Below are 115343 nucleotides of genomic sequence, written 5' to 3'. Positions count from 1 at the left end.
ATAACACTTGACCACTAATCAGATAGGGTTGCGTGGCGGCCCACGGATTATCTACGATCAAAGTATCCGCCGATAGTTTAAAAGCCGAGGCGACCCGGTGCAATGTATCTCCTTTTTGAACGATATATTCCCTCATCTTACTACGCCCCTTCCATCTGCCTTACTGCATGTTATGCAGACGCGGCGTGTCTTGATGTAGCGAAAAGCAAAACAACCGACTTCATTTGTCCAATGACAAAAAAGTCGGTTGTCTCGTTAATCCAAATTGGTGACTTGCCAGACGACAGGCGTTTGGCGAATTTGCTCCCCGAGCCACTGTGCGGCAATGCGCTGGAACAATTCAGGATCGCCGGAACAAAAAAGCTGGTGTACCGGCGTTTCGTCCCCAGCTTCCAACTTGCCTTTGTTATACAAAATGGTGCTCGTCTCACGCGCCGTTTCATCTGCCGAGCTAATGAGCTTTACTGCAGGTCCCATGACTTCTTGAATCGTTTCCTTCAAAAAAGGATAATGCGTACAACCAAGAATCAGACAATCAATCGGATACGTTTGAATAGGTCTCAATGTCTCCTCCACAACCTGCGATGTCGTCTTGGAGCGGAATAACCCTTGTTCCACTAATGGAACAAGCGCAGGACAAGCATGGCTTACCACGTCTACATAAGGAGACAATTGCTTGAGCGCAGCTGTATACGCTCCGCTTCGAATCGTACCGACAGTCCCAATCACCCCGACATGCCCGGTAGCAGTCGCGCTGATCGCAGCACGAGCCCCGGGGTGAATGACTCCGATCACCGGAATGGATACCTTTTGGCTTATATAGTCCAATGCCGCGGCAGTAGCCGTGTTACAAGCAATAATAATGACTTTCGGATCAAATTGAATCAGAAAATCAACCATTTGCTCTGTAAATTTTTTAACCTCTTCCGATGGTCGGGGGCCATACGGAGTGCGCGCAGTGTCTCCAAAATAAATGATTTTTTCCCGCGGAAGCTGACGCATGACTTCTTTTACAACCGTCAAACCTCCTACACCGGAATCCAATATTGCAATCGCTTGCTGCACGTACACACCGCTTCCTTTTTTGTTCAAATATGAGTTGTTTCATCTCGGAAAGCTATCCGTTGCTACATACCTTATGTCGTATTCGTGTAAAAGGTACCCCAAAAGATTACCCTAAAACGAGGAAGTGATCAATAAAAAGGCTCCACCCCAACGGGAGAAGCCACGAATTCAAACTGTATTCAGTGTTTCACCTACGTTTTACAAACCGTTACAGAGCATCTTTTTCCGTATCTTCTTGAACAGTCGCTGATGAAATACTAACTTCAGGAACAATTTCACCCTTTTTACGCCATTGCCCGATTTCATGAATGACGGCTGAGGCTGTCTCCTTAATTTTGTCAGTATACTCAATTGAGGTGTCCGAAATTTTCCCCGCTAGCTCCTGTCCCTTATCACTTACGTTGCGCGCCTGATCTGTAATATTCTGACGCAGCTCACGACCTGACTTAGGGGCAAATAACAAAGCAGCAACCGAACCAACAATGCTGCCTGCCAACGCGCCTCGGATAAAACTTTTGCAGTTCTCCTTCATCATCATCTCTCCCTTGTGCCCGGGCGAATGCCCATCTGTTAGTGCATTATAAGCATGGAGAGCTTGTCATGATACAGAAAACAAGCCTGAAAAGTTTTACTTTTTTTTAGAGCGGATACGATACAGGCAACAGCGGCCCCCATCCGCTAAACAATCCTCACGAACAACCTCGGCATCAAGCAGCTCCTCAAACATTTGCTGCTCGCATTCACAAGCCTTGCGGTAACGGCCTGCAATTTGAGAGATAGGACAATTGTATTCCACAATTGAGTAGCTACCATCCTCTTCCTCGCGCCACTCTGCCATATATCCGGAAGCATTTTGGATGCCCGAAAGCTTTTCCACACGTGAAGCCAGTGTAGTCTCCCCCTCCATGTGAGGGGCGTAGCGCTTCATCATTTTACGTTTTCTACCATCAAACAGCGAGTAAACAGCTTCCATTCCCTGTTCTTCATCCAGCTCCTCTAACAGTTCCAGTAACAGATGATCATAATTACGAGGAAACTGCTCGCTTCCCTGCTCGCTCAGACTGTATAAAAACGTCGGGCGTCCCATCGCCTGTCTCACGATCGTAGCCACGATCAGACCATCCTGCTCCATCAATTTGAGATGCCTGCGCACTCCCATTTCGGTAATGCCCAATTGAGCTGCCAAGCTTCCGACGCCCACAGGTCCCTGGGTTTTCAATAATGTCATAATCATGCGCCTAGTGGGCATTTCGGGTACGATATACTTATCCGTCACTTTTGCCTTTACACTCCCTCGGGCTGGGGACCCAATTCCTTATTTAAATAATCATGCACGTTAGATGCAAAAAGCTCCAGCAACCCAGGCAGCTTAGGTGTAAGCGGGTGAAGGCTTGTCCGGTCCCAATGAAAGTACTCCTGTACTAGGGGTTTACGTAAGCCTACCAGCTCTACTAACGAATGAAATACGGTATCATCCAGTACACCTTCCTCATGAATGATACCGATAATATCCTCATAGCTACTAGCGTCACGCATAATAAATCCGTCGATGATATAGCTTCCTACGTCCGTTACCGTCTCAATCGCCAGATGAAGGCAGCGCTCCTGCACTAGTCCCTGCAACAGATCGCCGTTCCAGGCAGCAGAAGTCTGGCGAAGTCCGGCGACAATGTCGGGAACAGCCCCTAGTCGAAGCTCAATTTGTTCCCGGTTGACATAATACAAGGTCCTGCACCTCCAGTAATCGCTTTAGATTTCATAATCAACTGCGATAGATACATCCTTCACCTCATTCATGTGTACAATAATTTCCTGATGCACAGGGTGTACCTGATACGTTTGCAAATCCTCCAGTGTTTCGACAACAGCGGTAAGGGAAATATCATAAGAACGTTCCGAACGAATCACATCCGTACCTATTTCGAGTGACAGCAGCTCTTTGATTTTGCCGTTCATACTGCGCAAAATGGATGCTGTGTGCTCAATGCTTTCAGGGGAGCGGTCTTTCAATTTGAACAAAACAATATGTTTAATCATGCGTATAGGCTCCTTATCTTAAAAATGTTCTCTTGAAAATTTTATCATAACGCCCCACATACGGAAAGAAACTTTGTAATTCTAGCAATCTTTTCCGCCATTTTTACCATCAGACTCCTTGTCCTTTAATAGGGCAAAAAAATTCTTGAGTTTTGGTGGGAGCGGCAGACCCATTCGTGAACAGTTTTCCGTAATAGAGATTAATTCATTGGATAAATAAAAATACGTCGTCGCCCCTTTCATGATTTCGGTACCCATCAGGAGATCCACGTGATGAGCCAAAGAAATCACCATTAGCATTAAAGCCTTTCTCGCCAGCCCCCAAAAGCCGGCTTTACTGCTCAAACCTTGCCCAGTCTTAATTGCTGCGGCGACTCCAGTCACATAATCAACAGCCATTGCAACCGTGAATAGCACCATTAGCTGATTCCAGCCGCCAAAGGCAAACGTAATAAGGGCTCCTGCGGTAGCGCAAATCATACTAAACATATTCGGATTAATATTCATACCTCTCCTCCTCTCGGGGCGGTTACTGTAATATATGCAGCGACATGGTAACCCGTAAAGTCATATGACCTGTGCATAGACATGAATTCATAGATTCATATAAAGCGTGCTGCAAACTTCACAACTCCGAGCAAATACAACAAAAAGACACCTTCAAAACCACTATATAAATGGTTGAAAAGGTGTCTTTTCTTTCATGCTATTCAATTAACGATGATCATTCCAAAAATTAAGCGGAGTCATGTTATCATTTAACGGCTCGAACGAATAGCCTTCTTTCTGCAAAGCAGCCATGATTTGTGGAAGCACCTTGATCGTAGATGGCTTATCATGCATAAGAACGACTGGTGTTCTGCCTTGCTTTTTCAATCTCTTAATATCACTTAGGACAGTCTGTACAAAATGCTCTGGATTTTTAGTATAACGCCAATCATTGGAATCAATGTTCCAGTCCCAAATATGATAGCCTGCGCCCGTCAGTTGATCGCGGTATGCTTTCTTCAAATATGGTTTGCTGCCATAAGGTGTACGAATCAAAGAAGTGCGTTTTCCTGTAGCCTTAGATAAAATTTCGTTATCCTGATTCATCTCTGCCAATGCTGCTGCAGGAGATGCATAGATTTTCTTCACCTGATGCGTCATCCCATGCAAGCCCAAACCGTGACCCGCCTCTACCATTCTTTTCATCACTGCGCTATGTTGACGAATTTCAGGTCCCAGCATGAAGAACGTAGCCTTCGCATTGTATTTGTCCAAGATATCCAGCAACTGCGACGTATGCGCCGTAGGACCATCATCGAAGCTCAAATAAATCGTACGGCTGGATGATGAGGCAGTTCCCTTGTTGCCAGTATTGCTGGCTTTGTCCGGTTTGACAGCTGCATACTGTTTAATTTCTGTTGCGAATGTATTCAAAAACTGAGCATCAGACAAACTAGCGTTTGCATTCTGAATTCGATACAGATTACTTGTAGGAACCGTAATAGTGAAGCCAAACGCATCGGTCAAAGTGCGAATGGGCACCATCGTGCGTCCTCCACGCTCGAACACATCCCCCTTGTTCAAATCCAGCGTAAAGCTGCGATTATGTCCAGTCAGCAACAATGTATTTCCGTTGGCCGAAGTAGAAATACCCATCTTTTGCCCTAATGTAACGATAGGTACATACAACTTATCATTTTCCATTACGGGCTGAATGGTATTCGAATCTAGCAACACATCATTGACCCCCAGCAAAGGAGCCTTCGCTTGTGCACTCGCCGTATTCGTATGTATACCTAGCAAACCCAAACAACAGATTGCCATCAAGCATACAGCCATCCATTTTGCATTTAAAAGCTTCATTCATTACACCATCCTGTGCTGTATTTTATAATGTGCGGGAGCTATCTCTAGCTTGTCTATGAAGTTATACAGACATGACGATATAGACATGGCAATATAGACATTCACTCAACATATAGAACATAAACGCATATGAACCGACTGAACCTGACGTCTTTTCGTTCCCCCTATATATATTAATAGATTACCAGACTATAGTAGGTAAATATAGTAAAACAATTTGAAAACAATCTCGCAATCCATCTTACCAAATAAGTTACAAAGTTGTGAATAAATCGACTGTGTTTAGAAGGATAAAAATGAAATGGATTGTATGCCTTCTCCTGTAAAGAAGCTATATCCCCCAAATGCCATAGTTATGTTACTAGATTTATAGAATTATACGGGGACGCAAAAAAAGCACCTGAAATCACCATAAGGAATTTCAAGTGCTTTATAATTTTGTTTTAAGTTACTCATGTAGTCGTCCTTTGCAGCTTTGATAATGACATAATATACACGCGTTGAAAACTGATTATTGCTAAACAAGCGAGAATTAGTCTCGTTTGTGATCTAATAAAGCCCCTTTCGAAAAAAGAAATTTTTCATCTTCCTTATTATTTGGCTTCAGGAAAATTATCCTTGATTGGTGGGGTAGAGTCCCAGCTTATCAGTTTAATATGGTACTTATCAAGTAATTCATTTGAATTGGAAAATTGAGTGTTAATAGTCCTTCCATCATTTTCAAAAACCCTTCCATCTTTTTTAATGATAATGCCTTCTTGTTCAATAAATATAGAGTCAGCAACGGTTTGCTGATACTCGTCGGTGCTATCCAAATCACCCATATAGTACTCTGCAATCCCTGGATAATAGGATATTTCTATTCTGCTATTGACTTCTAGCACCGGTAGTAATCTATCTCCACCGGCTAATCTTTCCTTCCACTTACGATATTTGCCGCGAGCTTCATTTGAACCAATGCCATCATATTCGCATATTAAAGTATCTTGAATAACCTCTCGTTGCCCGTTAATTTCATATTCCAAACGAAATGGAAATTTCCCATATGTGATTTCAGGGTGTGAAGGATTAGGTTCTAATTGATTCCCTATGAATATTAGAAGCCAAGGTAAAGCAATGAACAATATGATTGCAAATATCAACAACAACGGAATGCTTAGATATAACAATGTTTTTTTCACTTTCATTTATACATCTTCTCCTTCAAAGCATTTATTACGGAGTCCATTTTATGGTTTCTGACCATTTGCCAAGCCTTATATGCTTTAGAGTGCCACCACTTAATTTTATACTGCGTAGGTAAGTAAACCGTTTTTCCAGTGCCTACTTCACCCAAAGTCTTGTTTCAAAATTTCGTCCGTAACTACATAATTCGTTGCACTTGCAGTATAGTTCCTATCACTTAAACCATATTTACCTAGTGAAGGTACTGCAGGATTAATTGTAATGACATTTTTATTAGTCACTATAATCCTTACAATCATAAGAGAAGAACATATTACCTCCATTTCCATAAAAAATGTCACAATTTAATATATCGGCGCCTTAAACTTCCATTTTTATAGGCCAAATGGACCTTATTTTCCATAAACCGGTTAAGCCCATGGGATTAAAAGAAAATCAGGAGAGGAGTCACTTGCAAAGCCCCCTTCGGGTATAGTAGTATGTGGTTAAAAAAAATCGGAGGGTATATGCCTAAACAACAAGATAAACATTCCATTCAGGCGTGGTCTCTGATCAATCGCAAATATTTGGGAAAAGGCGTGCGTGTCAAACGTTTTCGTAAACCAACACGCTGTCAAGTGCGCAATCGCGTTTTGCTTGCCGTTTTGATGGCTAATGACATTAAACTGTCCCAACTTGCCGAGGAGCTTTCCATTTCCTCCCGTAGTGTCAGTGCGTGGGTATATGAAGGTCGCATTCCCGGCAACACTAATCTGGAAAAGACGTGTAATACACTTGGTTATCCGCACCATATTCTATTTAATGAAGAGGTTGTCCGGCGTTCACCACTCATCTGTCAACCATCGCCGTCCCGTTTTATGAAACGGACTGTGACTCGTTCTCCGGTTAAAAATCGGATCTTGGCGGGTCTGTGCATGGTACATGATATTTCGGTGACCGATGTGAGTCATTGGATTGGCGTTCACCCCGGTACATTTCGGAAATGGTTGCATCAGGGTACCGTTCCTTCGCAAACCTTCCAGGATCAGGCGGAACAGTTTTTCCGTATTCCAAAATCCATTTTGTTTGCTGATGCCATGCTGAAAAAGTAAAAATGTCCGTAAACCGAAACGATTGTAATTTTCATGAAAGTCTTTGAAAGGAACGCATTACCATCTTTCATCCACTGAGACTTTCACATCATGTAATTCACAGAATATAAAATGCAAAAAAAGCACAGTCTGCCGATTCCTCGGTGTACTGTGCTTTTTAGATAACAGAGTTTTAAATACTGCTTGCTTATATTTTGTCAGTTTCTTAAAAATGAATGCTTGCCGTTTCAGTTGAACGTCTGGCTTCTTCCTTGATGGTCTTTAGCTTTTTCATCACCGGGTTGCCTCCACGTCCAAAGTAGTCGTGAAGACGGCTGTATTCCTCGTACAGCTTATCATACACAGCCGCGTTCTCAGGGATCGGCTTGAAGCTCTCGTCCCGTACACGAGCCATATGAAGCGCTGCTTCGACGATATCGTCGTACCCTCCAGCTTCAGCTCCCGCAGCCACTGCTGCGAACATGGCCGCACCCAATGCAGGAGTTTGGGTGGAAGCTGCCACCTTAATCTCACGTCCGGTTACATCTGCATAAATTTGCATCAAAAGACGATTTTTCTGCGGCAATCCACCGCACGCATACAATACGTCTACTGGCACGCCGTTATGATGGAACGCATCGACAATTTTACGTGTTCCGAACGCAGTTGCTTCCAGCAATGTACGATACATTTCCTCTGGCTTCGTCAGCAACGTATACCCGACAATCAGCCCCGTCAGGTTGGTGTCAACCAACACAGAACGGTTACCGTTCCACCAGTCCAGCGCCAGCAACCCGGTTTCACCCGGTTTATATTCAGCCGCTTTACGCTCCAGCCATACATGGACGTTCACACCTTCCGCAGCTGCCTGCTCCTTCACTTCGCCAGGAACAGCATGATCCACAAACCATGCGAAAATGTCTCCTACCGCCGATTGTCCAGCCTCATACCCGTAATAGCCCGGAATAATTCCGTTCTCTACAACGCCACACATCCCCTCTACTTCTCTTTCTTCCTCACCGAGGAGCATATGGCAAATGGAAGTTCCCATCGCCATCACCAGCTTGCCTGGTGTGACGACGCCTACTGCCGGAACAGCCGCATGTGCATCCACATTGCCTACCGCTACTGCCGTTCCCGGATTCAGTCCGAGTTTTGCAGCCATATCCTCTGTTAATCCACCCGCACGGGCACCCAAATCATAAATCTCACCGCGCAGCTTTGTATCCGTCAAATTTTCTAAACGCGGATCGAGCGCTTTGAAAAATTCACGATCCGGATAACCCTCGCGATGATGGTAAATAGACTTGTAGCCAGCTGTACACTGATTCCGTTTCAGTTCCCCACTGAGCTGGGAAATTACCCAGTCGGTCGCTTCTACAAAGAGGTCTGTTTGATTATAAATGTCCGGTGCCTCGTTCAGAATTTGCCAAATTTTTGCGATCATCCATTCGGAAGAAATTTTCCCTCCATAGCGGGTCTGAAACGTCTCTCCGCGCTGCGAGGCAATGGCATTTAAACGGTCCGCTTCATCCTGTGCTGCATGATGCTTCCACAGTTTCACCCAACTATGCGGGTTAGCTTTCAGGTTCTCGTCAAAGCACAACGGTTGTCCTTGCGCGTCGATCGGCAGCATCGTGCATGCTGTAAAATCAATTCCGATCCCGATGATATCGTCTGGAGAAATCCCTGTCTCCTTCATAACAGCAGGTACGGAGGTAGTCAGCACTTCAATATAATCAGCCGGATGTTCCAGCGCCCAATCTATATCCAATCTGCATCCACTACCAGGCAATACTTCATCCATAACTCCATGACGGTAAGGTGTTACATGTGTAGCAATTTCAGCTCCGTCAGACAGGTCAACAATAACCGCACGGCCGGACTCCGTTCCATAATCGATACCAATAGTATACTTGCTCATTTGTGTGCCTCCTCCTTTATCGTTGACCATCATAAGCGTTCGCCCCATGCTTGCGCAGAAAATGCTTATCCAGCAGCGCCTGATCCACTAAGGTGAATTCTGGATTCCGAACGAAAGAACGGTACAGTGCCAGATGATGTGTAGGCGTATCTGACGAAGGCCGTGGATTATCCTCGACAATATTGCCTTGTAGATTCAGCACAACCAGTTGCTCCCCTTTCACTCTTCATAGGCCACGCCTTGGAAGAGCCAAATTGGCCTCCCATACTTCCTTTTTCAATTGTTCTAATATGTATAAGACACACCTTTTACTATCATTTCTGAAATCTGCAATGGAGGAGGTGACTGAAACTAACTTCAAATGGAAAATTACAGGAAGGTCTTAACGACCCTTTATCCTTGGTTCCGCTTTCATTATATGATTGTACGTACAACTTAGCTAGTCTTTTTTTATGTATTTTCTCGATAGATTTATGTACTCATTTTCAGAAAAAATATAACAAAAACAGCCTATTTCTGCAATCCAGAAAACAGACTGTTCGGTATGACGAGAAACATGCCATCAAATATTAAGCGTTAAAGCTGTATACTTACTAACTTATCCTTACATGTTAAGAAATAAAACCGACTGATCTTCCAGCCTAATGTTCTCCAGGCATGACCTGGACAGGCCCAGTAGATTCACGAACGATGAGCTCAGGAGGTAGAATTAACTGGCGATCTTCTTCATGGTACCCCTTCTCTTCAATCATCGACAGCATGGTATCGGCAGCACGTAACCCCAACTCTTCCTTTGGATGCCGAATTGTCGTTAGCTTGATTTCCGTTGCTGTCGCCAAAAATGAATCATCAAACCCAACCAACGATAGATCATTGGGAATGTTCAGGCCCACTGAACGTACAATATCCAGGAGTCGAACAGCCAGCTCATCATTGTAGGTCACCCATCCAGTAGGACGCTCTCCCGCCTCCATCGCCAATAGCCTCGACGCACGTTGTAGCGGAATCTCATTTTTTTCTTCTGTCCGGTAAGTCGTTACTGCGTTCGGGTGTAGTGTCACACCATATTTACGGTGAGCGGCCACAAATCCCTTCATACGAAGAATCCCTTGCATATCATCGGTTTTGAAAAATCCGGCCAAGCGTCGGTGTCCCAGCTTAATCAGATGCTCGGCCGCCAAAAAACCACCCTTTTCATCATCTACTCGCAGACATGGCGCATCCATTTCCTCATAACGCGCATTGATCATCAAATAAGGGATTTGGCGATTTTCCACGGTTAAATAATAGTTCAGATTGGGGTTACGCTCTCCACTTTTGGTCGGTTCGATAATAATTCCGCTCAGCGGTTGACTCAACAGCATCTCCAGGCACTGACTCTCTTGCTCAGGGTCATTACCTGTGCTTGACAGCAGCATCTTATAGCCCTGACGACTCAATTTGGATTCGATTCCCTGTACAATGGATGGGAAAATATAATCCGATATATAGGTTGTAATGACTCCAATCGTCTTTGGATCTTCGGGCTGCTTGCTGTCCCGTGTCGCGACAAAGGTCCCCTTGCCTTGCATCCGCAACAGCCAACCTTCTTGCACCAGCTCACCCAGCGCCTGACGCACCGTTTGCCGACTAACGGCAAATTGTTCAGACATTTCATGCTCAGATGGGAGTTGGCTTTGTGGTTCCAGTTTGGATGAATGAATCCAGGACAAAATTTCCTGTTTAACTTGTATATATTTGGGCGCCATAATTTCCTCCGTATTTGCAATATCGTGTACCTGTTCATATTCCACGATTATAGCATACCGTTCATTTGTACATACAAATGTTACAGGAACAGGATATCGGCGTATTGCTGCTGGAGGTGTAAACCCATTCACTTATCCCTTCCTTGCCACACATAACTGGCCGAATATCTAAGGACAATTTGTGTAGAGGTTGCACATTACGAACGAAGCAATTGATGTTCATTCATATACTTAAGTCCTGTATAGCGATCACGCAAGGTATGAGCCGTGCGCAATGCACGAGCAAGCTGTTCCTCCGTAACCCCGAGCTCGGCAATGGTAGATGGGCCTCCGACCTGAGCCAGCCATGCACGCATCTGCTCCGACGTAGGCAATTCCCGATACACCTTAAATGCCTCTACATCCTGACTGGCTGCTAAATCCCTGTACAGGTCAGACAGCAATGCGGATGCTACGCCTACTTTGGCACCATGCAAAACTTGCTTGCGTCCCTCTGCGATAAAATCCATTTCAATTCGGTGGGAAATATGGTGCTCTCCCCCTGACGCTGGACGAGAATGATCTATCATCAGCATCGAAATACCGGATGCAATCAGCGCATTCATCAATACCTCGACCCCAGCCTTGCTACCTGCCGCAATCTCATTGACATGTTCTATACAGGCACGCAAAGCCTCCTCGGTAATGCGATTAGCCACAGGTGAATATGGCTCGTTTCCCAAATCTCTGGAAACATGCCAGTCCGCTAGTGAGGTGAACTTACCGAGCATATCGCCAAAACCGGCCGCAGTCATCGTCTGTGGCGCATTTGCCAGCACGGACAAATCAGCAAAGATCGCCTCTGGCGGAACTGCTTGGAATGTCTGCTTGCTGCCATCCACAATTAGTGGTGCGCCTGCGGAGGTAAAACCATCCACCGAAGCAGCCGTCGGTACTGACAAGAACGGACGATTCATTTTATAACATACGAAGCGAACCAGATCATGAATCGTGCCAGAGCCTACAGCAAGTACAGCCTGACTCTTATCCGCCACACCCAGCAGCACTTTCATAATGTAGGTTTCATCAGCAATCACATCCCCTACAGCATTCGGAGGTAAGAGAACTACATCAACTGTCAAACCTGCCTCACGAATCAGCTCAGCCACTTTTGTTCCAGCCGCCACCGAAGTATACTCATCTTCTACCAGAGTTACATGACGATAAACCTGTTGATTCAGATAAGGGGCAACAGAGTCCAGTGCTCCATCCCGTACCTCAATAAACAATTCAACCTTTCGGTGAGGATGATCAGCGTTACTAGCCTGCGCCTCTTCGTTCCACAGCTTGATCTGTTCATTCATATTCATTTCATCAGCCTCCTGAAAAAGGAATAATTTGCACAAGAATGCTCCATAATGATTAATAGATTCCGTTTGAAAACGATTACTATTTAATTGTACGCACAAGTATGTGTCCAAGTCCAGCGAAAAAGTACAAGTTGCTTTTTAATTTACACATTCGAAAGGAACATGTTTATGAAATTTGGAACGGATATTGCCTGCGCACTTGGGTTATTGGCAGGTACAACGTTTGGCAGTGGTATTGCTTTTTTGTTCGGCTGGCAAGCTTATCGGGCCCTGACTTCTGTTGCAGTCTTTGGCGTTGTGGGAATTGTCATTACCATTGCCGTTTTTCGCTTGCTGCACCGTAAGTCACTTTCCACATCTAATTCTCGATAAATCCCGTTAGTGAAACGAGTGCAACTTGTTTTTTTGCCAATACACATAAAAAACGGGTCTCTTAAGCAATTGTATCGCTTGAGAGTACCCGTTTTTGTTTTACAAATATCACTTATGAAAGTGTATCAACCTATGGAGTAACGTCTAATTCATAATCAATTTCATCAAACCCGAATCCAAATAATTGGAGGAAATCCAGACGATATTGTTCGAGATCACCCAATTCAGATACATTTTCTGTAGTGATTTCGGACCAAGCTGCTTTGACAGCCTGCTGCACATCGTCTCTCATTTCCCAGTTATCCAGACGGATGCGTCCTTCTTCATCCGTTTCCACAGTGGACCCACTGTATAGCGTCTCGAACAGACGTTGTGCCTGCTCAATACATCCCTCGTGCAGTCCCTTTTCCTTCATGACCTTAAACAGCAAAGAAATATACAAAGGTACGACTGGAATAGCCGAACTGGATTGTGTAACCAAAGCTTTATTCACAGAAACGTAAGCTTTTCCATGATAACGCTCCAGTTGCTTTGTTAAAGTATGTGCTGTAGCTTCCAAATCATTTTTAGCTTGGCCAATGGTTCCTTTACGATAGATAGCCTCCGTAATTTCGGGACCAATATACGAGTAAGCCAGTGTGGTTACCCCTTCAGCCAGCAGATCAGCTTCTTCCAACGCTTTCAGCCACAAGGACCAATCTTCGCCACCCATTACCGTGATGGTATTCTCAATTTCCTCCTGCGTAGCCGGTTCCAGCGTAATTTCTGATACAACACCTGTATTCGTATTCACTGTTTTATTAGAAAAAGACTGTCCGATAGGCTTGAGAACGGAATTAAAGGTTTCACCCGTATCGGGATGTGTCCGTCGCGGTGAAGCGACACTATATACAATCAGGTCTACCTTGCCCAGCTTTTCCTTTACCAGCTTCAACGTCTCCTGCTTAATTTCATGAGAAAAAGCATCTCCATTAATGCTTTCCGCTATGTAGCCAGCTGCTCTGGCCGCTCTTTCAAAGGCTACCGTATTATACCAGCCTGCTGAAGCCGTGCGCCCCTCTGATGCAGGACGTTCATAGGATACCCCTATGGTGTCCGCTCCCAGACCGAAGCTCGCAGCAATACGAGAAGCCAGCCCGTATCCAGTAGATGCTCCGATCACAAGCACCTTTTTAGCTCCTTGTATTGATGTGCTTTCTTTGATGTAGTTGATCTGACGGTTAACATGAGCCGCGCATCCTGCAGGATGTGCAGTCGTACATATAAAACCACGGATTTTCGGTTTAATAATCATTGCAAGGGTCCCCCTACTTTAGCATTCATTTAATATGGATGTAATGGTTGTCCAGTCATAACTATATAGCAAATCAGCTTGCGGCTCAACACATAACATAACACTTGAAGACAGCCGAAGAAAACTACCGTAAACATCATAGTCCTGCAACGCTTTTTTACTCCACTATTCATTTTGAATCATTTTCTAACAACATCACATCTTCTCCTTGCTGTTGTCTTATTATGATATTAGCTCTCCCCCAAGAACACATTAAGTCAATAATTTCATTTGCTGTAATTCCATATTCCGTTATATAATACTCTACTTTTGGAGGCATTTGATTATACACATGTCTACCTATGATACCATCCTTTTCAAGTTCGCGAAGTTGCTGTATAAGAACCTTTTGAGAAATGCCTGAAATACTACGCTGTAATTCACTTGTCCTTTTTCTACCAGACATTAATAAACATATGATTAATGATTTCCATTTACCTCCGATGATCTCAAGTGTTGCTTCTATGCCTAAATTATATTGTTTCATAATACCACCTCTTCAACGCTAAAAATAACAAAGTTTATCTAATTAATTCTATAATCGCATATCTTCACTTTAAGTCCAATGCATACTTTCAAGTAACTATCTTACTTTATTGTGTGTATTTACTTTTTTTGAAGCATACAGAATAATAATAGAGCATCTACAAAGGCAATTATGTTACGTAAGAAAGGTGATTTATGATGAAAACTCTTGTGATTTTAGCTCATCCCAATATCGAAGATTCTAGAGTAAATAACAGATGGAAACGAGAATTACTTCAATATACCAATGAAATTACAATTCATGAGATTTATAAAGAGTATCCAAACTGGAGCATTGATGTTTTGAAAGAACAACAGCTACTTGAAGCATACGATAATGTCATATTTCAATTCCCTTTGTATTGGTATAGTTACCCTCCTTTATTAAAAAAGTGGTTCGATGATGTTTTTACCCATGGATGGGCTTATGGTTCAAAGGGTGATAAGTTAAAAGGAAAGAAGCTAGGGATAGCCATGTCCATTGGCGATAAAAAAGAAAATTACTTACCTACTGGTTCCGTTTCTTTTACTGTAGATGAAGTTATAGCACCTTTTAAGGCAAGCGCAGTGCATGTTGGCGCCATAACATTACCCTATTTCGCTGTCTTCGGAGCCTCGTTTCAAGCAAGCGACGAAGACATTGATCAGAGTGCAAAAGACTATATTAAATATATATTTCAGTATAAATAAAAAAGTTATAATGGTAGGCGCATCTTAACCATATAAAAACAGGCTCTTGGTGGCATCCAGCCAATCCAAGAACCTGTAAATGTTAGGCTATGATGCGGTCGAGAGGACTCGAACCTCCACGGGGGGTTAGCCCACACGGACCTGAACCGTGCGCGTCTGCCAATTCCGCCACGACCGCATATTATGTATTCACACCGATGTTTTTCAATCACGGTAATTTAGATTATATCTTCCATAGAACATAAAATCAAGCTATTTTTATATTATATTTTCTATGAATCATTTCCGTAAATATAAGAAAATCACTGGATATCACAAACCAGATATGGTAAAATGGGTCCATCAGGAAAGGAGGTGCGTCAACATCAATAATCACATGTTGAGCGTATCCCTTACCCGGTCCGTTATTCTCTAATTTACAGAGTTGACGGAGGCGCGGGATACGGATCAAAGCTTTAAATAAGCGCCACGGGTAGAAAGACCGTCCTCGGACGGTCTTTTTTATTTCAGCATCATCTATAAGATTACATACTGCACTGTGAAAGAGGAGATACGATGTCGATTAGACCCGCAAATGTGGAAGAGCTCAACGAGTTGGCAGCCATCTGGCTAGATGCTTCCATAGAAGCCCATCATTTTATTGCTCCACAGTATTGGGCATCACAAGTTACCGAGATGGAAAACAGGTACCTTCCTCTCGCTCAAAACTACGTTATCCTACAAGATGATCATAGCATTGGCGGCTTCGTCTCCATGTTGGATGGATACTTAGCAGCTCTGTTTATACGTGTTGATTCTCAAAGAAAAGGCTATGGCAAGTTACTACTAGATTGGGTGAAGAAGCAACATAATGAGATTCAATTAAAGGTATACCAGTCGAACACGAAAGCATTTAACTTCTATACTAAAAATGGATTTACCATTCAAGCGGAATCTGTTGATACCGAAACTGACGAGAAAGAATTTGTAATGGTATGGACAAAACATGAACGGTATTGAAGCACCATTAGCTATACAATCTTCTTATTTAATCCATAGACCTCGGTGTATAAGATCTCTTTAAACGGAGCAAAATCCTGTTCAGCCAGCGCACCTGGATAGCTCATTATTTGAAGCCGCAGATCAGCCTGTCCTTCTCTTAAAGGAGGCTGTACATAGTCAAAATGGTTCAGATGAAATCCCAAACGTTCATAAAAACCAATTCTTCTCCGGGTCCACTCATCCACTGGTGGCTCAACCTCCAGTACTACCGGTTTATCGGACTGTGAAATAAACTTGCTCATAAGCTCTTTACCTAACCCACCACCTCGTATAGCCGAATCTACGGCAATATGCTCTACAAACCGAAAATCTGTAAACTCCCATCCTGCCAGAAAAGCAATTGTTTGCCCTTGTTCGTCCTTTTGGGTAAGTAAACGATAACATGGATGATGAAGCAGAGCCCTCTGTGACTCAAATGTCCTGCATTCCGTTTCAGGAAAAGAAGCCTCCATAATCGCATATACTTGAGAGAATTCAAGTTCATTCATTTATACTTTCAACTCCTCTAACGTTAACTTGTTGGTCCACTAATGTCATTTACATTAGGGACTCTAACCCTTTAGACCTTGTTTAATTCCATAAGCGTCAGCAATATGTGTTCCAACAGCTCTGGAATGTCTTCCATCTGATCTTCGTTAATTTGTCTGGAAAATCGGAGTTCAATCCTGTTTTGGTATGTAGACGTCTTCTCTCCGTAAATCTGACTAAGCGTTTGTACCGGTCGAAGATCGGGCTTCCAAATTTCGGTCAGTATTTTTTCAATCTGGCTGCATTGTGACTCAATTTCACGAATTTCCATGTAAAAACTCAGCAACAAGACACATCCCGGAATTTGATCTTTGATTTCCAAAATTTCCGCAGCCAAGTTGTTTAAATCTGCCTTCAGTTGAATCTCTGCTGTCACACTCGGGTGTTCTCTCAGTCTGAATTGGACAGCAAATTCACGTGACATCACAGACATTTCCAATCTGTCGATTCGCTGCGTAATGTCAATACGTGAATCTAGATTATCCAGATCGTATACTGTATTTTCCATGGCCACTTTTAAATTATCAAAAACCGTCGGATCGAACATATATTTTTCACCTCCAATTATGGAGTATAACATAGCTTGTGTTACTCCTAAAATAGGATGCCCCTTTTCACGACAGCATATTAAGACGGGATTTTATAGTATACAGTAAGTTGGCTAACTCTTAATTGAAGTTTAGTGAATAAATTTGTAAAAAAGTATAATTGTGACAAAAAAATATATATTTTTGTTTATAGTTCCATTTTTATTCCATTTTATTGGGATTTAATATATAATAATGGATGGGATTGGTTATATATATTCGTTTAAATCCCAAAATATAAGAAGGGAAGAGATTATTAAATGAAAAAGGCAGTTTTTTCTACACTAGGTCTTGCACTTCTATTAAGCACATCCACCGCCGTTGCATCTGCTCAAGAAGCAGCACCCGCATTACAAAAGGAATCTATTCAGCCTTCTAATTCATGGTACGCCGACACAGAGCCTAATAACTGGTTTGATGAAATTACCAGTGAAATAACAGTAGGGGATGGAATCGATATCTATGGGAGCTTAGGAAGAAAAATTCCTGGAGGATATGCAGGCTATTATGACTTTGTCGATTATTATAAGTTTACAGCTTCTCAGTCTGGATTCTACGAATTTAATATTCAAGGAGAAATATATCCCAAAGCATGGATGAGGCTTAGTGTGGCTGACAGTAAAGGAAGCGTCAAAAGAAGTGCAGAAGAACGTCAATACCGTTTAGGTTTAAATCTTAAAGCTGGAGAGACTTACTACTTGTTAGTAGAAGCAACTGATGCCGATGTTGGTCAATTGTTCGACTATAGAGTTTCTTCCACGATTAAACAAATCAATTAGTAAAGTTGAAGCATAACAAAAAACGTGATCCTCTTTACAAGGACCACGTTTTTATATCTTTGAACACCTATTGCCTTATGACAAATGTAGCTATATCGTCGTAGAAGAACTGACGGTTTACGTTCATATCTTCTTCTTATGGCTCGTTTGTACACCTATGATGGAAACAATCACCATCTTATAACAATTGTACTCACATATTATTATTTCTTTTGTGTATATGATTATCTAGTGAATGATATAGAATAATAGCCCCAAAATTAAATCACCAATATATTCATGTAAATGAATGTAAATCCAAAAAAAGTGAGGACTCTTATTTATGAAAAAAACGTTATTAGCTTCATTAGGTCTTACACTAATGCTGAGTACTACTGCCAGTGTCGCTTTAGCCGCAGAAGCAGATTCTGTACCAGTTGCAAAGGTATCCAATCAACTCTTCGGTAATGGAACTGACAGGGAGCCTAACAATTGGTATGATAAGGCCAGCGAAGTTTGGCTAGGTAGTGATATATACGGAACCATAGGGGAACTCATTGAAGGAAGAGACTACGATACTTACGATATTTATAAATTTAAGGCTTTTCAGACAAAGTGGGTTGATTTTAAAATTGAAGGGGATAAATATCCTAATGCATGGTTAAAATTGACTCTAACAGATAGCGATGGTCATATGATTAAAACAACAGAAGAAGGACAGAATACTTTAGGTAAAAAACTTGAGGCTGGCAAAGAGTACTACTTAGAAGTGGGAGTGCCAGGCTACGAAATCGGTCAATTGTTCTGGTACAAGATTTCCGCTAAAATTGAGGAATAAAGATACTAATTCAGTTTCCTATACAATAAAGCCTCACTCCTAATTTTAGGGGCGAGGCTTTTTGGATTGCAGTATATTAGTAACCTATTCTTACGACAAACGAGAGCTAAAGTCCTCGTAGGAGAACTGACGGATTACCTTAATGCCTTCTTCGTCGTTGTAGCTGGCGATGGCTGGCAGGTTGACTCCGTTGAACATATGGTTTTTGACCATCGTGTAATGGGCCATGTCGCAGAATACAAGCTTGTCTCCCGGCTTCAATGGCTCTTTAAAGGAATAGTCACCAATCACATCTCCAGCCAAGCACGTAAGTCCACCAAGTCTGTAGGTGTAAGCATACTCGCCAGGCTGGCCTGCATCAATGATGTTCGGGCGATATGGCATAGCCAGCACGTCAGGCATATGACATTCAGCCGAAGTATCCAGAATGGCAATATCCATTCCGTTTTTCATCGTATCTAGGACTGTAGCAACCAGATATCCAGTATTCAAAGCAATAGCTTCGCCTGGCTCCAGATAAACCTGCACACCATATTTATCCTGAAAATATTGAATACAGCGTACCAGCGTGTCCAGATCATAGTCTTCTCTGGTAATATGGTGACCGCCGCCGAAATTGAGCCATTTCATGTTCTTAATGTATGGCCCGAATTTCTCATCCACGACTTTAATGGTGCGCTCTAGCGTATCTGAATTCTGTTCACACATCGTATGAAAATGAATACCGTCCACGCCATCCAGATCCTCAGGTCTAAAGTTAGCCAGGGTCACACCCATTCTGGAGTTGTTGTAGCAAGGATCATACAGCGGCGTTTCGATTTCCGAATATTCCGGATTAACCCGAATGCCAATGTCAATTTTTTTGGAAGTTACGCCTTGCACTCTGCTTTTGTAGCGTTTCAGTTGATCAAAGGAGTTGAAAACAATATGGTCAACATACTCCAATAGCTCATCAAATTCACTGTCAACATAAGCAGGTGCGTATACATGAACCTCTTTGTCCATTTTTTCGCGACCAAGTCGTGCTTCGAACAACGAACTGGAGGTTACGCCTTTTAAGTATTTGCCAACCAGAGGAAAGGTCGAAAACATCGAAAATCCCTTAAGAGCGAGCAAAATACTGCAGCCTGTCCGCTCTTGAACGGAATTTAAAACCTCAAGGTTTTTGACAAGAAGTCTTTCGTCAACAAGATAACAAGGTGATGGAAGTCCTGTAATATCAATATTCATCGCAGACCTCAATCAAGCAACGTTGGCGTAAAGTTCTCTTGCCATGGCAATCCGTGTTTATTTAGTGCTTCCATAAATGGATCTGGATCAAATTCCTCAACGTTGTAAACGCCTGGTTTTTTCCAGATACCTTTGATGATAAGCATTGCGCCGATCATGGCAGGAACACCAGTTGTGTAAGAAATGGCTTGGGAGCCAACCTCTGCATAACATTCCTCATGATCACAAACATTGTAAACATAATATGTTTTTGGTTTTCCATCTTTCACACCTTGGATGATGCAACCAATGTTTGTTTTGCCTTTTGTTCTTGGTCCCAGAGAAGCTGGGTCTGGCAAAATAGCTTTTAGGAATTGCAGTGGAATGATTTGTTGTCCTTCGTAATCAATAGGCTCGATCGAAGTCATGCCTACGTTTTGAAGTACATTCAAATGATTCAGATAATTGTCCGAGAACGTCATCCAGAAGCGGATTTTTTTCACGCCTTTAATATTCACTGCAAGAGATTCCAGTTCTTCATGGTACAAAAGATATATATTTTTCGGTCCAATTTCAGGAAGGTCGTATACCTTTTTCTCAGAAAGTGGCTCAGTTTCAATCCATTCTCCGTTTTCAAAGTAACGGCCCTTCGCCGTAATTTCACGAATATTGATTTCCGGATTAAAGTTAGTTGCAAAAGGATATCCGTGGTCCCCTGCATTCGCATCCACAATATCAATCGTATGAATTTCATCAAAGTAGTGCTTTTGAGCATAAGCCGTAAATACTCCAGTTACGCCTGGATCAAAACCGCTGCCCAGCAGAGCTGTAATTCCTGCTTTTTCGAATCTTTCTTTGTAGGCCCATTGCCAGCTGTATTCAAACTTCGGCGTATCCGGCGGTTCATAGTTCGCCGTATCAACGTAATGAACACCTGTCTCAAGGCAAGCATCCATTATCGTCAAATCCTGATAAGGGAGAGCCACATTGATAACTACATCCGGTTGAAAGCTTCGAATCAAGTCAATGACCATGTCGGTGTTGTCAGCATCAAGCTGAGCCGTTTGGATCTTCGTACGACCTCCACCCAGCTTCTCTTTAAGCGCATCGCATTTCTCAACAGTTCTGCTTGCGATACAAATTTCTTCAAATACATCTGGGTTTTGGCAACATTTATGCACCACAACGCTGGCCACGCCACCGGCGCCAATAATCAATGCTTTTCCCAAAATAAATAACCTCCTTATTCCATACGCTAATCGCTAATCATTCTTGCAAACAAAATGATTATAAAGACATCCCACCAAATAATCAAGAAAAACGACAATTTGCTGTATCAAAATTCACAGGAACATGTCACAAAAACTTTACAAATCCCAAAATTAGGCATAAAAACTCCGTAAAGTGTGCAGAAAACAAACATTACCTCATACACTCCAGAGAAGTCAGCACGTATTTAACGGAAGTTTTTTTGAATCTAATGCTCATAGTCCTAAAGAGTTAATACTATCTTATTTCTAAACAAAAGACCACCCCTCCGCATCCTATGAAGAAGATTCATGGGGTGGTAAAATAATGGGCTGATAGCGTAATGCCTCATCTACGATCTCAGCTGCACTCAAGTCACGGTCATCCCAGTAGATCAAATTACTGATCCCCGGATGGGGCGTATTTTGCATCACTATGGTCAGCATGCTGTCGATTTCCTCTTCTGTTCCCTCACCTCTGATGATTTTTTCCACTAACTCTATAAGCTCACTTCGATCCAAATTTTGGAGTTCCTTTCTATCTCTATCCAGACTCATATAATTGCCCTCCTTTGTATTGAGTATGATCGGCATTGTGTGGGCCCATCCCTTCTTCTGTAAGCGCTATATGACCTATTATGGAGATTTAAGAAGTGTTTATGATAAATAAAGCCGCCCCCAGTATGGGAACGGCTCTATACAGTAATAAAGCTTGTTAAACCATGATTTTGCAAATATCGTTCGTGAATTCAACCGGATCTTGCAGTGGCAAGCCTTCGATCAGCAAAGCCTGATTATACAGTAATGCCGTATAGAGGTTTACCTTCTCCTTATCCTTGTCAAAAGCTTCTTTCAAAGAGTTGAACACCGCATGGTTTACGTTGATTTCCAGCACTTTATTCGCTTTGACATCGGCGTTATTAGGCATGGCGTTCAAGATTTTCTCCATCTCAATCGTCACTTCGCCGTCTGCGGACAGACATACCGGATGTGTCTTCAAGCGCTTGGAGGCTTTAACACTGGATACCTTGCCTTCCAGCAAGCCCTTCATGTACTCGAACAGCTCTTTGTTGTCGTTTTGTTCTGCTTCTGTTTCTTTCTCGTTTTCGTCAGGCTCAATGCCCAGATCGCCGCTCGATACAGATTTGAATTCTTTCTCTTTGTAGCTTAAGAGCATTTTAATAGCGAACTCATCAATATCATCGGTGAAATACAGAATTTCGTAGCCTTTGTCAGCCACCATTTCGGTTTGCGGCAGTTTTTCAATACGCTCATTGGACTCCCCGGAAGCATAATAAATATACTTCTGATCCTCTGGCATACGCGATACGTATTCGTCCAAAGTAACCTGCTTTTTCTCTGTAGAAGAGTAGAACATGAGCAGATCCTGGAGAGTTTCTTTATGTCTGCCGTAATCGTTGTAGACACCAAATTTCAATTGTCTGCCAAATGATTTGTAGAATTGATCATATTTCTCCCGGTCATTTTTGAGCAAGGTCAGCAATTGACCTTTGATTTTGCTTTCGATATTTTTGGCAATCAGCTTCAGCTGACGGTCATGCTGCAGCATTTCTCTGGAAATGTTGAGCGACAGGCTTTCGGAGTCGACCATCCCTTTGACAAAGCTAAAATAATCCGGCAGCAGGTCAGGAGATTTTTCCATAATCAGCACACCGTTGGCATACAACTCCAGCCCTTTTTCATATTCCTTGGAGTAGAAATCAAACGGAATATTTTCAGGAATAAACAGAATAGCTTGGTACACTACCGCGCCATCCGCACTGACGTGGATATGCTGGAGCGGCTTGTCGTAGCCATAGCGTTTTTCCGCGTAGAAATTTTGATAATCCTCGTCGGTCAGCTCGCTTTTGTTTTTTCTCCAAATAGGAACCATGCTGTTAATACGCTGTTCTTCTTCGTAATCCTCGAACTCGTTGTCGCTTCCCTCTTTCAGACGCTTGCCTGTAATATCCATTTTAATCGGATAGCGGATAAAGTCGGAGTATTTTTTAATCAGTGCTTTTAAACGGTACTCGTCCAAATATTCATCGTAGGACTCATCTTCGGTGTTTGCCTTGATTTTCAGAACTATCTTGGTTCCGACCTCGTCCTTCTCAGCTGCCTCAATGGTATACCCGTCTGCACCTGTGGATTCCCATTTATATGCAGTATCGCTTCCCAAAGCCTTGGTAGTCACTGTAACCACATCTGCTACCATGAAAGCTGAATAGAAGCCAACGCCGAATTGACCGATGATGTCATGACCATCCTTGGATTCATTTTCATTTTTGAATGCCAATGAACCGCTTTTAGCAATAACACCCAGGTTATTTTCTAGTTCTTCCTTGGTCATACCAATCCCGGTATCACGCAGGGTTAGCGTTCTATTATCCTTATCGGCAGTTACTTTGATATAATAATTTTCTTTGTCAAAGACCAGTTGATCATCCGTCAATGCTTTGTAATAAATTTTGTCAATCGCATCACTTGCATTGGAGATCAGCTCTCTTAGGAAAATTTCCTTTTGCGTGTAAATCGAGTTAATCATCATTTCGAGCAGACGCTTGGACTCAGCCTGAAACTGTTTTTTCTCCATTCGGATATCTCCTTTCAAATATGAACCTATGTAAGGCCAGCGGATATGAGCTATGCAAACGATTCAACTTTGTTAGCACTCCCATCATTCGAGTGCTAGCCTACCTTTTTTATATCATTCCTCATTTTTTATGTCAATATCTCGGTCGGCTAAACATTAAAATTACATTTCAGGAAATCGCTAGTGTCTAATGTGCTTAAACATCACGTTAAACATTTCGACAGAAGATGGAAACAGCCCCTGTACATGGGGAAGCAGATTACTCCTGATCCGCAGCTCATCCTCATTCAAATGCTGTAGGTCCTCATGAAAGAACCAAACAATAGGATAATCGCCGTCCTTATGTCTGCTGCCTGCATTTAAACAAACGGGACCCTGGTCGTCCTCTGCTACTGCAAAAGGAATGTAGCCTGCTGACAACAAGGGTGACCACTGATCGATTAAATCATAAAATGCTTTTAAGCCCTGACCTACAGGCAGACGTGGGAACTCAACAAACGTACAATCGCTCCAGTATACTCCCGGAATGGATTCATTATCGAATTGTAAAGATACATAATGGTAGGACATGATAAAACTCCTTAGCAGGGGCGGCAGCTCAAAATGGTATTTTTCCTCCATCTCCCGAACTTCCTGTTCAGTAATCTGTGAAGGGAGAGGCTTCCACTTGATCCATCCCTCCTCATCGACATTCCCATCACGCATTTCAATCGGTACATTTTCTTCCACATCCATAAAAAAGGCTTCATCCATCTGTGCAAATAGTTCCTTCATGGATGTACGAATATCCGCTTTCTTGTCCATGCCTCACACCTCTTTCCCTCTCTATTCGCATTTTGCATCATGGGTTAATGCCAGATGCCCTCTATGAAAATAGCATTGTATTTATGTGCTACTGCACTTTTTAAGTTCAGCTTATCAGAACTTGCTTTTATCACCATTTGCGGAATATTAGTATTACCAGCGCAACGGCTCATAGTTACGCCAGATCACCCAACGCGCTGTCTCGTGAATTGGAGCGGTGCCAATACTATATTCGTCCTTCGTGCTGCTCTGCAAATCAATCAAATGAAGCATACCGCCATACGTTCCAACCGCCAACATACTTTCATCAGGTGTAACTGCCAGCCCGGATATCGTACTGCCGACAAAATAGCGCCAAAGTTCACGGCCCTCCCTGTCAATCAGACGGAGATAACCGTAGGCATCACCCAAAATAGATCCTTGTGTCAGCGCTGTTGCAGCGTATACTCGCATTTCTTCATTCATCATCGGCCATTCTTCCTTATTCTGAGCAAGACCCTGCTCCACCTCAGCAATCGACACTTGAATGGTGGCACCGTTGTAGAAATGACAGGCATTGTACCAGACGTCCAGATCATCTTTGGCAAATAGAGCATAATGCGGATAACTAGAACTTGGCTCCAATGTATGCACTGTCTTATCAGACAGATCCATAAGCATATGCTCACTCATCTGGCTACCGTAAGCAATCCAACGTCCATCCTTCGACACAGCTCCATGCGCCATATCCACAATCGTGTCTTCCAACTCTAGTTTTCTTCGTTCAGACGCCTTGGGATGGATCAAATCCACCAGATCACCAGCCAGCAAATAAACGCCGTAACCGCAAACCAGCAGAAGTCGCTGTCCATCGCCAAACGGAATCACTTCATCTAATATATCTTCAGGATGCTCCTCATCTCCCAAGCACTCCAGATCAGGAATGGATGCTTTTAAGCGGCCTTGTATATCCTTCCACTGAAAATGTGCTGTCTCTTCTCCTTGCAGATTTAAGTCCGGTTGACGAACAATCCGAATCCCCTGTCCATCCACCAACGCAAAATAAGTCCCGTCCGGCGAACAGCCTACTCGATGCAGTCCGGGGATTTGCAAGATTCTATCTTTTCCCGTCACATAGATCGTCCCACGTTCCCGAGGATTGCCCGCATGTAGAATGACTTCATTGCCTCCATTCACAAAAGCTATCGGCCTAACGGCTTGCAAAGCCTCCTCGAACGCTGGTGTAAGCGGCCAAGACGCGGCTGGAATCTCTCGACGTAACTGCTCCATTTCACCAGCCTGATTCGCCTCCCGAATCATACGAAAAATATCTTTGGCCATCTTGGGGCGTTCGTCCTGGTTTGGCTCTGATTGCTCCTGCTGCCATTCACTTTCCATGCCGACTCTGACAAATTCATTCACATCTGCGGCATACCTTTTTCCTTCCTGTCGCCACTTTGCTGCCATTTCATGATTCAACCAACTCATTTGCTTCCCCCATCCAGTGTATGTATGCCCTGTTTATTCTACAGGCTTTGTTCATTCTGTTAGGTGGTTTCTCACCTTTGTCAACACAGACCACAGGTCTGTCACTGCCTTCACCTCTTCATAGTCCAGAAAGGCATCTCGTTTGTCATAGTATTTTACCGCTATAATCACCATCTGAAGCGTCACTGGCTGTCCAGCAGCCTTAAGGACTTCCACAATACTTTCGAAGGTCGCCAACTCAAACCAGGTTTGAACCTGACGATCCGGCACCCACTTGGGAATATACTCGTCCTGTTCGTTGGTTACGACTGTACCCTCCTCTGCACATTCCTCTAGCCAATGCTCATCCCAATAATAAATCGGTGTGTGAACAGGATCTTGATCCCATTGATCCACATTCACATATAACCAGTTATTATGCAGTTGCCCCACGCTACGCACCAATTCCTGCAATCCTTCAAATACACGATAAGACGGGCGCTCTCTGCGACGGTAATCCTCAAGTCTTGTCTCATACCTGCTCATCTCCAACCTCCCGCTTCCTATATCAGCTAAACACTCAAAATTCGCATAACATACATTTACAACTTATAAAACCCGATATAATTACAAGCACCTCGTAAAGTGTCAAGACTACATAAGGAGATTGATCTATTCATGAAAAGAACCACCGCACTTGTTATCCTGTCCTTGCTATTACTGGTATCCCCGATCTACGCTGCTGCCCCAGCACCTATGCTGGTCTATGTGGACCAGAGTAACCACTCCTTCATCCCGCTTCGTCTTCTGAACAGCTATGAAGGGATCACATTCAATTTAACGGCAGCGGACAAAAAAATAGAAATTGCGCAAGGCAATACTCGGATCACCCTATTTGCCGGGAAATCTACTGCCAAAGTGAATGATCAAACGGTCCATTTGCAAAATGCTCCTTTTACCGATAACGGTTCGACCTATGTCCCCTTGCAGTTCATCAGTCAATATCTAAACCTGCAAGTCTCATGGCAAAAGGAAACCTCAGCTGTACGCATTAAGCAAGGTGCAACGTCCGTCACGCTTCCGGTACATACTGGCAAGTTACCCGGAAACACTACACCCATTACGACAGCTCATAAAAGCTTCAAGGTCGGGTCTCGTACATTTTCCGCTAAGGTGGTCACCATCTCTATGCTCCATCCCAAGGTAAGCCTGGACGTGGCACTGGCAGACGATTCCATTGGTAAAGTGGAAGACTTAAGTAGTCTCGCCAAACGTAACCAAGCGGTTGTAGCCATCAATGGTACATTCTTTGATGCCTATACCAAAAGCTCTTACAAAACGCCTTACGGCTACCTGGTCAGTCACGGAAAGATGTTGAAAAAAAGCTCTGGCGACCAACGGACGGTCTTCACCTACGATGCCAACCATTTATCTGAGTTAATGTCGGGTTCTGCCTTTGAACAACGCTTAAGCCAAGGTAGCGTCGAAGGTGCCCTTCAAGCCGGGCCTCGTCTGGTCACGAACGGTCAGGTTTCCCTAAATGTCAAAGCCGAAGGCTTCAAGGACTCTAAAATATTAACAGGCGGCGGCGCCCGTAGCGCACTCGGAATGAGTCGGGATCATAAGCTAATCCTCCTAACCACAAGTGGAGCGACTATACCGCAGCTCGCCCAAATGATGAAGCAGGCTGGCGCTTATCAGGCCATGAATCTGGATGGCGGTGCTTCCAGCGGGCTGTATTACAACGGCTCCTACCTCACCACACCCGGCCGCCAAATCAGCAATGCCATTATTGTAAAGTATCGATAGACAGATAAAGGGCTGTCTTCACGGATGTGTAAGCCGTGGGGATAGCCTTTTATCCATTTTCCTGGTTTCGGTTGTTCCTGCTTCCACCTGTTCAGGCGGCTTGTATGGGCCGTTACGGGTTGCCTGCAACCTACAATCGAATCAGACCTGTAAAGCTATTGCTGCCTTCGCTTCCTTTTTTTAAAGAAAGATAAATACGATTGTCTTCTCTGCTCGCCAAGCATTCATAAAATCCCGGTTGTACAGAAAGGAACGTCCCTCCCCATACGCATTCAGGCTCCAGTCCACCACTTGTGGCTTCCTCCCCTGCTCCAATAAATAGGTTGCCTGAGGGAACCTTCAAAAACAGCCGCACAGTAGGCTTGTCGATATGATCTGTCATCACAACCTCATAGGTCCCGTCGGCTCCCAGATTCAAAAAAGCTACATTTCCTTTGTTCAACTCGCCCAGCTCGTCCTCTTCGATGGACCACCAATCCGGATCATCGTCCAAACGATGTTTAAGTGCTTGCGTATCAAATAAGCAAAGAGTCGCCGTGTCTGTCGTAAATTGAAATGGACTGCTTGCCGTATTCATCATGCGATCCTCCTGATTTTGGTCAGCGAATTTCTGTTTTTCCACGTCTTACGCTATCCGTATTGTCATATATTTGAGGGAAAATCTCCCTGTATGTAAAGTATAACAATGCTTGCAGGGCCAGACAACATGTTAGGCTAACACCCATTCTGCATAAAAAGCCCTCCCTCACGATGTCGTGAAAGAAGGCCGATTTGTGGATTTAAGCGATGCTAACCTGCTGTTAGATCAAAAAAGACTTAGTAATAATTACCAACAAAATGAACAATACCAAAATCGCTCCTGTGGATGTCCATGCTCCACCGTAACCTACTTCACCCATGTCTGAATCCCTCCTTGCGTTAAAGCTTACTCTTATCGTATGAAGAAAAGCGGATAACGACAGGGCGAATCGGCAAGTTTATTTGCCATGGAGGGGCTTCTCAGAAAATGGACTGATACGTCTCGGATGGATCGCTAATGACTCTGGATGACAACTGGCAGAGAATGTCGTCCGTTCTTCGCAGTAGCCTGCTCACATCCTTGTGCTTCATCTTTTGAAGGAGCGGGGTTTCTAACTGGGATGAAAGAAATTGAGTGGTGCCTATAAATACAACAACATCCAATCCCGGGTTGGTTTCGGTATGTAATAAGTGCAGCAGATCAGTCATAGACAGGAATCCGGGAGGGAAAAGGCTGTCGTTTTCTTTCATATATAGTGCTTTTAACATGGAGGTCAAAGCCCAGTCACATAGGATAATGCAGCATTGGACTTGATTGTGCTTGTACAGGATTTGGGCTAGTTTCATGTGGTATTGGGATAGAGTGTGGAAATCAGTTATTGAATTATGTAGGTGTTGTGAGGGTCGGGACGGTTGAGTGGGACTTGGAATAAAGGTAGAAGGAGCTTCTTTCATATCTATTCCTCCAGAGAATTTAAAGATTAGTCTTATTATACTCTAAAATAATACTTATAGATATAATACTTGCTAAATATACGATTCTTAATCTCATGTTTACCCAATAAAATCTTGTCTACACTTTTTAGTAGAAGGGGTGTAGATAAATGCAGGACAAAGAAGTACTAAAGCTAGTTGGGGCTAGAATAAGAGTGTTACGCAAAGAAAAAGGCCTCTCACAAGAAGCTCTTGGGGAAAAAGGTGGATTTCATTTTACATACATTGGACAGATCGAACGTGGAGAAAAGAATGTTTCTTTGATAAATGTAGCTAAAATTGCAAAAGCACTAGACGTAAACTTAGTTCAGTTGTTTTCATATGTAAGCGAGGACCCCAAAATTGTGGAGTCTGATGAAGATATTATAGAAATTATTACGATGCTCAAAAAGTCGAGTCCAGAGAAAGTACGTTTGGCGAGGAATGTAATAAGGGAGATTATCAACTAAAGAAGAATGAAATGTTTCAATTAAGAAAACCAAGCTAGCCCACCTGTGGCTTATAAAGTGTCCTCTATAATGAACATTGGAAAATCCCCGGGTTCAACCGAGAGAAATTCTAGGGTTGCATTTTTTATGCCCGCAAAAAAAGGAGAAAATTATAGACTTATGCTGACACTGTAAAATAAGGGCCATTTAGCCTACATCTCGAAGAAAAGTGGACCTATCCACAGATTACCAAGCATTTGGAGATTCAGAATCAGGTCAAGCGATAGATAAGAAGTATCGTGAGCAAGGCGAATTCGGCTTGTTAGTCCAACAGGGGGAACATGAAGAATACAAGAATCAAGATCAGTATGTGCAACAGTTGAAACGGGAGAATGAAATGCTAAAAAGTGTTTGGAAAACTGGAAGCAGGAGGAGAGCAACAAAAATATGCTATGATCGCAAAGTTAGCAACCGAATACCTGGTGATCCAACTCTGTCTGTTGTTCGGGGTGTCTAGAGGTGAATATTACGCCTATTTGAAGCGCAAGGATACCGACCGGGATGGCAAGCAAAGGCACTGATTCAAGCGGTATATCGACGCTACGAAAGAATTTATGAATACCGCCAGTTCCAATTGTTACTGCTTCACGATCACTGAGTTTGGATGAACCACAAGAAGGCACTGTGGCTCTTGCAGACGCTGGGTATCCGCTCGCAGATTCACCGCAAACAGCATATGAATTATAAGGTTTTGCTTCAAGAACGAGTGATCGAAAATCTCTTAAAGCGAGCATTTCAGGCGGAGCAACCGAACCAAAAATGGGTAATGGATGTGACACAATATCATGTACAGGATACGTGGCTTTATCTCTGGGTGATTAAAGACTTGTTAAACAATGAGATTGTAGTCTATCACATCAGCCTTCTTAATGATAGCGAATTGGTTCTGCGAACCTTTGCGAAGTCCTTTGAAAAGCTTAAGGACGTGACCAGACCGGTCATTCACAGCAACCAGGATTCCAGTGCACGCCTCATGCTTACCATGATATGCTGCATCAGGTTAGCGCCCAAATCAGCATGTTTCGCCAGAAGGTTAGAACAAATAATAAAAGTTCATTAATTCACTAAACTTCATTTATCTCGTATCATAGCTGATTCCTCAGCCATCCCATACATGTGATAAAAATACCCCTGAAGCTCAATTAATTCACAAAATGTTCCCCGCTCCACAATTGTTCCATCAGCGAATACAAAGATCATATCATATCGTTCTAGCACTGATTTTGACAGCCGATGAGTAACCATTACACAAGTAGTGTTCTCCAAATCCAGTACAGTTTCTTCAATAGCATTTGCCGTTTCATAATCTAGTGACGAAGTCGGTTCATCCATTAGCAATAAGGGAGTATGACGTATCAAGGTTCTTGCAATCGCTATCCTTTGCTTCTCCCCCCCAGACAGTATACTTCCTTTCTCTCCAACCTGGGTATCTATACCTTCTGGCAACTTATTTATTAATGTAATCAAACCGGATTTTAAGATTACGTCAGCGATCTCATCATTTGAATACGTTTGGTATAGTAAAATATTATCCCTAATGTTGCTATCGAATAAAAAAACATCCTGATGTAGTACAGACTCCAATCGGCACCACTCCTCAACATCAATCTCCTTTAAATTCACATCGTCCACACTAATCGTACCTTCATAGTTCTCATACTGTTTCATAAGGAGCCGTAACACAGTTGATTTTCCTGATCCGCTCGGCCCTACCAAGGCGTATTTTTTTCCCTGTTGCAATTCCATATTCAACCTGTGAACATTAAAACTGTTTTCTTTATAACCAAAAGATACTTCTTTTAGTGAAATCTTATTCTTAATCGTCGGTTTGTGAATGTACGCTACATCCTGATGCTCTGTATGTAAAAAGTCTGTAATCTTTGCCGATATATCACGTAATGATTTAATCTGAGTTATATATTGAATGCTCATTTGTATTGGATTGACGATACTATTGGTCAATTGTACACAAGCAATCATGGTCCCTAAGGTAATAAGCTGCCGTAATGTGAGAAAACTACCGATGATAAACACTGAAATAAACATAAAGCCGCCGAAAACTTCACTTATAGAGGTAACCCATGCACTCAATCTCAAAAATGCATATTTATTTTTTTCTACTTCCCTATTAAGATGATCATATTGCCCCTTGACATACTTCTCAATGCCAAAACTCTTAATTACTGCGAATCCTGAATACATATCGTTCGTATTAATTATGAATTTCTCTACAGCATCGGCTACTTTTCTCTTTCGATTTACCAGTTTTTTCTCAAACATACGAGGGATAAACATGGATAAGAGCGTTAACAAAAGAAGACAAATTACAATAGTAGGACTGAGCAGAAACATGCCAACTAAGGATGCTGAAAACGAGATACACATTCCAATTAACGAGAATATGTTTTTAAAATAGTCATCTTCAATCATCTTGATATCATTACTAAAAATAGATATATATTTAGCACTGTTATAAGCAGAAAACTGAGTCAGGCTTTTATTCATAATATGTCCGAAAACAACTTCTTTCAAATATAACATCGTCTTCTGAATATAAGAAGCATGGAACAAATTAGTTAATAGCCTAAGAATTGCACCTATCACAATAAAAGATAAGGCCAAAATAGCTGTCCCGACAAACTCTTGCTCGCTCCCTACGGTAACAACGTCTACCAGGTCTTTGAAGATAAAGGCCATATACATATTCATTAGACTCGACAGAATAATAAATGTGATGAGCAACATTAACTTGTATCTATACTTTAGTAAAAATACAATCATCACTTAGCCCCCGTCATAATAAACATAGTATTCATTTATTTCACTAGTCGCCACGCTATGATATATTTATATTACTATTTTGCTGAAGAATTGTAGTCTTACACATTAATAATCCCTCTACGTTTTGCGGCAATTACAGCCTCTAATCTGGAACTAACTTTAAATTTATTAAAAATATTAGTTAAATAATATTCAATTGTCCGTTGGCTGACACAGAAAATAGTAGCGAGTTCCTTGTTACTTTTTCCCTCAGCAATCCACTCTAAAATAGAACGCTCCTTGTTGTTAAGCGGTACATAATCCATCATTCCTTCATGGTGATGCAGCTGTTGTAACAGAGATACGGGTAAAACGGCGATTCCATCCAATGCACTTCGAACAGCTCGAATCAATTGTTCTGAGGAAAATTCTTTATCAATAAATGCTATAACTCCCATGTGTAATAACTTATCTATCATTGTATACGTATGAACCTGACCGACAAATAGTATAGGTGTAGCCTGAATCCCACGTATATGCTCTAATTCTTCCAAGATAATCTTATTCAGATAATAAATACAGAGATTAAAACTATATTTCACCATTTCCTCTGCAGCTTCGATTGTAGAGGCGACACGTGTGACACAAAAATATCCTTCTTGTCCAATAAATGACTTAGTAACCTCACCTGATTCAAGATGATCATCCATAAGTAATATGCTATACATTCATCTAACCCCCTATGCATTGTATACATACTTATTCGATTTTTCGAGTAGAGAAATAACCGCCTGTTAACATAAGACAGGCGGCCATAGATGTTTAAGGTTAAGATTTATACATAATACAGCCATGTTTATTATCTACCCAGCAAAAACCAGCTGGTACAACTGAGCTTTGAAGTGCTTTAGGCTCAATAATCCAACGCATTTTCCTCACCTCCTTTCAAGTCACAACAGATTAGATACGGACAAAGGTGAGGCTTACAATTCAAGTCGATAATAATTAAATCTTAACATTTCGTTTAAATTATATTTGTATTCACAGCAAACAGGCTGCTTGTCATTACTTTCAAATGCTTGTTGCGCACATCCTCCACCACACAAAGGTAGAACAGAACAACTTCGACATTTTTCAACTTTATAGGGTGAATAATCAAGCCACTTCTCTGCACGTTGATCTGAATTTATTAAATTACTAATATGACCTATGGTATACTTGGGGTTTCCTACGGTATTCCAACATTTTTGAATCCATCCATCTGGCTGCACAACGATTGAATTGGCTGCAATAGCAGCACAGATAACAGGAGCATACTGAGGGTAATAGGAAATGTTTAGCCCTTTTCTTAACGCTTTCTCGTACAAGCTCAGGATGATTCCCGAAAACTCCTGATTCGCAAAGCAGCTACCGCTACTTGAACAGCCTCCCGCAACGTAGTCGGTGGTAGCAGAGAAATAGATGCTAACCTTTTCCTGGAAGTCTTGTTGCATTATATAATCCATATATTCCTCTAATGAATCTACATTATGGAGATCCACATTTGAACGTATACTTATGTGAATTAGATCACATGTTTCTCTAATATTTTCTATAATTTGATCAAATGTCCCCTGTCGGTTCTCCAGAACTCTTCTTTTATCATGATTTGATTTGTTACCATCTATTGTAATCTGAATATTTTTCAAGCCCAAATCCCTCAAAACAGCAGCACGCCTCCTAGTAAGTAAATATCCATTACTTACCATATCGTGTGACACTTCGATGTGTTTTTCCGCAGCCATTGCATTCATTTTCTCCATAAGAAGGGTGACCTTCTTAAACTCAAGAAGCGGCTCTCCCCCCGTCCAATTTACAACTACATGCTTCAAATCTGAAGCCTCCATGGAGGTTTGTACATAATTCAAAATATCTTGCTGTACTTGAGTTGTAAATGAACGATTACCCGATTTTTCCGTTAGGTTCTCGAAACAATAAGAGCATCTAAAGTTACAATTAAAGGTAGGCAAAATAGTGAGGTGTAATGTGTGTTTCTGATACCTTGTTGCAGTAAACAGTTTCTCCATTGTCTCCAACTCATCAATGGGATGCATGTATATAAATTGTCCCTGAATTAAATGTTCCAACTCTTCACAATGTATAAGGTGAGAAAAATCCTTATTAACAAGAGCATCATACAAATCCTTTTTTATTTCTCCCAAACCGTTAGTTAAACTGTTATATATTAAATACTTTCCATCATCTACCCCATCCAGTTTCAAGTACTCGTTGTAAGATGAGATTTCCATATTCATTCCTCCCAATCTTAGTATTAGGTACTAGATTGACTTCATTTTCAGCGCATAAAAAGTTTCCATTAAGCGGATAATAATCATTCATATATTAATATATTTATATTTTACCATTAATTTTCGGGAAAATCACCGTAAATTAACCGCAAACCACAAAAAATAGTTTTTCCCGATTAGTCTCCCGTTTATTAGTTAATAAATAATTTAAAAGTAAAGTCCTCACACTATCAATTATAATTGTTGAACATTATGCGAATTTTTAGTAACGGTGCCAAGGACTACATTGTCTATACCAATCACGAAAGGGCCCCTCGAATGTTCTCGCGTAGACCACGTCTCATTTCTCCAAGCCACTTATGGCTTACCTTGGCAAAAAACCGGGCGAATCCAGGAGATGAACTGAATGTCCTCGGTAGGATCTATATCTAGTAGCCTCCTAGGTATTCTCTAATTCTTCAATTCTTACTGTTTTCCTCTATGCTAGAGACAAAATATCCAACAAAGACGATCGCAATGAATGATGCCCCGATAATCAATAACATGCGCGTGTCTGGATTGAACTACATTCCAACCATCACTTGCGACAAGAAGAGAATTGTGATGTAGTTGCTGATTGGGAAAAAAAGTGACCTAAAGGGAGGATCACCTATTTCGTTCTTCCACTGAATTTAAATTAAATGATTGCCAATGTAACCCCAGGTAAAAGGGCTTGTCAATAATTTTATGTAAAAATTTGTTATATATTACTACATAGAGAAGGATACTCTTTTTTCGAAGATGTTGACCGGCACGGTATGAAAGAAAACAGACAATTGACTAGTGAGAGAGGGGGAAAACTTTGCTATTGCTGATGAGTTATTAGCAAAGAAATAGTTGACTCTAGATATTTTATAACACGAAAATAGTGTGCCAAAGGACAAAAATCTAGCCTTCAAAATCACGCAGTTCAAAATATCCATCATTATTTTGGTTTTTACGATTGATGAGGCAGAGTCTTTCAAAATTTTTATGTAAACTCTTATTGATTGAATCCCCCGGGAGGGGATTTCGCATTTCTAATGTAGGTGGTCGCCAACTCGTTTCCAGGAAGAAAATGGAAATTTGTAGCAACATCTGGCCCCAATTCTGAATGCGCCCCGTCCATTTGCGGGTGACATCCATCGTCGCCAGGCAGAGCATTTTAAGCAGAGCTTTATCGGTGGGAAAGATACTCTTGCCTCTCGTCACTTTACGCAACTGCCAGGGTAGCTTTCGATCATGTTTGTAGTGTAAATCAGTTTACGGATCTCCGGTGGATAACTAAAAAAGGGCGAAAGTTCTTCCCCGTCGTTCTGCCAGGAACGTACAATGATCGGGTATTTTACACTCTAGATTTCCTCGAAACATTCCAGCTCCAACTGTGCGCCTTCCTCGGTAGTTGCCTTGTAAATCGGCTTCAGATCGGCGGTGACTTTCTTGAGATCTTTGTAAGTCACGTACCGGGTGGAATTGCGAATTTAGTTAATGATGCACTTTTCAATTTCAGTCTCGGAATAGCAGGCGGCAGTGGCCCTAGAGAACTCACTCAGATTATCCACACAGATGAAGAGAATGTCCTGAACCCGGCAATTTCTCAAGTCATTCAGCACGCTGATTCAGAACTTGGAGGATTCGTTTTCGTCCATCCACATGCCCAATATATCCTTATTACCATCCAAATCCATGCCGATGACCATGTAGGCCGCTTTGTCCGCAATGGCCCCATCTTGCTTCACCTTGAAGTCGGTAGGTCCATGTAGACGATGGCGTACACGCCTTGAAGTGGCCGCTTCTGCCTTTCCTTGATGAGCGGAATGATCTTGTTCGTGACACTGGAAATGGGCGTCGGGGACACCTCGACGCCGTACAGATGCTGAAAGTGATCCTGAATTCACGGATGCTGACTACTTTGACGTACAGGGCCATGATTTGGTCTTCAATGCCCGTTACGTTGGGCTGATGCTTCTGAACAACGACAGTCTCAAATCCATCCAATTGATCCCGAGGAACAGCAATCTCTTGTTCGCCGTACTCACTCCCCACCGTAACCATTCGATTACTTCCATTTACTAGGTTTAGGAGTTTGCACAATCTATTTTACAGACTCATGAGACTCTCTTTTTCAATAATGTCCAAGGCTAATGATGAATGACACCTTCACCTAGTCTTTTATATAGCAGAAACCTTTAAGTTAATAAAACCTATTTATCCCCTAAACTAAACCCTTACTTCCAAATCTCGTCTGCAATCTCTTTAATGAAGGCAAGCTTTTTCCACTGCTGCTCTTCCGTCAGAATATTGCCTTCTTCTGTTGAAGCGAAGCCGCACTGTGGGCTGAGGCAGATATGGTTGATGTCCACGAATTGAGTCGCTTCCTTAATGCGGTTAATGACCGTCTGCTTGTCTTCCAGTTCACCCGTTTTGGAGGAAACGAGGCCCAGTACGACCTGCTTTTGATCTTTCAGATGCTTAAGCGGTGTGAAATCACCTGCACGGTCGGTATCGAATTCGAGATAGTAGCCGTCGATGTTGTCGATGCCGAACAAGGTTTCGGCTACAGGCTCATAGCCGCCAGAAGATGCCCAAGTGGAATGGTAGTTACCACGGCATACGTGGGTCGTTACGACCAAATCGGCTGGAAGATCCTTCACCGTTTCCTGATTCACGCGGGCAAACAGCTTTTTGGTATCTTCCACATTTTCACCCGCATGCTGTCTAGCTTCCCAATAGTTTTTATCACAGAGCATACCCCATGTGCAATCATCCAGTTGCAAGCTGCGGCAGCCCTCATTGTACAACGCTTGAATCACCGATTTGTAGGCTTTGGCGATATCCGTCACCAGTTCATCCAGATTGCTGTAATACGTATCGATTGTTTCTTTATTCTCTCCGCGCAACAGCTCGGCCAGGAACTGTGCAGGTGCCGGGATCGTTTGGCGTGCGATCGCATCCTCACCTGCTACTTGCTTCAGGAATTTGAAATCTTCAATGAAAGGATGACGGGAATGTCCAATTTTACCGGACAAGCGTGCGGTTTCCGCTCTTGTTTCCACACCTTGGAATTGGTAGCCGTTCGAAAGCTGTACCTTTTCCACACCGTCCAGCCCCCACATAAAATCAAGATGCCACCAGGAGCGTCTGAATTCGCCGTCCGTCACGGCTTGAAGTCCTACGGATTTTTGCTTTTCCACTAGCTTGATAATTTCGTTATCTTCAATCTGTCTCAGCTCGTCCGCAGAGATTTCATTATTTTGAAATTGAATTCTAGCGTCTTTAATCGCTTGCGGGCGCAGAAAGCTGCCGACCATATCGTGTCTAAAAGGGGTCACTTTACGTTGGGATGCATTATCAAGGATGCTGCTCATTAGGGTTATCTCCTTTTTCGCTTCTGTAGTGAAGTTCTTGTAAGAAAGATAACATACATTTTCAGTTATAAGGTAACTCCAATAAACTATAGCTAGTTATAGCCTAAGGCTATATCCAACTTTTTATCCCCCTATCGCCTCATGTAGCGCTTCTACATAGACGGTGGCCAGCTTGGAGAGCGCAGCGTTTTTATGGCAAATCCATCCCACATTAATAGACTCATCACATTCCAGAGGGACGGAAATAATGTCATTACCGTTCAGATCCGCACTGATCACCCCGGTAGAAATGGTATAGCCGTTCAAGCCAATGAGCAGATTAAAGAGGGTCGCCCGGTCATGGACACGAATACTTTTGGGATGCGATAACGTACTGAGAATCTCCTCGGAAAAGTGAAAGGAATTGTACTCCCCTTGCTCAAAGGACAAATACGGATACGGATGAAGCTGGTCAATGGTCACGATGGACTGTCGGGATAGCGGATTATTGGCACTGATAAAAATATGTGGCTTGGCCGTAAACAGGCTGTTAAATTGCAGATTCGCATCTTTTAGCAGCTTATTAATGACCTTAGCGTTAAATTCATTCAGATACAGGATTCCGATCTCACTGCGCAGGCTTTTGACATCCTGTATGATTTCATGGGTTTTGGTCTCTCGCAAAGCCAATTCATACTCTTCTTGACCATATTGATTTACCAGATTTACGAATGCATTTACAGCAAAAGCGTAATGTTGCGTGGACACAGCAAAATGCTGTGGTGAAGGCTTGGCATCCAGATAGCGACTTTCCAGCAGCTCTGCCTGCTCAACGACCTGGCGTGCATAACCGAGGAATTCCACGCCTTCCTTGGACAAAGAAATCCCCTTATTGGTACGCTCAAAAATGGTGATATGAATTTCTTCCTCCAGATCACGAATCGCGTTCGACAGACTGGGCTGGGAAATGAACAACCGCTTTGCCGCCTCATTCATGGAACCGCGATTGGCAACCTCAATGACATATTTTAATTGTTGTAAAGTCAATGCATGATGTCCTTTCCGTTTGTGTTTCTTCTATTATATAATACACGATCACACTTCTGGGAAAGGAGTGATTGGATGCTTGAATGAATTCAGACTCTCCCCAAGGCTATAAATACAAACACCCCCTCAAAATGGTAATATCCATTTCAAGGAGGTGCTTTTTCACGGCGGCTTTAATTAACGAATTTCACCGTTTGTGGAAATCAGCTTTTGATACCAATAGAAGCTTTGTTTACGAATACGACGCAGATCCTTGAGATCAAACTCCTCACGATCCACATAGATAAACCCGTAACGTTTGCTGAAGCCCTGATTAGTACTAACAAGGTCAATCGCAGACCACGGACAGAAGCCGAATACTTCTACACCGTCTGTAATTGCCAGTTGAATTATTTGGGTATCGCCTGCTTATCAGTAACAATGCAGAATAACAACACAATCATGCCAAAAAACTGCTAAACACTCGGAATCCCTTGCGCTTAGCAGTTTTTAGGTTCATGCTTAACTCTCTTTCTCTTTGCAAAACACCTCTTTGGCAACCTGCATAGCTGAGGCTGCCCGGGGCCATCCTACATAAAAGGCAAGCTGTGTAATGACCTCAACCAGTTCTTCCTCCGAAATTCCGTTCTCCTTGGCCAGTTTCAGATGATAAGGAAGTTGATTTACATGCTCACACGCTACCAGAGCGGCAACTGTAATGAGACTCCGTTCTCTGAGAGATAGCTCACTTCTTCTCCATACATCTCCAAAAAGAACATCCTCCGTATAACCTACAAAAGCGGGAGCAAAATCACCGATGGTTTCCCGAATACTCGATCTGATCAATTTATGCTTCATACAATCATCTGGGCAAGTCCGTTGCCAAAGGACCAATCCTCTAATTCAGTCTCTACCAGTGTCACAAATAGATCCTCCGGTCTAACCTTACATTCAATAGATAAGAGTTCCGCTAACTTTTGGTAGAAACTCTTTTTTTGTTCCGTAGTTCTACCCGATCCCATTGTAATTTGGATGTACAGTAACTTGTCTGTTCTGGATACATTCAAATAATCGGGACTATAATAAAACTCGCTTTGCTTATGAGCATGAAAAACCTGAAAGTAATCTTTTTCCGGAACCTGAAAATGTTCGATCAAAGCATTCATGATACAGCGGCTAATGCCAGGCAGCTCGTGCTCTGTGTATTGTTGCTCCATGTAGCCAACTCGTACAAATGGCATGTTCATCTCTCCTATCCGTTGGGATAAGATGATTGTACTCCTCTTATTTTCATCTGTATAATTGAAAATAATCATAAATATATTCAATTTTACCGATGGAGATGAACATGCGTGGATCTGAAAGAATTAACTACATTTCGTACCATAATCGAAGAAGGAACGTTTTCAAAAGCTGCTGCCAAATTAAACTACGCTCAGTCTACAGTCACGAACCAAATCCAGAGGCTAGAGAAAGAGCTGGGATTTCAGCTTTTTAAAAGGGGTTGGGATGCAGAGTTAACGTCCCCAGGCAAACTATATGCCGAGGAGATAAACGGGCTTATTCAGCATTGGAATTTTGTAATGGACCAGGCGAAGTCTCTGAAAAAGGAGGAGATTGGCACGCTCCATATCGGTGTGATTGAAACGGTGGCGGCTACCGTACTGCCCTTGGTTCTGCAGCGGTTTCGAGAGCATAAACCGAATATTACGTGCCATTTTACAGTTGGAAACACGGATGCACTCGCAAATGCTTTGGTGGATGGTAAGCTGGATTTTGCAATCTCCGGGGAACCTCACTCGATTCCTTCCTTACACTTTGAACCCATATATCACGAACACATCGCCTTTATTGTGTCCCGTAATCATCCCTTCGCGGCAAAAAGTGGGCTTCATCTCGAAGATCTGTACGAGTATCCGCTTATCGTCGGAGGTAAGAACTGCTTGTACCATATACGACTGGAGAAAGAGCTTTCACGCTTTCCGTCGATGCCGTTTTTTTATACTGTCAGTCAAATTTCGTCGATCCCCACATTTGTAAAAACGATTCCATCAGTTGGAGTGGTTCTATCGTCAATGCCTTTGCCGGAGGAACTGATCGCCCTCCCCCTCCAGTTAACAGACCCGAATATCCCTATTGGACTGCTACAAAACAACCATCACCAGCAGTATATGTCTTCGGCCCGAAAGCTGTTTATACAGCTGGTTAAGGAGCTTTATAGGCTATAGCTCCAATGCAATAATTACTAATAAGCTATATAGGCAAAGCCGACACCTTTGCATAAAGAAAAAGCCGCCAAACACTCAGAAACCTGATGTTTAGCGGCTTTACTATTTTGATGACCTAAGGAAATGTGGCCCTCTTTTAATTTTTATACTCTTGACATACCCGTTATTTCGCTTCGAGCGGTTTTTTCCACAGTCCCAGAATGAGCGCGGAAATCACGGAGCCTATCACGACTGCAAGCAAGAACAGCAAAGCATGATTGGCAAGAGCTGCTACAAAAATTCCGCCATGTGGAGCTGGAAGATTGATTTGCCAGAACTGCGTCAGACCACCAGCAATCGCTGAACCTACAATACAAGAGGTCAGGACACGCAGAGGATCGGCAGCTGCGAATGGAATGGCTCCTTCCGTAATGAAGGACAATCCAAGTACATAGTTCGTCAAGCCAGACTTGCGCTCTTGCTCAGTAAACTTATTTTTGAAGAACGTCGAAGCTAATGCGATCGCCAGCGGAGGTACCATACCACCCGCCATAACAGCCGCCATCATAGCACCGTTCGTGTTACCGCTGGAAGTAAAGACACCGATCGAAAATGCGTAAGCTGCTTTGTTAAAAGGTCCACCCATGTCGATCGACATCATTCCGCCCAGGATCAGACCCAAAATAACTGCATTACCTGTTCCCAAATTGTTCAGAACATTAACAAGCCACGTATTAATACCACCGAAAATTGGATCGAACAGGTAGAACATAATCGCGCCTGAAATTAGAAGTCCAAATACAGGGTATAACAAGATTGGTTTTAAACCATCCAGCGCTTTCGGCAGACCTGCAAAAGCTTTACGCAGGAAGATCACCACATAACCAGCCATGAAACCAGCTGCCAGACCGCCAAGGAAGCCTGCATTAGAGTTTACAGCCATCAGACCCCCAACCATACCTGGCATCAGTGCCGGGCGGTCTCCAATGCTCATCGCGATAAATCCGGCCAGTATCGGAATCAGGAAGTGGAACGCACCTGTTCCACCACCAATTGTCTGCAACAGTTGGAACAATGCATTGTCTTCTCCTGCCACTTGTTCAATCAAGAAGGAAATTGCTAACAAAATCCCCCCGCCTACAACGAATGGCAGCATATGAGAAATACCGTTCATTAAATCCTTGTAGATTTTGCTGCCCACGCTGCTCTTCTCCGAATTCGACTCATCAACGCTGCCTTTACCTTCACTATGATAAATTGGGGCATCGCCGTTCAGCGCTTTGCGGATCAGTTCCTCAGATTTACGGATACCGTCGCTTACCGGTCTTTGCAATACAGGTTTACCGTCAAATCTGGCCATTTCAACCTTTTTGTCAGCAGCAACGATTACACCTTTGGCACGGCGAATTTCATCCGCTGTGAGTACGTTTTGCGCACCTTCCGAGCCATTCGTTTCTACCCGGATGTTAACACCCATTTCTGTCGCTTTCTTAATGAGAGCGTCTTCAGCCATAAACGTATGCGCAATGCCTGTAGGGCAGGCAGTCACCGCAACCACAAACTCGTCTGAATTCGGGTTACCAACGATAACATCCGGCGTTTTCTGTGCTTTGGCAGCCTCTTTCTTTGCTTCTTTTGCTTTCTTGGCTGCTTCTTCTTCCGCCTGCTTGGTATCAAACAGCTCGGATACTTCATCCGGTGTTTGCGTATTCATCAGTTTGTCAATGAAATCGGTATCAATTAGAAGCCGGGAAAGAGCCGCTAGTGTGCGAAGATGCGTATTTGCTGCTCCCTCTGGAGCCGCAATCATAAAGAACACTTTTGCCGGCTCACCGTCCAACGATTCGAATTCTACGCCTTTACTGCTTTTGGCGAAAACGACAGTCGCTTCATTCACGGCTTTAGTCTTGGCATGCGGCATCGCAATGCCGCCGCCGATTCCAGTGCTAGACTCTGCTTCACGTTTGTAAATCATTTCTTTAAACAAGGCACGGTCATTAATACGTCCACTTGCTTCGAGACTAGCGATAAGCTCCTCAATCGCCTCGTCTTTTGTCGTCGCCTGGAGGTCCATGATCATCGTTTCTTTAATCATCAGGTCTGTTATTCTCATTTTTCACACTCTCCTAAGTTCGATCAGCGTGTTGATACACGCATAATAAGCTCATGATGCAGCCGGATTACCGTTTTGAAATCGTGACTTGCGGCCGTAATTGTTCAATTTTCTCTCTAGTAGCCAGATCATCGGAAAACGCAGTTGCACTTCCGGATGCCACTCCTGCACGGAATGCTTCGATCGGATCGCCATGAAGAGCCAGCGTACCCACGAATCCAGCAATCATTGAATCACCTGCGCCTACAGAATTTTTCACCGTACCTGCTGGTACATTTGCGTGATACACTTCATCTGCCGTAATGAACAAAGCCCCTTCTCCTGCCATGGAAATCAGTACATTTTTTGCACCTGCTTCCAGCAGCTTACGACCGTAAGTGACGATCTCCTCCTTTGAATGAATCGTTACGCCAAACAACTCAGCCAACTCGTGGTGATTCGGCTTGATGAGCAGCGGTTTATGAACCAGTGCCTTCATCAGCGCCTCACCTGTGGTGTCGATGACGAATTCAGCTCCAGTTTGCTGGCATACGCTAATCAGCCGATCATAGAAGTCTCCTCCAAGTGACGGTGGAATACTTCCCGACAAGACGACAATGTCATTTTTCTGGAGTCCCGCCAGCTTTTGCACCAACGCATCGGCCTCTTGCTCACGAATCGCAGGTCCCAAACCATTAATTTCCGTTTCATCGCCATGCTTGAGCTTAATGTTAATCCGCGTGTCATCTTCGATCATTACAAAATCAGTTTTAATGGATTCTTCCCGCAATGTATCGTCGATAAACCTGCCTGTGAATCCTCCGAGAAAACCAATCGCCGTGCTATCTGCCCCCAACTGGTTCAGTACACGTGATACATTAATCCCCTTACCACCTGGCAGTTTTAAATCACGTTTCATCCGGTTCAAATCACCAAGCTTCAAATCATCAACTTCCACGATATAATCAATGGAAGGGTTCAGCGTTACTGTATATATCATTGTTATCCCTCGATTATCTTAGTTTTCTGAGCGATGGATCGGCGTGACCGTTCTGGCATCGATTCAGTAATAAGTATAGCTTCCTTGAGCTCGAACAGTTTGGCGAAGGTTACTTCTCCAATTTTGCTGGAATCGGCTAACACATACGTTTTGCCAGACAGCTGGTGGGCACGCCGCTTGATCAGCGCCTCTTCGGGATCAGGAGTTGTATACCCCATTTCCATATCCACCCCGTTCGTTCCCAGAAAGCACTTGTCGAATCGAAAATTGTCCAAATTTTGTAGGGCAATACTCCCGATTACGGCTTTGGTATGAATTTTCATCATCCCTCCCAGTAGATAGCTTCTGATTCTTTTGCTTACCAGTGCTTCTACGTGGGATAGTCCATTCGTCACGACCGTCACGTCTTTAGCTTCAATGTAAGGAATCATCGCCATCGTTGTTGTTCCCGCATCCAGATAAATACATTCGCCATCCAAAATTTCTTTGGCTGCTATACGGGCCACTGCATTTTTTTCTTGAACGTTTTTGAATGTTTTTTCTTCCATGCCAGGTTCCTGACTTTTCTGATTCAGCAAGGTTGCCCCGCCATGAATCCGCTTGAGCAACTGACGGCTCTCAAGATCTATCAAATCACGCCGAATCGTTGACTCAGAAGCTCCCAACAGATCAGCCAATTCTTGCAACTTTACAACCCCACATTCTTGTAAGCGCTGTATTATTAACTTGTATCTTTCTTCCGTCAGCATCATCATTCCCCCAACTGTTCATATCGTACCACAAACTTGACAAAAAACAATCATTTTTCTTCAAAAAGATTCAAAAAAATTCATTCCGACTTCATTTTTTTACAAAATGGTGAATTCCTGCTCTAATCAGCATGATTGCGTTTACATTTCAAAGAAATTTCATCTGCTTTTATGTAAATTCATTCTTCTTACATAGGAATTCAGCAGTAAACGTTCAAAAACGTTCTAAAGCTTCCAGCAGTACTATTTTACCATTATGCGCACAATTCGTCCCCACCTTCTCTACTGCTCAGAAAAAGGCTAAACACGAGGACTGCTCCCCTTTGTGTTTAGCCAATCGAGACGCTTAGCGTTCAGCCTTTAACGATTCCAATGACGAAACCGTCATACCCCTTGCTCCCCACGGTTTGGATAGCTGTAGCTGTAATTCTTGATTCCTCAGCTAGCATATCATAAAACTTTCTTACTCCCTGCACACGAGGGTCTGTGCTATAAGCTTGAACCACTTCTCCTTCACGGATAACATTATCACCGATAATAACGGTGCCAGGATGTGAGAAGCGAAGTGCCCAATCCAGATAAAATGGATTATTGGGTTTATCCGCATCGATAAAAATAAGATCAAAGGGGTCAACTCTCTCCTCTTTCATCTGTGCTAACTGCTCTAAAGCGTCTCCCTCCCGAAGTTCCACTATTCCATCCAACTGAGCCAACGATATATTCGACCGGGCAATTTTAGCATGGATCGGATTGGCTTCCAGCGTAACTATTTCTCCATCCTCCGGCAACGCCCTTCCCAACCAGATTGTACTGTAGCCTCCCAAAGTACCGATCTCCAGCACACGTCGCGCTCCCTGCATTTGAGCAAGGATATTTAATAGCTTTCCCTGATTGGGGGATACATCATGCGGAGGTAGTCCCGCCTTTTGATTAGCGGCCAATACTTGTTCCAAGACAGCATCATGCGGAATGAGACACTCCGAGATATACTGGTCTACTTGATCCCACGTGTTCGTTTGATTCATTCGCTCCACTCTCCTTTGGATTAACTTACAATTTGATTGTAAATGAATTATTATTATAAAAATAATATATGTTTTTGCTCTATTCATAATCTACATATATGAATCTGTCGGAAAGGAAGTATGGTCTTGAACCTGCATGCATTACGCTTATTTCACGTGGTCGCCTCTACAGGGAGTGTGACACGTGCCTCTGAACTTTTAAATATTAGCCAACCTGCGATTACCGCCCAGATTAAAAAATTTGAAAAAGAAATATCTCTCACACTGCTCATGCCGCTAGGAAGAGGGATTGCCTTAACGGATGCTGGTGAAAAACTTGCTGTACTCGCCAGACGGCTCTTTGCTGTCGAACAGCAAATCGAACAATTTTCACAAGATTATCGTGATGGAGCTCATGGTCATATCCGGCTAGCGGCTACTTATTTACCGGCTCATTTTCTCATTCCGGCCTGGATTGCAAAATTCAAACAACAATATGAACATGTTGAAATGACGATTAACACTACAAATTCCAACGATGCTTTGCAGCAGCTATTAAATATAGAAGTGGATTTGGCTATCTACGGAGGACTGCCTGAGCAGTATCCCGATACGATTCAGACTGAAGAATTATTTCGTGATGAATTGTGGTTCGTGGTAGCTCCAGATCATCGATATGCAAATCAGCAGGTTTCTTTATTGGAAATGATGCATGAACCCTTTGTTATGCGTGAAAAGGGGAGCTCGACACGGGAGAGATTATTTTCCTTATGTCGAACCTATAATGCCCCCGCCCCCCAGGTCACCCTAAACTTCACAGGGCTTCATGAGGCGATTACCGCAGTTATTGCCGGATATGGTGCCAACTTTGTGTCCTCACTGGTCGTGCGTGAATATGTAGAACGTGGCGAACTGTGCCGGGTATATGTAGAAGACATCCAGCTTCTCAATTCAATCGCCATCTGTACCCGTAAGAACGAACCCCTATCTACCGCTACTCTAAATCTCATTCAGCTCATACGTAACCATTCCTGATGAGCATTAGGCACCTGTGTACACTAGCGCTGTATTTTAAAATAACAAGAGCCACGACTGCGTGCAGTAACGATTACCATAAGCGACTGAGAGAATGCCTTGGTAAAATCACTATAAAAAAAACCGCCAAACACAGGGTTTACCCTCGTCTTTTAGCGGTTTATTTCTCTTTGAACACCGTAATCCATCGATAATGTAGTTTATACGCACTTCTCCTCTATAGATCTAGACCATTCTTCCGTTACATAACTAAAAATAAATATTTAAATCTTGAAGTTCTCCACAAGCACCTGAAGCTTCTCGGCAAGTGATGAGAGAAGCGCTGCGGAGGATTCCACTTCTTGCATGGCAGCAAGCTGTTGCTCCGAAGAGGCTGACAGGGACTTTGCCCCTTCAGCCGTATGGTTAGAGACCATTACGGTATTCTGAATGGCTTCAACGAGCCCTTCAGAGATCAGCGCCAGATCCCGAACTGTGGCTGATATTTGCTCGCTTTGGGAAGACATATCGGAGATGGAGACCTCGATCTCGGAGAAGGAGCGTCCGGCTGATATGATTAACTCTTTGCCCTGCATCATTTCGTCCGTGGAACGCTTCATAGTTTCTCCTGCCTTGTCCATTTGGGCGATAATCAGACTGATCAGCTCGCTGATTTGTGTGGCAGAATTGGCAGAACGTTCGGCCAGCTTGCGGACAGAGCCAGCGACAACGGCGAAGCCCTGACCTTCTTCTCCGGCACGCGCAGCTTCTATCGCTGCATTCAAAGACAGCAAGTTGGTCTCCTCGGCGATGCTGGCGATGGTGCCGACAATGTTCTCAATCTCCTTGGAATGGCTGCCAAGCGTATGAATAATGCTTGAGAGATCGCCGATGCTTTCGCTGACAACTCCCATTTGGGAGGTGGTGGAATCCATCGATTCCCGGCCAAGACGTGCTTTCTGGACATTATCCGCGGCCTTGTTCATTGCGATGTCTGCATTGCCGGCAATATCGCTGATGAAGCGTGACATATCCTGAACAGCTTTATAGCTTCCTTCCAGATTCTCCAGTTGGGTATGCGCCCCATCGGCCAACTCAATCGTAACATTCACGCTATGCTCTCCAGCACGGTTCGTTGCCTGTGCGCTGGCAGACAGCTCTTGAGAGGAAGAAGCGACCAGCATAGAGGTGTTGTTGACCTGAGTAATCAGGTTGCGCAGGTTCATTGTCATATCGTTGAAGTCGCTGGCCAGCGTCCCGATTTCATCCTTGCTTTTGAAAAGAAGCGGTTCATGAGTAAGATCGCCTTTGGTAATGGTATTCACAGAGGCTGACAGCTTGGTAAGCGGACTTACCATATGGCGAATCAGCAGGTAAACAACAAGGATAGCCACGATGAAAATGGAGCCGCCAATAATAAAGGGCTGAACAATAATATCCAACGTACGTTCCTGAATTAACGAACCGTCAAAATTGATGGCCATCAGTGCAACAATGGGCTTGGTGGGATCATGGTCCTGATAAATGGGGCCGTATCCGGTTTTGAGCGAGGTTCCTTCATATGTATAAACCTTGGAATATGCTGAATGCTTCATGGTAGTTATCATTTTTTTGTCTTCGTCTGTGAAGTAGAAGGAATCGCCAGCTTGATAGCCTCTTTGCTTGAAGTTGGCATCGGCGGCCAGAATTTTTCCATCCAAGGAGATAATGAAAGCCTCTTTAAAAATAGGCTTATGTGCTACAATCCAGCCGATCCGGTCTTCAATGGCAGCAAGTTTGCTGTTATCTCCACTGACCAGAGCCGATATATCGGCAGGATCTATAAGGCCAGTCGTAATATTGGCGCAACCCACCAACTCGATCCCAGCAGCTTCATCCACTTGATGATAAGCGGTACGATATCCGAAGTATCCAATGGAGGAGCCTACGAGAAGCAGTATGATGAGCATCATCCAGGTTAATTTTGTTGCCAGCTTCATTATTTGAACCACCAATCCTGACTCTAATAAATTTTTGTGACCATCCGTTTTCACTGCTACGATTATAGCCTATCAACACTTACTATAATATGGCATTCCAGTGTCGGAATATGTCGCTTTTTTGTGAGAATAGTCACTGTTTTTTGTAAACGGGGACGTTGCAGCGAACAGCCGTCATTAATGGCGCGGTGACGACTACCATAAGCGACTGAGGTGAGAGTGCCTCTGTTGAATTACGACAAAAAAACTGCTAAACACAGAGGTTTGCCCTCGTTTTTAGCAGTTTATTTTTCTATAGCTGTATTCAGCTTTATTTTTTGTGGGTTAATAAGAGATTAACTATGGTATCCAATTGAAGTTCCAATGAATAAGGATCTTCCATCACAAACTCATCCTCTTTATCGCTGAATGAACCGTACATATAAACCTGTCCTTTTTTTACAGCCGGAAGTCCTTTCCATAGCTCACTATGCAGAATCTGATTAGCCCCTTCATCTTCTGAACCGTATACAAAGATGTGATCTCCCATATACTCGGGTAAAACCTCAAGTGAAATATTTTCAAATCCTTCTTTCATGTTCAATGCCTTCTTGGTAGGTGGTAGCTTTAGCGTCTGATAAATGGTCGGACTTCCGTAATTGCCGCCTTTCGCTGCCAAAACATATATCGATTTATTGGCGACTTGTACAATTGAAACCGTCTCTCCGTCCTTAACGATACCTTGAATTTTCGTTCTGGCCTCTGCAGCTTTCTTCTCGTATTCAGTAATCCACTGCTCGGCTTCTTTCTGCTTGCCAAAGATTTCACTGATTCTGCGGAATTTATCCAGTGGCCCCGCTGTAGATTCGCCCTCCCAATACGGCAAGAACACGGTCGTTCCTACCTTTTGGTAGCTGTCGATGTTCTTTTCGATTGAACCGATAATTAAATCCGGTTGCAGAACGGTCAGTTCCTCCAAATCCATAGGAAAATCACCGAGATCCTTGATTCCGGCCAACTTCTCTTTGGGATATCCCGATTGATCAATCCAAGCCTCATTCAGCATATAGCTTCTGACCCCCACCGGAATAATCCCCAGCTTCAAAAGATGCCCCATATACTGATCCGATGCCATTCGTTTCGGGTTTGCAGGTACTTCCACATCGCCTTTTAATGTCTTAACCGTTCTTGTCTGTGCTTGCACTGCCGCTTGTCCATCGCTGTTGGATGATGTCGCTGTATGATTAGCCTTCGTTTGCGAGCTTCCATTTGTATTCGTCGGAGCCGAGCAAGCTCCCAGCATCAATGATAAACACAACATAATCATCATGGCCGTTATTTTGACTCTTCCGTGCATGAATAAAAGTGGCGTCCGTCTGCATTAGCAGTTCTGCTGCTCGATCTGCTCTTACTTGGCCCAAGTAATGAATCGGACTGGTATGCATTTTACTTTTGAACAACCTTTATAAATGTCCAGTACTGCATTGTAGCTCCTCCGCAATGGACTCAAGTGTCATAGGCCGACTAAAATGCTCACGCATATAGGCTACAGCCTGCGATACAAGGTCGGGCTTAAGAGGTTCGATGCTCTGCCCATACAACTGCTGCAACAACTCATATACAAATTGATGAAATAAGGCTTTAACATGCAGTTTGCCAAGTCCAGAAGCTTCACGCCATTCTTGCTCCAACAGCTTCACTTATCGTACAGGGGCAGCGGGTAATGAGGTGCAAAAGCATACTGATTCTGAAAAGGATTTTCCTTTTCAAGCATGCAGTACATGGAAACGCTCTACCCTGTGAATACTGTTATCCAACCGTACCCGTGCGCTTCCACGCACAGCATACAAGAACGCACTAACAGGAAGTCGATAGGTTCGTAGCTCCTCCCCTTTTTCCATCTTCTTATGACGAACATCCATCACCTGTATAAAAACATGATTCCACAGCAAAATGTGATCGCTCAACTTCATTACTACCGCTCAACCTCCATCCAAACCGTTCCTTCAGTTCTTATTCCGCCCTATCAGATTAAACTCATTATAATTGATAATCATTCTCACAAGCAATCGCTTGTATCTAACTTCCTCTGAACAGTTCAAAACCATTGATTATGTATGTATATAATCGAAATATATGTAAAAAGCCCTGCAAAAGGGCTATCTTTCTTGCAATTCATTCTACTGTTGATTAGAGCTCACCTGTATGATTATGTTCCAAATCGTTTGCGGTACCCGCATTTTCGGCATAACTCTTCTACCGCTTCTCTCTTGGAGAAACCGAAGTACAGACGGTTGGCACGCTCCCCTTCCACAATGTCGGAAAAAGATTGTTCATGCACGTTACCTAAATTAATGACACCTTCTCCATCCAGACAGCAAGGGACCACCGTTCCATCCACCAATACCGCCGCCTGGCTACGGAGTGCATGGCAAAAGCCTTTTCCGTCATCTTCCGGGGCACTGAGGCTCGGCCATTCAAATTCATGGTCTTGATTCAAATAAACGTTTGGTGCGATTTTGACCCCACTGCCTGGTATCACCTTTTCCTCAATCCGATAGTCCAGTCCAAACTCTTGCTCCAGTCGTTCAAGCGTTTCCCGGTTGCGCTGACGCTGCACATTAGTCAGATTATCCTGAGTCAGGTTCCAGAGACGGAACGAAATAATGACATTGTGTTTTACTGCTTCTCTTACAAACGTGAAAATATTACCCAAATATCCTTCTCGATCCACGGAGCCTTCGTGCCCGTCAAAGCTGTGAAGAGAGAAGTTCATCTGACGCAGCGCTGGTTGCCCAAGCAGCTTATGTCCGGTCTTCGGCAGCAAGGTACCATTGGTGGTAATATTGACCTTCAATCCTTTCTCATGAGCACTTTCCAGCAAAAGATCAATTTTCGGATGGAGCAACGGCTCTCCTTTTACATGCAAATAGATGTAATCCGTATGTGGTTTGACCTGATCAAGCACATTTCGAAAGACTTCCGGATCAATAAATTTTTTGACACGCTGTGTTTGAGGACAAAAGCTGCATGCAAGATTGCAAATGCTCGTTATCTCAATGTATACCTTTTTAAAAGTTTTCAACATGATTTCCCCATTCTAACCTTCATCCTGAGCATCTTGTTTATGCTCACTAATCTTATGATTATAACGGGTTATCACCGACAGGTAAACTCTCCAGCCTCCCCTTGGTGTGGGCATTAAATGCTCGACACCTATGCCTATCCAAGATTTGATTTGATATTTTCTATTGACCCTAGGTCTGACCTAAGGTTTATAGTGGAGTTATTCTCTACCAGTAAGGAGTCCTGTCATTGAAAGAACACATTACGATCAGCCAGCTTGCCCAGCTCATGAATGTATCTGTACATCAACTGCGATATTTTGAAGAAAAGGGAATCCTGTATCCATCACATACAGAAGAAAATCAATATCGGATGTACGGGCTTCATGAGATTTATCAGCTTTCGCATATTTTATTATTACGCAAATTAAACGTCCCTGTCGGCCAGATTCTAGAATGTATGACTTCCTTTGCTGCCGATAATTATAACCGGCTTTTAGAGCATTCGTTGCAGAAGGTACAGGCTGAAATAGCTAACTTGAAAATGCATGAACAGTTTATTCACAAACTGTTAGAAGAACATGATAGCCTGACTCAGCGAAATGATGAATATCAGGTCAAACGATTAGGTCCCCGTCATTTAAAGCTATGGTTTGCATTGGAGAATGGTCAAGAGCTTACTGCCGGAAACTTATTTAAACACCGCCCGGCCCCACCTCGATTATTTGAAAATGACCTGCATTACTTGTCTGATGCCGGACAGGTGAAGCTGTGTTATGAAACGGTGGATGTGGCTGACTATATTCTGGAAGAAGGCAACTATCTTTATAAGCATCTTTCCGTCATTGAAGAGCCTGAGATTGATTATGAAATTAAACAATTGGAACGATATGTGGCTCATCACCAATATAACCGCCAAAGCAAGATTGTTCTAGTAGAAAAATCTTATCTTTCGATGTTCGACAACAACAAGCTGCAATACGAAATTCAAGTTAAAGTAGAATAAATCTAGGAGGGCGTTACATGAGTGCAAAATCCTTTGACATTGTTGCATACCAGAAACAAGACCATGAAGCTGTTTGTAGTCTTTTAGTCGAATCGTTTAAAGCAAAATTCCAATCTCTTGTTACACTGGAGGATCAAGCTATACAGCAGTTGTTAATGCAGGTTTGGGTTCAAAATCCTTATTCTACATCTATGAAACAATTTGTAGCCAAAGAAAACGAAGAAGTTATCGGTGTTCTTTCTCTTAAATGGAAACCCTCCTCCTCTTCCCTTCCTGAAACACCCCCCATTTCTTTGGCTCCGCTCATAAAACAGTTTGGTTGCTTTAATATACTTAAATTTTTGACAGGTATGCATGTGCTGGAGTATACCCCCGTTGCAAATGAGTGTTACATTGATCATTTGGCGATTCGTTCAAGTCATCGTAACCAGGGAATAGGACGCCGTCTTCTAGCTTTCGCACAGCAATTTATGGTTGAATCTGGGTTTCATGCATTGACGCTTCATGTAGCGCATAAGAACCAAGGGGCTATCCATTTGTATCACAAACTGGCGTTTGAAGTAGAACAATCCAAATATAATGGGTTACGGCATTTTTGGTTCAAGGAGCCTGAATGGCATCTGATGAGTTGGAAAGAGAACCTGCATTCGAGGAGAGAACACCATTGAAAAAAACATTTAAGCTTACTTTGGGTATTGCGGCAGCTCTAGCTGTTGCCTTGATACTCATTGTTCTATATCAAAATTCCTACAAAATGACGGAAGAAAAAATACAAATTGCGACACCCAAAGGGCTCCTAACAGGCACGTTAGCTTTGCCTAAGGGTTACTCGGGAAAGGTTGGATTAATTGTTTTTGTGCATGGGGATGGTCCTATTAATGACACATATGATGATGGATACAAACCACTGTGGGAAAAGTTCGCCTCCAAGGGTTATGCCTCCCTGTCATTGAATAAGCCCGGTATTAATAGTGCCCCTGGCAATTGGCTGGATCAAAGCATGGAGGACCGCGCACAGGAGATCCGATATGCAATAGACTGGGCGAGAACCTTGCCGATGATTGATACGCAAAAAATCGGCCTATGGGGAGCCAGTCAAGCAGGATGGGTCATTCCGAAGATCGTTAAAGAGGAACATGATATTGCATTCAGCATCCTTGTATCGCCTGCCGTGAACTGGATTTCCCAAGGACAATTTAATACCAGAAAAGAAATGGAGCAAGAAGGAGCTACTCCGCAAGAAATTCAAAAGACATTGAACTACGATCAAGAGATTCTACAGTTACTGAAAAAACATGCTTCTTATGAAGAATACCTAAGCATAGCCGATCCTGAGGATATGATCTCCAAAGAAAGATGGAGCTTTATAGGCAAAAATTTCCGGTCTGATTCCACCGAAGAATTAAGTCACTTCCATTCTCCTGTACTCTTGGTTCTGGCTGGCAAAGATATTAATGTAGATGTAAAGGATACCGAGCGAGTCTACCGCCAGAAAATACCCGCAGAGCTGCTGTCCGTTATTCATTTACCTGAAGCCGACCATTCCATGATGGATGAAAAAATCGCGCGTTCAAAATCTCTAACTTTTTTAACAGCCGTATTCGCCCCAAGAAAATTGGTGAATGACGAGTATCTCAAAATCCTTGCCGATTATGTCAATCAGCGTTAAACAAGGATGTTCTTTTTTGCCATACTTCTTTTGAATATGCTAATGAAAACCCCATAACTGTTCTCGGTTAGACTGGGAATAGATCTATAAACAACAAAAAAACGGCATCTCTGCCGTTTTTTCTAAAGGATGGACTCTCAGGGACTCGAACCCTGGACCAATTGATTAAGAGTCAACTGCTCTACCAACTGAGCTAAGAGTCCATAATAAAAGTTTGGTGGAGCCTAGGGGGATCGAACCCCTGACCTCATCGCTGCCAGCGATGCGCTCTCCCAGCTGAGCTAAGGCCCCATCATAAGTAAGTTTAATCAACGTTTCAAGCGACTTCTATATCATATAAAATTTTTATCCCTGTGTCAATACTTTTATAAAAAATATAATCATCTTCCCACTTTGTCCCAAGAAAGATACAGTCAGCGATCAGTCGCTGGCTGTATCTTTAGATAATAGTGTTTTCAGTTCCTTCATAAACATATTGATGTCTTTAAACTGACGATAGACGGACGCAAAACGTACGTAGGCGACTTCATCCACTGGGTAAAGCTGTTCCATGACCAGCTCACCGATCTGCTGGCTATCCACTTCTGTGGCTGCTGTGTTGCGGATAGCATTCTCTACCTGGGATACGATCATATCCAGTTGCTCGACGGATACTGGGCGCTTCTCGCAGGCTCGAATGAGACCGCGCAGCATTTTATCACGACTAAACTCTTCACGGCTGCCGTCTTTTTTGATGACCATGAGCGGGGTTTCCTCCACCATTTCAAAGGTGGTAAAACGCCTGGCACACTGCTCACATTCACGGCGGCGACGGATGGACTTGTTATCATTCGCAGGTCGCGAATCCAACACTTTCGTGCCGTTGTAGGCACAATACGGACATTTCATAATCTCACCACTTTCTTTTTCCAATAAATTCCCGTAGATTTTTAGTAATAATTTTGTCAAAACAGATCATAATATGTTTACCATATCGCGAGGAGGTGAACAACAATGGCACAAGGAAACAATGGCAACTCCAACAATCTGGTAGTCAGCAGATCCTCCGGCGCTCTGGAGCAAATGAAATATGAAATCGCTCAAGAGCTGGGTATCAGCATTCCTCAAGATGGTTACCAAGGTAACATGACTTCCTATGAGAACGGTTCGATCGGGGGCTACATCACAAAACGCCTCGTAACGATCGCCGAACAACAATTGGCAGGTCAATACCAATAATCGCGGTAATAATGCAGAAATAACAAGATAAAGTGTATGGATGGGCTGCTAAAAACAGCCTGTCCTGCGCTTTTTTCATTTTAAAGCGAAAAGGCTCATCATGTCATTAACTTGTCATTTAAAAATCATTATAAATTTTCGTGTATTGCCTGTAGTAATAAATGACCCGCTGTACATAATGTCGTGTCTCACCAAAAGGGATTTGCTTAATGGACTCTTCTTTTCCATCCCACACTCCCTTATCCAGCCACTCTTGAACTTTACCCGGCCCTGCATTGTAAGCAGCTACGATTGCTACAGGATTATCCTGAAACTTTATGGATAGGTTATGCAAATACCAGGTTCCCAGCTCAATATTGGTGCCAGGCTCGTGCTTGACACTGTCCAGCGGAACCTTTTGAATCTGGGCGCTGTCCATAATCCAATTTGCCGTATTCGGCATAATCTGCATCAGGCCCAGTGCACCCTTATGCGACTGCTTGCTGGTTTTAAAATTGGTTTCTACACGGATAATAGACGCCACCAAAAATGGGTCCACTTCATACGTTTGTGAATACTGCCGAATCTCATCCTTATATTGAATTGGATAGAACCAGGACATCCAATTTGAATTAAGGAACAGGATCAGGACAAACCCGACAAACAAAGTGAGCAGGACTCTTTTCTTTCGCAAAATATTCATGCAAGTCCCTTCCGCTGCCAAAATTGATCAATTTGTCGCTTCGTCTCAGTCTGTGTTCCGCTATTATCGATAACGATATCGGCCAAGCTTTTCTTTTGTTCAATATCCATTTGTGCGGACAGCCTAAGTCCAGCTTGCTCCTCCGTCAGACCGTCTCTGAGCATCAGACGCTGGAGCTGAATATCACGTGGTACGTACACAACCATAATTTCCTCGTACAAGCTCTCCAGCCCGGACTCGTACAGTAACGGGATATCTGCCAAAACAAGCTTGTCCGGCTGTTCCCGTTCATATGCTTCCATGCGCATACGCATTTCCTCACGAATAGCAGGATGTGTAATATCGTTAAGTGCCTGCCGCTGGGCAGGGTCTCCGAATACAATCTCACCCAGTTTTTTGCGGTGCAGGGTTCCGTCATTGTTCACTATAGCTTGTCCAAAATGCTGTTTGACCGCCGCCAGCACCGGATGCCCCGGAAGCATGACTTCCCGGGCAATGGCATCTGCGTCGATCAGCAGCGCACCTTTGGCGACCAAAAGAGCCGACACGGTGCTTTTTCCGGTAGCAATACCTCCGGTTAATCCGATATTCATGCTCTTTCACCTCATAACAGCTTCAATATGCCCATCATAATCAGTAATAATGCCGGCAATACACCCAGCGCCTTCATAAATCGAAATGCTGATAGAAAGAAGCCTGCCTTCATCCCTGCAATCAAAAATGTTCCACTGAATAACGTAATAGCCAGCGCAGTAGACAGTGGCTGAAAACCAAGCATAGCTGCCCCGAGTCCCGCTCCGAACGCATCGACCGATAATGCAATGCCCAGCCAAACCGCTTCGGTAGCAGATATACTGCCGGAACGGTCCATATCCGCAGCAGACGGACTTCGAAGAATCCGAATAACAAGTCCCCATTTGCGGAACTCCAGAGAAAATAGCGTTCGCTCCTGCTGCTCCACAGAAACTTCTGACGACAGGTCTTTTCTTGAGCTAAGGAAAGACTCTGTATCAGTATCCTCTATACTCTTCTTCTCCCCAAGAACAGATCTGCTCACTGGATCAGTCTGTTCTGTAAGAAGCAACCCCCGAGAGGCCTCCGCTGAATCCTCTTGCGAATCCTCTTTGCGGTGCAGAGCTTGAAACAAAGAGTAACAGCCGATACAGATCAGGATGACAGCGCCAAAAACGGTCGTATATACAGGAGACAGGACACGAGATAGTAACGCGCCCAATTGCATGGATATGCCAATCACCAAACCTGAACATACGGAGATGATAGCAATCGACAACAGTGGAATTTTCATTTTGCGCAGACCATATGTAACACCGACTCCGAAACTGTCCAAACTTAGCGCAAATGCCAGTAACAGCAGGCCTCCCCAATGATTAGCCACTACAATTCCCTCCCATTGCGAAGGCAGGGCCTTATAACAACCGAAACCCTCCGCAGTATTGGTACTTGGAACAATATATGAGAGGGATGGGCTTGGGGTGACTGTGCCTGTTTAGCGCAGAGGCTGGCAGACCGGACAATGATGTGTGCCACGTCCGGCTACGACAGATTTTTCGATCAATGTGCCACAGTTAACGCAAGGCTTCGCGTTACGTCCATAGATTTGCAATTGATGCTGGAAGTCGCCCGTTTTACCCTGTCCATTAACGAACGATTTAATGGACGAGCCTCCAACCTGAATCGACGCACCCAGCGTGGAGACAATAGCTTCATGCAAGACATGAAATTGGCTATCCGTTAGGCTTTTGGCTGGCTGTGCTGGATGAATCCCCGCCTTAAACAACGATTCATCTACATAAATATTCCCGATGCCCACTACATATGACTGGTTTAACAGCGCTGCCTTGATCGAAGTCGAACGAGTTCCAACAGCGACACGCAGCATTTCGGGTGTAAAGGCCTCGTCCATCGGTTCTAAACCGAGCTTGTTCAGCGGCTTTTCCAGCAAATCCTGTCCTGCCGGAAATAAGTGCATTGTGCCAAACTGGCGCACATCCTGATAACGCAGCTCCGTACCATCTTTAAAATGAAAGATGACATGGGTATGCTTTTCCACAGGATCATGTTGCGAATACAATCCATATCGCCCTTCCATTCGAAGATGGGAGACCAGCACCAGCCCGTCCAGCAAAATCCGCAGAAACTTTCCGCGTCTCTCAACCCCTGTAATCCGGTGATCGGCCAATTCCATCGCAAAAGCGTGGATATCATCGGGCCGTTGAATGATCCGCGGCAAATTAACGGTGACATGATCTATATGTTTATCAACGATAAGCTCGTTTAGCGTTCGTTTAATTGTTTCTACTTCCGGTAATTCCGGCATGATGTCTTCACCTCACCCTATATTATAACGGAAGCAGCGTCAAATTGGGACTATCTACTCATTGAAATATATTACTTGGCCTCATACCAATTGCTGCCATAGCTTACTTCGGCTTTGAGCGGCACAGCCAGCTTTAATGCGGCTTCCATGGTAGCCGGGACAAGCTCTTTCATCGTTTCCATTTCCTCAGGCGGAACCTCGAACACAAGCTCATCATGTACTTGGAGCAGCATTCTGCTGCGAAGTTTACGTTCACGTAAGGCCTCATCCATCTGTACCATCGCCAACTTGATAATATCGGCTGCGGTACCTTGAATCGGCGTATTCATCGCTGTACGCTCAGCGAATGAACGCAGGTTGAAATTGCTGGCGTTAATCTCCGGCAAATAGCGTCTGCGTTCCAACAGCGTTTTTACGTAGCCGTCCCGCTTCGCATCCTTCACAATATCATCCATGTAACGGCGAACGCCTTGGAACACATCAAAATACTGGTCGATAAAACGAGCCGCTTCCTTCCGCGTAATATTCAAATTTTGTGACAGACCATAATCACTGATCCCATAGACAATCCCAAAGTTGACTGCCTTCGCAGAACGCCGCATATTGGAGTTCACATCTTCCGCTGCTACCCCAAACACATCGGATGCGGTCTTGGTATGGATGTCCATATCGTGGACAAAGGCCTCCTTCAAACGTTCATCATCCGAAATATCAGCCAGCACCCGCAGCTCGATCTGTGAGTAGTCTGCCGCCAAAATAGACCAGCCCGGTTCGGACGGAACAAATACTTTGCGGATTTTGCGACCCTCTTCAAGACGAATCGGAATGTTTTGCAAATTCGGAAATTGACTGCTCAAGCGTCCAGTTGCTGCAACGGTCTGCCGGAAATACGTATGCACCTTACCCGTTTTCTCCGAAATTTCTTTCAGCAATCCTTCGACATACGTCGATTGGAGTTTGGCAATGGTGCGGTACTGCAAAATATTTTGCACAATATCATGATAGGGGGCCAGCTTTTCCAATACCTCCGCATCGGTCGAGTACCCCGTTTTCGTCTTTTTAATGACAGGTAAACCCAGTTTATCAAACAAAATCTCACCCAACTGCTTGGGCGAATTCAGATTGAACTCTACACCGGCAATGCTGTAGATTTCACCCACCAACGTTGCAATCTGGGCTTCAAATTCTTTCCCCAAAGCGCGCAGTTCTTCTACGTTCACCAAAATGCCCTGCTTCTCCATATCCGCCAAAATGCGGGACAACGGCATCTCCAGCTCATGAAACAGCTTGTGCATTTCCGTTTTTTCCAGCTCCGCCTGCTGTACAGGCACCAAAGCTTCAATCACCGCTGCCTTACGCGCCACATGATCGGACAGTACATCCACGTCAGGGACTTTATATTTAGCTCCTTTACCGAACACTTCTTCGTCTGGACGGATCGAAGACAAACCATATTTGGCTGCCAATCCGCTCAATGTCTGGTTTGCATCGGTCGGGTCCAGCAAGTATCCTGCCAGTTGCACATCAAACTCGGCCCCTGCAAACTCAATTCCATGCCAGTGTAAAGCCAAATCCGTACGATGCAGATCATGACCACGTTTTTTTCGTTCAGGGTCAGCAAGCCATTCGCGAATAGGTGTAGCTGCATCGCTTTGCAGTACATCCAGCGTCATAAAATACTGCTTCCCCGTTGCGGCAAATATCAGACCTACGATGTCAGCATGATGCGGATTATCACCATGCGTCTCAACATGCAGCACATCCACATGATCCAACACTTCTACCAATTCACTAATCCGCTGCTTATCCAGCACTGTTACGTCAGCCGCGGCTTCCTCTACGTCTACCCCAGTACTGCCAACCTCACCTGAAAAGGATAAACGCTCCAGCAAGGACTTGAACTCTAGCTTCGCCAGAGCTGGCCCGGCCGTTTCTGCTTGCAGCCCGCCAAAAGCAACATCTTCCAGCTGCTTGTCCAACGTTACATCCCGATAAATGGTCGCCAAATCTTTGCTCATTCGCGCATCATCGGCATGTGTCTCTACGCGTTCTTTCATTTTGCCCTTCAGCTCATTCGTGTGCGCCAGCACTTCTTCGACTGAACCGTATTGATGCAGCAGCTTGAGCGCTGTTTTTTCACCCACGCCGGGAATACCAGGAATATTGTCCGACGTATCGCCCATCAGACCCTTAAGGTCAATAATTTGCAGCGGCTTCAGGCCATATCGTTCCTGAATTTGCTCAGGTCCATACGTCTCCACCTCAGTAACCCCTTTGCGGGTCAAGCCGACTGTGACATGATCTGAAGCCAATTGAAGCATATCCTTGTCCCCAGTCACGACCAGCACATTGAAACCGGCTTCGTCCGCTGTCTTGGAGAGGGTGCCTATAATATCGTCCGCCTCATAGCCATCCAGTTCAAACTGAGCAATGCCGAAAGCGGTCAATAGCTCTTTCAGCAACGGAAATTGCTGGGACAGCTCTGGCGGTGTTTTCTCCCGTCCACCTTTGTAATCCTCGTATCCTTTATGGCGAAACGTTATTTTACCGGCATCGAAGGCAACCAGAATATGTGTTGGTTTGTGCTCCTCCAAGAGCCGCAATAACATCGTCGTAAATCCATACACCGCGTTCGTCTGCTGCCCACTCGAATTTGTTAACGGTGGCATAGCAAAAAACGCCCGGTAAATGATACTGTTGCCATCTATAAGCATGAGTTTATCCATTTAGCACCTCGCAAGTTCATCAATGCATTCGTAACGTTCTTACGTTTTACGCATTCCTCTTCCTATCTTAACATACAAGACTCCTTTTTCAGAAAAAAACGGCTGCTTCCTAACCAAATTTGCCTTTTGCTCAAAGACAAGTCTGGGTCAGAAACAACCGCTATATACCTGAAAGCTCTACTGGTTCAAATCTGGTCTCTCCCCTGTCACGAGATATACAGTGCTTTCACCGATATTCGTAGCATGGTCACCAATTCGTTCAATGTATCGTCCTACAAGCAGTTGCAGCATGGCTTGTGAAGCCTCTGCCGGCTTTTCTACCATAAAGGCATACAGATCGCTGATCATGTGGCTATACATGGAATCCACACGATCATCCTCTTTGGCCATTTTGTAGGCCAGATCTGTATTTTCATCCAAATAGGATTTGATCGCATCATCTATCATTTCTTTAACAATGGAAGCCATGTGCGGAATATCCACCAGCGGCTTAATGATCTGCTGCCCTTCCAAGCGAAGTGTCACCTTGGCAATATCAAGCGCCAAATCGCCCATTCGTTCCAGATCACTGGAAATTTTAAATGCAACAATGATCCGGCGCAAATCCTTCGCTACCGGCTGCTGGGTGATAATGAGCTTGGAACCCATATCGAGAATATTCTCTTCCAGCGTATTGAGGGATGCATCATTTTTGACCACCTGCTGAGCCAATTCTGTATTTTTGGTCTGCAAACATTCAATGGCCTGATCGAGCGCCTTCGAAACGTGTGCACCCATTTCGCGCAGTACGGCTCTCAGTTCATCTAACCCTTCATCAAAACCTTTTCTACGTATCATTTCGAAGTCACCCCTTCTGGCATATTCATCTGGTAGGCTTTAGCCAAATCGCCCTGAAATATAATCTTCTGTACGTGAATCTTGCGGCGTGGAAAACATTGTCTCTGTATCCGCTGCTTCCACCACAACACCATTCAAAAAGAACGCAGTTCGACCGGACACACGGGCTGCCTGATGCATGTTATGCGTCACCATGACAATGGTATACGTGTCTCGCAATTCCTGAACCAGTTCTTCAATTTTCATCGTGGAGATCGGATCCAGCGCAGATGTCGCCTCGTCCATAAGCAAAATATCTGGCTGTACAGCAAGCGCCCGGGCAATGCACAACCGTTGCTGTTGTCCACCGGATAAACTCAGAGCAGAACGCTTCAGAAAATCCTTGACCTCTTCCCAGAGTGCCGCCTGCCGCAGGCTTTGCTCAACCAATTCGTCCAACTTGTCCTTTTGCCGAATTCCATGCAGACGCGGGCCGTAGGCCACGTTATCATAAATGGATTTGGGAAATGGGTTAGGCTGTTGAAAAACCATTCCCACCTGCTTACGCAGAGTTTCTACTTCCATAGTATCGCCGTATATATCCTGACCTGCGATACTCACAGTGCCTTCAATACGCGTTCCCGGTATCATGTCATTCATCCGGTTCAGCGTACGCAGCAGGGTTGATTTGCCGCAGCCGGACGGGCCGATGAAGGCAGTTACCGTTTTTTCAGGAATATCGAGGTTTATATGTTTCAGCGCGTGAAATTTCTCATAATATAAATTCAGCTTATCGATCCGGATTACGGAATCATTCATGGATTTATGATCTCCTTCGTGTTGCAGTTATGATCCTCAAGCATTGCACCTGATTTGCACAATATGAAGATTATATAAGCTGTGTGTAAATTTAGTGTGGTGGATTTGTTAACGGTATGTAAAATGATCAAGAACTTAGCATGAGCTCAAGCTCCTGCGCAATTTCGGCTGCATTCAAAGCCGCTTCCTCTGCGGAACGGGACATTTCGCTGTTTTTGGCTTCAATTTCGTTGACAGCCTGCAGTAGTTTGGCAAAAGTTTGTGTTCCGGCAGAAATATATTGAGAGCCTGTATGAATCTGCTGCATACTCGTATCCGTCAGTTCAGCGGTGTCACGCAACATTTGCTCGATATGGGTGAGTAAGCCTGTAATCTGCGTGGAAAAGGCTTTCGTCTGGAGTGACATATTCCGCACCTCCTGAGACACAATCTGGAAGCCTCGTCCGTGTTCGCCAGCATGCGCCGCTTCAATGGACGCGTTGATCGCCAGCAGTCCGCTATGATCTGCCAGTGCACGAATGGATGAGGCCATGCGCGCAATGTCATTCAGCGATTGGGTCAACGCCGTCATCTGCTCATGCTGGCGCTTCATTTGCTCCGTGACTGCACGATAGGAGAGCAAAACATCCTCCAGTTCTACTTTGCCACGACGGGATAATTCACTCATTGAGCGGGTTAGCCGCACACTGTCGTCGGCCTCTTTAGCTGCATCCAGCACAGTCAGCTGAATACGCTGGACTCCGTCATAGCTATGCCGAATCACATCGCCCCGCTCTTCGTCTGCTTCTCTTTGCATTCGCTGCACGAAGGACAGGATATCACGAATCGTGAGTACGCCGAGTAACCGTGTTCCTTCCTTAATCAACACACAATCGTAAAAACGCTGATCTTCGCGCAGCATCGCCAGTTCCACAATGTCCGATGCCTGGCTTTTCAGATCCACAATTAATGTATCGGGGTCGGCAAATATGGCCGCAGGCTTATCATAGAACAACGCCGCAGCAAATCTGCCCGTAAAATGGCGATTGTACGCATCTCTCATAATAATGCCCAATGGAAGATCATTTTTATCCACAACAATGACACAAGGAATATCCTCCTGTGTTTTCATAAGCGCTAACAGTTCTTTACAAGTCATATCCGTACCAATGATCGGAACCTCCCGGCATGGCACATAGGTAGTAATCGGCTTGTATGCTTCACGTTCAATCACGGCAGTGGAACTCGGCTGGGTCTTTGGTTCCGTTATCATCGTTCTGAAGTCCCCTTTTTTTAACTACTTGGAGTGACGGGAACATCATATCGGTCATTTGTTGATTCTAGCGTCTATTTTTGTTAATGAAATGTAAAATCACGAAATGGACACAAAAGTCGTCAGACATTTCCCTGGATAAAGAAAAACGCTCCTCATTTATAATAAATGAGAAGCGCCAGAGTGTCGAGAAAGTCCAGAGGACTTTTCGACACTTCTATTTTTATATGGGGAGACGCATCTTTTAAAACAAAAATCGATTTAAAACGATCTGAGGACCCTAGTTTTTAGACCACTAAGACAGTTTTAAACCCCCTGCAAAAAAACAGGGGGTTTCTCGACAGCCTGACGCTCCTCATTTATAATAAATGAGAAGCGCTTCTTTTTTTATTTACAACCAGCTTGTACCCCACTCCACGGATCGAATCGATATGAACCGAGTCGGGATCCAGCTCCAGCTTTTTACGTAAGGAACTGACGTGCACATCCACGGTTCGTTGACCGCCAATGTAGTCAAAACCCCAGACAGCATTCATCAGATCATCCCGAGTCAATACCACACCCGGCTTGCGGGACAAATAAAGAAGTACCTCAAATTCCTTTGGTCTGAGGCTGATGGACTGACCTCCAAGAATGACCTCATATTTCTCAGGGTAAATCTCCAGCTCGCCCAGTTGAATTTTGGAGCTATCTTTCTGATCAGACAGCACTCCTTCATCCCCGCCGGAAGTTCTTCGCAGCACAGCCGTTACACGGGCCAACAGCTCAGAAACGCCAAAAGGCTTCGTGATGTAATCATCTGCACCCGACTTCAGCCCTTGGACAACCTCGGCCTCGCCGTTTTTGGCCGTTAAAATAATGATAGGCGTTGTCAGCCCCTGATGGCGAAGTCTGCTCAGAATGTCCAGTCCGTTCATTCCCGGCAGCATCAAATCCAGCAGGATCAAATCGTAGGACTCTCTGGAGGCTTTTTCAAACCCTGCACTGCCATGATCCTCCGTGTCCACTTCGAAGCCTTCTTGTATCAAATTGTAGGATAGCAATCTGGCAAGCGTTGGCTCATCCTCAATAACCAGCAAGCGTTGTCCCATAAATAACTTCATCTCCTGTTTACCTGTGAAAGGCGCATTGGTCAAAATCCTGAAACCTTTTCCATACTCATGCAACACCCGTTTATTTTATCACGGCATTGTTAACAGAATGTAAAAAAGGTTATAGTTCATTCTTCCTGTTGCAATAGCGGTAATTCAACTGTAAATGTGGTACCCAATCCAAGCTCACTTTCCACCGAAAGGGTGCCATGATGCAAATCGATCAAGTGTTTGACGATCGACAGTCCCAGTCCCGTTCCTCCAGAGTTGCGCGAGCGTCCTTTGTCCACCCGATAAAAGCGTTCAAAGATACGTGGTAGGTCCTTCTTTGGAATTCCAATACCTGTATCACTGACTGTAAATACGACCTTTTCCGTGTCATTCTCCCGCTGGATCGTTAAAACCTTAATCTTTACCTTGCCACCATCAAGTGTATAGTTGATACCATTAGACAAAAGGTTCAAGAAAATCTGCTGAAGCTTATCTTCATCTGCCTCCATAAACAGCTCATCCGGGATATCCATGTGCAGCGTAATTCTTTTTTTGGCAGCTACATTGTTCAGTTTTTCCAGCAATGATTCTATGAACGACGAAACATGCACTGGCGAGCAATCCAGCGGAGAACGCTTGGATTCAATTTTGGATAGCTCCAAAATGTCACCGATCAGCCGATTCAATCGTTCGCTTTCATCATATATAATTTGCAAAAATGAACGGGCCGTCTCCTCATCTTTAACCCCGCCACCGAGTAACGTCTCGGCAAAACCCTTGACTGCGGCAATTGGTGTTTTTAGCTCATGAGAAACGTTTGCCACAAATTCGCTCCGCATATTTTCCAACCGTCGAATAGCCGTAATATCCTGTAAAAGGAACAGCATCCCCCGGTATCCGCCTTCATCCTCATACATCGGAACACCATCCAGCAACACGAGTCTTTCCTCGGGATTGTACAAATGAACCTCACCATGCAGCCTTTCTCGGCTTTGTATGCTGCCCTCAATTAGCTTTGTGAGCTCATAGTGCTTCTTCAGCTCATGATACGGCTTGTCCGTAACCCGTTTACCCACGACACCGAGCATTCGCTCAGACTCACGGTTTACAAGCGCAATAGACTCACTTGCATCAATCATTAGAATCCCGCCTGTCATATTACTCATGACGCTCTGGAGTAGATCCTCATTGTCACGTATCGTTTTCATTTGGTTTTGAAGACTGTCAGCCATACGATTAATGGCTTCCCCCAGTTGCCCTACTTCGTCCCGGCGCTGCACACCAACCCTTGCGTCATAATCCAGTCCTGAAATGCGGTTGGCTACCCCTGTAATATGCTCAATAGGCGAGGTCAGACTGCGGGCAATACGATAGCTCACCAATCCAGCAGCAAGAAATAGCAACACGAGTCCAATCCCGATAGCCGTCCAGCCGCGGCGTACTCCCTCCTCCACCGCTTTCAGACTCATGGACAAACGGATATATCCGTCAAAGCCCTTGCCCGATACAACAGGCTCTGCAACGTATAGCATGTTCCGTTGCAAGGTTTCGCTGTAACGAATCGTGCGTCCGATTCTCTCTGTTGAGGCTTGCTGAATTTCTTCACGAGATGCGTGGTTTTCCATCTTACGCGGATCGCTTAACGAATCGCCAACCACCGTCCCGTCCTTGCGAATGAAGGTCACCCGCGATTCCGTCAAACGGGCAATTTCCTTCGCCTTTTGAGAATAATAAGAGACATAATCCGTACTGGACAGGGCATCTGCATTCACAAAAGGGAATGTAGCACGAAGCAGGTCTATCTCCCGTCCCATGTTCTCCTCTAGCACCTTCATATTCGAATTTTTAAAGATTTGTCCCATCGTGATTCCAGCAGCAAGGACAGATACGCCAATCAAAACCAGCATGATCAGGGTAAGCCTGAAACGAAACGATTTCATAGAAATTTGCCCATCCTTTTATGTAAGTTAATCTCATTCTACAGGCTGCCTACATTATGTTCCACTGTGAAAAGAAAAAAAGGCCGGAGCATAAGACTGCCCCAACCTTTTCCTTATCCTCTTATCCGTTTACAACTTCACCGCCATTGATATGAATAACCTGCCCGCTTACATAAGACGAATCGTCTGAAGCAAGGTACACATAAGCTGGCGCCAATTCTTCCGGCTGACCCGGGCGCTTCATAGGCTGTGCTCCTCCAAATTCGCTGACTGTCTTGGCATCAAAGGTAGACGGGATTAACGGTGTCCAGATCGGTCCTGGTGCTACAGCGTTCACCCGAATACCTTGATCCGCCAAATTGAGCGAAAGGGAACGAGTGAATGATGTGATTGCCCCTTTGGTGGAGGAATAATCAATGAGTGTCTTATTCCCAGCATACGCGGTAATCGATGTTGTATTGACAATTGTGCTCCCTTTCTTCAAATGCGGCAATGCTGCTTGCGTCAGGAAGAACATACCGAAAATATTCGTACGGAACGTGCGCTCCAACTGTTCTTTGGTGATATCCTCCAGCTTTTGTTGTGGATGCTGCTCTGCCGCATTGTTCACGACAATGTCGAGCTTGCCCAACTCATTAACCGTCTGTTGAACCGCTTTTTTGGCAAATTGATCATCTCCGATATCACCAGGAATCAATACGCATTTGCGCCCCTCCTGCTCTACCTGACGTTTTGTTTCTTCCGCATCCTTATGCTCATTCAAGTAGATGATAGCTACGTCCGCACCTTCTTTGGCATATGTGACAGCTACAGCCCGTCCAATTCCACTGTCCCCACCAGTAATAAGTGCAACTTTACCTGTTAGCTTGCCAGCGGCTTTATAAGTTGGTTTTTCAAACTGAGGTGCAGGCGACATTTTGGACTCAATCCCCGGTTGTTGGTCTTGATGCTGTGGGGGCAAAGTTTGCTGAGGTTGATTACTTTTAGGCATTGTACATTCTCCCTTCAAAATTAGATATTTTTTAGGATGCAACATTTGCATCCACTCTACTCCTGATTTACCACGCTAAGTTATTCGTTAAACGAAAAAAGAAAAATGTAGTTATTTGAGCACACAAAAAAACGGCCTATGCTTATTCAGCACAGACCGTTTTTTTCAATTTAGCATTTATCATCATTGGATTATAGGCTCTCACCAAATGCATAATTAAATAATATGGCTGTATACCATTAAAAACGTAATTAAAATCAGGAATACGGCAAGCAGCGTACTGAACATGCGCATTTTGCCAGCGTATTGCGTAATAGGCTGTTGGCTACGGATCGCTTCCAGCGACAGCCGTAACGGCTTACCCATGGCTCCCGCAATACCAGAAATGGCGAGAAACAACAATAAAACGACCACGATCCAAGCTACGGAATATGGCCCCCAGGCAAAAATCATATAGATACCGCTAACAAGCACAAGGATCAGCGCAAATTGGGCTAAACGATTCAATAGCTGAACAGCCGATATCGTTCCTTCCTGCACGCTAGGAGCCAATTTGTCGATTTTGCCCACAACGAAGGGGAGCAATAAATAAAAACCCATCGCCAGTGATCCAATAATGTGAATAAAAAACATTTTTCACAACCTCCATTTCTTTGTTTTCTTACAAACTCTTATTCCATAGAACGATCATATTCCAACGAATGACTACCATCTTTTCAGTGTTTTGGGACATGCTTTTCTATGTCAGGATTTTTGCAAAATCCTCATGTAACTATCCATGCATATGAACTCTATTATACCGGGGAAGTGGTCCAAAGCAAAGGAATAAGGAAGAAAACGAATAGATTCCTTATTTCCGTTTAAAAGTAAAAGAGGTGTCCGATGGCCATGACTATGGCCATCGGACACCTCTTCAAGTAAAAGTATACCGATTTAGTAGAAAATTGAATCTATACGGTAACTATTTTAATCACACTGCGGACCGATTCGGCGGATTGATCGAGCGCTGCTTTTTCTTCGGCTGTCAATTCCAACTCGAACACTTTTTCGATACCATTACCGCCAAGAAGTGTTGGTACGCCAAGGAACAAATCCTGATAGCCGTACTCTCCCTCCAGATAGGCAATGACCGGGATAATCCGTTTTTTATCTTTTACAATCGCTTCTGTCATCTGTGCAAGCGAAGCTGCCGGTGCATAATATGCGCTACCATTACCCAACAGGTTGACGATCTCACCGCCACCGCCGCGTGTCCGTTGTACGATCGCTTCGATACGTTCCTGCGAAATCAGGGTTTCGATAGGTATACCTCCAACGCTGGAATAGCGTACCAGGGGCACCATATCATCACCGTGACCACCCATAACGAAGCCGCGTACGTCTTCGACGGAAACGTTCAGTTCTTGTGCAATAAAGGTACAATATCGCGCTGTATCCAGCACACCTGATTGGCCAATAACCCGATTTTTCGGGAACCCAAGCGTTTGATAAGCAGTATAGGTCATAGCATCTACCGGATTACTCAGAATAATGACGATAGAATCCGGCGCATACTTCTTCACGTTCTCACAAACGGATTTTACAATTCCTGCGTTCGTATTTACCAAATCATCACGGCTCATACCCGGCTTGCGTGCAATCCCGGCTGTAATAATGACGATATCCGAGTTAGCTGCATCCTCGTAACTGGAAGTGCCCGTGATCTGGCTGTCAAATCCCTGTACCGGACCGGCCTCCAAAATATCAAGCGCCTTGCCTTTGGTCGGATTCTCTAGTTGCGGAATATCGATCAGTACGATATCACCTAGCTCCTTTTGAGCCAGCAGCAATGCGGTAGTGGCACCGGTAAAACCGGCGCCAACAATGGATATTTTTTTACGTTGAATGGACAAGTGGTATTCCCCTTCCTTACAGGTTACTAATAATGGTATCTGCGAACTCGGAGCATTTCACTTGTGTAGCACCATCCATCAGACGAGCAAAGTCATAAGTTACAATCTTCTTATTAATGGACGTCTCCAGCCCTTTATAAATCAGGTCAGCCGCTTCTTTCCAACCCAAGTGTTCAAGCAACATTACGCCCGACAGAATTACGGAACCAGGGTTCACTACGTCTTTGTCTGCGTATTTTGGAGCTGTACCATGTGTAGCTTCAAAGATAGCATGCCCTGTTACATAGTTAATGTTTGCACCTGGCGCAATACCAATTCCACCAACTTGGGCAGCAAGAGCATCGGACAGATAGTCCCCGTTCAGGTTGAGCGTAGCAATTACATCAAATTCAGAAGGACGAGTCAGGACTTGCTGAAGTGCAATATCAGCAATCGCATCCTTGATAATGATTTTGCCTGCATCTTCAGCTGCTTTTTGAGCTGCATTTGCCGCATCCTCACCGTCTTTTTCCTTGATTACATCATATTGGGCCCAAGTAAATACTTTATCTGCAAATTCTTCCTCAGCCACTTCATAACCCCAGTTTTTGAAGGCACCCTCGGTAAATTTCATAATGTTACCTTTGTGTACGAGCGTTACACTCTTGCGTCCGTGGTCAACAGCATACTGAATGGCTGCCCGTACCAGACGCTTTGAACCCTCGGAAGAAACTGGCTTAATGCCAATACCAGAGGTTTCAGGGAAACGAATTTTGTTCACACCCAGCTCTTGTTGGAGGAACTGAATAACCTTTTTCACGTCTTCGGACCCTTCAGCATACTCGATCCCCGCGTAAATATCTTCTGTGTTCTCACGGAAAATAACCATGTCTACCAATTCAGGACGTTTCACTGGAGAAGGAACACCGTTAAAATAACGAACAGGACGCAGACATACGTATAAATCCAGTTCTTGCCGCAATGCCACATTCAACGAACGGATACCACCGCCAATAGGTGTCGTAAGTGGACCTTTGATGGCTACAATATACTCACGGATGGCTTCCAAAGTATCGTTAGGGAGCCATTCGCCGTATGTATTGAAAGCTTTCTCACCAGCGAATACTTCATACCAGGCAATCTTTTTGCTGCCGTTATATGCTTTTTCTACAGCTGCGTCCAGTACGCGCTTGGAAGCTTTCCAGATATCGCGACCCGTGCCGTCACCTTCGATAAACGGAATTACCGGATGGTTCGGAACCCGTAGTTGACCGTTATCAATCGTAATCTTTTCGCCTTCAGTTGGGAGCTCAAACTTTTCAAATTTCGCCATAAGTTCCTTTTCCTCCTCAGATATGAATGGGTACAGGACGAAAGACATGATCTTTATCACAGACAAAAACGTACATCTCTCGCCGTCCCCTCTATTGTACCTTATTTTTTAAATTCAGGGTATACAACCTCAATCTTCCTTCAACAAAGGGTTAGCGCAACTCTGGTGATACATATTTTTGATCCATTGGACCTGTATATTCGGCGCGAGGACGAATCAGGCGGTTATTTTCATACTGCTCTAAAATGTGTGCGGTCCACCCGGATACACGACTCACAGCAAAAATAGGTGTAAACAGGTCTCTCTTAATACCCAACTGGGTATACACAGAGGCAGAATAAAAATCCACATTGGGCTTCAAGCCTTTTTGCCCTGTTACAATTCCCTCAATTCGAACTGACATATCAAACAACGTTGTGTCGCCGTTCATTTCCCCCAGCTCGCGGGACATTTTGTGCAAATGCTTGGCACGTGGATCACCGTTTTTATAGACTCGGTGTCCAAAGCCCATAATTTTTTCGCGGTTATCCAGTTTCGCCTGAATATAGGAGTCCACCTGATCCAAGCCACCAATCTCCTCCAGCGTTTTGGCCACAGCCTCATTGGCCCCACCATGCAGTGGTCCTTTTAAAGCTCCAATAGCAGACGTGATTCCGGAATAAATATCCGACAATGTGGCTACCGTTACACGCGCAGCAAAGGTAGACGCATTTAATTCATGATCGGCGTGCAACACGAGAGCCTGATTGAACGCTTTAATAGCCGTCTCCTCTGGATCCTTGCCAGTCAGCTGATACAAAAAGTTTTCAGCGATGGAAATACCTTTTTTAGGCGCAATCGGCTCCAAGCCCTCGCGTATACGTGCTATAGCTGCCACAATGGTAGGCAATTGCGCCTGAAGCTTGACGGTTTTGGTCACATTAGACTCTCTCGACATATCATCCGCCTCTGGGTCATACAAAGCGAGAGACGATACGGCTGACCTCAAGGCAGCCATCGTGCTCAAATTTTTCGGATATAACTTTAATTGAGTAACAATTTCATCCGGAATAGCAGCGTATTCGCTTAACTGGTTGCGAAGCTCCTGCAATTGCTCTTTATCAGGTAATTTTCCAAACCACAACAAATAAGCTACCTCTTCAAAATCGGCGTTAACAGCCAAATCATCAATGTTATAACCCCGGTACGTGAGAACGCCATCTACGATAGAGCTTATGGAGGAAGTGGTCGCTACGATCCCTTCCAGACCTTTAGTCGCTGTCATCGTTACATCTCTCCTTTGTAAAAACATTGTGAACGGACTTGCAATGTAAACATTTTCAAAAGTAAGATATGTCTTTTAAATAGCTGAGTAATGTTAACGCCATATGTCAATATTTAAACCTTCTTTCACTATACTGGATTTTGTCGTTTATGTGAACATTGAGGGCTATTCCAACACATTCAAATGTTTTATCGCTTCCATAAATAAATTTTTGAAACCCCTTACAAAAAATATTGATTCATTTGCACTTTTTTACACAGGTCTTGTCTTCCCCCTTTCCCGCATATGTATAGTAGAGCATTTATTTTATGAAAAACTATCGTAAAAGAAAGGAGCCGTGAAAGCTTGAGCCGGTTAATCCTGAATCGCATATTTCGTGCTCTATGGGTGGCAATCGTGATTGTAGCTCTGTTACTGGGCATATATGTGCTTTTCCCTCTCGTCTATCCTTTCCTATTCGCCTGGCTTGTGGCTTATGCCATGAATCCACTGGTTGGTTTTCTGCGTAGCAAAGCCCGTATGCCACGTTGGACGGCTGTCACGGTCTCATTATTTGTATATTTAGGTGGAATTGCAATTATCCTATCTGCGGCAATCACCCGCATGGTTCGAGAAGTTATAAAGTTGGCCATGACTTTTGACGGACATATTGAGCGTTTTAAAAGTCTGTTTATCGATTGGACACAAAGTGATTTGATTCAAAATGTAATTATTGAAATTAACCATTTCATCCGGGATAATCCGGATTACCAACATACCATTAACAGTAACATTGATAAGACAACTCAAACTGTCAGTTCGGCTGTCACTACGCTAGTCGCTCAATTTTTTAATGGAGTTTTGAACTTGCTGACCTCTCTGCCTAATATGGGAGCAGTTCTAATGGTTATTGTATTAGCAGCCTTTTTTATTAGTAAGGATTGGGACCGACATAGTCGGATGCTCTCAAACACGATTCCTGATACGATTCGCAAGCCATTGTCGGATATATGGCACGATTTGCGTAAAGCACTGTACGGGTATTTGCGTGCACAGTTCATTATCATCTCCATTACGGCATTAACGGTCATTGTTGGGCTGTTCATATTGCGTGTGGAATCCGCCTTTACCATCGGTTTGATGATCGGGTTGGTGGACTTGCTACCTTATTTGGGGGTTGGCATTGTGATGATTCCGTGGATACTGTATGCGTATATGTCTGGTAATTTGGCACTAGGGGTAGGATTGTCGATCCTTTATATTATCCTGTTGATTGGACGACAGATCGTGGAGCCTAAGGTGCTGGCCAGCAGCGTGGGCTTGAACCCGCTTCCCACCCTCATCGGTATGTTCATCGGGCTCAAGCTGTTTGGCGTTTTAGGACTAATTATCGGACCTGTATCACTCATTGTCATTGATGCACTGAATCGCGCGAATGTCATTCAGGACTTGCGCAACTATATTCTCGCTGGAAGAGTCCGCTAGATCACGGATAGGAAAACGGCAGCTCACGTCAAAACCGCCGAAACGTAATACTGCCGTTCTTCATTTTTTTCTCCAACCACTTCAATAAAAAGCGTCGGTACAACGCTCGTGTTAAAGGGAACACCAACGTAAAACCAATAATATCTGTTAAAAATCCAGGGATAAGCAGCAAACTCCCACCGAAAAAAACACATAATCCATCCAGCATTTTACGGCCAGGCATTTGTCCCCGGTTCATTTCATTTTTCGCATCGGCAATCACCTTACGACCTTCAAATTGCATCATGGCAGCCCCGATTAGGGTCGTCAGAATGATGAGTAAAATCGTTTTGCCCGCTCCAATCCAGTGACTTACCCATATAAACCCGTACAGCTCCGCCAAAGGAATGAGCAGCAGCAACAGCCACAGACGTTTACGCATCATCATGACTTCTGTCCCTCCCCGCCTGTAAAAGCAAACCTTAATGCAGTGTACAGCTCAGGTAGCGCCTGATCCAGTCGAACGGGCTTCCATTCGGTGTTCAACCATACGTGCCGTGTCATCCCTGTGACAAGCAGCTCTCCCGGCAGCGTGTCTGCCTGGGTCCATACCTTTCCCAGATACCTTTGATGCTCATCTTCCGTTACCCGTCGAACCTCATAGATATAGTTTAGACGTAGTCTGGAGAAGTCCGTAATTGCGGTATAAATGGTAATTAAATCATCATATCGAGCAGGACTCGCATATTTCGCATTGATTTCAATAACTGGCAGCAAGACTCCTCGTTCCTCCATACTCCGATAGTTAAAACCCGCCTGTCGGATCATTTCGGTGCGCCCGATCTCAAACCAGTTCAAATAATTCGCATGATATACGACCCCCATCTGGTCGCTTTCCTGATAACGGACGCGTAGCGGTGCGCCATACCAGCGTAATTCCGTTTGTTTCTCCTCTTGAGTCATACAAGCTCTCCTATCTTTGTGCATCTTTATCTCTATTTTGCCCTCTCTCCATTAAACCATATTTACAGCCCGGGAACAAAAAGAGGGCAGACCGAACGGTCCGCCCTCTCCAATCATATATAATAATGCCTTTATTATTGTGGCAACGGCTTGGACAGTTTATAATATCCGCTATCCGAAGCCAGATTGAGCAAGCTCTTAGCCTGGCTTCCCGCCCAGGCGTAACCAAGTCGTCTTTCCTCACTAATTTTCATGATGTCGGTATACTTTTTGCCATCCCGGTCTGAAAAGAAATATTTATTGTCTTCCACATTATAGAACCGATACCACATTACGCTCGATGCGTCCTTTTGGAAAAACTCCGGACCTTGACGATTGTATTTGATACCGTCGATTCGGTTCGTGTCAAACCATTTCAAAGCACTCTGAGCCGCTTTTTTCACTTCAGCGGTTTGCGGCTGGGACATGAGAAAAGCAGTAATGCCTACTGATTCTGTAGTTGTTTTGGAAGGTAACTCAAATGCCCGGGCTTCAACAGATGCATAAGTAGCCGGATCGTGCTGTGCACCCCAGATTGTTGGTGTACCATTATTTACAATTTGAGATTTAATTGTGTACTGGATACCTTTGTTTAGCGCTTGCTGAAGTTTGGAGCGGTAAGAGTTATCCAGAATATCGCTATCAAACGGCTGCTTCTTGTTCACAATATCGTCAGCCAAAACCATAACTCTTACCATCGCATCATCATTATAAGTTACAGCATCGGAATAATTACCACGTTTAGGGTATACCTGAGGCCAGCCACCTGAGGAATATTGAGAGGTTAGTACGAAGTCGACTGCTTTTTGTACACTGTTCTTAATATCTTTATTTTTGGTTTTTTTGTATACATCCGCTAAAAAACGAATCTCGGTTGTCGTGGCCTCGTTATCAAACGTTCCGAGTTCAACACCATCCTTGCTTTTCCATGTGGAGCGTGCAGCTTTGCCATCCCATTTGGATTTATAATTCTTTTCCATAGCTTTGAAGAATCCGCCATGCGGCAATTGCCAGGATACAATATTTAAGGCAAGCGTCGTATCCTTGGATATATTCCCCGTAGAAAACTTGCTAAAGTCGCGCATTTTGTTCAGGAGGCTGTCTGTATTCACAACAGCGGTTGGCTTCGCCACAGCCGACAGCCCAAATAATGGCTCGCGATCCAGAACACCTGAATTTACATCACTACCATAAACGTCCCGTCCCACAGCTGAATCTGTGGTAAGTTCATAAGAAGCAGTTGCCGATTCACGTCCTGAATCATATGTAGTCGGCATCATCTCCTGTGCCGCAGCCCATGAGGGACTTAGGAGTCCTGACGTTACTGTAATCGCCAAACTTGAAAGCGCTATCATCTTTACGGTTGGACACATCTTCTTCTTCATTTGAACCTCTCCCTTATTTTGATTTGGGTAATTGTGTTCAGTTTAACCCTATTTACTCTTGCTGAAGATTCTTTTTGATAGCGAGGGGAACTAAACCACTATTTATGCATGATAAATAGTTAGTTGTATTATATGAAAATATACCCAAACGATCAATATATTTTAATTTACTAATAGATTAAAAAAGTCACAAAACGTTGAACACAATAAAAATCCTCTTACTAATGCTGGATTAGTAAGAGGATTTTACGTGCAGCTAATATAAAGTAGGTCGATGAGCAACATCGCTTAACCAAATCGACCCATGATGTACTCCTGAGTAAGCTCATTTTCAGGATTCGTGAAAATATCGTTCGTTTTCCCATGTTCAACCAGACTTCCAATATAAAAATAAGCAGTATAATCGGAAATTCGTGCAGCCTGCTGCATATTGTGCGTCACAATAACGATGCGCAGTTCTTTTTTTAATTCGGTGATGAGCTCTTCTACCTTGCCTGTAGACACAGGGTCCAGCGCGGAGGCTGGCTCGTCAAGCAATAGAATTTTCGGTTGAACGGATAGTGCACGTGCAATGCAAAGCCGCTGCTGTTGCCCGCCAGACAGCGCCAGAGCGGAATCGTGAAGACGATCCTTGACCTCATCCCATAATGCTGCTTTACGCAGGCTACTTTCGACGATTTCATCAAGCTGTTTCTTCTTGCGCACCCCACGGTATTTAGGACCGAAGGCGATATTATTGTAAATGGATTTGTAAAAAGGGTTGGGACGTTGCCACACCATGCCAATTTGCTGACGCAGCTTGATCACGTCCGTTTCCGGTGCCGTCAAATCCTGTCCATCCATCCAGATGTGCCCCATTGTAGAGGAAGACGCAATCTCATCATTCATCCGATTAAGGGAGCGCAAAAAGGTCGATTTACCGCAGCCGGAAGGCCCGATCAGGGCAGTCACTGTCTGCTCGGGAAAGGCAAGATTCACTTTTTTCACAGCCTCAAAGCTGCCATAATAAATACTCAAATCCTCAGTACTGAACGGATGCGGCGGTTGTCCCGCAAGCTGTTCCGAACGCGTAGACTGAACGGATGTTGCTGGTGCGGCGGTTTTTGCCGTTCGCGTAATCACATGTTCCATTGTTCTCCATCCCCTTTCTAATCCATACGTTTGGCAGCTGTCAGACGGCGGTATACAACTCTTCCGAACCATCTTGCACTCAAGTTGAATGCAAGCACAAGCAGCACCAGTACGGCAGAAGCGCCTGCAGCAATATCTTTGGAGTCAGGAGCAATCCCCTCACTGTTGACCTTCCAAATATGAACAGCCAATGTTTCAGCAGGTCGCATCGGGTTAATAGGCGATCTAGCATGCAATGGATTCCAATCGGTAAAATCAAGCGGCGGCGTACTCATCCCTGCTGTAAACAGCAATGCGGCGGCTTCCCCGAAAATACGGCCTGCGGCCAAAATGGTACCCGTAATCAAGCTTGGCAGCGCAGCTGGCAACAAAATGGAGGTGATAATTTTCCACTTGGACAATCCAAGCGCAAGTCCAGCTTCCTTTTGCTCCTTCGGCACAGCTCGGAAAGCCTGCTCAGTTGTGCGAACCATCAGCGGCAGGTTAAATACGGCCAAAGCCAAGGCTCCTGATAAGAGGGAAAAGCCAAAATCAAACGTATTTACGATAAGTAGTAGTCCAAACAATCCGATGACGATAGACGGGAAAGAGGACAATACTTCGACGACAAGTCGTATAAAGTCCGTAATTTTCCCCGGCTTTGCATATTGCGCCATGTAAATACCTGCGCCCCAGCCAATCGGAATGGTGATAATCAAAGTTAAGATTAACAAAAATACGGAATTAAATAGTTGTGGGCCAATACCACCGCCTGCACGTAATGTTTGGGGAGCACTGGTTAAAAAGTCAAAAGAAATATGACTGACTCCGCGGGCCAAAATGAAGCCCAGTAATCCAACCAAAAGTGCAACAATGAACAAGGCGAAGAAACAGATTACAAATGTAGCGATCTTGTCGGTCGTTTTAGCTTTCATCAAACCCGGTTTCTCCTTTCAAGCAGCCTTACCAGCAGCACGAAAATGAATGTCATGAGCAGAAGAACAAGCGCCATGCTCCAGAGAGCATTGTTATGAACGGAGCCCATCGCTGTATTGCCCATGCTTAGTGTAATGACGCTGGTCAAGGTCGAAGCGGATTCCAGCAAGGAATGCGGTATGTGCGGAGCATTCCCGATTACCATCTGTACAGCCAACGCTTCTCCGAAGGCACGAGCCATACCGAGAATAATTCCTGTTAAAAGAGCAGGCAACAGCGTCGGAATAATAACACGGGCAATTGTCTGCCAGCGGGTAGCACCCAAAGCATAAGAGGATTCACGCAGCCCCCCCGGCAAGGAAGACAACGCATCCGCCATAATACTCGTAATCGTCGGCAAAATCATGACTGACAACACTAGGCAGCCTGCCAGAATGCCGATGCCTTGTCCTCCAAACACGTTCCGCAGCAGCGGGACGATCACGGTCAAGCCGACAAAGCCATATACAACAGACGGAATACCGGATAATAATTCAATCGCGGGTTGAAGGATACGTTTACCCGATTTCGGCACGATTTCCGTCATAAATAAAGCCGCACATAAGCTGAGCGGACTGGCAATTAAAGCCGCCAGTATGGTTACTGCAAAAGAACCCGTAATAAACGGAAGCGCGCCGAAGGACTTAGGTTCGCCATCCGGGCTCCATTTGGTTCCAAAGAAAAACTCTCGCAGACTGACTCCATTCACCGCAAATGTAGCTACACCTTTGGAGGCAACAAAATATACGATGGAGACAATGACTGCAACTAAAAAAACGACACAAACCGACGTATATATGCGGCCGGTCCATTCTTCCCAGTAATGTCTTTCTTTCATAACTCGGGATCGTTTATTCTGTTCCATGTATGCCTTCCCTTCAATTGGTTCCATACTGTAACTCCTTTAACCGAAGAATAGAGGCCGGACGCTAGTCCGCCTCTTCTTCGCGAATATACTCGCGTTAGCTGCGTTCATCGAACAGGAGGTGTGACTCTCCTTATTTCGTGATATTACCGTCAGCATCACGTTTCACTTGCATACCTGCTACTGGAATGTATCCCAAGTCTACGACATCCGTTTTTTGGATTTCATCTGACAGAATGTAGTCCAGGAATGCTTTCACATGCTCTTTTGGCTCACCTTTAGTGTACATATGCTCGTAAGCCCACACTGGATATTTACCTTGTTCTACATTTTCAACGTTAGCTTCAACGCCATCGTATTTCAGAGCAGTTACTGTGTTGTCGATGTAGGACAGAGCCAGATAACCAATCGCACCCGGTGTTTCAGCAATCAGCTTTTTCACAGTACCGGAAGAATCTTCTTGAATGGAGCCCGGCAGATCTTCTGTTTTTTGTCCCAATGCGTATTTTTCAAATGTTGCACGAGTACCGGAGCTGCTTGGACGGTTTACAATAACGATTTTTTGATCTGCACCGCCAACTTCTTTCCAGTTCGTGATTTTACCTGTAAAGATTTGTACCAATTGATCTTTTTTCAGGTCTGTAACGCCTACTTTAGGATTCGCTACCGCTGACATGGCTACAACAGCTACTTGGTGATCGACCAGCTCATCTGCGCCGCTCTCCAGTTTTTCTTTTGCAAACACGTCGGAGTTACCGATATCCGCTTGTCCGCCGGAAACCTGAGTCAAGCCAGTACCGCTACCGCCGCCCTGTACTTGAACTGCAATGCCTTTATATTTATCGACAGCCATAAATTTTTGTCCCGCTTGCTCTACCAATGGTTGAAGTGCAGTGGAGCCAACAGCCAGAATGTTTCCTGTCAGTTCAGCAGCTGCCTTATTGTCTGTTCCTGTAGCAGCGTCTCCTTGTGGTGCAGCATTGTTACCTGATCCGCAAGCTGCAAGTGCAAATACCATGGTGAGAGTCATCAGAATGAACGGCCATTTTTTCAACATTTTTTATTGTCCTCCCCTTAGTTAAGTGACGGTTTTTTATTTATGACCATCAACACTTTTACATTGTAGGCCTGGAATGTTAGACGAACGACGTGGTTTTGTAAAACAAATATAAAATATTGATAGATAAATTATTTTTCGGTATATAATTAATCTATAGTTTGAAATTCATATATGAATGACATATAAGGAGAACTGTTGGATTCCATGAATATTCTAAAATTGCGTATTTTGATGCTGATCGACAAATTCCATAAGGCGACGGATGTGGCCGAAGCTTTGCAAGTCAAACAACCTACCGTCAGCTTTCATATGAAAAGCTTGGAAAAGGAAATGGGTGCTTCCCTATTCTCTCTTCAACAAGGCAGAATTATGCTAACGGAGGCTGGAAAAAAATTATTGCCTTACGCAAAGCAGATCATCTCTCTGGAGCAAGAAGCTAGACAAGCTGTAGATAAACTGACAAAAGAGTCACAGGCGCATTTACATCTGAGTGCAGAGTCGATATCAGGTACGTATCTCCTCCCCACTTTGATGGCTAAGTTTGCTGAGCGGTATCCAGATTGTCGTATTCAGTTGGAGATTCAATCCCCGGATGCAATTAAGCAGCTACTGAAACAGGGGGAAATTGATTTTGCTTTTCTCGACGATAGAGATTCTCTTCCAGAGTATACGGTGGCAGAGCCAGTGGCTTCAGATCAAGTAGGAGTTATCCGTTCTGCATCTGCACTTGCATCTGCATTCAAATCAGAGGAGGTCAATGGACCTGATATGCTGGACAAGCACACATGGGTAAAATATAGCGGTTCATCAGTTGTAGATCAGTATTCCTCGCTAGTTAAGCCTCATCTGGAGATCAACTCTTGGGAAGCGGTAAAGCAAGTCGTAAGCGGCGGAGAAGCGCTTGCCTTCTTTCCTGCAAGCGGAGTGGATAATAATGAAAATGCTGTTCCCTCGGTGGAATGGCTTCCTTATCCCGAGGCTGATAACCAAAGGAGCCATTATCAAATTAACATCGTGTATCAACAAGATACACACATGAACTTGATGCAACAGGCATTTCTTGATTTCATACGACGAGAAGGACTGGAAATGAAAAGCTAGAGAACATAAAAAAAGAGCATCCAAGTCTTATTGACTTGAATGCTCTTTTGCTTGTTGTAACGATGCAGCCTCGGTATTATGTCATGGAGACTTTAATTACGCTTGTGCTGGAACGCAGCTAATTTTGATCAGGTTCGTAGAACCGGAATCACCAAGAGGTACGCCCGCAGTAATTACAACCAAATCGCCCTCTTTAACGAGGCCAGATTTGCGACCGCCTTCCAGTGCGTTGTCAAACAGACTATCTGTTGTGTCAACGATTGGTCTGCCTTGTACTGCATGTACGCCCCAGATCAGAGCCAAACGGCGAACTGTTCTTTCCTGTGTTGTCACAGCAACAATCGGAGCTTCAGGACGGTATTTAGAAATCATACGCGCCGTTGTTCCGCTTTGTGTGGACGTCAGGATCGCTTTGGCATGCAGGTCAAGTGCAGAAATAGAAACAGATTGGCTGATTGCTTCTGTAATACTAATTTCTTGAGCCGTTCTTTGTTTCTTGAACAAATCACGGTAGTTCAGAGAGGACTCAGCTTTTTCTGCAATACGTGACATCGTCAATACGGATTCTACCGGATATTTACCCGCAGCTGTTTCGCCGGACAGCATAATTGCGTCTGTTCCGTCAAAAATAGCATTCGCCACGTCACTTGCTTCCGCACGAGTCGGACGCGGGTTACGTTGCATGGAATCCAGCATTTGTGTTGCCGTAATAACAGGCTTGCCAGCTACATTACATTTGTTAATCATCAATTTTTGCGCCAGAGGCACTTCTTCAGCAGGAATTTCCACACCGAGGTCACCACGAGCAACCATCAGGCCATCTGAAGCTTCCAAAATTTCATCCAGGTTGTCAACACCTTGCTGATTTTCTATTTTGGAAATGATTTGGATATGACTTGCGTTGTGTTTCGCCAGCAATTCACGGATTTCCAGAACGTCACTTGCTTTACGAACAAAAGAAGCCGCGATGAAATCAATGTCCTGCTCAATACCGAAAATGATATCATTAGCATCTTTTTCAGTAATACCAGGCAAAGAAATAGCAACGCCTGGAACGTTAACGCCCTTCTTGCTTTTGATCGTTCCGCCATTAACAATGCGGCATTTGATTTCAGTGCCTGATACTTCAATAACGGTGAGTCCGATCAGACCATCGTCGATCAGAATGGTGGAGCCGGGCTCCACGTCCGAGGGAAGATCTTTGTACGTAATGGAAATACGATCTTGCGTACCGAGAATTTCTTCCGTTGTCAGCGTAATGAACTCGTCCTGAACAAGCTCAATAGGTTCAACTTCGAGCTTTCCTGTCCGGATTTCCGGCCCCTTCGTATCGAGCAAAATAGCAACGTTTTTGTTAAGCTCCTTACAAGCTTGACGGATGTTTTTAATCCGGTTGCCATGCTCCTCGAAATCACCGTGAGAGAAATTCAGGCGGGCTACGTTCATACCAGCCAGAATCAGTTTCTTCACATTTTCCAATGACTCACTGGAAGGACCGATGGTACATACAATCTTAGTTTTGCGCATTTGGGTTTTTCCTCCGTTTTCAAAGGTGCTACTCTTTATATCTTTTTCCAACAATTAAATCTACTACACTTTTTCCTATTTGTATAGGAAGTTCGTCATATTTATTGTTACCCGTTTACAGCGTATTACAACATAGGCTCAGATTCCGAAGGCTTCAAGAAGGTGTATTGACCTATTTTTCGGAATTTTTGATACCGATCTTCCCTCAATTCATCGCAGCTCATATTCGTAAGGTCTGCCAAATGACGTTCCAATAGCTCCTTGATTGCGGCAGCAGTCAGTTCATAGTTACGATGCGCGCCCCCTTTCGGCTCCGGCACAATATCCTCGATAATTTCCATGCGCAGGAGGTCATTAGCCGTAATCTTCATGGCTTCAGCTGCCTGATCGGCCTTGGAAGCATCTTTCCATAGAATCGAAGCTGCACCGTTTGGAGAAATGGCCGAATAAATGGCATGTTCCAGCATCAGCACACGGTTACCGACTGCAAACGCAAGCGCACCGCCGCTTCCACCCTCGCCGATGACCACACAAATAACAGGCACCGAAAGCTTTGCCATCTCCCGCAAGTTGCGCGCAATCGCTTCCGATTGACCTCTCTCCTCTGCTGTATTACCCGGATAAGCGCCCTTCGTATCAATAAATGTAATAACAGGGCGTTTGAATTTATCAGCCTGCTGCATAAAACGCAAGCCTTTACGAAATCCTTCCGGATGAGCACTACCAAAGAAACGCGCAATGTTATCTTTCGTATCCTTACCACGCTGTTGACCAATGACGGTCACCGGAATACCATTTAGCTTGGCAATTCCGCCCACAACCGCCAGATCGTCTCCAAACAAGCGGTCGCCGTGTAATTCAATAAAGTCCGTAAACACCTGCTCAATCAGATCAAGAGACGTTGGTCTTTGATGATGACGGGCCAAATGCATTTTTTGTGGTGCTGTAATGTTCGAATATATTTCTTCTTCCATCTCGAGATAACGTTCCTCGAGACGGTTGATTTCATCTGTAAAATCAATTTGCTTATCCTGTCCGAATTGCTTGAGTTCTTCGATCTTCTGTCGCATCTCGACCAGGGGCTTTTCATAAGGCAATTCACCAGCCATCTATTCCACCCCTTTCACACTGTGCAGATCAAGCAGTTGCCCGAGGGTATCACGCAGTTCCTTGCGGTGTACAACCATATCCAATTGTCCATGCTGCAAATTAAATTCGGATGTTTGAAAATCATCCGGCAACTTCTGTCTGATTGTCTGTTCAATTACAATACGCCCTGCAAAGCCGAATACAGCTCCTGGCTCCGCGATATTAATATCTCCAAGCGTAGCAAAGCTGGCGGACACTCCACCTGTAGTCGGGTCGGTGATAACAGAAATATACAGCAAGCCCTGCTCATCCAGACGAGCAAGAGCAGCACTTGTTTTGGCCATCTGCATCAAGCTTAAAATACTTTCCTGCATACGTGCCCCGCCGGAAGTTGAGAAAATAATTAGCGGCAGACGCTTGTCTATTGCTTGCTCAATGGCGCGGGTAATTTTCTCTCCTACGACCGAACCCATACTGCCAGTAAAAAAGTCAAAGCTCATCACAGCAACGACAACAGGATGTCCATAAATAAGGCCGTCGCCCGTAACGACAGCCTCTCGCAAGCCAGATTTCAGGGTCTGTTGCTCCAGCTTGCTCTCATATCCCGGAAAGTCCAGCGGGTCAACCGAAATCATATCGGCATCATATTCCGTAAACGTGTCTTCGTCGAGCACCATGCGAATGCGATCCATAGCATTCAAACGCATATGGTATCCGCACACCGGACACACTTTCAAATTTTTCTCTAGTTCTTTGCTGTATTGAATACTTCCACACTTGCCACATTTGGTCATAAGACCTTCGGGAATTTCCCGTTTGGGACGATCCGGCATGTCCGCTTGATCGCCGCTCAGCGCCCGTTCCGAAGGGATGGTCGCGTATTTACGCTTCTTTTGGAATAAATCTTTAAACACAACTACACCTCTCCAGCCGTTTATTTGTCAGCCGTAACCGATACAAGGTCCTCTGCCGTCTATGCGGCACCTTTAAGCATTATGTTCATACACACGTCAACGCCTGTTACTAAAACTTTACCGCCGATCGTGCATCCTTTGTTCCACTCATGCTGCTGTATCACTTCCGCCGTTCCGGACTCAAGGGCGCAAAATCGAATTAAGCACTTCCTGTATTTCTTCGACTTCACCCGAAGGCACAAGTATCTCAAACTGTTGCTTGGACGCGCTGATGGCCCGGGCCTGCACCATAAAACCTTCTTCAGACAGTTTGAGCTTAATCATGTCAGCCAGTCTGGCCGTCGGTGCAATATAAATCACCGTCCACATGCCTTGTTTCTACCCCCTAAGCCTCAAGTTTTGAGCCCATATAATAGACTCATGATAACATACCTTACTTTTTTCCCGCAACAAAAGCCCTCCTGATCATTCAAGTTCGTCGGAGGGCCTAGAAAATCATCAACTCTGTCTACACAGGTCAATTAAGCGTCCAATGATGCAGGATAATGCTTGGCATGGAGGCTCCGATGTGCAATGCGCGAAGAAGCAGCGGCAGCTAGTCCGGCGACAAGATCGTCTAAAAACACATGAATACCACTGCCTTTTTGGTTCAGCTGTTCAATAATCCCCGTCTTTTCCTTATCCAGATAACCAAAACTGGTTAAGCCGATCATGCCGTACACACTCGTAATTCCAAGAGCCAGTGTCTCGTCCACTCCGTACAGCGGTTCGTCAGCCTCCATAATGGCTTGCAATGGCTGGGGGAGAAGTCTTTTTTCGGCCAGCTCATCGAGCGCAATACCTGTGAGCAACGTATATTGAACCTCACGCTTTTGTAAAACCGCTTTGACACTGTCTATACATTCTTCCATCGTCAAATGAGGATAATATTTTAGCTGAAGCTGAAAAACAATGTCCGCAATGGACTCGATACGAATGCCTCTGCGATTTAACAAAGTTTCTGCATATTCATAGGACATAATTTCCCTCCCGCTTTCACCGTGCAGTCTATTCTTTCACCGTACGGGACCTTATGGTGCAGGGTACGTGTTGAATCTCCTGTTCCGCCAGTTTTCCAAGTGTATGCGGGAAGGAAGGAAAATGTTCATTAAACCGTTACAATAAGGGCGGTTTGCTGTGTGCCTATCATTTGACTTTCACCGTACCTTCACCCAACATCGACTCCATTTGATCAAAAAGCTGAGGAGAGGGCTTAATGCTGTAAGCATCGCTCAAGGCCAGCAGACGCTGGTTGCTCTCATAAAAAAGTACGGTAGGCATAGCACCGGGATGCTCCTGGAGCAGTGCCTTGAGACTGACCAGCAAGCTGGCGTCCTCCTCGGCCTGGCGGGTGATTTTGACAAACACCCGCTGATGAGTGGTCGGCTCCGAGCTGCGCGGGACTGGCACCTGCTCACCTCGAGCCGCTTCGGCTCCACGCGGTGAAGCAGCCATCACGGGACGGGCCGCCTTCGGTTGAGGCGAAGCAGATGCATTGGCTGCCGAAGGCGGGGGCGACACGCGCGACGCTCTCCCGCCCGGGCCGCCAGCAGGAGAGCCAGCAGCTGGCACGGATGTTCCAGCTATTGCGGACGAGCGCGTACTGGCACGTCGGCGCTGGAGGAGCCGTGCCAGCGAGTCTTCCGCCAGCGGGGCGGTCTCATCCGCAAGGAGCTTGAAGTGCTCGTCTTGCTGCTGCATCTTGGCTCGAAGCGTAAGCAAAGCTCCCTTTTCAATCCACTGCTGGCTTCGCTTCCATACCTCAGGAAACAGCACAACCTCACAGCGCTCAATCTGATCCTCCAGCTCAATGAAGGCCATGGCCTTACCCTGCTTGGTCGTAATCGTTTTGAGTGACACTACCATGCCTGCGGTCACAACAACCGTTTCATCTGGCACATCGCCCAGCTCCATCAAACGATCCGCCTCGCTGCTTTCCAACAGCGACTCAAAATCATCCAACGGGTGCCCGGATAAATACAGTCCCAGTAGTTCACGTTCCAGCTCTAACTGCTGGCTGGCACTGAATTTGGGTACATTGGGATATTCGATATCCCAATTGGGCATTTCCACAAAACCAAACATATCAATTTGCAAGTCATCCCGTTCCTTGCGCCACTTGACGGCTGCATCCACTGTTTCATCCAACATGGCAAGCAATTGTGCCCGATGACCTGTCAATGAATCAAAGGCTCCTGCCTGAATAAGCGATTCAATTACTCTCTTATTACATACCCGCAAATCGACACGTCGACAAAAATCGAGCAGGCTGTCGAAAGGCCGTTCCTTGCGAACAGCGAGAATGCTCTCCATCGCCTGTGTGCCGACATTTTTAATCGCTGCTAGGCCGAAACGGATGCCTCCCTGCTGTAAAGGAGTAAACAACACCCCGCTCTCATTCACATCAGGCGGCAACACTGCGATATCCATACGACGGCATTCGACGACATATTCAGCCACTTTCCGATGACTTCCCATCACGGCTGTCAGCATTGAAGCCATAAATTGCACCGGATAATGGGCCTTTAGATAAGCCGTTTGAAATGCTAGCACACCATAAGCAGCTGCATGAGCACGCGGGAAGCCGTAGTCAGCAAAACGGACAATCATATCGTAAACCCTTCCGGCCTCCTCCTCCGTGTATCCCTGCTTGATACTGCCTTCGACAAAATGCCCGCGCTCCAGATCCAACACTTCGCGCTTTTTCTTGGACACAGCCCGGCGCAACAGATCGGCTTCTCCCAGGGAAAAGCCCGCCATGCGTGAAGCAATCTGCATGATTTGCTCCTGATACACAATAATACCGTACGTATCCTTTAAGATCGGTTCCAGGTCAGGATGCGGATAAGAAATCTCAATCTGACCATGCTTGGCCTGTATAAAGTTAGGAATAAAGCCCATCGGGCCCGGACGATACAAAGCCAGGACAGAAATGATATCCTCGAATACACTCGGCTTCAAATCCTTGAGTACCCGGCGTACACCGGCCGACTCCAGCTGGAATACGCCTCCTGTATCTCCTTTGCCCAGCAAGTCATAGGTATGCGGATCGTTATCGGGAATACGATTAAAATCAGGCGTTTCTCCATGCTCTTCCGCAATCCAGTGTATGCACCGTTCAATAATGGAGAGCGTACGCAGCCCAAGGAAATCCATTTTAAGCAAACCAATGCGCTCTAGATTTTCCATCGAGTACTGCGTCAAAGGAACCCCTTCGCTCCCCTCTTGAAGCGGAACCGCATCGGTCAATGGAGTCCGCGAAATGACAACACCTGCTGCATGTGTCGAAGCATGACGAGGCATTCCTTCAACCTTGATCGCCATATCCAGCAGTTCACGTGTCTTGGGCTTCGTTTCATATAGCGTTTTTAGCTCCGGGGTGATTTCCAGCGCATGACGGATATTAATGCCTAGCTGCGCCGGAATCAGCTTGGCTGCCTTGTCCACCTCGCCATACGGCACGTTCAATGCACGACCGACATCACGGACAGCGGCTCTTGCTGCCAGCGTTCCAAAGGTAATAATTTGCGCTACATGCTCATTTCCGTACTTCTGTACTACATAGTCGATAACCTCGTCACGCCGTTCATCACTAAAATCAATATCTATATCTGGCATACTAATTCGTTCTGGATTCAGAAACCGTTCAAAGAGCAGGTTGTATTTCATCGGATCGACATTCGTGATGTTAAGCACATAGGCAACCAAACTGCCTGCTGAGGAACCCCGCCCCGGTCCCGTTGCAATCTTATGCTTATGTGCAAAGGCAATAAAATCCCATACAATCAGGAAATAATCGCTGAAACCCATACTGTCAATGGTATTCAACTCATAGTTTAGCCGTTGGTTCAGCCTTTCCCGTTCCTCCGGCTGCTCCCATCCGGGATCGCTTCCATAGCGACGCTCCAGCCCTTGCACGCACAGATTGCGTAAATAGGACGAAGAGGTCATTCCTTCCGGCAGCGGGCGATATTCAGGCAAAATGGATTGACCGAATTCCAGCTCTAGTTCGCATTTTTCAGCAATACGCACCGTGTTGGCGATGGCTTCTGCCACATGCGGGAATAAACGAGCCATATCCTCCTGACTTTTCAGATACAACTGACGTGTTGGTATACGCAAGCGTTCCTCATCGTCAACTGTCTTCCCTGTCCCGATACAGATCAGAACGTCTTGCACGTCCGCATCTGGCTCAGTCAAGTAATGCACGTCATTCGTCGCCACCAGTGGAATATTCAGTTCCTTCGCCAGTGCGATCAAGAGAGGATTTACACGTTTTTGCTCCGAAAGACCATGGTCCTGGAGTTCCAGATAAAAATCATCGCCAAAAATGTTACGATACCGTTCCGCTGCTCGTCGTGCTTCGGCTTCCCGACCATGCAGTAAATGCTGCGGCACTTCACCGCCCAAACAAGCGCTCAGGCATATGATGCCTTCATGATGGGCAGCCAAAGCCTCCATGTCGATGCGCGGCTTGTAGTGAAAGCCCTCCAAATGGCCGATGGAGCACAACTTCATCAGATTTTGATAGCCTGTTTTATTTTTGGCGAGCAAAATCAAATGATATATGGGCTGATCCTTCCGGCTGCCACGCTCCTTGCGCGATCCTGCCGTCATATAGGCCTCACACCCGATAATCGGCTTAATGCCGTTCTCTACACACGCTCTATAAAAAGGAATGGCACCGTACATAACCCCGTGGTCTGTAAGGGCCAGCGCCTTCATTCCGTAAGCTGATGCCTGTTTGACCAACTCCGCGGTACGAGCCGCGCCGTCCAGCAGGCTGTACTCGCTATGAACATGCAAATGCACAAATGAACTCATGCGCTTCTCTTCCTTTCACCGCTTGATTTTCTTCAAACTATTTTATCATATCCGCGTTAGTAGCGCCCATAGAATAAAAGTACAGACCTCGGCGGACAAGCGCGGTCCTGATTCGTATACCTAAGGAGGAAAAGAGCATGAGCACTTTTATATCCAAAGCGATTCTCGACTTCTTCATTGCCTTCGGCATCGTGCTCGGGGGAGCCATGCTCGGCGGAATGGGAGCTGTCGTATCGCTTCAGCCGCCAACCCAGACGATGCTGGAGGTTGCCGGAAGAATTAAAATATGGGCGCTTGCCGCCGCTGTGGGGGGAACGATGGACCCGATCCGGGTCATTGAAAGCAATATGTTGGATGGTAATTTGTCACCTGCCATTAAGCAGATATTGTATTTGATTTTCGCCTTTTTAGGCGCTCATATGGGTGCAGAGCTGGTCAAGTGGGTATGCGGCAACGGACGACCGTGAGGTGAAACGACTATGAGAGTCCCCCCTTTTGAGCGCCTGCGCCCTTTTATGCAATTATCCTCCGTCTTTGTACTCGGTATGATTACGGGAGGAATGATCTACAATGCCATCTGGCATGCCAGCTTCAATCAGCTGTGGACGAACAACCAGGATCTTCAATTCCAGCTCCAGCAAGCCGAGGAAGACAACAAAACATTGCGCAAATACAGCAAGCGCCAAACCGTTGTCAAAGAAATCAAGCTGATCGCGGAGGAAGCTTCGGCCGAAAAAATTGATTCTATCAACCTGAAGGAACTTCTTCGCCGTGTCAGTCGGGATCTGGAGGTGCTGCGCGGCAGAGATATGTTCGAGATTGACTCTGACAGCAAGCTGGTACGTATGTTGCTGCACCAAAAAAAATACACCGTTCGTGACAAGGAGTATACGATCCAGGTCAAAACGATGCTTGTAATGGAAGGGGTGCTGCAAATTTGGCTGGAAGCAAAAGAAAGACTGCCTGAAAGCCACTAAGTCGATCTATTCGACCTCACACCCTGCTCCGATCCATAGGTAGCCACAGGTAGACTAACCATGTTCAATGGATTGAAGTGTCATCACTGCTTTGCATACCAAATGGTTTTCCCGTGAAATTGCAATTTCTAGCTTGCAGGTGCGGCGACTCAGCTCGAGCAGCAATGGACGAAGAACGACAGCATCCTCTATCTGTACGGGTCTAATAAAATAAGTCGTCAAATTGTCCAGCACATAATCCTTGCCGGTCATGTCTCTAGCTACCCGGTAGCCCGCTTGTGTCATCACGTTGACCAGTACGCCTTCCGAGATCGTACCTAAATTGGTCGCCATCTGTGGAATAATAAAACCGCGAAAAAATAACGATCCGTCCTCATTACGCTCTTCAGCAAACCCGTTCCAGATCAACTGGTCGAACGTCTCGCCAAGTTGTGGCTGCTTTTGGGCGTTACGCAGCGCCTCCAGCACCTCACGCCGTGTAACGGACCCAAGCAGCTTGCGGTTACGGTCCACGACCGGCAAATAATCTACACCTTCCCACGCCATCATTTGCGCGGCAGAAGCCAGCGAGGTCTGGTAGGTGACCGTTATCGGATTGCGGATCAGACATTTATCCATCGTATGCTCAGGTAGAAGCCCCTCCACATCTTTGCGGCTGACGATACCAATTAAACGATTCCATTCATCCACTATTGCAAAATGATGATGTCCGGTCGTCACCGAAAGTTCTTCAAACTCGGTAAGCGTGCTGTTGATTTTCAAGGTCAACGTTTTCGGTTTGCCTGCCGCAATGTCTTCAATCAGCATAATTTTCTTTTTGATCAAGCGGTCAAATATGGCTCTATTAATCATAGATGCCACTGTAAAAGTATCATGGCGTGAGGAAATAATCGGCAGACTAATCTGATCTGCGAGCTGCTTAACCTCTCGGCTCGTACCGAAGCCCCCTGTAATCAGCACACCTGCCCCCTGCTCCAATGCAAGTGAATGCGCATCCTCACGGTTACCAACGATTAGCAAACTACCTGCGTCAATATAACGGGCCATAGCTTCCTCGCGCATCGCTCCGATTACATACTTGTGCAAGGGCTTCTCCAACCCCTCACTTCCGCCCAGCACATGTCCCTCTACAATATTCACGACATCTGCAAAGGTCAGCTGCTCGGACAAGCCGCGCGGTCGCTTCTCCACTCGTACTGTTCCGATGCGTTCCTTGGTAATGACGATTCCCAGGTTCTCGGCTTCCTTCACGGCCCGATAGGCCGTTCCTTCGCTGACACTCATTTCTTTAGCCAACCTGCGCACAGAAATTTTGGAGCCTATTTTCAACTGCTCGATATGTCGCAATAGCTGCTCATGCTTCGTAACTGTTTCATCTAGCCCGTCCAACTCTGTTACACCCCCAACGTTCAATCTGTATCATTCTGTATCTATTATAGCACAATATCCCTATATTTTAGACCCTTGTTCATTTTGAGTTCTCCGCTTCGCAAATAGCAAAAAAAGCGATCCCCTCTTTTACAAGGGATCGCTTCTTACTATGATTGATTTGCCATCTGGGAGGCAAGCCCAGGACAAGCTGAAAAAACTCACTACATGCTGCCTTTGTCAGCTTTTTTATCCCACTTCATCTGCCACTGCTGCATTTTGGCCCGTCGCACACGCTCCAGCGTTTTGCGCTTTTCCTCATCCACACCCAGCAAAAAATGCATGTTTGCTCCGATGACTAGCAGCGCAAAAAGTACCCATACCATCCCAAAGCCGTTGACCCAGTTCAAACCGCCTGCAAGCGAGATGCGTGGTAACGCGACCAAAACCATAGCCAATGCAATGAGTGTGTACAAACCGTGTTTCCATTTTTTGAAAGAACCCAATCGTATCCCTTCCTCTCCCTGTGACTCTATGTATCTAGTCTATGAGAGGACAGGAAGGAATATGAGACAAACTTACAGAGATGAACCGTACAAATGTTGAAGGCTGTCTGCAATAATTTTGTTAACGTCCTCAATAATCACGCTCAGGCGACGTTCAGCGTCGAACAGGCGACGGATGTTGAGGTTCAAGCTAAGTACCTCAAACAGCTTCTCCATCTTTTCCATCTCTTCCTGTGCTGGCATATCGCCGCTCATCATGCGTTGCTGTACTTCCATTTGGCGTTCACGGAAATCGTCGAGCATTTTCTTGGCTTCTGGATCGGTTTCGATCAGCTTCATCGCTGACGTAATTTCCTCTACCTCTTTGCTTTCCTTCAATGCTTTCGCTAAATCATGGGCTTTGTCATAGATGTTCATGATTGTTTATTCCTCCAATACAAGTTTAGTATCAACATTTCACATTGTCCGTCAATCACCAAGGGATATATGTCCTCATATGATGAATCAGTGCTATTACAGCCCATTCACGTTTCCCGTTACTTTCAAGACATCAAGTTGCTGCCCGGAAGGAGATCCACGATGTCCATCAAAAAAACAACGATTCAAATCATCGGATCGGGCATCTTGCAGGATGACGTACTCATGGTCGGCGAGTCCCTGCTTCGCAAATGGAAAATATCCGCTGGCCACCCCGTTCAGCTCGCCTTCGGTTCGTTCCGCCAAGAGGTTACCGTCATATCGGTGCCCCGCTACAGCGGCCTACGTGTGGGAAGCGTGCTAGCCCGAAAAATGGGGCTTCATGCCAATTGTAATCTGCGAGTAACCTACAGCCGAGGTCGCCGGACACTTCGAGTGGGCCCACTTATTAGCGTGCTGGTCAGTCGGGACTATCCCGAACAGCCCGACAAGCCTTTCGGGTCGATCACCCTGTTCTGCCGTGAACTAGTCGGGGAATGCCGCAGACAAGGAGCATATGTGTATTTTTTCACCCCGGAGCATATCGGAAGTCAGCCCGGGCGAGTTCAGGGATGGGTGTATGACGGAGGCTGGAAAAAGACGGTCATGCCTGCCGGCGATGTCGTCAATAATCGTCTTACCTCCCGTAAACTCGAGAACAGAACTAGCGTACAGCATTTCATGAAAGAAGTAAAATCGCAGTACGGCACGACCATTTTTAACGAAAAGTTTCTGGATAAGAATGAAGTCTTTGATGCGCTTAAATCCAATTCTTCCCTGCGCAAGTATTTACCCGAGTCCCACTTGCTGCAAACCTTTGCTGTTTTCAAAAAAATGTGCAACCAGTATCCCGCTGTTTTTCTCAAGCCAGTGCGCGGAAGCCTAGGTAAAGGCATAATGCGCATTAACAAACAAACGGATGGCACCTTTTCGGTGCTATCCACAACAGCGGGCACACCCCGCAAGCAAATGTATGCCAACGTCGATAAACTGTACAAAAGCTTAGCGGGAAAAATGAAAACAACACGCTTTCAACTCCAACAGGGACTTACCTTGATTGATCATGGTAAGCGTCCGGTCGACTTTCGTGCGCTTGTACAGAAAAATTCGTCCGGAACCTGGACCGTAACATCCATTGTCGCCCGGATCGCCGGAGGCAGCCACTTTGTGTCCAATCTGGCAAGAGGCGGCACGCTGAGTACAGTCAAAGAAGCACTTGCCAAAACCACGCTGCCCGCAACCGTTAAATCGAATGGGCATACCTCTCTCAAAACAGCAGCACTGGATATCGCAAGCGGAGTGGAAAAAGCGATTCCCGCCCATTTCGCAGAATTTGGTATAGATCTGGCAATAGACAGCACGGGGCGCATCTGGTTGCTGGAGGTCAATTCGAAGCCATCTAAGAATGACAACACGCCGTTAAATGATCAGAAAACTCGCCCGTCCGTAAAAAAAATGATTGAATACTGCTGTTATTCAGCCGGCTTCAAATGAATTCATCTCTTCCAGAGTCTGGCTGCCAAAGGAGCTGTTGTCGGTGTCTCTTGTTGTGCCAGGCACGCTGGGCGTGCTTGTTAGCCGGAATCAGGCCGCCACTCCCCCTATTACCGAAGCCGATTTTTGCCGCAGGCTAAGTCTGTTGGGCAGGCGCTCTGGTCTTAGCGTAATGGCGTTTACCGCCGAAGGAGTTTCACCTGAAGATCACTCCATACGAGGTTATGTTTACCGTAACGGAGTATGGACATCCGGCCGCTTTCCGTTGCCGGATATTGTGTATAACCGCTGTCTCCATGTTCACGAGAGCCAGAATGTCAGGCGCACACTGGAAGATATGGCGGAGCAAAAATCGCGTAAGCTCATCTACTGGTCGCGTAACTTACCTGGCAAATGGCAGGTGTATCGCGCTTTGCATGCGGTAGATAAAGTGCGTCCCTTTGTGCCGCCTACGGCGCCATACCGGGACACGATCCAGCTTGTGGAATGGCTACGACGCCATTCGGAGCTGTTTATGAAGCCACAGACCGGAACACATGGCAAGAGCACACTGTATCTCCGGCTGGCAGAAGGAGGCCAGGGACTACTTGTACAGGGTAGAGACTCCCGTAACCGCCCGTTCCGGCGCTTGTTTTCCGAATTGGATGCAGGATTGTCATGGGTCCACGGAATTGCACACAAACGCGCTTATATCGTGCAGCCTTATTTGAAATTAACAAGCCAAAGCAATCATCCCTTTGATGTTCGCGCACTCATGCAAAAGGATGGCAACGGCTATTGGCGCCTGACGGGCTTTGCCGTAAGAGAAGGCAGACAAGGAACTCTGACTTCTAATCTTCACGGTGGGGGCGAAGCCCATCCAGCTGAGCCTTACCTTCGTGAACAATTTGGCGCGGACACCACGCGTCTCATCATCAGGCAGATGATGGCGCTGTCCTTGACCATTACCAGGGCGCTGGAGGAACGTTATGGCCGCCTTGGCGAGTTGGGAATTGATTACGGTATTGACCGGAGCGGGAACATCTGGCTATTGGAGGTTAATTCCCGACCTGGCCGGGCCTCCTTTTTTCAGACCCGTCAGCCAGAGTGCGCTTTCCAGTCGGTCAACCGCCCGCTCGAATATGCTCGATATTTAATGACCCATTCCAAAGCGACAGGGCCAAAGGGCGCGGGCGCCTCCCTTGAACATACGGTATAGGAGGATAAACAGATGAGTTTAACGCATTGCAATGTGCATTTCTCACAGCAGCCCGACAAGGTGGCGTATATATCCACTTCCTTGTTGAAAAGCCTTAAATTATCCGGAGCCAAGTCCGTACGTCTGCGGCTCGGTAAGGATCAGATTCCCGCTACAGTAAAACCAATTCAGAAGGCGGGACGCCATCTATACTTGACCTCGGGCTTACGTAATGCAATCCGTGTTCCCAAAAGCGGGGCCATCTATTTGCGAAATCTGGATGGGGATATACAGCTAGGGCCGTTGATTGGCGTGCTGTCTGACGGTACCAACTCCACCACTCGCCCTTTCGGATCACGCACAGGCTTTATTAAGCAACTGCTAAAGGAAGGCAGCAAAAAATCTTATATTTTTGCCTTCACCCCTCGGGATATTAACTGGCAAAATGATACGATTAACGGCTATTTTCTGTCTTCCAGCGGGGAATTCACACGTAAACTTGTACCTTTGCCGGACGTGATCTATAACCGTTTGCCGAGCCGTCGATCTGATTTTTCCCCGGCGATCAATCAACTACGCGAACGCTTTTCCCGCAAACGAATTCCCTTCTTTAACTGGAGCTTTTTCAATAAGTCCGATATCTATAATCTGCTGGAAAATAATCCAGATGTTAACCGCTATGTCCCTGAATCATATATGAATCCCAGCTCTGAACGTATCCGAGGTATGTTGGAGCGACATCAATTTGCTTATTACAAGCCAAGTGGAGGCAGCCTCGGTAAAGGAATCTACCGTCTGTCCCATGTTCCCAAGCAAGGCTATTTTGTGAGGTACCGTAAGAAAAATAGCAATGTATTGCTAAAATTCACCTCTTTTAACTCCATGCTCAGGATGCTTCACTCCAATCAGGGACAGATGTTAAAGGGTTACGTCATTCAACAGGGTATCCAGCTGATCGAGATTGACAATTGCCCAATTGATTTCCGGTTTCACATGCATAAAAATGGAAATAATCAGTGGGTCGTCGTCGGCATTGGAGCCAAAAAAGCCGGACGCGGCAGTGTCACGACCCACATCAAAAACGGCGGCTCCCTTATGACACCTGAACAGGCGTTGAACCGGGTATTCGGAGACCGGGCGGGTGAAGTGCTTCAACGTGCCAAAAACGTAGCAGTTACGCTCGCAGAAGCCATTGAACACCATCACCAGCATCTACTGGGTGAAATCGGTTTTGATCTGGGTATTGATCAGGATGAAAAGGTATGGATGTTTGAAGCCAACTCCAAGCCAGGCCGATCCATTTTTCAGCATCCATCGTTGCGTGCGGAGGGTAAAGCATCCGTGGAGCATATTTTGGACCACTGTCTTTACCTCAGTAAATTCCGCAGAAAAGAGGAACTATGAATACCCGGGCGGAGCATAAGCCAGTCGTTGCTGTATTGACAGTGCACGACGAAGAACAATTCTTCAAGGGCAATCAGCGCAATTTCAGGGATATTCTTGAAACGGGAACACGGATGGGCTATCAGGTGTACATTGTTACCGTCAGGGACCTGAAACTGGCAGACGAAACGGTTAAGGGCTACGTTTTCAACAAGAGCTTACAGACGTGGGAGGAACAGAATTTTCCACCTCCACAGGTCATTTATAATCGCATCCCCAATCGTAATTATGAACTTAAAACCTCTGTGCGCACAAAGTTGGATGAAATTTCACATGCTTCAGGCATTGAGCTGTACAATCCAGGCTTTTTTAACAAATGGGAACTGTTCAAGTGGTTGCGTACCTCGGAAACCACTCGTCAGCTTGTTCCGGCAACCAAACGGTTAAGCAACCTGTCTTCCTTAGGAAAAATGCTGTCTGCGTATCCATACCTGTATCTCAAACCGGAAAACGGTAAGGCCGGAAAAGGGATTATGATTCTTAAATTCCGCCCAGAACATCTAATGGCTTACAGACTGACCATTCAGCATGACAAAAAAAGTGTAACCTACAGATCTGTATCGCTATCCCGGCTGTGGGGACGTATCCGCCGGGAAGCGGGCAACTCGCCTTATATCATTCAACAGGGTATCGATCTGGCAACCTATCAGAAAAAACCCTTCGACCTGCGTATCCTGGTACAAAAAAATATCCGCGGCTCCTGGAGTATAACCGGGGTCGGTGCCAGACTGGCAGGTAAAGGGAGCATTACCACACATGTCCCGCGTGGCGGGAGTGTAGAGGACCCGTTCAAGCTACTGTCCTCACTGTTTGGGCCTGAGGACAGCACGGATCTACTGAACAAAGTTAAAAGTACGGCCATACAGATTGCACGTCAAATTGAACGCGCATCCGGTCTTTCCCATGGCGAAATGTCCATGGATTTGGGCGTGGATACGCTCGGAACCCTCTGGTTTTTTGAAGCCAATGCCAAACCGATGAAATTTGACGAGCCGGAAATCCGCCAAAAGTCGCTTAGACGCATATTCCAGTACAGCTCCTTTTTGGCCGGACGAATGAAATCATGATCAAGGAAGTGGAATCATGCCGCAAATTAGCGATGTTCAACATTTGCCTGCCCGGAGCTGGCTGCTGAGACGACGACAGTTACTGTTTCTGGCCCGCAGCTCAGGGGGCATGCGCATTACTCGTAATGCTCTGCGGCAGTTGGCTGTTTTGACGCCGGAGCAATTGAACACCCCTGGTTCCTCCCTCCTGTGCGCATATGTGCGCACGGAGAAGGGGCTGCGGATTGCGGGATTTTCCCTCGCTCTGAATTACGGGAAGGATGCTTGCATCGTAATTGTTCGTCCGCTTTACCGGGGCCGCAGACTGGGCGCTAGACTGCTGTCCGCCCAGCTCAAACAGCTGCGCCGTCTGACGTGCAGCGTAGCCGCCGACAATATGGCCAGTCTCAAAACCTGTTTCCGCGCTGGACTGGTTGCGCATGAAATGACGACTGGACCGACCGGGAAACCCACGCTGATATTTCACGGGGAGTTATCCCAAGATAAGCAGACGGCAGAGGAAGGTGGAATGCTGTGCCAAAACCTGTCCTAGGCATCATGACCTTGTATTTAAACAACAAGAAGCAATTGGAGGAACGTGATATATATGAGCGCATGATTGCAGAAGGGAAAAGACTGGGACTGGATATGTATGTATTTACTCCAGCAGATGTCCATAAGGATCGCAGGCTGCTCCTTGCCCAAATCTATGATCCACATAGCGGAAAATGGAGCCGAAAGTGGCGAGAGTTCCCAGATATGATTTTCGACCGTTGCCGAGTACAGCGCAGTGAACGATATCGTCAGTTAAAGCAGTTTCGATTGCAGTATACAGACCTTGTATATTTAAACCGACCGCTGAGTAACAAGTGGGTCATTCATCAGCAGCTTGCGAGAAGGTCTGCCTTTCGCCCCCATTTGCCTGCAACAGAGCTGTTCAATGGATTTCATAGTGTAAAACGGATGCTCAAACAGAATTCATTAGTGTACCTCAAGCCGATTAACGGTACGGGAGGACGCGGCATTTTACGTATTGAGCCTGTTAACAAGCAAGGGGGCCTGTATCTGATTGAAGGCCGCAATCGCAAACGCCATATTATTCCCCAGCAGCGGGTACGTCTAGACCGTCTGGAGCCGCGTCTGAGCAGCTGGAACATGGATAACTACATTGTTCAGGAAGGCATTCCTGTGCAGTTGCCGAATGGCAGGGTCCATGATTACCGTATGCTGGTGCAGAAAAATAGCCAAGGAGTATGGGAGCTAACCGGATGCGCCGGGCGAATCGGGGCACATCGGAGTGTCACTTCCAACCTGCATGGTGGAGGCAAGGCGGTACCGATGAACCAATTGCTGACGCAATGGATTCGTGATGAGGGCCGTAGAGAGAAAATCATCAAGCAGGGGGAAAAACTCGGACTGGACATCGCTGCGTATCTGGAAGAAAGCTACGGGGCATTGTGCGAGCTTGCGCTCGATTTGGCAATTAATAAGGACGGTCATATATACGTGCTGGAAGTCAACCCGAAACCAGCCCGCGAGGTATTTTCACGTATTGGAGAAAAAGATACCTATCGCCGTTCCATCGCCAAGCCCATGGAATATGCCTTATGGGTCTACCACACACAAATTAATCCAAAGCCTCAGACGGACTACAAAGCAGAAGATAAAACAGAAGATAAAGCAGAGAGTAAGACTGAGAATAAGACAAAGGAAGGCTCCGCGTAAAGTGGCTGCCTTCCTTTCTTTTTCGTCTGCCCGACAGTGCTAGCATGTTTTATTTATATGGTACGTCAAGCCTATTTATAACCATTAACCTGTGTTTCACAGTTACTCGGCGTTTTTATAAAGTGTAAGCAGTTGCGTAAAGTCCGTAATAATCGCATCAGACCCCTTCAACTCATCGTTCACGCCAAATCCAGCATAAGCACAACCGATCACCGTCTGTCCGTTCTTTTTGCCTGCTTCCACATCTGAAGAGCGATCTCCTACCATCCATACATTCGAAATATCGTGCTTGCTCAACAGAATTTCCAGCAAATTCACTTTGGAAAGCGTGCTGTACTCCCCAGCGCTGTACAGTCCTTCAAAAATGGGAACCATTTCATACGCAGCAGCGATCCCTTTTACATAATCCTCCAGGCCGTTACTGGCTACGAACAATCGGACACCTTGCTCATGAAGGGACTGGAGTGTTTCTTTTACATGTGGATACAGGGCATGACTTCCGCTCTTCAATCCCTCCAGCTCCAGCTGAAGCAGCAGCTCGTCCGCTCTTCTGTGGGCCGCTTCGCTGGCTTCCGGCATCACTCTTCTCCAGATTTCATCCAGCAACATACCCAAACTATTCAAAATAAGCTCCTCGGGAGGAGTCTCTCCTTCATAAAGCCCTTCGGCGCGCAGCGTATCAAACAGCTTGTGGTACGCAGGAAGCAATAGCGTCTCCGTCTGAAAAAGTGTACCGTCCATATCAAATACCATAGCCTCAGGTTTCTTCAACACAGGTGCATTGTTCATGTAGTTATCAGTCATTCCTTTCCTATGTAGGTTTACAACTCTAACCCCTCTCATGATAAGCAATAAGAGAGGTCCGTGTAAACCTCATTGCGCATACCGCTAACTCTTATATTTTTTTAAAACAGTCCTAAAACAATGCAGACCGCCCCACATATCCGTGTGTAAAGCACCCCGTGGAAGCTTGAGATCCACACCATTCCAATACGAAAATCCCGCCTGCTCTATCCATTGCTCCATCGCTGATAAGTCCACTGTAGGATAATCAAACGTAAGCAGAAGCATTCCGTCATCCCGTAAAGTGCGGTGAAATTCACGTAAGGCAGCCAAAGATTCATCAGGCGTTAAATGCTCCAGTACCGAGATACATACAATTTTGTCAAAACTGGCATCCTCATAGGGGAGAGCCGTCAGATTGGCATGTGCGGAGTGGATACGAACTGGTAAAATCTCCTGAATGCGCTCGGCAGCCTCCTCTCCGATATCCCGCCGCACCTCGGACAAAATGGCATCCACGGAAACGATCCGTATATCCAGATCGCAGGCATAGACCTGAGCGCAACGTCGGGCCAACTCAAATTTGAATGGATGAGGGATTCCACATGCTGCGTCCAGTACTGTGTCTTGCCCAGACATAAATTGGAGACACCACTCATACTCATAGGGGCGACTCCACCAGCTTTGGGGGAGTCTGTAAATCATGTTGGAGGAGTTGGGGTCAGAATATACAAAAAAGCGAGACAGATACGGATCAGACATGTTCATGGATACTGCCTCCTTTTAGGGATGACTAAATTACCCTTGCGACACAGCACAGTTCATGACCCCGTTTCTCGCCTTGAAGTTTGGCTAACAATCCCATTTGCTCCGTAAGGGTAAGCTCACCGTACAAAGGATGGGCTTGCAGCAAGGCATCTAAACCAGAGGGAAGCTGGCGGGTGAACAAAGCCACCGGGCGCAAGCCGGACTTTGCCAGTAAGAGCGCAAGCGTATGCTCAGAATAATGATACAAATGATCTTCCTCCGTAAATAAAGGCGAGTAAACGCCATAAGCCTCATTGGTGAACGAATTTTTGTTGGGCACCGTAATATAGATCGTTCCGTCAGGTTGAAGCTGTTCGCGTAAATCTGTCAAAAATGCAACTGGGTCTGCAATATGCTCCAGCACATGCCAGCATGCTACGGCCTCGTATTTGTGATCCAGTGGTAAATCAGTATCTTCTTCTTCGGCTTCATTCAATTCCTGTATTTCATGTGCTTCTTGGGTTTGAGTATCTTCTTCGGCTTCATCGCCCCAGTAACCCGGCAATAAATCCACGTCATATTTGTATTTGGCGTAAGCACGCGAGTCTATGGAAGGTTCAATACCCACTGCATCCCAGCCGGCTTGAAGGGCAGCATGGATAAATTCTCCGGTACCTGATCCAATCTCAAGCAATTTTCCTTTACCGGTACTGAACATATCCAGCAGCATGAGTCCAAAAAGGGCATGATCTCCATAAGTTGACGCTGCTGCACTATCCCGCATAGCAACCCATTTGGTATTATAAATCTCTGCAATCATATCTTCTGGGCGTATATGATCCACATCATTACGAAAAACCAATCCGCAGGAACCGCATCCCATCAAGGTAAAGCGTTCATAGCTATGAAACACTGCCGTGTCAGATGAGCCACACAGTTTGCATTTACTATAAAGTAAGTCCTTGGTTTCACTTTTTATTTGCAGATCGGAATTATCAATAACCTGGACACTCGAAATCTCGGCAACATCCATGTCGTTTACCTGGTGGGCAGCTTCATATTCTGGTGCCGTTTCTTTTTCTACATTTATGTTGTCCTGATCCACCCAGAGCGTGAGTCGGGGGTTCGGGTCCAAAATAGATTCATATTGCTCTTTCCAGCCATAACGAGCACTTGGATCAAGCAACTGGTACCGCTGAAATTTGGCCATGCGAATAGCAGGTGTATACCATCCCCAATGCTGGATGCGGTAGTTGCTGATTTCACTAGGAAGGTCAAGCACATTTTCGGGAAATCTCCCACAGTGCAAGGACTGCTCCTTCCATTTATAAGAGAACCCTTCCTTATATCGAATCAAAAAAGGACGGTAATACCGATGAGTCTGCCAATAATCATCATCGCGGTAATGCGTGGAAGACCACATATCAAACAACCTGAAACAAATCGTATCGGCTTTCGTTCCCGCTAACAACGAATGTACCCCTTGAGCAAAACGGGATTCGAACATTTCGTCAGCGTCCATGTTTAATATCCATTCGGGAGAGGAAGCCAACGTCTCTCTCCACTGCTGCTTACGCAGCTCTAATTCATTGGTAAAAGAAGCTGTTTCATTGCGTATTAAACGCAGTGGGATTCCCTTTAGGATCTCACGGCACAACTCTCCGCTATCATCCTGACTGCCATCATCAATAATGACCGCTTCATCAATATATTCCCGATGACTCCGCAGCACGTCAATGAGCTTGCGATCTGCCTCATTGTATACCGTCATAGTCAGTGTCAATTTGGGTTTGGTGACAGGCGGCGTATGAAGTTCACTTTGTCGTGGACCAGAGAATGTTTGTGGTACAGCAAAAGAATCTGCAGTGTACTTGGCAAAGACAGCTGACTCACGGAGATCATACGGTATAACAGGAGGTTCAGGGAACTTAGAGGGACTTGATGATGCAGAACGATTGAAGGCAGGAGAGTTAGTAGAAGTATCGGAGTGATCCAGATATGCTAAATGTTCTGAATGGTCCGTATGAACAGCACTCGTTGTAAAATACTTTAGGGCGAATAGTAGCTGCTCTGCTTTCATTCGGTCCGCTTCCCGGTACAGATGCATCGCCGGATAGTGTGTATCCACAAAAAGTGGAAATCCATATGCAGCTGCCCGAATACAGAAATGTCGATCTTCTCCCCAATAGGAAACGTTTTTGATTTTACCAAAGTGAATCCCTGCTTCCAGTGCACGTCTACGGATTAGGGTGCAAGCGCCTAGACCACCCACCTCATACAAACCAGGAACATGCAATTGGTGTATGAAATGCAACTCGCGTTGCGCTCTCTCCTCTGCCGACAACACTTCGCCTTCTTCACGATGGAACAAATTATATTCATCACTAACCCACACCTGAGGCAATAGAGGCCCCTCCGGCTGCCAGCGTGTCCAGAAAATCTCAGATACAATATCCTTCTCCGCCTCCACCAGCTTACATAAGGTACGGGAATGGAGAATCAGGTCAGAATCGACCAAAAACAGCGCGTCATAATTATGCTGAAGTGCATAATCAATAAGACGATTTTTAAAGCCAGCTACTTTCCAGACGAGGGCAGGCGGCCAATAATGAGTGTGCTCATCACTTCGGTTCTCAACTTGCTGTGAGCCTGTCAACAAGGGTAAAACCCTGCCCGGCAGCCGATTGGAAAAATCGGCAAGCCATTGGCTTGAAGTCGGATTGTCATTATCATCGACAAATAAATAATCCGGCAGCACATCAGGTGCCTCCAGTCGCTCCAAAGCTTGAAGAAATAAAGACAATATTTCCGGCTTCTGGTGCACCGGGCTACCGATTAGTATACGCATGATTCAACGCCTCCATCAGGTAGAAGCCTCATAAACCGTTCTCCCTCCATGTCCTAAGACATACCATAATTGCGGCCAAGCGATATGGGAGTGAGCGTGGTATGAATGGACTTACACCTAGAAATATCAATGAAAACGACATCAATACAAAAATACAATCTTACCATCCAGTTAACTTCCTTTTTTTTCTGTTACCGGTTTTCTAACTACATTTAGCCATCAAATTTATTTCCCGGTCGCACTTGATAATATCGAATTTTGCACAATCTCCTCCTCTTCATATCAGACTTTGATTTTCTAATTTATTAGAGCAAGATTGAATTTATGATCATCACACATCCTCTAAACGATCCATAGGAATTACTACATAATGAGCAAGCTATCCTAATAAAATGGAGATTATACCAAGTTTTTTTGGGGGGGACAAAGAGCATGGTAACTGTCAGCTTATGTATGATTGTCAAAAATGAAGAAGAAGCCCTTCATACCTGTCTGAAATCAGTCCATGACCTAGTTGATGAAATCATTATCGTTGATACTGGTTCTACCGACAGAACCCAAGAGGTCGCTGCATCGTTCAATGCTCGGGTATACAATTTTGAATGGTGCGATGATTTCTCCGCAGCCCGCAATTATGCGTTTGATCAGGCAACACAGGAATATCAATTTTGGCTGGATGCTGATGACATCCTAGAGGAGCAAGATCGACTGGCATTTCTCGACTGGAAAAAACAAGCCACCGTCTCGTATGACAGCATTACGATGGATTATGTACTATCTGTAGATGAACAGGGGCAGCCGCTGCATAAGCTCAAAAGAAACCGAATGGTGCGGCGTGATCGTAGATTCAGATGGATCGGCTTTGTGCACGAATTCCTGAATGTGACTGGCAGCACCTTTCACAGCAATATGGCAGTGACTCATAAAAAGACACGTGCCTACACTGACCGTAATTTACATATTTATCTCCACCACCGGGAGCAGGGCACTGCATTTTCTGAGCGAGATCACTACTACTTCGCTAATGAACTATATGATAACGGACGCATACTAGAAGCCATCCAGCAGTACGAACACTATCTGGGGCTCGATCAAGGATGGATTGAGGATCGGATTGCTGCTTGCTTTAAGCTAGCAGATTGCTACGCTCACCAGGGTCAAAAACAGGAGCAGCGTATGGCACTGCTTCGCACACTCAACCTCGATGTACCACGCGCCCAGTTCTGCTGTGCCTTTGGCAATTTGTTCATTGAAGATGAGCAGTATACTCAAGCCATTTACTGGTTTCGTCAGGCGACGCTGATAGAGCCTCCACAAGATGTGATGGCCTTAACCAATTCGTCGTACTATACCTGGTTTCCACACTTGCAATTATGCCTGTGTTACGACCGAATCGGCGACATTGAAAAGGCAAAATCGCATCATCGCATAGCTCAGTTGCACCACCCTACTCATCCAAGTGTTTTATATAACGAGCAATATTTTGCACAACTAGAGCAACAGAAATAAGGAAGACGAACACTGGCTAAGGGCAGGGACTTGCCAGTTCCCGTTCGGGATTTCCCACTCTGGAATTAACACCCATGCTAGGGGTACTTAAAAAAGTCGATTCCTCCTATAGGGAATCGACTTTCTTGTTTTAAAATTTCGTGGTATAAAATAGTAGAAAGTCGCTCCTCTTTCAATCATTCCAGGTGCTTTTCGAACCACGTGAGCGAATCCCTTAGGGCTTTTTCCGGATTCATAACATACCTTCTATCCAATAATTCCAGACCTAGATATCCCTTATAATCTATATTGTTAAGTTCCTTTAACACTTCCGCCATTGCTAATTGGCCTTCTCCGGGAACCAGATGTCCTCCAGGATTACCGTCCACAAAATGTACATGCATCAAATTATTCCCCAGTTCCCTTATAAAATCATGAATGGTATCTTTTCCTGTAGTTTCCATCACATCCGTATCCGCTAAACCTTTTAAATAAGGACTTCCGACTTCTTTTATCATCTTGGAAATGTGCTCGACTCTATTAAACACCTGTGTAGTAAAAGAGGTAAATGCCTCCATTGTAACGTAAATCCCCTCTTTTTCTGCTGTTTTACAGATTTCTCCTAAAGATTCCCTGCACCATTTCCACATTTCTGTCTCATCAACATCCAAGTATGCGATGCCTGTGGTCACTAACACTTTGTCACATTCCAGCAAAGACGCAGCTTCAATATGCCGGCAAAAAAACTCAACACTTCTCTTTCTATACTCTGGATCAGGATGACTGATGCTTACCGGGTAGACATACTGCTCAGGGGTAAAGCAGATCGTCTTTAACCCTCTTTCTTTTACTTTTTTATTTAATTTTTTTATATCCTGATGCGTCAAATAGTCTAAATGGAGATGTGGACCTGAAGCCCACAATTCAATATTATGGAATCCCAGCCTTGCAACAGATTCTAAAAAATACTCCAAAGAATATCTTTTATAATGATAGTTTGCAGCCGCAACTTGTGATATCTGTACCATAATAATTAGATACCTCCTTTTTACACGACGCTCTATATTAAAACGCTTCCAATTAAAGTAGCTAATATTACAGATAAAATAATATTAATCATTCCAGGTATCATAAAACTGTGGTTCAATACATATTTACCAATTTTTGTCGTACCCGCTGTATCAAAAGATATGGCAGCAAGGCACTGAGCAGAAACCGGTAAAAAGAAGTTTGCATTTACAGCCATCCACGCTCCAATTATGATGTAGGTAGGCAGATCAAGGGCAATAGCAATAGGTATCATAATTAATGTCGTGACACCTTGACTCGTAGTTAAAGCAGCAACGATAAACATGATAACGGCAAGCATCCACGGATGGCTATTTACAATCGTAGCAACATGATCTTGAATAAAAGCGGTTTGTCCGTTTATAAAGGTACTGCTCATCCAGGCTAACCCAAAGGCACAGACCATAGCCAGAGCCCCTGCCCTGAATATGGGTCCGTTAAGAATTGTTTCAATCGTCGGGCGGCATACGATAATAATCATAGTAGCGCAAACTAGCATAATCATTTCAATGGTATGCGGCATTGATAGACTAGTAACCTCTCCATTTAGCTCCCAGGATGGACGCAGTTGAGTAAACATGCCCATAATAACAATGGCTAAAACTCCCATCAAAAAGATAACAACAGCGGCTTTCGCTCCTTTTGAAGTTTCTTTTTTCTCAGCCTTCTTTTCTGATTTTTCAATTAAGCCTTCTGCCAATCTATGCAAATATTCCGAATCTTCAGACAATTCTTTCCCTTTACGCAACGTGCACACCGCACTTGTAATGACACCTAAGAGTGTAGCAGGTATGGAAATGACCAATATGGTCCCCAAACTTACTCCAAGGGGTGACATAAATCCAATCATAGCAGCAGTGGCCGCTGAAACCGGTGAGCAAGTTATTGCCTGCTGGGAAGCGATGATACTATTTGAAATGGGTCTTTCCGGTCTGATATCATTATCAATGGCAAGCTTATTGATAATAGGCAATAAACTATATACGACATGCCCGGTTCCTGATAAGAAGGTAAATAACCAGGATATGATTGGAGCTATTATTGTAATATTCTTAGGTGACTTACTAAGCATTTTCTCTGCAATCTGGACGAGTAAGTTAAGTCCACCTGAAGACTGCAGCGCAGAGGCAGCCAATACAACCGCTAAAATGATCAGCATTACATCAATGGGAGGGGCCGCTGGTTGGACATGAAAGATAAATACAAAAATCGCTACGCCCACTCCACCGAGCAAGCCCATAAAAACATCGCCAACTCTAGCGCCGAAGAAAATGAGTAAAAAGATGATCAATAGCTCAAACCAAAACATAAGAATTCTCCCTTTTTTTGATTTTATGAACTTTACCGATCTTTCATTATCTACAAGGGCGTAGCCGCCCTTCACTGAATACGCTTACAAAATTCTTATCATGCTTATTCTTTCGAGTCAGAACAACGAATGGGTGTGCCGTGGCCAAAAGCTCCGTTTATCTGGCATATTTTAGCCGCAAAAACCGCTCCTTTTTCCATGCTTGCTTTGATACTCCGAAGCATATCCTCATCTTCACCGTAGAAAATCTTACCGGCTTTAGAGCTTTTAATCATCTCTACAATAAAAGCGGTTATATAAGAGTCACCCGCTCCCATCGTATCCACGGTATCCGTTAATACTGCCGGCTGGTGCATCCATTGATCTTTATAGAGAGCAACTGATCCATTTTCTCCCACAGTACCAATCACTATTTTAGAACCGAGTTTCTGTGCTTTTAGCATTTCTCTTTTTCTTTCACTTTCCGTTAAATGACTGCATGAAAGGAATGAAATGTCCGCATACCGGCATATTTGTTCCAAATATTCATCATTCCAGCGTACCGAGAAATCATAGGAGATAGGCACATTCGTTTTTTTTAATGTTGCGAGATCCTGCTCTATATAGCTGTTTAGACTGGTATGAATCACGGAGAAATTTTTAATGTAGTTCAAGTCATTTTCTGTAAAATCCCAGGCATTTTCCTTTGCAATACCGCCTTTATTGGAACCCAGAAATACACGATCACCGTCTTCCAATGTAACCCGTGCATACCCATTTTCCCCTTCAAAAATCCGGCAATGGCTATGTTCTATCTCTAAATCGTCTATAACCTTTTGAATATACTGAGCTATATAATCATTACCAAACTTACCTAAATAAGATGCCTCCATGCCACACATTCTGGCATACGCACAAAAGTTCAAGGCATTTCCACCAGGGTACATCATACCCTGGTGGACATATTTATCTACTACATTGTCACCAATGCCAATAACCTTATATTGTTCCATAAGAATATCCCCTCTAAAGGTTGCTAAAAGATTAATATTCAACCTTCCACATATATCTACGAGTTGTAAGCGGATGCGCTCTTTCAATGGCCAAAGCTTGGTTATAAACGGGGTAAACATTATTAAATAGGGAATGATTGAAGTAATCAACCACAGAGCTGTCAATGGTAGACAGTCCTAAATCCTTTGCGTCTAGAACCTCTACTCTCTGGGTATAACGGTTAAGGAACTTTAACGCTCTTTCATCTAAAGGTCGGGTACTTCCTTCAGAGACCTGAATGACAAATGGTATTTCAGCATCAGTAATCTCAAATGGTCCATGGAAATATTCACCTGAATGTATGCTGGAAGAGTTAATCCATTGCATCTCCATAAAAATGCAGATGCTTTGCATATAGGCAGCCCCGTAGCCAGCTCCGCTTGCCATGGTGTAGATTACGGAATCATCTTTATGGTTTTTCGCAAAAGCCAGAGCACGCTTTTCCACGTGTTTGCATGCATTTTTAACAATTCGATCTATTTTTCCTACTCCGTCCAGGAATTTATCATATTGCTCATATCCCTCGGTCTGATTTAATACCTCTACTGCCGTCATTAGTGCTTTCATGGTTTTTTCGCGGGCAATATCTTTACCATCCCCAAATGTGTACTTCACCACATAGTCTGCTTGTTCCGTAATAGGAGAATCTTCAACCCATGTTAATGCAATAACTGGAACTCCTGCTGTTCTACCTAATTCTGCGGCTTTCACAGTTTCTGGTGTATTACCTTTATGTGATGCCACTACCAGTACTGAATTTTCTCCAAATGCCTTAGGTGTGTTATGCACAAACTCATTACTGGTATAAAGACCTACCTTAACTTCCTTTGCTTCTTTTTCAAGAAATGTTTTTGCAGGATAAAAAGCACCATAAGAACCACCGCAAGCTACATAATATACCTGCTTAATACCGCCAGCCTCTTGTTTATTTGCTACAATTTCTTCAATAATTTTTTTTATTTCCATTACCATTTCCTCCTTGTATGATACATTTCCTTGTTTTCCATTCCACACCGGTGTATGTATTGGAATGTTATAAGGAAACAATAACACAAAACAATACATGAAGCAATAACACTTTGCTACTTTTTCTAGAGCATCGCTTCAACTATCCCCGATTTTTAAAGGGAGGACCCCTAGTTGCAAGGGCTTACAAGCTATTCATAAATTGTATATACTGTTATAATATAAGCATCCCGATATAAAACAATATAATACATTTATAAAAACTTGATTTGGAGGTTGACCGCATGATTGATCATTCAGAATCTTCGCCGTTATATAGACAGCTGCAAGAAAGAATTTTAGATTCCATCCACAACGGTACCCTAAAACCAGGAGACAAACTCCCTACAGAATTAGAATTAAGTGAAACCAATAATGTGAGTCGTGTAACTGTCCGTGCGGCACTTGATTCACTTACCTCTGAAGGTTATTTGGTACGGATTCCAGGAAAAGGAACATTTATTACAAAAGATAAAATCAAAAAAAATGTCGTAGAGACCATTGGATTTAGCGATACTTGTAAATTACAAAATAAAGTGCCTGGTGCAAAAGTAATAAAATGCGTGATTGAAGATGCTACAGCATCAGACCAGGAACATTTAGGTTTAATGCCAGGGGATAAAGTAATCAATATAGAAAGAATCAGGTATGCTGACAATGTGCCGGTATCTGTAGAGTATTCACGGTTCCCTTCTTCTTTTTCTTTTTTATTACAAGAGGATTTAAATAATATATCTCTTTATGATATTTTAAAAAATAAACACAAGATTACATTTGGAATATCAAGAAAATATATATTTATGGAGTTTGCTTCCTTTGATGTAGCCACCTATTTAAATATTGAGGAAGGTTATCCTCTACTTTGTATTAAAAGCACAGTTTGTAGTCCAGACGGCCAAAAAATCCATCGTTCCAAGCAATTAATATTAGGGGATAGGTTTGAGTTGATTGTTTGAGGTTATGAACAGCTATATCGCCTGTCCTGTCTCTGACAGGTGCTTCTATGTAGATTTAACCAAAAAAAAGAAAGGCCACCTGCATTTGCAGATGGCCCTCCTTACAAAATACCTTAAAAGACTTTCTTCCGGTCTCTTTCCCCCTTCAAAATTTCCACTGACTCACGAAAACGCAGCGAATGAATCACTTCACGTTCACGCAGAAACTTCAGACTATCCTGCAAATCCACATCGTCTGTCAGATCAATCAGCCACTGATATGTAGCTCGAGCCTTTTCCTCTGCCGCTATGTCCTCATATAGATCGGCAATCGGGTCGCCTTTGGCTTGAATATAGGCCGCTGTAAAAGGAACCCCGCCTGCGTTTTGATAATATAGCGCATGATCGTGCGCCGCGTAATATTCCCCTAGCCCAGCCGCTTTCATTTGCTCCACGCTCGCATCCTTGGTCAGCTTATAAATCATAGTCGCAATCATCTCGAGATGCGCAAATTCTTCTGTACATTCATGTTATCAGTCATGTAGATTAGCTAATAATGAAATCAAGTAATCCATTGCCTTCAAGTTTTTTGCTTTCACCTAACGACAAGTACGTTTTATAAGCTCAGCATAAATTTCCATTTTTTATTGCCTTTGCAAAATGGTTCTCTACAAGCTTTTTGAACATGCATTTATACCTTCGTGACAAGGCTACTACTAAGACGGGCATACACTTCTAACCTGAAATGAAAAAATAGAACAAGCTGTTTGTACTGAACTAGCACAAACAGCTTATCCATATCTATACCATCAATGAATGTTGGAGATGGCTAATATCCGCCTCTAATTCCACTATCAACCCTTGTTTCTCAATTCGAACGATACTTAGGCTTCCGTTTGGAATACTACCACGGTTCCAATACTCACTCAAAGGTTTGTTTTCAGCGAAATCAAGAATCATCTTAATTACACCAGAATGAGTAACAATCAGTAGATTTTCCTCTGTGTTTTTACCCTGAATCAATTCTACAAAAGCTATAACTCTTTTTTGCAAATCCAGAAAGCTTTCTCCCCGAGTAGGATGAAACAACTCGGGATGATTACTAAATTGGTCAAACAAGACAGGATCACTCTGAGCGATTTCTTCTTTCCTGTGCCCGTCCCAGTCCGGAATATCAAGTTCATACAAGTGATCATCCAATGTAATGTCAGTTTCTCGATGGCCCTTGATAATTAAAGCTGTCCGAACCGCTCTTTGACTGGGACTGGAATAAATCTTTGAGAATTGAACATCCGTTAATCTGTTTTCTAATGCCACAGCCTGTTCTACCCCTTCATTAGTTAAAGGTGAATCAATACGTGCTTCCATACGTCCAGCTAAAATCCCTTCCGTCTCCCCGTGCCGAACTACATAAATCTTTGTCATACAGTAACCAGTTCATCAACAACATGAGTTTCAAAAGGTAGGGGGGATAGCATTGTGTCAGTTGTAATCAGACGCCAATCAAAACAACTCCGGATAGTGCGCTCATATTTACCATTAAACAGTTGCCGATCAGCGTCCAGAATTTTTTTTAGGACATCTCCGTAATGTAAATTCTCCTTATCAGTGTTACTCCATGCAGTTGCCATAAGCTTTCCAAATTTGTCACGCGCATCTAACAAAGCATCTTTAAACTCTGCTTCTTTACCTTGATAAAACCTTTTAAACTGTTCTCTTATTTCATGTTGTTGCCCAACCGTGCTATTGAATGAGAGGTCGCCAAGCTCTTGTGAAATCAGATTGCGTTCGATTAAATTACGTTGGAATATTTCAACTAGAATATCGAATGCGCCGCCTGTAAACGGTAGAGATAACAAGTGTGGTTCAGTTATTAGCCTAGAGAATTTTTCGTTATTAAATGCCAACCGAATTGAACGTCCAGCTTTCAAATCCCCCACACGAGACAACTCGTTTACAGAGAATAAATCGCCAAATGTATTATTTAATAAGTGATCAACAACTGTATTGAAATGTAGGCTTGCAACGATAGCGACCAGATCACCGAAAGCTTCATGATGTCCGCGAAACTCAAAGGTAGGTCTATCGGGAATTCCAATTACTGCATACTTTATTTGATGGCCTAATTCATGAACAAGAACATCAAAATTTTGACAATGTGGAATGTCAGTATCACCATCTGGAAATCCAAATTCGAGGTATCCAGCAGGACTTGACACAGCATTATTAAAAACAACCAAAGGGATTAGCAGGAGCTTGGGAACTTCATTAGACCATATCCAAGGAATTTCCCTTCCAAAATAGTCCTCCCATATCTCCAACGCTCTTCTAACTGTTGCATACATCGTCGCAGCCGAAAAAGCCCTCTCTCCAGGACGAAGATGATCGAAATGTCCTTGTGCATTGGGCTGGACTGCTGGACTGTGTGGACCTTCATATCGGTACTGAAACGGGGGAGAGCCCGGTTCCCCAAACGGTACTTTATTTAAAGCGTCAACGACATACATCTGGTCGTCTTCAGGTCCTGATTTAATTGATCCAGGGGGGAGGTTAATATAAACCACTTCTGGATTCTCAAAACCAGGTACAGTTTTATTTTGAGGGTAAATTAGAAATTTCGTCCCATTTTCTCGGGCTTGTGCATCTAACATTTGTGACATTAGTCATTTCTCCTTTAGGCCTGATTTATTTCATTAATATAATTAATCAAAGTATAAAAAATTATTAATGGTAAAAAATTGTATATTAATTTAGAGGAAGGTAAATCATGATAATCATTTACTTTTCTCTTAAAACACCTTCTTTTTCCCCTGCTCAGAATCTGCACCGCTTCATTAAACCGTAGCGTATGTATACATTCGCATCCTTTCTCAGCTTGTAAATCATTGTGGCAATCATCTCAAGCTAGGCAAACTCTTCTTTTTCCTATCGTTTATATAACCCATTAAGTAAAGTAAAAAGAACCCTAATATTAGGGTTCTCAGAGTGTCGAGAAAGTCCAGAGGACTTTTCGACACTTCTATTTTTATATGGGGAGACGCATCTTTTAAAA

At 44.6% G+C, this 115343-nt stretch carries 112 protein-coding genes, 3 tRNA genes and 4 pseudogenes (1 of these 119 running past the window's edge); 28 read left to right on the top strand and 91 right to left on the bottom strand.

The features are described 5' to 3' along the window. The 9 genes from ACL9RM_RS05960 to ACL9RM_RS05920 all read right to left on the bottom strand — a co-directional run. Window positions 1-136: the 5' end (the start) of a M14 family metallopeptidase gene (locus ACL9RM_RS05960; protein ID WP_250267999.1), read on the bottom strand. Its footprint begins 1085 nt before the window's first position; the window shows 136 of its 1221 coding nt (coding positions 1-136); its start codon is at window positions 134-136; its stop codon lies beyond the left edge, outside the window. A gap of 119 nt (window positions 137-255) precedes the next feature. Further along, the gene (gene racE, locus ACL9RM_RS05955) at window positions 256-1065 is read right to left on the bottom strand and encodes a glutamate racemase (RefSeq protein ID WP_023987989.1); all 810 of its coding nucleotides are present in this window, start codon (window positions 1063-1065) and stop codon (window positions 256-258) included. A 208-nt stretch (window positions 1066-1273) separates the two neighbouring features. Continuing rightward, entirely contained in the window at window positions 1274-1597 is a 324-nt protein-coding gene (locus ACL9RM_RS05950) for a YtxH domain-containing protein (RefSeq protein WP_061828623.1), read from the bottom strand. A 96-nt stretch (window positions 1598-1693) separates the two neighbouring features. Next, a complete protein-coding gene (locus ACL9RM_RS05945) occupies window positions 1694-2341 on the bottom strand; it encodes a helix-turn-helix transcriptional regulator (RefSeq protein ID WP_023987987.1) in 648 nt (215 codons plus the stop codon). 8 nt (window positions 2342-2349) lie between these two features. Continuing rightward, complete coding sequence (locus ACL9RM_RS05940; protein WP_023987986.1) at window positions 2350-2790, bottom strand: DUF86 domain-containing protein; 441 nt, start codon at window positions 2788-2790, stop codon at window positions 2350-2352. A gap of 24 nt (window positions 2791-2814) precedes the next feature. Then, a complete protein-coding gene (locus ACL9RM_RS05935; protein WP_250267997.1) occupies window positions 2815-3102 on the bottom strand; it encodes a Dabb family protein in 288 nt (95 codons plus the stop codon). A gap of 81 nt (window positions 3103-3183) precedes the next feature. After that, window positions 3184-3609 carry a phage holin family protein gene (locus ACL9RM_RS05930; RefSeq protein ID WP_250267996.1) on the bottom strand — a complete coding sequence of 142 codons (426 nt, stop codon included), beginning with the start codon at window positions 3607-3609 and terminating at the stop codon, window positions 3184-3186. A gap of 207 nt (window positions 3610-3816) precedes the next feature. Continuing rightward, window positions 3817-4953: a polysaccharide deacetylase gene (locus ACL9RM_RS05925; protein WP_250267995.1), complete on the bottom strand. Its 1137-nt coding sequence runs from the start codon at window positions 4951-4953 to the stop codon at window positions 3817-3819. Between the two features lie 596 nt (window positions 4954-5549). After that, a complete protein-coding gene (locus ACL9RM_RS05920; RefSeq protein WP_250267994.1) occupies window positions 5550-6143 on the bottom strand; it encodes a hypothetical protein in 594 nt (197 codons plus the stop codon). A gap of 504 nt (window positions 6144-6647) precedes the next feature. Between ACL9RM_RS05920 and ACL9RM_RS05915 the strand changes: the two genes are divergently transcribed. After that, a complete protein-coding gene (locus ACL9RM_RS05915; protein ID WP_013370447.1) occupies window positions 6648-7232 on the top strand; it encodes a helix-turn-helix domain-containing protein in 585 nt (194 codons plus the stop codon). A 205-nt stretch (window positions 7233-7437) separates the two neighbouring features. Here ACL9RM_RS05915 and ACL9RM_RS05910 read toward each other — a convergent pair whose 3' ends face one another. The 4 genes and pseudogenes from ACL9RM_RS05910 to ACL9RM_RS05895 form a co-directional block, all read right to left on the bottom strand. After that, window positions 7438-9135, bottom strand: coding sequence for a ribulokinase (locus ACL9RM_RS05910; protein WP_250267993.1), 1698 nt, complete (start codon window positions 9133-9135; stop codon window positions 7438-7440). Between the two features lie 112 nt (window positions 9136-9247). Further along, window positions 9248-9388: pseudogene (locus ACL9RM_RS05905) on the bottom strand (class II aldolase/adducin family protein); the annotation flags it as partial. 388 nt (window positions 9389-9776) lie between these two features. Continuing rightward, window positions 9777-10883: a GntR family transcriptional regulator gene (locus ACL9RM_RS05900; protein WP_250268905.1), complete on the bottom strand. Its 1107-nt coding sequence runs from the start codon at window positions 10881-10883 to the stop codon at window positions 9777-9779. A gap of 197 nt (window positions 10884-11080) precedes the next feature. Further along, window positions 11081-12232, bottom strand: a complete 1152-nt coding sequence (locus ACL9RM_RS05895) for a sn-glycerol-1-phosphate dehydrogenase (protein WP_250267992.1) — start codon at window positions 12230-12232, stop codon at window positions 11081-11083. Window positions 12233-12400: 168 nt separating this feature from the next. Between ACL9RM_RS05895 and ACL9RM_RS05890 the strand changes: the two genes are divergently transcribed. After that, entirely contained in the window at window positions 12401-12604 is a 204-nt protein-coding gene (locus ACL9RM_RS05890; protein ID WP_061828633.1) for a hypothetical protein, read from the top strand. A 130-nt stretch (window positions 12605-12734) separates the two neighbouring features. Here ACL9RM_RS05890 and fabV read toward each other — a convergent pair whose 3' ends face one another. Together fabV and ACL9RM_RS05880 are read right to left on the bottom strand one after the other, a co-directional pair. After that, window positions 12735-13898, bottom strand: a complete 1164-nt coding sequence (fabV, locus tag ACL9RM_RS05885) for an enoyl-ACP reductase FabV (RefSeq protein ID WP_250267991.1) — start codon at window positions 13896-13898, stop codon at window positions 12735-12737. 169 nt (window positions 13899-14067) lie between these two features. Next, a complete protein-coding gene (locus ACL9RM_RS05880) occupies window positions 14068-14424 on the bottom strand; it encodes a winged helix-turn-helix transcriptional regulator (protein WP_250267990.1) in 357 nt (118 codons plus the stop codon). A 197-nt stretch (window positions 14425-14621) separates the two neighbouring features. On the opposite strand from ACL9RM_RS05880, the gene ACL9RM_RS05875 reads away from it, so the two are divergent. Then, window positions 14622-15152: an NAD(P)H-dependent oxidoreductase gene (locus ACL9RM_RS05875; protein ID WP_165176719.1), complete on the top strand. Its 531-nt coding sequence runs from the start codon at window positions 14622-14624 to the stop codon at window positions 15150-15152. A gap of 93 nt (window positions 15153-15245) precedes the next feature. Here ACL9RM_RS05875 and ACL9RM_RS05870 read toward each other — a convergent pair. Next, window positions 15246-15330: transfer RNA gene (locus tag ACL9RM_RS05870), tRNA-Leu, on the bottom strand. 377 nt (window positions 15331-15707) lie between these two features. Between ACL9RM_RS05870 and ACL9RM_RS05865 the strand changes: the two genes are divergently transcribed. Further along, a complete protein-coding gene (locus ACL9RM_RS05865; RefSeq protein ID WP_250267989.1) occupies window positions 15708-16151 on the top strand; it encodes an N-acetyltransferase in 444 nt (147 codons plus the stop codon). An 11-nt stretch (window positions 16152-16162) separates the two neighbouring features. On the opposite strand, the gene ACL9RM_RS05860 is transcribed toward ACL9RM_RS05865, so the two are convergent. Together ACL9RM_RS05860 and ACL9RM_RS05855 are read right to left on the bottom strand one after the other, a co-directional pair. Beyond that, a complete protein-coding gene (locus tag ACL9RM_RS05860; protein ID WP_250267988.1) occupies window positions 16163-16681 on the bottom strand; it encodes a GNAT family N-acetyltransferase in 519 nt (172 codons plus the stop codon). Window positions 16682-16752: 71 nt separating this feature from the next. Then, complete coding sequence (locus tag ACL9RM_RS05855) at window positions 16753-17268, bottom strand: hypothetical protein (RefSeq protein WP_250268904.1); 516 nt, start codon at window positions 17266-17268, stop codon at window positions 16753-16755. Between the two features lie 300 nt (window positions 17269-17568). Here ACL9RM_RS05855 and ACL9RM_RS05850 point away from each other — a divergent pair, with 300 nt between their 5' ends. After that, entirely contained in the window at window positions 17569-18087 is a 519-nt protein-coding gene (locus ACL9RM_RS05850; RefSeq protein ID WP_250267987.1) for a hypothetical protein, read from the top strand. A gap of 322 nt (window positions 18088-18409) precedes the next feature. Next, window positions 18410-18904 (top strand): hypothetical protein, encoded by a 495-nt coding sequence (locus ACL9RM_RS05845; RefSeq protein WP_250261823.1) that lies wholly within the window; start codon window positions 18410-18412, stop codon window positions 18902-18904. A gap of 90 nt (window positions 18905-18994) precedes the next feature. Here the strand turns inward: ACL9RM_RS05845 and nspC are convergent, their stop codons facing one another. The 7 genes from nspC to ACL9RM_RS05810 all read right to left on the bottom strand — a co-directional run bounded on the left by nspC (window position 18995) and on the right by ACL9RM_RS05810 (window position 26752). Further along, the gene (nspC, locus tag ACL9RM_RS05840; protein WP_023987969.1) at window positions 18995-20134 is read right to left on the bottom strand and encodes a carboxynorspermidine decarboxylase; all 1140 of its coding nucleotides are present in this window, start codon (window positions 20132-20134) and stop codon (window positions 18995-18997) included. 8 nt (window positions 20135-20142) lie between these two features. After that, on the bottom strand, window positions 20143-21342 hold the full coding sequence (locus tag ACL9RM_RS05835) for a saccharopine dehydrogenase family protein (protein ID WP_013309649.1): 1200 nt from the start codon (window positions 21340-21342) through the stop codon (window positions 20143-20145). A gap of 315 nt (window positions 21343-21657) precedes the next feature. Continuing rightward, window positions 21658-21918: a bacteriocin immunity protein gene (locus ACL9RM_RS05830; protein WP_250267986.1), complete on the bottom strand. Its 261-nt coding sequence runs from the start codon at window positions 21916-21918 to the stop codon at window positions 21658-21660. Between the two features lie 157 nt (window positions 21919-22075). Further along, window positions 22076-23956 (bottom strand): molecular chaperone HtpG, encoded by a 1881-nt coding sequence (gene htpG, locus ACL9RM_RS05825; protein WP_250267985.1) that lies wholly within the window; start codon window positions 23954-23956, stop codon window positions 22076-22078. A gap of 180 nt (window positions 23957-24136) precedes the next feature. Then, the gene (locus ACL9RM_RS05820) at window positions 24137-24760 is read right to left on the bottom strand and encodes an SMI1/KNR4 family protein (RefSeq protein WP_250267984.1); all 624 of its coding nucleotides are present in this window, start codon (window positions 24758-24760) and stop codon (window positions 24137-24139) included. A 153-nt stretch (window positions 24761-24913) separates the two neighbouring features. Beyond that, window positions 24914-26227, bottom strand: a complete 1314-nt coding sequence (locus tag ACL9RM_RS05815) for a hypothetical protein (RefSeq protein WP_250267983.1) — start codon at window positions 26225-26227, stop codon at window positions 24914-24916. A gap of 51 nt (window positions 26228-26278) precedes the next feature. Then, the gene (locus tag ACL9RM_RS05810) at window positions 26279-26752 is read right to left on the bottom strand and encodes a DUF7716 domain-containing protein (protein ID WP_165175922.1); all 474 of its coding nucleotides are present in this window, start codon (window positions 26750-26752) and stop codon (window positions 26279-26281) included. Between the two features lie 132 nt (window positions 26753-26884). Between ACL9RM_RS05810 and ACL9RM_RS05805 the strand changes: the two genes are divergently transcribed. Next, a complete protein-coding gene (locus ACL9RM_RS05805; protein ID WP_250267982.1) occupies window positions 26885-28015 on the top strand; it encodes a phosphodiester glycosidase family protein in 1131 nt (376 codons plus the stop codon). A 130-nt stretch (window positions 28016-28145) separates the two neighbouring features. On the opposite strand, the gene ACL9RM_RS05800 is transcribed toward ACL9RM_RS05805, so the two are convergent. From ACL9RM_RS05800 to ACL9RM_RS05790, 3 genes are all read right to left on the bottom strand, one after another. Continuing rightward, window positions 28146-28592 carry a DUF6386 family protein gene (locus tag ACL9RM_RS05800; protein WP_235307995.1) on the bottom strand — a complete coding sequence of 149 codons (447 nt, stop codon included), beginning with the start codon at window positions 28590-28592 and terminating at the stop codon, window positions 28146-28148. 223 nt (window positions 28593-28815) lie between these two features. Further along, a complete protein-coding gene (locus ACL9RM_RS05795; protein ID WP_014599622.1) occupies window positions 28816-28914 on the bottom strand; it encodes a hypothetical protein in 99 nt (32 codons plus the stop codon). Between the two features lie 100 nt (window positions 28915-29014). After that, window positions 29015-29242, bottom strand: coding sequence for a hypothetical protein (locus ACL9RM_RS05790; RefSeq protein WP_250267981.1), 228 nt, complete (start codon window positions 29240-29242; stop codon window positions 29015-29017). A gap of 395 nt (window positions 29243-29637) precedes the next feature. Here ACL9RM_RS05790 and ACL9RM_RS05785 point away from each other — a divergent pair, with 395 nt between their 5' ends. The 3 genes from ACL9RM_RS05785 to ACL9RM_RS05775 all read left to right on the top strand — a co-directional run bounded on the left by ACL9RM_RS05785 (window position 29638) and on the right by ACL9RM_RS05775 (window position 31075). After that, window positions 29638-29976 carry a helix-turn-helix domain-containing protein gene (locus ACL9RM_RS05785; protein WP_250267980.1) on the top strand — a complete coding sequence of 113 codons (339 nt, stop codon included), beginning with the start codon at window positions 29638-29640 and terminating at the stop codon, window positions 29974-29976. Window positions 29977-30407: 431 nt separating this feature from the next. Continuing rightward, complete coding sequence (locus tag ACL9RM_RS05780; RefSeq protein ID WP_258296382.1) at window positions 30408-30536, top strand: hypothetical protein; 129 nt, start codon at window positions 30408-30410, stop codon at window positions 30534-30536. A gap of 83 nt (window positions 30537-30619) precedes the next feature. Further along, window positions 30620-31075, top strand: coding sequence for a DDE-type integrase/transposase/recombinase (locus tag ACL9RM_RS05775; protein ID WP_250267978.1), 456 nt, complete (start codon window positions 30620-30622; stop codon window positions 31073-31075). A gap of 11 nt (window positions 31076-31086) precedes the next feature. Here ACL9RM_RS05775 and ACL9RM_RS05770 read toward each other — a convergent pair whose 3' ends face one another. From ACL9RM_RS05770 to ACL9RM_RS05730, 9 genes and pseudogenes are all read right to left on the bottom strand, one after another. Beyond that, window positions 31087-32796, bottom strand: a complete 1710-nt coding sequence (locus tag ACL9RM_RS05770) for an ABC transporter ATP-binding protein (protein WP_250267977.1) — start codon at window positions 32794-32796, stop codon at window positions 31087-31089. 98 nt (window positions 32797-32894) lie between these two features. After that, window positions 32895-33503, bottom strand: coding sequence for a response regulator transcription factor (locus ACL9RM_RS05765; RefSeq protein ID WP_250267976.1), 609 nt, complete (start codon window positions 33501-33503; stop codon window positions 32895-32897). Window positions 33504-33758: 255 nt separating this feature from the next. Next, on the bottom strand, window positions 33759-35036 hold the full coding sequence (locus tag ACL9RM_RS05760) for a radical SAM/SPASM domain-containing protein (RefSeq protein ID WP_250267975.1): 1278 nt from the start codon (window positions 35034-35036) through the stop codon (window positions 33759-33761). 1085 nt (window positions 35037-36121) lie between these two features. After that, window positions 36122-37130, bottom strand: a pseudogene (locus ACL9RM_RS05755) (IS256 family transposase); the annotation flags it as partial. A 179-nt stretch (window positions 37131-37309) separates the two neighbouring features. Further along, on the bottom strand, window positions 37310-38449 hold the full coding sequence (locus tag ACL9RM_RS05750) for a 5-methyltetrahydropteroyltriglutamate--homocysteine S-methyltransferase (RefSeq protein ID WP_250267974.1): 1140 nt from the start codon (window positions 38447-38449) through the stop codon (window positions 37310-37312). 123 nt (window positions 38450-38572) lie between these two features. Then, window positions 38573-39475, bottom strand: coding sequence for a LysR family transcriptional regulator (locus ACL9RM_RS05745; RefSeq protein WP_250261831.1), 903 nt, complete (start codon window positions 39473-39475; stop codon window positions 38573-38575). A gap of 177 nt (window positions 39476-39652) precedes the next feature. Beyond that, window positions 39653-39865: pseudogene (locus ACL9RM_RS05740) on the bottom strand (family 1 glycosylhydrolase); the annotation flags it as partial. Window positions 39866-39976: 111 nt separating this feature from the next. Then, on the bottom strand, window positions 39977-40312 hold the full coding sequence (locus ACL9RM_RS05735; RefSeq protein WP_250261832.1) for a carboxymuconolactone decarboxylase family protein: 336 nt from the start codon (window positions 40310-40312) through the stop codon (window positions 39977-39979). Next, a complete protein-coding gene (locus ACL9RM_RS05730; protein WP_250261833.1) occupies window positions 40309-40695 on the bottom strand; it encodes a tautomerase family protein in 387 nt (128 codons plus the stop codon). The genes ACL9RM_RS05735 and ACL9RM_RS05730 overlap by 4 nt, the downstream gene beginning before the upstream one ends. A gap of 111 nt (window positions 40696-40806) precedes the next feature. Here ACL9RM_RS05730 and ACL9RM_RS05725 point away from each other — a divergent pair, with 111 nt between their 5' ends. After that, complete coding sequence (locus ACL9RM_RS05725) at window positions 40807-41682, top strand: LysR family transcriptional regulator (protein ID WP_414126224.1); 876 nt, start codon at window positions 40807-40809, stop codon at window positions 41680-41682. 163 nt (window positions 41683-41845) lie between these two features. Here ACL9RM_RS05725 and ACL9RM_RS05720 read toward each other — a convergent pair whose 3' ends face one another. The 4 genes from ACL9RM_RS05720 to ACL9RM_RS05705 form a co-directional block, all read right to left on the bottom strand. Next, window positions 41846-43774 carry a PTS fructose transporter subunit IIABC gene (locus ACL9RM_RS05720; protein ID WP_250267973.1) on the bottom strand — a complete coding sequence of 643 codons (1929 nt, stop codon included), beginning with the start codon at window positions 43772-43774 and terminating at the stop codon, window positions 41846-41848. Between the two features lie 67 nt (window positions 43775-43841). After that, window positions 43842-44753 (bottom strand): 1-phosphofructokinase, encoded by a 912-nt coding sequence (pfkB, locus tag ACL9RM_RS05715; protein WP_025719683.1) that lies wholly within the window; start codon window positions 44751-44753, stop codon window positions 43842-43844. Between the two features lie 2 nt (window positions 44754-44755). Then, window positions 44756-45502, bottom strand: coding sequence for a DeoR/GlpR family DNA-binding transcription regulator (locus tag ACL9RM_RS05710; protein ID WP_061828662.1), 747 nt, complete (start codon window positions 45500-45502; stop codon window positions 44756-44758). Window positions 45503-45855: 353 nt separating this feature from the next. Beyond that, window positions 45856-46527 carry an O-methyltransferase gene (locus ACL9RM_RS05705; RefSeq protein ID WP_250261836.1) on the bottom strand — a complete coding sequence of 224 codons (672 nt, stop codon included), beginning with the start codon at window positions 46525-46527 and terminating at the stop codon, window positions 45856-45858. A 126-nt stretch (window positions 46528-46653) separates the two neighbouring features. On the opposite strand from ACL9RM_RS05705, the gene ACL9RM_RS05700 reads away from it, so the two are divergent. Then, on the top strand, window positions 46654-47541 hold the full coding sequence (locus ACL9RM_RS05700; protein ID WP_061828664.1) for a LysR family transcriptional regulator: 888 nt from the start codon (window positions 46654-46656) through the stop codon (window positions 47539-47541). Window positions 47542-47804: 263 nt separating this feature from the next. Here ACL9RM_RS05700 and ACL9RM_RS05695 read toward each other — a convergent pair whose 3' ends face one another. The 6 genes from ACL9RM_RS05695 to ACL9RM_RS05670 all read right to left on the bottom strand — a co-directional run bounded on the left by ACL9RM_RS05695 (window position 47805) and on the right by ACL9RM_RS05670 (window position 52566). Continuing rightward, complete coding sequence (locus tag ACL9RM_RS05695) at window positions 47805-49499, bottom strand: methyl-accepting chemotaxis protein (RefSeq protein WP_250261837.1); 1695 nt, start codon at window positions 49497-49499, stop codon at window positions 47805-47807. Between the two features lie 310 nt (window positions 49500-49809). Next, window positions 49810-50781, bottom strand: coding sequence for an ABC transporter substrate-binding protein (locus tag ACL9RM_RS05690; protein ID WP_250267969.1), 972 nt, complete (start codon window positions 50779-50781; stop codon window positions 49810-49812). Beyond that, on the bottom strand, window positions 50723-50938 hold the full coding sequence (locus ACL9RM_RS05685; protein ID WP_250267968.1) for a hypothetical protein: 216 nt from the start codon (window positions 50936-50938) through the stop codon (window positions 50723-50725). Before ACL9RM_RS05685 ends, ACL9RM_RS05690 begins: the two co-directional genes overlap by 59 nt. 3 nt (window positions 50939-50941) lie before the next feature. Next, entirely contained in the window at window positions 50942-51178 is a 237-nt protein-coding gene (locus ACL9RM_RS05680; RefSeq protein ID WP_422759358.1) for a hypothetical protein, read from the bottom strand. A gap of 66 nt (window positions 51179-51244) precedes the next feature. Then, entirely contained in the window at window positions 51245-51451 is a 207-nt protein-coding gene (locus ACL9RM_RS05675) for a hypothetical protein (protein WP_250261840.1), read from the bottom strand. Between the two features lie 236 nt (window positions 51452-51687). Next, window positions 51688-52566, bottom strand: coding sequence for a radical SAM/SPASM domain-containing protein (locus ACL9RM_RS05670; protein ID WP_061828666.1), 879 nt, complete (start codon window positions 52564-52566; stop codon window positions 51688-51690). A 227-nt stretch (window positions 52567-52793) separates the two neighbouring features. Here ACL9RM_RS05670 and ACL9RM_RS05665 point away from each other — a divergent pair, with 227 nt between their 5' ends. The 3 genes from ACL9RM_RS05665 to ACL9RM_RS05655 are packed head-to-tail and all read left to right on the top strand — an operon-like array spanning window position 52794 to window position 55218. Continuing rightward, the gene (locus ACL9RM_RS05665; RefSeq protein ID WP_250267966.1) at window positions 52794-53549 is read left to right on the top strand and encodes a MerR family transcriptional regulator; all 756 of its coding nucleotides are present in this window, start codon (window positions 52794-52796) and stop codon (window positions 53547-53549) included. Between the two features lie 17 nt (window positions 53550-53566). Beyond that, on the top strand, window positions 53567-54217 hold the full coding sequence (locus ACL9RM_RS05660; protein ID WP_250261842.1) for a GNAT family N-acetyltransferase: 651 nt from the start codon (window positions 53567-53569) through the stop codon (window positions 54215-54217). Continuing rightward, window positions 54214-55218 (top strand): alpha/beta hydrolase family protein, encoded by a 1005-nt coding sequence (locus tag ACL9RM_RS05655; protein ID WP_250267965.1) that lies wholly within the window; start codon window positions 54214-54216, stop codon window positions 55216-55218. Before ACL9RM_RS05660 ends, ACL9RM_RS05655 begins: the two co-directional genes overlap by 4 nt. A gap of 130 nt (window positions 55219-55348) precedes the next feature. Here ACL9RM_RS05655 and ACL9RM_RS05650 read toward each other — a convergent pair. From ACL9RM_RS05650 to nrdR, 3 genes are all read right to left on the bottom strand, one after another. Beyond that, a tRNA-Lys gene (locus tag ACL9RM_RS05650) sits at window positions 55349-55421 on the bottom strand. Window positions 55422-55433: 12 nt separating this feature from the next. Next, window positions 55434-55509: transfer RNA gene (locus ACL9RM_RS05645), tRNA-Ala, on the bottom strand. Window positions 55510-55638: 129 nt separating this feature from the next. Continuing rightward, complete coding sequence (nrdR, locus tag ACL9RM_RS05640; RefSeq protein ID WP_013309614.1) at window positions 55639-56106, bottom strand: transcriptional regulator NrdR; 468 nt, start codon at window positions 56104-56106, stop codon at window positions 55639-55641. Window positions 56107-56211: 105 nt separating this feature from the next. On the opposite strand from nrdR, the gene ACL9RM_RS05635 reads away from it, so the two are divergent. Continuing rightward, on the top strand, window positions 56212-56436 hold the full coding sequence (locus tag ACL9RM_RS05635; protein ID WP_013309613.1) for an alpha/beta-type small acid-soluble spore protein: 225 nt from the start codon (window positions 56212-56214) through the stop codon (window positions 56434-56436). A gap of 118 nt (window positions 56437-56554) precedes the next feature. Here ACL9RM_RS05635 and ACL9RM_RS05630 read toward each other — a convergent pair whose 3' ends face one another. The 15 genes from ACL9RM_RS05630 to citZ form a co-directional block, all read right to left on the bottom strand. After that, window positions 56555-57118, bottom strand: coding sequence for a lytic transglycosylase domain-containing protein (locus ACL9RM_RS05630; protein WP_061828669.1), 564 nt, complete (start codon window positions 57116-57118; stop codon window positions 56555-56557). After that, a complete protein-coding gene (gene coaE / locus ACL9RM_RS05625; protein WP_250267964.1) occupies window positions 57115-57711 on the bottom strand; it encodes a dephospho-CoA kinase in 597 nt (198 codons plus the stop codon). Before coaE ends, ACL9RM_RS05630 begins: the two co-directional genes overlap by 4 nt. Window positions 57712-57722: 11 nt before the next feature. After that, the gene (locus ACL9RM_RS05620; RefSeq protein ID WP_250267963.1) at window positions 57723-58514 is read right to left on the bottom strand and encodes an MntP/YtaF family protein; all 792 of its coding nucleotides are present in this window, start codon (window positions 58512-58514) and stop codon (window positions 57723-57725) included. 111 nt (window positions 58515-58625) lie between these two features. Then, window positions 58626-59456: a DNA-formamidopyrimidine glycosylase gene (mutM, locus tag ACL9RM_RS05615; RefSeq protein WP_061828672.1), complete on the bottom strand. Its 831-nt coding sequence runs from the start codon at window positions 59454-59456 to the stop codon at window positions 58626-58628. Window positions 59457-59527: 71 nt separating this feature from the next. After that, on the bottom strand, window positions 59528-62182 hold the full coding sequence (gene polA, locus ACL9RM_RS05610; RefSeq protein ID WP_250267962.1) for a DNA polymerase I: 2655 nt from the start codon (window positions 62180-62182) through the stop codon (window positions 59528-59530). Between the two features lie 177 nt (window positions 62183-62359). Then, window positions 62360-63019, bottom strand: coding sequence for a phosphate signaling complex protein PhoU (gene phoU, locus ACL9RM_RS05605; protein WP_025721993.1), 660 nt, complete (start codon window positions 63017-63019; stop codon window positions 62360-62362). A 39-nt stretch (window positions 63020-63058) separates the two neighbouring features. Next, window positions 63059-63817 (bottom strand): phosphate ABC transporter ATP-binding protein PstB, encoded by a 759-nt coding sequence (gene pstB / locus ACL9RM_RS05600; protein WP_013309606.1) that lies wholly within the window; start codon window positions 63815-63817, stop codon window positions 63059-63061. A 127-nt stretch (window positions 63818-63944) separates the two neighbouring features. Continuing rightward, window positions 63945-65069 carry a methyl-accepting chemotaxis protein gene (locus ACL9RM_RS05595; RefSeq protein WP_250261847.1) on the bottom strand — a complete coding sequence of 375 codons (1125 nt, stop codon included), beginning with the start codon at window positions 65067-65069 and terminating at the stop codon, window positions 63945-63947. Window positions 65070-65428: 359 nt separating this feature from the next. Next, on the bottom strand, window positions 65429-66160 hold the full coding sequence (locus ACL9RM_RS05590) for a response regulator transcription factor (protein WP_013309604.1): 732 nt from the start codon (window positions 66158-66160) through the stop codon (window positions 65429-65431). Between the two features lie 128 nt (window positions 66161-66288). After that, window positions 66289-68091 (bottom strand): two-component system histidine kinase PnpS, encoded by a 1803-nt coding sequence (gene pnpS / locus ACL9RM_RS05585; protein WP_250261848.1) that lies wholly within the window; start codon window positions 68089-68091, stop codon window positions 66289-66291. A gap of 121 nt (window positions 68092-68212) precedes the next feature. Beyond that, complete coding sequence (locus ACL9RM_RS05580; RefSeq protein WP_165175973.1) at window positions 68213-69082, bottom strand: SDR family oxidoreductase; 870 nt, start codon at window positions 69080-69082, stop codon at window positions 68213-68215. Window positions 69083-69298: 216 nt separating this feature from the next. Beyond that, the gene (locus ACL9RM_RS05575) at window positions 69299-69715 is read right to left on the bottom strand and encodes a hypothetical protein (protein WP_250261849.1); all 417 of its coding nucleotides are present in this window, start codon (window positions 69713-69715) and stop codon (window positions 69299-69301) included. 317 nt (window positions 69716-70032) lie between these two features. Further along, window positions 70033-70974: a malate dehydrogenase gene (mdh, locus tag ACL9RM_RS05570; protein ID WP_061828678.1), complete on the bottom strand. Its 942-nt coding sequence runs from the start codon at window positions 70972-70974 to the stop codon at window positions 70033-70035. Between the two features lie 16 nt (window positions 70975-70990). Next, window positions 70991-72286 carry an NADP-dependent isocitrate dehydrogenase gene (gene icd / locus ACL9RM_RS05565; protein WP_069291602.1) on the bottom strand — a complete coding sequence of 432 codons (1296 nt, stop codon included), beginning with the start codon at window positions 72284-72286 and terminating at the stop codon, window positions 70991-70993. 151 nt (window positions 72287-72437) lie between these two features. Next, window positions 72438-73550 carry a citrate synthase gene (gene citZ, locus ACL9RM_RS05560; protein WP_028542893.1) on the bottom strand — a complete coding sequence of 371 codons (1113 nt, stop codon included), beginning with the start codon at window positions 73548-73550 and terminating at the stop codon, window positions 72438-72440. 345 nt (window positions 73551-73895) lie between these two features. On the opposite strand from citZ, the gene ytvI reads away from it, so the two are divergent. Continuing rightward, window positions 73896-75014, top strand: coding sequence for a sporulation integral membrane protein YtvI (gene ytvI, locus ACL9RM_RS05555; protein ID WP_250267961.1), 1119 nt, complete (start codon window positions 73896-73898; stop codon window positions 75012-75014). Between the two features lie 28 nt (window positions 75015-75042). On the opposite strand, the gene ACL9RM_RS05550 is transcribed toward ytvI, so the two are convergent. The 7 genes from ACL9RM_RS05550 to ACL9RM_RS05520 form a co-directional block, all read right to left on the bottom strand. Beyond that, entirely contained in the window at window positions 75043-75441 is a 399-nt protein-coding gene (locus tag ACL9RM_RS05550; protein WP_013309596.1) for an FxsA family protein, read from the bottom strand. Beyond that, the gene (locus tag ACL9RM_RS05545; protein ID WP_103048099.1) at window positions 75438-75956 is read right to left on the bottom strand and encodes an acyl-CoA thioesterase; all 519 of its coding nucleotides are present in this window, start codon (window positions 75954-75956) and stop codon (window positions 75438-75440) included. The genes ACL9RM_RS05550 and ACL9RM_RS05545 overlap by 4 nt, the downstream gene beginning before the upstream one ends. 134 nt (window positions 75957-76090) lie before the next feature. Then, window positions 76091-77380 (bottom strand): pectate lyase, encoded by a 1290-nt coding sequence (gene pelA, locus ACL9RM_RS05540; protein ID WP_414126222.1) that lies wholly within the window; start codon window positions 77378-77380, stop codon window positions 76091-76093. Between the two features lie 288 nt (window positions 77381-77668). Further along, window positions 77669-78511 carry a phosphate ABC transporter ATP-binding protein PstB gene (gene pstB, locus ACL9RM_RS05535; RefSeq protein ID WP_250267959.1) on the bottom strand — a complete coding sequence of 281 codons (843 nt, stop codon included), beginning with the start codon at window positions 78509-78511 and terminating at the stop codon, window positions 77669-77671. Window positions 78512-78528: 17 nt separating this feature from the next. Next, entirely contained in the window at window positions 78529-79425 is an 897-nt protein-coding gene (gene pstA, locus ACL9RM_RS05530) for a phosphate ABC transporter permease PstA (protein WP_023987910.1), read from the bottom strand. Then, window positions 79425-80357, bottom strand: a complete 933-nt coding sequence (gene pstC / locus ACL9RM_RS05525; protein WP_013370343.1) for a phosphate ABC transporter permease subunit PstC — start codon at window positions 80355-80357, stop codon at window positions 79425-79427. Before pstC ends, pstA begins: the two co-directional genes overlap by 1 nt. Before the next feature lie 106 nt (window positions 80358-80463). Then, complete coding sequence (locus tag ACL9RM_RS05520; RefSeq protein ID WP_190298979.1) at window positions 80464-81387, bottom strand: phosphate ABC transporter substrate-binding protein; 924 nt, start codon at window positions 81385-81387, stop codon at window positions 80464-80466. A 207-nt stretch (window positions 81388-81594) separates the two neighbouring features. Between ACL9RM_RS05520 and ACL9RM_RS05515 the strand changes: the two genes are divergently transcribed. Continuing rightward, window positions 81595-82491: a LysR family transcriptional regulator gene (locus ACL9RM_RS05515; protein WP_250267958.1), complete on the top strand. Its 897-nt coding sequence runs from the start codon at window positions 81595-81597 to the stop codon at window positions 82489-82491. A 96-nt stretch (window positions 82492-82587) separates the two neighbouring features. Here the strand turns inward: ACL9RM_RS05515 and pyk are convergent, their stop codons facing one another. The 6 genes from pyk to ACL9RM_RS05485 form a co-directional block, all read right to left on the bottom strand. After that, a complete protein-coding gene (gene pyk, locus ACL9RM_RS05510) occupies window positions 82588-84018 on the bottom strand; it encodes a pyruvate kinase (protein ID WP_029516614.1) in 1431 nt (476 codons plus the stop codon). Window positions 84019-84143: 125 nt separating this feature from the next. After that, entirely contained in the window at window positions 84144-85127 is a 984-nt protein-coding gene (locus ACL9RM_RS05505; protein ID WP_250267957.1) for an acetyl-CoA carboxylase carboxyltransferase subunit alpha, read from the bottom strand. Further along, complete coding sequence (gene accD / locus ACL9RM_RS05500; RefSeq protein ID WP_250267956.1) at window positions 85128-86021, bottom strand: acetyl-CoA carboxylase, carboxyltransferase subunit beta; 894 nt, start codon at window positions 86019-86021, stop codon at window positions 85128-85130. 180 nt (window positions 86022-86201) lie between these two features. Then, window positions 86202-86390, bottom strand: a complete 189-nt coding sequence (locus tag ACL9RM_RS05495) for a hypothetical protein (protein ID WP_013309585.1) — start codon at window positions 86388-86390, stop codon at window positions 86202-86204. Between the two features lie 152 nt (window positions 86391-86542). Beyond that, window positions 86543-87040: a phosphatidylglycerophosphatase A family protein gene (locus tag ACL9RM_RS05490; RefSeq protein WP_250267955.1), complete on the bottom strand. Its 498-nt coding sequence runs from the start codon at window positions 87038-87040 to the stop codon at window positions 86543-86545. A gap of 166 nt (window positions 87041-87206) precedes the next feature. Beyond that, entirely contained in the window at window positions 87207-90884 is a 3678-nt protein-coding gene (locus ACL9RM_RS05485; protein WP_250267954.1) for a DNA polymerase III subunit alpha, read from the bottom strand. Between the two features lie 137 nt (window positions 90885-91021). Between ACL9RM_RS05485 and ACL9RM_RS05480 the strand changes: the two genes are divergently transcribed. Next, the gene (locus tag ACL9RM_RS05480; protein WP_013309582.1) at window positions 91022-91351 is read left to right on the top strand and encodes a YtrH family sporulation protein; all 330 of its coding nucleotides are present in this window, start codon (window positions 91022-91024) and stop codon (window positions 91349-91351) included. 12 nt (window positions 91352-91363) lie between these two features. Further along, window positions 91364-91861 (top strand): hypothetical protein, encoded by a 498-nt coding sequence (locus tag ACL9RM_RS05475; RefSeq protein ID WP_061831708.1) that lies wholly within the window; start codon window positions 91364-91366, stop codon window positions 91859-91861. A 54-nt stretch (window positions 91862-91915) separates the two neighbouring features. On the opposite strand, the gene ACL9RM_RS05470 is transcribed toward ACL9RM_RS05475, so the two are convergent. The 3 genes from ACL9RM_RS05470 to ACL9RM_RS05460 form a co-directional block, all read right to left on the bottom strand. Further along, window positions 91916-93250, bottom strand: coding sequence for a DRTGG domain-containing protein (locus ACL9RM_RS05470; RefSeq protein ID WP_250267953.1), 1335 nt, complete (start codon window positions 93248-93250; stop codon window positions 91916-91918). 203 nt (window positions 93251-93453) lie between these two features. Further along, the gene (locus tag ACL9RM_RS05465; RefSeq protein WP_069291592.1) at window positions 93454-93735 is read right to left on the bottom strand and encodes a hypothetical protein; all 282 of its coding nucleotides are present in this window, start codon (window positions 93733-93735) and stop codon (window positions 93454-93456) included. Between the two features lie 72 nt (window positions 93736-93807). Next, complete coding sequence (locus ACL9RM_RS05460) at window positions 93808-94152, bottom strand: YlbF family regulator (RefSeq protein ID WP_025685398.1); 345 nt, start codon at window positions 94150-94152, stop codon at window positions 93808-93810. A 162-nt stretch (window positions 94153-94314) separates the two neighbouring features. Between ACL9RM_RS05460 and ACL9RM_RS05455 the strand changes: the two genes are divergently transcribed. The 6 genes from ACL9RM_RS05455 to ACL9RM_RS05430 are packed head-to-tail and all read left to right on the top strand — an operon-like array spanning window position 94315 to window position 101076. Continuing rightward, on the top strand, window positions 94315-95685 hold the full coding sequence (locus tag ACL9RM_RS05455) for a YheC/YheD family protein (RefSeq protein WP_165175993.1): 1371 nt from the start codon (window positions 94315-94317) through the stop codon (window positions 95683-95685). Between the two features lie 43 nt (window positions 95686-95728). Continuing rightward, complete coding sequence (locus tag ACL9RM_RS05450; protein ID WP_323873176.1) at window positions 95729-96883, top strand: YheC/YheD family protein; 1155 nt, start codon at window positions 95729-95731, stop codon at window positions 96881-96883. A gap of 12 nt (window positions 96884-96895) precedes the next feature. Then, window positions 96896-98266 carry a YheC/YheD family protein gene (locus ACL9RM_RS05445; protein WP_061831703.1) on the top strand — a complete coding sequence of 457 codons (1371 nt, stop codon included), beginning with the start codon at window positions 96896-96898 and terminating at the stop codon, window positions 98264-98266. Then, window positions 98263-99372, top strand: coding sequence for a YheC/YheD family protein (locus ACL9RM_RS05440; RefSeq protein ID WP_165175997.1), 1110 nt, complete (start codon window positions 98263-98265; stop codon window positions 99370-99372). Before ACL9RM_RS05445 ends, ACL9RM_RS05440 begins: the two co-directional genes overlap by 4 nt. Before the next feature lie 16 nt (window positions 99373-99388). Next, window positions 99389-99904, top strand: coding sequence for a GNAT family N-acetyltransferase (locus tag ACL9RM_RS05435; RefSeq protein ID WP_061831701.1), 516 nt, complete (start codon window positions 99389-99391; stop codon window positions 99902-99904). Further along, entirely contained in the window at window positions 99886-101076 is a 1191-nt protein-coding gene (locus ACL9RM_RS05430) for a YheC/YheD family protein (RefSeq protein ID WP_061831700.1), read from the top strand. Before ACL9RM_RS05435 ends, ACL9RM_RS05430 begins: the two co-directional genes overlap by 19 nt. Window positions 101077-101178: 102 nt before the next feature. Here the strand turns inward: ACL9RM_RS05430 and ACL9RM_RS05425 are convergent, their stop codons facing one another. The 3 genes from ACL9RM_RS05425 to ACL9RM_RS05415 all read right to left on the bottom strand — a co-directional run bounded on the left by ACL9RM_RS05425 (window position 101179) and on the right by ACL9RM_RS05415 (window position 105454). Next, window positions 101179-101880, bottom strand: coding sequence for an HAD hydrolase-like protein (locus ACL9RM_RS05425; RefSeq protein WP_081112510.1), 702 nt, complete (start codon window positions 101878-101880; stop codon window positions 101179-101181). An 84-nt stretch (window positions 101881-101964) separates the two neighbouring features. Continuing rightward, window positions 101965-102627 (bottom strand): class I SAM-dependent methyltransferase, encoded by a 663-nt coding sequence (locus ACL9RM_RS05420; protein WP_250267951.1) that lies wholly within the window; start codon window positions 102625-102627, stop codon window positions 101965-101967. A 25-nt stretch (window positions 102628-102652) separates the two neighbouring features. Further along, on the bottom strand, window positions 102653-105454 hold the full coding sequence (locus ACL9RM_RS05415) for a methyltransferase domain-containing protein (protein ID WP_414126221.1): 2802 nt from the start codon (window positions 105452-105454) through the stop codon (window positions 102653-102655). 432 nt (window positions 105455-105886) lie between these two features. Here ACL9RM_RS05415 and ACL9RM_RS05410 point away from each other — a divergent pair, with 432 nt between their 5' ends. Continuing rightward, complete coding sequence (locus tag ACL9RM_RS05410) at window positions 105887-106963, top strand: glycosyltransferase (RefSeq protein ID WP_250261860.1); 1077 nt, start codon at window positions 105887-105889, stop codon at window positions 106961-106963. 176 nt (window positions 106964-107139) lie between these two features. Here the strand turns inward: ACL9RM_RS05410 and ACL9RM_RS05405 are convergent, their stop codons facing one another. The 4 genes from ACL9RM_RS05405 to ACL9RM_RS05390 all read right to left on the bottom strand — a co-directional run bounded on the left by ACL9RM_RS05405 (window position 107140) and on the right by ACL9RM_RS05390 (window position 111317). Next, complete coding sequence (locus ACL9RM_RS05405; protein ID WP_250261861.1) at window positions 107140-107970, bottom strand: sugar phosphate isomerase/epimerase family protein; 831 nt, start codon at window positions 107968-107970, stop codon at window positions 107140-107142. A 32-nt stretch (window positions 107971-108002) separates the two neighbouring features. Next, complete coding sequence (locus ACL9RM_RS05400) at window positions 108003-109319, bottom strand: anaerobic C4-dicarboxylate transporter family protein (protein ID WP_250261862.1); 1317 nt, start codon at window positions 109317-109319, stop codon at window positions 108003-108005. Between the two features lie 104 nt (window positions 109320-109423). Then, a complete protein-coding gene (locus tag ACL9RM_RS05395; RefSeq protein WP_250267949.1) occupies window positions 109424-110311 on the bottom strand; it encodes a fructoselysine 6-kinase in 888 nt (295 codons plus the stop codon). Window positions 110312-110342: 31 nt separating this feature from the next. Beyond that, complete coding sequence (locus ACL9RM_RS05390) at window positions 110343-111317, bottom strand: SIS domain-containing protein (RefSeq protein WP_302057233.1); 975 nt, start codon at window positions 111315-111317, stop codon at window positions 110343-110345. A 284-nt stretch (window positions 111318-111601) separates the two neighbouring features. On the opposite strand from ACL9RM_RS05390, the gene ACL9RM_RS05385 reads away from it, so the two are divergent. Next, the gene (locus tag ACL9RM_RS05385) at window positions 111602-112312 is read left to right on the top strand and encodes a GntR family transcriptional regulator (RefSeq protein WP_250267948.1); all 711 of its coding nucleotides are present in this window, start codon (window positions 111602-111604) and stop codon (window positions 112310-112312) included. A gap of 113 nt (window positions 112313-112425) precedes the next feature. Here ACL9RM_RS05385 and ACL9RM_RS05380 read toward each other — a convergent pair. From ACL9RM_RS05380 to ACL9RM_RS05370, 3 genes and pseudogenes are all read right to left on the bottom strand, one after another. Then, window positions 112426-112812, bottom strand: a pseudogene (locus tag ACL9RM_RS05380) (manganese catalase family protein); the annotation flags it as partial. Window positions 112813-113092: 280 nt separating this feature from the next. After that, on the bottom strand, window positions 113093-113716 hold the full coding sequence (locus ACL9RM_RS05375; protein WP_414126220.1) for a histidine phosphatase family protein: 624 nt from the start codon (window positions 113714-113716) through the stop codon (window positions 113093-113095). Next, on the bottom strand, window positions 113713-114951 hold the full coding sequence (locus tag ACL9RM_RS05370) for a hypothetical protein (protein WP_414126219.1): 1239 nt from the start codon (window positions 114949-114951) through the stop codon (window positions 113713-113715). Before ACL9RM_RS05370 ends, ACL9RM_RS05375 begins: the two co-directional genes overlap by 4 nt. Between the last annotated feature and the right edge of the window lie 392 nt (window positions 114952-115343).

The organism is Paenibacillus sp. S29 (assembly GCF_049319765.1).
Taxonomy (GTDB): domain Bacteria; phylum Bacillota; class Bacilli; order Paenibacillales; family Paenibacillaceae; genus Paenibacillus; species Paenibacillus polymyxa_B.
This window is presented reverse-complemented; position numbering and strand designations above follow the sequence as displayed.

What these genes read in the sequence shown, in the direction of transcription:
- ACL9RM_RS05950 (WP_061828623.1), bottom strand. Translation starts at nt 1,597, where the DNA reads ATGAAGGAGAACTGCAAAAGTTTTATCCGAGGCGCGTTGGCAGGCAGC.
- ACL9RM_RS05935 (WP_250267997.1), bottom strand. Translation starts at nt 3,102, where the DNA reads ATGATTAAACATATTGTTTTGTTCAAATTGAAAGACCGCTCCCCTGAA.
- ACL9RM_RS05930 (WP_250267996.1), bottom strand. Translation starts at nt 3,609, where the DNA reads ATGAATATTAATCCGAATATGTTTAGTATGATTTGCGCTACCGCAGGA.
- ACL9RM_RS05925 (WP_250267995.1), bottom strand. Translation starts at nt 4,953, where the DNA reads ATGAAGCTTTTAAATGCAAAATGGATGGCTGTATGCTTGATGGCAATC.
- ACL9RM_RS05920 (WP_250267994.1), bottom strand. Translation starts at nt 6,143, where the DNA reads ATGAAAGTGAAAAAAACATTGTTATATCTAAGCATTCCGTTGTTGTTG.
- ACL9RM_RS05915 (WP_013370447.1), top strand. Translation starts at nt 6,648, where the DNA reads ATGCCTAAACAACAAGATAAACATTCCATTCAGGCGTGGTCTCTGATC.
- ACL9RM_RS05910 (WP_250267993.1), bottom strand. Translation starts at nt 9,135, where the DNA reads ATGAGCAAGTATACTATTGGTATCGATTATGGAACGGAGTCCGGCCGT.
- ACL9RM_RS05900 (WP_250268905.1), bottom strand. Translation starts at nt 10,883, where the DNA reads ATGGCGCCCAAATATATACAAGTTAAACAGGAAATTTTGTCCTGGATT.
- ACL9RM_RS05895 (WP_250267992.1), bottom strand. Translation starts at nt 12,232, where the DNA reads ATGAATATGAATGAACAGATCAAGCTGTGGAACGAAGAGGCGCAGGCT.
- ACL9RM_RS05890 (WP_061828633.1), top strand. Translation starts at nt 12,401, where the DNA reads ATGAAATTTGGAACGGATATTGCCTGCGCACTTGGGTTATTGGCAGGT.
- fabV (WP_250267991.1), bottom strand. Translation starts at nt 13,898, where the DNA reads ATGATTATTAAACCGAAAATCCGTGGTTTTATATGTACGACTGCACAT.
- ACL9RM_RS05880 (WP_250267990.1), bottom strand. Translation starts at nt 14,424, where the DNA reads ATGAAACAATATAATTTAGGCATAGAAGCAACACTTGAGATCATCGGA.
- ACL9RM_RS05875 (WP_165176719.1), top strand. Translation starts at nt 14,622, where the DNA reads ATGAAAACTCTTGTGATTTTAGCTCATCCCAATATCGAAGATTCTAGA.
- ACL9RM_RS05865 (WP_250267989.1), top strand. Translation starts at nt 15,708, where the DNA reads ATGTCGATTAGACCCGCAAATGTGGAAGAGCTCAACGAGTTGGCAGCC.
- ACL9RM_RS05860 (WP_250267988.1), bottom strand. Translation starts at nt 16,681, where the DNA reads ATGAATGAACTTGAATTCTCTCAAGTATATGCGATTATGGAGGCTTCT.
- ACL9RM_RS05855 (WP_250268904.1), bottom strand. Translation starts at nt 17,268, where the DNA reads ATGTTCGATCCGACGGTTTTTGATAATTTAAAAGTGGCCATGGAAAAT.
- ACL9RM_RS05850 (WP_250267987.1), top strand. Translation starts at nt 17,569, where the DNA reads ATGAAAAAGGCAGTTTTTTCTACACTAGGTCTTGCACTTCTATTAAGC.
- ACL9RM_RS05845 (WP_250261823.1), top strand. Translation starts at nt 18,410, where the DNA reads ATGAAAAAAACGTTATTAGCTTCATTAGGTCTTACACTAATGCTGAGT.
- nspC (WP_023987969.1), bottom strand. Translation starts at nt 20,134, where the DNA reads ATGAATATTGATATTACAGGACTTCCATCACCTTGTTATCTTGTTGAC.
- ACL9RM_RS05830 (WP_250267986.1), bottom strand. Translation starts at nt 21,918, where the DNA reads ATGAGTCTGGATAGAGATAGAAAGGAACTCCAAAATTTGGATCGAAGT.
- htpG (WP_250267985.1), bottom strand. Translation starts at nt 23,956, where the DNA reads ATGGAGAAAAAACAGTTTCAGGCTGAGTCCAAGCGTCTGCTCGAAATG.
- ACL9RM_RS05820 (WP_250267984.1), bottom strand. Translation starts at nt 24,760, where the DNA reads ATGGACAAGAAAGCGGATATTCGTACATCCATGAAGGAACTATTTGCA.
- ACL9RM_RS05815 (WP_250267983.1), bottom strand. Translation starts at nt 26,227, where the DNA reads ATGAGTTGGTTGAATCATGAAATGGCAGCAAAGTGGCGACAGGAAGGA.
- ACL9RM_RS05810 (WP_165175922.1), bottom strand. Translation starts at nt 26,752, where the DNA reads ATGAGCAGGTATGAGACAAGACTTGAGGATTACCGTCGCAGAGAGCGC.
- ACL9RM_RS05805 (WP_250267982.1), top strand. Translation starts at nt 26,885, where the DNA reads ATGAAAAGAACCACCGCACTTGTTATCCTGTCCTTGCTATTACTGGTA.
- ACL9RM_RS05800 (WP_235307995.1), bottom strand. Translation starts at nt 28,592, where the DNA reads ATGAATACGGCAAGCAGTCCATTTCAATTTACGACAGACACGGCGACT.
- ACL9RM_RS05795 (WP_014599622.1), bottom strand. Translation starts at nt 28,914, where the DNA reads ATGGGTGAAGTAGGTTACGGTGGAGCATGGACATCCACAGGAGCGATT.
- ACL9RM_RS05790 (WP_250267981.1), bottom strand. Translation starts at nt 29,242, where the DNA reads ATGACTGATCTGCTGCACTTATTACATACCGAAACCAACCCGGGATTG.
- ACL9RM_RS05785 (WP_250267980.1), top strand. Translation starts at nt 29,638, where the DNA reads ATGCAGGACAAAGAAGTACTAAAGCTAGTTGGGGCTAGAATAAGAGTG.
- ACL9RM_RS05780 (WP_258296382.1), top strand. Translation starts at nt 30,408, where the DNA reads ATGATCGCAAAGTTAGCAACCGAATACCTGGTGATCCAACTCTGTCTG.
- ACL9RM_RS05775 (WP_250267978.1), top strand. Translation starts at nt 30,620, where the DNA reads ATGAACCACAAGAAGGCACTGTGGCTCTTGCAGACGCTGGGTATCCGC.
- ACL9RM_RS05770 (WP_250267977.1), bottom strand. Translation starts at nt 32,796, where the DNA reads ATGATTGTATTTTTACTAAAGTATAGATACAAGTTAATGTTGCTCATC.
- ACL9RM_RS05765 (WP_250267976.1), bottom strand. Translation starts at nt 33,503, where the DNA reads ATGTATAGCATATTACTTATGGATGATCATCTTGAATCAGGTGAGGTT.
- ACL9RM_RS05750 (WP_250267974.1), bottom strand. Translation starts at nt 38,449, where the DNA reads ATGAGCAGCATCCTTGATAATGCATCCCAACGTAAAGTGACCCCTTTT.
- ACL9RM_RS05735 (WP_250261832.1), bottom strand. Translation starts at nt 40,312, where the DNA reads ATGAAGCATAAATTGATCAGATCGAGTATTCGGGAAACCATCGGTGAT.
- ACL9RM_RS05730 (WP_250261833.1), bottom strand. Translation starts at nt 40,695, where the DNA reads ATGCCATTTGTACGAGTTGGCTACATGGAGCAACAATACACAGAGCAC.
- ACL9RM_RS05720 (WP_250267973.1), bottom strand. Translation starts at nt 43,774, where the DNA reads ATGAGAATAACAGACCTGATGATTAAAGAAACGATGATCATGGACCTC.
- pfkB (WP_025719683.1), bottom strand. Translation starts at nt 44,753, where the DNA reads ATGATATATACAGTAACGCTGAACCCTTCCATTGATTATATCGTGGAA.
- ACL9RM_RS05710 (WP_061828662.1), bottom strand. Translation starts at nt 45,502, where the DNA reads ATGCTGACGGAAGAAAGATACAAGTTAATAATACAGCGCTTACAAGAA.
- ACL9RM_RS05705 (WP_250261836.1), bottom strand. Translation starts at nt 46,527, where the DNA reads ATGAATCAAACGAACACGTGGGATCAAGTAGACCAGTATATCTCGGAG.
- ACL9RM_RS05695 (WP_250261837.1), bottom strand. Translation starts at nt 49,499, where the DNA reads ATGAAGCTGGCAACAAAATTAACCTGGATGATGCTCATCATACTGCTT.
- ACL9RM_RS05690 (WP_250267969.1), bottom strand. Translation starts at nt 50,781, where the DNA reads ATGCTGGGAGCTTGCTCGGCTCCGACGAATACAAATGGAAGCTCGCAA.
- ACL9RM_RS05675 (WP_250261840.1), bottom strand. Translation starts at nt 51,451, where the DNA reads ATGAAGTTGAGCGATCACATTTTGCTGTGGAATCATGTTTTTATACAG.
- ACL9RM_RS05670 (WP_061828666.1), bottom strand. Translation starts at nt 52,566, where the DNA reads ATGTTGAAAACTTTTAAAAAGGTATACATTGAGATAACGAGCATTTGC.
- ACL9RM_RS05660 (WP_250261842.1), top strand. Translation starts at nt 53,567, where the DNA reads ATGAGTGCAAAATCCTTTGACATTGTTGCATACCAGAAACAAGACCAT.
- nrdR (WP_013309614.1), bottom strand. Translation starts at nt 56,106, where the DNA reads ATGAAATGTCCGTATTGTGCCTACAACGGCACGAAAGTGTTGGATTCG.
- ACL9RM_RS05635 (WP_013309613.1), top strand. Translation starts at nt 56,212, where the DNA reads ATGGCACAAGGAAACAATGGCAACTCCAACAATCTGGTAGTCAGCAGA.
- ACL9RM_RS05630 (WP_061828669.1), bottom strand. Translation starts at nt 57,118, where the DNA reads ATGAATATTTTGCGAAAGAAAAGAGTCCTGCTCACTTTGTTTGTCGGG.
- coaE (WP_250267964.1), bottom strand. Translation starts at nt 57,711, where the DNA reads ATGAATATCGGATTAACCGGAGGTATTGCTACCGGAAAAAGCACCGTG.
- mutM (WP_061828672.1), bottom strand. Translation starts at nt 59,456, where the DNA reads ATGCCGGAATTACCGGAAGTAGAAACAATTAAACGAACGCTAAACGAG.
- polA (WP_250267962.1), bottom strand. Translation starts at nt 62,182, where the DNA reads ATGGATAAACTCATGCTTATAGATGGCAACAGTATCATTTACCGGGCG.
- phoU (WP_025721993.1), bottom strand. Translation starts at nt 63,019, where the DNA reads ATGATACGTAGAAAAGGTTTTGATGAAGGGTTAGATGAACTGAGAGCC.
- pstB (WP_013309606.1), bottom strand. Translation starts at nt 63,817, where the DNA reads ATGAATGATTCCGTAATCCGGATCGATAAGCTGAATTTATATTATGAG.
- ACL9RM_RS05595 (WP_250261847.1), bottom strand. Translation starts at nt 65,069, where the DNA reads ATGATAACGGAACCAAAGACCCAGCCGAGTTCCACTGCCGTGATTGAA.
- ACL9RM_RS05590 (WP_013309604.1), bottom strand. Translation starts at nt 66,160, where the DNA reads ATGGGACAACGCTTGCTGGTTATTGAGGATGAGCCAACGCTTGCCAGA.
- pnpS (WP_250261848.1), bottom strand. Translation starts at nt 68,091, where the DNA reads ATGAAATCGTTTCGTTTCAGGCTTACCCTGATCATGCTGGTTTTGATT.
- ACL9RM_RS05580 (WP_165175973.1), bottom strand. Translation starts at nt 69,082, where the DNA reads ATGCCTAAAAGTAATCAACCTCAGCAAACTTTGCCCCCACAGCATCAA.
- ACL9RM_RS05575 (WP_250261849.1), bottom strand. Translation starts at nt 69,715, where the DNA reads ATGTTTTTTATTCACATTATTGGATCACTGGCGATGGGTTTTTATTTA.
- icd (WP_069291602.1), bottom strand. Translation starts at nt 72,286, where the DNA reads ATGGCGAAATTTGAAAAGTTTGAGCTCCCAACTGAAGGCGAAAAGATT.
- citZ (WP_028542893.1), bottom strand. Translation starts at nt 73,550, where the DNA reads ATGACAGCGACTAAAGGTCTGGAAGGGATCGTAGCGACCACTTCCTCC.
- ACL9RM_RS05550 (WP_013309596.1), bottom strand. Translation starts at nt 75,441, where the DNA reads ATGATGATGCGTAAACGTCTGTGGCTGTTGCTGCTGCTCATTCCTTTG.
- ACL9RM_RS05545 (WP_103048099.1), bottom strand. Translation starts at nt 75,956, where the DNA reads ATGACTCAAGAGGAGAAACAAACGGAATTACGCTGGTATGGCGCACCG.
- pelA (WP_414126222.1), bottom strand. Translation starts at nt 77,380, where the DNA reads ATGAAGAAGAAGATGTGTCCAACCGTAAAGATGATAGCGCTTTCAAGT.
- pstB (WP_250267959.1), bottom strand. Translation starts at nt 78,511, where the DNA reads ATGGAACATGTGATTACGCGAACGGCAAAAACCGCCGCACCAGCAACA.
- pstA (WP_023987910.1), bottom strand. Translation starts at nt 79,425, where the DNA reads ATGAAAGCTAAAACGACCGACAAGATCGCTACATTTGTAATCTGTTTC.
- pstC (WP_013370343.1), bottom strand. Translation starts at nt 80,357, where the DNA reads ATGGAACCAATTGAAGGGAAGGCATACATGGAACAGAATAAACGATCC.
- ACL9RM_RS05520 (WP_190298979.1), bottom strand. Translation starts at nt 81,387, where the DNA reads ATGTTGAAAAAATGGCCGTTCATTCTGATGACTCTCACCATGGTATTT.
- ACL9RM_RS05515 (WP_250267958.1), top strand. Translation starts at nt 81,595, where the DNA reads ATGAATATTCTAAAATTGCGTATTTTGATGCTGATCGACAAATTCCAT.
- pyk (WP_029516614.1), bottom strand. Translation starts at nt 84,018, where the DNA reads ATGCGCAAAACTAAGATTGTATGTACCATCGGTCCTTCCAGTGAGTCA.
- ACL9RM_RS05505 (WP_250267957.1), bottom strand. Translation starts at nt 85,127, where the DNA reads ATGGCTGGTGAATTGCCTTATGAAAAGCCCCTGGTCGAGATGCGACAG.
- ACL9RM_RS05495 (WP_013309585.1), bottom strand. Translation starts at nt 86,390, where the DNA reads ATGTGGACGGTGATTTATATTGCACCGACGGCCAGACTGGCTGACATG.
- ACL9RM_RS05490 (WP_250267955.1), bottom strand. Translation starts at nt 87,040, where the DNA reads ATGTCCTATGAATATGCAGAAACTTTGTTAAATCGCAGAGGCATTCGT.
- ACL9RM_RS05485 (WP_250267954.1), bottom strand. Translation starts at nt 90,884, where the DNA reads ATGAGTTCATTTGTGCATTTGCATGTTCATAGCGAGTACAGCCTGCTG.
- ACL9RM_RS05480 (WP_013309582.1), top strand. Translation starts at nt 91,022, where the DNA reads ATGAGCACTTTTATATCCAAAGCGATTCTCGACTTCTTCATTGCCTTC.
- ACL9RM_RS05475 (WP_061831708.1), top strand. Translation starts at nt 91,364, where the DNA reads ATGAGAGTCCCCCCTTTTGAGCGCCTGCGCCCTTTTATGCAATTATCC.
- ACL9RM_RS05460 (WP_025685398.1), bottom strand. Translation starts at nt 94,152, where the DNA reads ATGAACATCTATGACAAAGCCCATGATTTAGCGAAAGCATTGAAGGAA.
- ACL9RM_RS05455 (WP_165175993.1), top strand. Translation starts at nt 94,315, where the DNA reads ATGTCCATCAAAAAAACAACGATTCAAATCATCGGATCGGGCATCTTG.
- ACL9RM_RS05445 (WP_061831703.1), top strand. Translation starts at nt 96,896, where the DNA reads ATGAGTTTAACGCATTGCAATGTGCATTTCTCACAGCAGCCCGACAAG.
- ACL9RM_RS05440 (WP_165175997.1), top strand. Translation starts at nt 98,263, where the DNA reads ATGAATACCCGGGCGGAGCATAAGCCAGTCGTTGCTGTATTGACAGTG.
- ACL9RM_RS05435 (WP_061831701.1), top strand. Translation starts at nt 99,389, where the DNA reads ATGCCGCAAATTAGCGATGTTCAACATTTGCCTGCCCGGAGCTGGCTG.
- ACL9RM_RS05425 (WP_081112510.1), bottom strand. Translation starts at nt 101,880, where the DNA reads ATGACTGATAACTACATGAACAATGCACCTGTGTTGAAGAAACCTGAG.
- ACL9RM_RS05420 (WP_250267951.1), bottom strand. Translation starts at nt 102,627, where the DNA reads ATGAACATGTCTGATCCGTATCTGTCTCGCTTTTTTGTATATTCTGAC.
- ACL9RM_RS05415 (WP_414126221.1), bottom strand. Translation starts at nt 105,454, where the DNA reads ATGCGTATACTAATCGGTAGCCCGGTGCACCAGAAGCCGGAAATATTG.
- ACL9RM_RS05410 (WP_250261860.1), top strand. Translation starts at nt 105,887, where the DNA reads ATGGTAACTGTCAGCTTATGTATGATTGTCAAAAATGAAGAAGAAGCC.
- ACL9RM_RS05405 (WP_250261861.1), bottom strand. Translation starts at nt 107,970, where the DNA reads ATGGTACAGATATCACAAGTTGCGGCTGCAAACTATCATTATAAAAGA.
- ACL9RM_RS05400 (WP_250261862.1), bottom strand. Translation starts at nt 109,319, where the DNA reads ATGTTTTGGTTTGAGCTATTGATCATCTTTTTACTCATTTTCTTCGGC.
- ACL9RM_RS05395 (WP_250267949.1), bottom strand. Translation starts at nt 110,311, where the DNA reads ATGGAACAATATAAGGTTATTGGCATTGGTGACAATGTAGTAGATAAA.
- ACL9RM_RS05390 (WP_302057233.1), bottom strand. Translation starts at nt 111,317, where the DNA reads ATGGAAATAAAAAAAATTATTGAAGAAATTGTAGCAAATAAACAAGAG.
- ACL9RM_RS05385 (WP_250267948.1), top strand. Translation starts at nt 111,602, where the DNA reads ATGATTGATCATTCAGAATCTTCGCCGTTATATAGACAGCTGCAAGAA.
- ACL9RM_RS05375 (WP_414126220.1), bottom strand. Translation starts at nt 113,716, where the DNA reads ATGACAAAGATTTATGTAGTTCGGCACGGGGAGACGGAAGGGATTTTA.
- ACL9RM_RS05370 (WP_414126219.1), bottom strand. Translation starts at nt 114,951, where the DNA reads ATGTCACAAATGTTAGATGCACAAGCCCGAGAAAATGGGACGAAATTT.